The 87,070-nt window shown below is 62.7% G+C and carries 73 protein-coding genes and 3 tRNA genes (1 of these 76 cut by a window edge); 56 read left to right on the top strand and 20 right to left on the bottom strand.

Annotated elements, in window-relative coordinates:
• The first annotated feature begins 110 nt into the window (after positions 1–110).
• Together rnr and rlmB are read left to right on the top strand one after the other, a co-directional pair.
• Positions 111–2,582 (top strand): ribonuclease R, encoded by a 2,472-nt coding sequence (gene rnr, locus L6Q67_RS10810; RefSeq protein WP_296569050.1) that lies wholly within the window; start codon positions 111–113, stop codon positions 2,580–2,582.
• The gene (gene rlmB / locus L6Q67_RS10805; protein WP_296569047.1) at positions 2,575–3,321 is read left to right on the top strand and encodes a 23S rRNA (guanosine(2251)-2'-O)-methyltransferase RlmB; all 747 of its coding nucleotides are present in this window, start codon (positions 2,575–2,577) and stop codon (positions 3,319–3,321) included. The genes rnr and rlmB overlap by 8 nt, the downstream gene beginning before the upstream one ends.
• A gap of 117 nt (positions 3,322–3,438) precedes the next feature.
• On the opposite strand, the gene L6Q67_RS10800 is transcribed toward rlmB, so the two are convergent.
• Entirely contained in the window at positions 3,439–4,221 is a 783-nt protein-coding gene (locus tag L6Q67_RS10800) for an outer membrane lipoprotein-sorting protein (protein ID WP_296569044.1), read from the bottom strand.
• Positions 4,222–4,263: 42 nt separating this feature from the next.
• On the opposite strand from L6Q67_RS10800, the gene L6Q67_RS10795 reads away from it, so the two are divergent.
• The 26 genes from L6Q67_RS10795 to L6Q67_RS10670 all read left to right on the top strand — a co-directional run bounded on the left by L6Q67_RS10795 (position 4,264) and on the right by L6Q67_RS10670 (position 32,268).
• A complete protein-coding gene (locus L6Q67_RS10795; RefSeq protein WP_296569042.1) occupies positions 4,264–5,010 on the top strand; it encodes an ABC transporter ATP-binding protein in 747 nt (248 codons plus the stop codon).
• Between the two features lie 25 nt (positions 5,011–5,035).
• Positions 5,036–6,328 (top strand): DUF1302 family protein, encoded by a 1,293-nt coding sequence (locus tag L6Q67_RS10790; RefSeq protein ID WP_296569040.1) that lies wholly within the window; start codon positions 5,036–5,038, stop codon positions 6,326–6,328.
• Between the two features lie 200 nt (positions 6,329–6,528).
• Entirely contained in the window at positions 6,529–7,134 is a 606-nt protein-coding gene (locus tag L6Q67_RS10785; protein ID WP_296569037.1) for an XrtA/PEP-CTERM system exopolysaccharide export protein, read from the top strand.
• Between the two features lie 59 nt (positions 7,135–7,193).
• On the top strand, positions 7,194–8,753 hold the full coding sequence (locus tag L6Q67_RS10780; protein ID WP_296569034.1) for an XrtA system polysaccharide chain length determinant: 1,560 nt from the start codon (positions 7,194–7,196) through the stop codon (positions 8,751–8,753).
• A gap of 9 nt (positions 8,754–8,762) precedes the next feature.
• Positions 8,763–9,731, top strand: a complete 969-nt coding sequence (locus L6Q67_RS10775) for an XrtA-associated tyrosine autokinase (RefSeq protein ID WP_296569032.1) — start codon at positions 8,763–8,765, stop codon at positions 9,729–9,731.
• Positions 9,728–11,272, top strand: coding sequence for a TIGR03016 family PEP-CTERM system-associated outer membrane protein (locus L6Q67_RS10770; RefSeq protein ID WP_296569029.1), 1,545 nt, complete (start codon positions 9,728–9,730; stop codon positions 11,270–11,272). Before L6Q67_RS10775 ends, L6Q67_RS10770 begins: the two co-directional genes overlap by 4 nt.
• A gap of 8 nt (positions 11,273–11,280) precedes the next feature.
• Entirely contained in the window at positions 11,281–12,363 is a 1,083-nt protein-coding gene (locus L6Q67_RS10765) for an XrtA/PEP-CTERM system-associated ATPase (RefSeq protein ID WP_296569024.1), read from the top strand.
• Positions 12,360–13,229, top strand: coding sequence for an XrtA system polysaccharide deacetylase (locus tag L6Q67_RS10760; protein ID WP_296569021.1), 870 nt, complete (start codon positions 12,360–12,362; stop codon positions 13,227–13,229). Before L6Q67_RS10765 ends, L6Q67_RS10760 begins: the two co-directional genes overlap by 4 nt.
• A gap of 10 nt (positions 13,230–13,239) precedes the next feature.
• Positions 13,240–14,277: a FemAB family XrtA/PEP-CTERM system-associated protein gene (locus L6Q67_RS10755; RefSeq protein ID WP_296569019.1), complete on the top strand. Its 1,038-nt coding sequence runs from the start codon at positions 13,240–13,242 to the stop codon at positions 14,275–14,277.
• A 99-nt stretch (positions 14,278–14,376) separates the two neighbouring features.
• Positions 14,377–15,885, top strand: a complete 1,509-nt coding sequence (xrtA, locus tag L6Q67_RS10750; protein ID WP_296569017.1) for an exosortase A — start codon at positions 14,377–14,379, stop codon at positions 15,883–15,885.
• Positions 15,882–17,045: a TIGR03088 family PEP-CTERM/XrtA system glycosyltransferase gene (locus tag L6Q67_RS10745; protein ID WP_296569012.1), complete on the top strand. Its 1,164-nt coding sequence runs from the start codon at positions 15,882–15,884 to the stop codon at positions 17,043–17,045. Before xrtA ends, L6Q67_RS10745 begins: the two co-directional genes overlap by 4 nt.
• Before the next feature lie 38 nt (positions 17,046–17,083).
• Positions 17,084–19,009 (top strand): XrtA/PEP-CTERM system amidotransferase, encoded by a 1,926-nt coding sequence (locus L6Q67_RS10740; protein ID WP_296569008.1) that lies wholly within the window; start codon positions 17,084–17,086, stop codon positions 19,007–19,009.
• Positions 19,006–20,214 (top strand): TIGR04063 family PEP-CTERM/XrtA system glycosyltransferase, encoded by a 1,209-nt coding sequence (locus tag L6Q67_RS10735; protein WP_296569004.1) that lies wholly within the window; start codon positions 19,006–19,008, stop codon positions 20,212–20,214. The genes L6Q67_RS10740 and L6Q67_RS10735 overlap by 4 nt, the downstream gene beginning before the upstream one ends.
• A gap of 85 nt (positions 20,215–20,299) precedes the next feature.
• Complete coding sequence (locus L6Q67_RS10730; protein WP_296569001.1) at positions 20,300–21,505, top strand: TIGR03087 family PEP-CTERM/XrtA system glycosyltransferase; 1,206 nt, start codon at positions 20,300–20,302, stop codon at positions 21,503–21,505.
• A gap of 77 nt (positions 21,506–21,582) precedes the next feature.
• The gene (locus L6Q67_RS10725) at positions 21,583–22,683 is read left to right on the top strand and encodes a glycosyltransferase family 4 protein (protein WP_296568999.1); all 1,101 of its coding nucleotides are present in this window, start codon (positions 21,583–21,585) and stop codon (positions 22,681–22,683) included.
• A 5-nt stretch (positions 22,684–22,688) separates the two neighbouring features.
• Positions 22,689–24,038: a phenylacetate--CoA ligase family protein gene (locus L6Q67_RS10720; protein ID WP_296568997.1), complete on the top strand. Its 1,350-nt coding sequence runs from the start codon at positions 22,689–22,691 to the stop codon at positions 24,036–24,038.
• A gap of 207 nt (positions 24,039–24,245) precedes the next feature.
• A complete protein-coding gene (locus L6Q67_RS10715; protein WP_296568994.1) occupies positions 24,246–25,208 on the top strand; it encodes a polysaccharide deacetylase family protein in 963 nt (320 codons plus the stop codon).
• 66 nt (positions 25,209–25,274) lie between these two features.
• The gene (locus L6Q67_RS10710; RefSeq protein WP_296568992.1) at positions 25,275–26,594 is read left to right on the top strand and encodes a putative O-glycosylation ligase, exosortase A system-associated; all 1,320 of its coding nucleotides are present in this window, start codon (positions 25,275–25,277) and stop codon (positions 26,592–26,594) included.
• Positions 26,595–26,691: 97 nt separating this feature from the next.
• Complete coding sequence (locus L6Q67_RS10705; protein ID WP_296568989.1) at positions 26,692–27,429, top strand: hypothetical protein; 738 nt, start codon at positions 26,692–26,694, stop codon at positions 27,427–27,429.
• 157 nt (positions 27,430–27,586) lie between these two features.
• Positions 27,587–28,762, top strand: a complete 1,176-nt coding sequence (locus L6Q67_RS10700) for an aspartate aminotransferase family protein (RefSeq protein ID WP_296568986.1) — start codon at positions 27,587–27,589, stop codon at positions 28,760–28,762.
• A gap of 15 nt (positions 28,763–28,777) precedes the next feature.
• Positions 28,778–29,710 carry an ornithine carbamoyltransferase gene (argF, locus tag L6Q67_RS10695; RefSeq protein ID WP_296568979.1) on the top strand — a complete coding sequence of 311 codons (933 nt, stop codon included), beginning with the start codon at positions 28,778–28,780 and terminating at the stop codon, positions 29,708–29,710.
• 49 nt (positions 29,711–29,759) lie between these two features.
• Entirely contained in the window at positions 29,760–30,989 is a 1,230-nt protein-coding gene (locus L6Q67_RS10690) for an argininosuccinate synthase (RefSeq protein WP_296568976.1), read from the top strand.
• A gap of 9 nt (positions 30,990–30,998) precedes the next feature.
• Positions 30,999–31,232 carry a DUF2788 domain-containing protein gene (locus L6Q67_RS10685; protein WP_296556317.1) on the top strand — a complete coding sequence of 78 codons (234 nt, stop codon included), beginning with the start codon at positions 30,999–31,001 and terminating at the stop codon, positions 31,230–31,232.
• A 14-nt stretch (positions 31,233–31,246) separates the two neighbouring features.
• Entirely contained in the window at positions 31,247–31,576 is a 330-nt protein-coding gene (locus tag L6Q67_RS10680) for a pyrimidine/purine nucleoside phosphorylase (protein ID WP_296569243.1), read from the top strand.
• Between the two features lie 13 nt (positions 31,577–31,589).
• Positions 31,590–32,075, top strand: a complete 486-nt coding sequence (locus L6Q67_RS10675) for a YajQ family cyclic di-GMP-binding protein (RefSeq protein WP_296568974.1) — start codon at positions 31,590–31,592, stop codon at positions 32,073–32,075.
• Between the two features lie 4 nt (positions 32,076–32,079).
• Complete coding sequence (locus tag L6Q67_RS10670; protein ID WP_296568970.1) at positions 32,080–32,268, top strand: YjfB family protein; 189 nt, start codon at positions 32,080–32,082, stop codon at positions 32,266–32,268.
• A gap of 59 nt (positions 32,269–32,327) precedes the next feature.
• Here L6Q67_RS10670 and L6Q67_RS10665 read toward each other — a convergent pair whose 3' ends face one another.
• The gene (locus L6Q67_RS10665; protein WP_296568966.1) at positions 32,328–33,038 is read right to left on the bottom strand and encodes a type 1 glutamine amidotransferase; all 711 of its coding nucleotides are present in this window, start codon (positions 33,036–33,038) and stop codon (positions 32,328–32,330) included.
• On the opposite strand from L6Q67_RS10665, the gene L6Q67_RS10660 reads away from it, so the two are divergent.
• The 5 genes from L6Q67_RS10660 to rpsT all read left to right on the top strand — a co-directional run bounded on the left by L6Q67_RS10660 (position 33,019) and on the right by rpsT (position 36,977).
• A complete protein-coding gene (locus L6Q67_RS10660) occupies positions 33,019–33,696 on the top strand; it encodes a TIGR02281 family clan AA aspartic protease (protein WP_296568964.1) in 678 nt (225 codons plus the stop codon). The two genes, L6Q67_RS10665 and L6Q67_RS10660, sit on opposite strands and share 20 nt — an antisense overlap.
• Positions 33,697–33,806: 110 nt before the next feature.
• Positions 33,807–34,313 (top strand): CoA pyrophosphatase, encoded by a 507-nt coding sequence (locus tag L6Q67_RS10655; RefSeq protein ID WP_296569241.1) that lies wholly within the window; start codon positions 33,807–33,809, stop codon positions 34,311–34,313.
• Between the two features lie 92 nt (positions 34,314–34,405).
• Positions 34,406–35,338: a CobD/CbiB family protein gene (locus L6Q67_RS10650; protein WP_296568961.1), complete on the top strand. Its 933-nt coding sequence runs from the start codon at positions 34,406–34,408 to the stop codon at positions 35,336–35,338.
• Between the two features lie 27 nt (positions 35,339–35,365).
• On the top strand, positions 35,366–36,550 hold the full coding sequence (locus tag L6Q67_RS10645) for an acetyl-CoA C-acyltransferase family protein (RefSeq protein ID WP_296568958.1): 1,185 nt from the start codon (positions 35,366–35,368) through the stop codon (positions 36,548–36,550).
• 151 nt (positions 36,551–36,701) lie between these two features.
• On the top strand, positions 36,702–36,977 hold the full coding sequence (rpsT, locus tag L6Q67_RS10640) for a 30S ribosomal protein S20 (RefSeq protein ID WP_296402856.1): 276 nt from the start codon (positions 36,702–36,704) through the stop codon (positions 36,975–36,977).
• Positions 36,978–37,213: 236 nt separating this feature from the next.
• Here the strand turns inward: rpsT and L6Q67_RS10635 are convergent, their stop codons facing one another.
• Together L6Q67_RS10635 and L6Q67_RS10630 are read right to left on the bottom strand one after the other, a co-directional pair.
• Positions 37,214–37,447 (bottom strand): (2Fe-2S)-binding protein, encoded by a 234-nt coding sequence (locus L6Q67_RS10635; protein WP_296568957.1) that lies wholly within the window; start codon positions 37,445–37,447, stop codon positions 37,214–37,216.
• A gap of 90 nt (positions 37,448–37,537) precedes the next feature.
• A complete protein-coding gene (locus L6Q67_RS10630; protein ID WP_296568954.1) occupies positions 37,538–37,729 on the bottom strand; it encodes a hemin uptake protein HemP in 192 nt (63 codons plus the stop codon).
• A 203-nt stretch (positions 37,730–37,932) separates the two neighbouring features.
• Here L6Q67_RS10630 and L6Q67_RS10625 point away from each other — a divergent pair, with 203 nt between their 5' ends.
• Positions 37,933–39,837 (top strand): ATP-binding cassette domain-containing protein, encoded by a 1,905-nt coding sequence (locus tag L6Q67_RS10625; protein ID WP_296568952.1) that lies wholly within the window; start codon positions 37,933–37,935, stop codon positions 39,835–39,837.
• Between the two features lie 6 nt (positions 39,838–39,843).
• Here L6Q67_RS10625 and L6Q67_RS10620 read toward each other — a convergent pair whose 3' ends face one another.
• Entirely contained in the window at positions 39,844–40,731 is an 888-nt protein-coding gene (locus tag L6Q67_RS10620) for an HDOD domain-containing protein (protein WP_296568950.1), read from the bottom strand.
• Positions 40,732–40,887: 156 nt separating this feature from the next.
• On the opposite strand from L6Q67_RS10620, the gene L6Q67_RS10615 reads away from it, so the two are divergent.
• From L6Q67_RS10615 to L6Q67_RS10605, 3 genes are read left to right on the top strand one after another with little or no spacing between them, the layout of a single operon-like run.
• Positions 40,888–41,895: an oxidoreductase gene (locus tag L6Q67_RS10615; protein WP_296568947.1), complete on the top strand. Its 1,008-nt coding sequence runs from the start codon at positions 40,888–40,890 to the stop codon at positions 41,893–41,895.
• Between the two features lie 23 nt (positions 41,896–41,918).
• A complete protein-coding gene (locus L6Q67_RS10610; RefSeq protein WP_296568944.1) occupies positions 41,919–43,100 on the top strand; it encodes a response regulator in 1,182 nt (393 codons plus the stop codon).
• Positions 43,078–45,066 (top strand): propionate--CoA ligase, encoded by a 1,989-nt coding sequence (locus L6Q67_RS10605; RefSeq protein ID WP_296568941.1) that lies wholly within the window; start codon positions 43,078–43,080, stop codon positions 45,064–45,066. Before L6Q67_RS10610 ends, L6Q67_RS10605 begins: the two co-directional genes overlap by 23 nt.
• Positions 45,067–45,161: 95 nt before the next feature.
• On the opposite strand, the gene L6Q67_RS10600 is transcribed toward L6Q67_RS10605, so the two are convergent.
• The 6 genes from L6Q67_RS10600 to L6Q67_RS10575 form a co-directional block, all read right to left on the bottom strand.
• Positions 45,162–46,613: a glycosyltransferase family 39 protein gene (locus L6Q67_RS10600; RefSeq protein ID WP_296568939.1), complete on the bottom strand. Its 1,452-nt coding sequence runs from the start codon at positions 46,611–46,613 to the stop codon at positions 45,162–45,164.
• Positions 46,610–48,172, bottom strand: coding sequence for a glycosyltransferase family 39 protein (locus tag L6Q67_RS10595; RefSeq protein WP_296568936.1), 1,563 nt, complete (start codon positions 48,170–48,172; stop codon positions 46,610–46,612). The genes L6Q67_RS10600 and L6Q67_RS10595 overlap by 4 nt, the downstream gene beginning before the upstream one ends.
• Before the next feature lie 12 nt (positions 48,173–48,184).
• The gene (locus tag L6Q67_RS10590; RefSeq protein WP_296568934.1) at positions 48,185–49,243 is read right to left on the bottom strand and encodes a glycosyltransferase family 2 protein; all 1,059 of its coding nucleotides are present in this window, start codon (positions 49,241–49,243) and stop codon (positions 48,185–48,187) included.
• Positions 49,244–49,248: 5 nt separating this feature from the next.
• Positions 49,249–50,223 (bottom strand): lysylphosphatidylglycerol synthase transmembrane domain-containing protein, encoded by a 975-nt coding sequence (locus L6Q67_RS10585; RefSeq protein ID WP_296568931.1) that lies wholly within the window; start codon positions 50,221–50,223, stop codon positions 49,249–49,251.
• Positions 50,224–50,225: 2 nt separating this feature from the next.
• Positions 50,226–51,047, bottom strand: a complete 822-nt coding sequence (locus L6Q67_RS10580) for a phosphatase PAP2 family protein (protein WP_296568929.1) — start codon at positions 51,045–51,047, stop codon at positions 50,226–50,228.
• A 64-nt stretch (positions 51,048–51,111) separates the two neighbouring features.
• Positions 51,112–52,509 (bottom strand): sensor domain-containing diguanylate cyclase, encoded by a 1,398-nt coding sequence (locus L6Q67_RS10575; protein WP_296568926.1) that lies wholly within the window; start codon positions 52,507–52,509, stop codon positions 51,112–51,114.
• Between the two features lie 275 nt (positions 52,510–52,784).
• On the opposite strand from L6Q67_RS10575, the gene purL reads away from it, so the two are divergent.
• Positions 52,785–56,714, top strand: coding sequence for a phosphoribosylformylglycinamidine synthase (purL, locus tag L6Q67_RS10570; RefSeq protein ID WP_296568923.1), 3,930 nt, complete (start codon positions 52,785–52,787; stop codon positions 56,712–56,714).
• Between the two features lie 112 nt (positions 56,715–56,826).
• Here purL and L6Q67_RS10565 read toward each other — a convergent pair whose 3' ends face one another.
• Positions 56,827–58,470: an electron transfer flavoprotein-ubiquinone oxidoreductase gene (locus L6Q67_RS10565; RefSeq protein WP_296568921.1), complete on the bottom strand. Its 1,644-nt coding sequence runs from the start codon at positions 58,468–58,470 to the stop codon at positions 56,827–56,829.
• 234 nt (positions 58,471–58,704) lie between these two features.
• Between L6Q67_RS10565 and L6Q67_RS10560 the strand changes: the two genes are divergently transcribed.
• The 7 genes from L6Q67_RS10560 (at position 58,705) to ftsB (ending at position 66,086) form a co-directional block, all read left to right on the top strand.
• Positions 58,705–59,133, top strand: a complete 429-nt coding sequence (locus L6Q67_RS10560; RefSeq protein ID WP_296568918.1) for a thioesterase family protein — start codon at positions 58,705–58,707, stop codon at positions 59,131–59,133.
• Positions 59,134–59,205: 72 nt separating this feature from the next.
• A complete protein-coding gene (locus L6Q67_RS10555) occupies positions 59,206–61,185 on the top strand; it encodes an acetoacetate--CoA ligase (RefSeq protein WP_296568915.1) in 1,980 nt (659 codons plus the stop codon).
• Between the two features lie 10 nt (positions 61,186–61,195).
• Positions 61,196–61,744, top strand: coding sequence for a hydrolase (locus tag L6Q67_RS10550; protein ID WP_296568912.1), 549 nt, complete (start codon positions 61,196–61,198; stop codon positions 61,742–61,744).
• A gap of 158 nt (positions 61,745–61,902) precedes the next feature.
• On the top strand, positions 61,903–63,537 hold the full coding sequence (locus L6Q67_RS10545; protein ID WP_296568909.1) for a CTP synthase: 1,635 nt from the start codon (positions 61,903–61,905) through the stop codon (positions 63,535–63,537).
• 11 nt (positions 63,538–63,548) lie between these two features.
• A complete protein-coding gene (gene kdsA / locus L6Q67_RS10540; RefSeq protein ID WP_296568906.1) occupies positions 63,549–64,388 on the top strand; it encodes a 3-deoxy-8-phosphooctulonate synthase in 840 nt (279 codons plus the stop codon).
• Between the two features lie 83 nt (positions 64,389–64,471).
• Entirely contained in the window at positions 64,472–65,761 is a 1,290-nt protein-coding gene (gene eno, locus L6Q67_RS10535; protein ID WP_296568904.1) for a phosphopyruvate hydratase, read from the top strand.
• A 49-nt stretch (positions 65,762–65,810) separates the two neighbouring features.
• On the top strand, positions 65,811–66,086 hold the full coding sequence (ftsB, locus tag L6Q67_RS10530) for a cell division protein FtsB (protein WP_296568902.1): 276 nt from the start codon (positions 65,811–65,813) through the stop codon (positions 66,084–66,086).
• A 144-nt stretch (positions 66,087–66,230) separates the two neighbouring features.
• Here ftsB and L6Q67_RS10525 read toward each other — a convergent pair whose 3' ends face one another.
• The 4 genes from L6Q67_RS10525 to L6Q67_RS10510 all read right to left on the bottom strand — a co-directional run bounded on the left by L6Q67_RS10525 (position 66,231) and on the right by L6Q67_RS10510 (position 70,571).
• On the bottom strand, positions 66,231–67,856 hold the full coding sequence (locus tag L6Q67_RS10525; RefSeq protein WP_296568900.1) for a hypothetical protein: 1,626 nt from the start codon (positions 67,854–67,856) through the stop codon (positions 66,231–66,233).
• Positions 67,857–67,934: 78 nt separating this feature from the next.
• Positions 67,935–68,153 carry a 50S ribosomal protein L31 gene (rpmE, locus tag L6Q67_RS10520; RefSeq protein ID WP_296568897.1) on the bottom strand — a complete coding sequence of 73 codons (219 nt, stop codon included), beginning with the start codon at positions 68,151–68,153 and terminating at the stop codon, positions 67,935–67,937.
• A 109-nt stretch (positions 68,154–68,262) separates the two neighbouring features.
• Positions 68,263–69,525, bottom strand: a complete 1,263-nt coding sequence (locus tag L6Q67_RS10515) for a U32 family peptidase (RefSeq protein WP_296568894.1) — start codon at positions 69,523–69,525, stop codon at positions 68,263–68,265.
• Positions 69,526–69,578: 53 nt separating this feature from the next.
• Complete coding sequence (locus L6Q67_RS10510; RefSeq protein WP_296568893.1) at positions 69,579–70,571, bottom strand: DnaJ C-terminal domain-containing protein; 993 nt, start codon at positions 70,569–70,571, stop codon at positions 69,579–69,581.
• A gap of 51 nt (positions 70,572–70,622) precedes the next feature.
• Between L6Q67_RS10510 and L6Q67_RS10505 the strand changes: the two genes are divergently transcribed.
• Entirely contained in the window at positions 70,623–71,696 is a 1,074-nt protein-coding gene (locus L6Q67_RS10505) for a hypothetical protein (protein ID WP_296568890.1), read from the top strand.
• Here the strand turns inward: L6Q67_RS10505 and L6Q67_RS10500 are convergent, their stop codons facing one another.
• The 3 genes from L6Q67_RS10500 to L6Q67_RS10490 form a co-directional block, all read right to left on the bottom strand.
• A complete protein-coding gene (locus tag L6Q67_RS10500) occupies positions 71,697–73,232 on the bottom strand; it encodes a SpoVR family protein (protein WP_296568885.1) in 1,536 nt (511 codons plus the stop codon).
• Positions 73,229–74,497 carry a YeaH/YhbH family protein gene (locus L6Q67_RS10495; RefSeq protein ID WP_296568882.1) on the bottom strand — a complete coding sequence of 423 codons (1,269 nt, stop codon included), beginning with the start codon at positions 74,495–74,497 and terminating at the stop codon, positions 73,229–73,231. Before L6Q67_RS10495 ends, L6Q67_RS10500 begins: the two co-directional genes overlap by 4 nt.
• A 62-nt stretch (positions 74,498–74,559) precedes the next feature.
• Positions 74,560–76,482, bottom strand: coding sequence for a PrkA family serine protein kinase (locus L6Q67_RS10490; RefSeq protein WP_296568879.1), 1,923 nt, complete (start codon positions 76,480–76,482; stop codon positions 74,560–74,562).
• Positions 76,483–76,860: 378 nt separating this feature from the next.
• Here L6Q67_RS10490 and tig point away from each other — a divergent pair, with 378 nt between their 5' ends.
• The 9 genes from tig to L6Q67_RS10445 all read left to right on the top strand — a co-directional run bounded on the left by tig (position 76,861) and on the right by L6Q67_RS10445 (position 85,757).
• On the top strand, positions 76,861–78,162 hold the full coding sequence (gene tig / locus L6Q67_RS10485) for a trigger factor (protein WP_296568876.1): 1,302 nt from the start codon (positions 76,861–76,863) through the stop codon (positions 78,160–78,162).
• Between the two features lie 21 nt (positions 78,163–78,183).
• The gene (gene clpP / locus L6Q67_RS10480; protein WP_296568873.1) at positions 78,184–78,828 is read left to right on the top strand and encodes an ATP-dependent Clp endopeptidase proteolytic subunit ClpP; all 645 of its coding nucleotides are present in this window, start codon (positions 78,184–78,186) and stop codon (positions 78,826–78,828) included.
• 38 nt (positions 78,829–78,866) lie between these two features.
• Complete coding sequence (clpX, locus tag L6Q67_RS10475) at positions 78,867–80,138, top strand: ATP-dependent Clp protease ATP-binding subunit ClpX (RefSeq protein ID WP_296568870.1); 1,272 nt, start codon at positions 78,867–78,869, stop codon at positions 80,136–80,138.
• Positions 80,139–80,224: 86 nt separating this feature from the next.
• Entirely contained in the window at positions 80,225–82,639 is a 2,415-nt protein-coding gene (gene lon / locus L6Q67_RS10470) for an endopeptidase La (RefSeq protein WP_296568867.1), read from the top strand.
• Between the two features lie 102 nt (positions 82,640–82,741).
• Positions 82,742–82,816: transfer RNA gene (locus tag L6Q67_RS10465), tRNA-Arg, on the top strand.
• 223 nt (positions 82,817–83,039) lie between these two features.
• Positions 83,040–83,312: an HU family DNA-binding protein gene (locus L6Q67_RS10460; protein WP_296568864.1), complete on the top strand. Its 273-nt coding sequence runs from the start codon at positions 83,040–83,042 to the stop codon at positions 83,310–83,312.
• A gap of 35 nt (positions 83,313–83,347) precedes the next feature.
• Positions 83,348–83,423, top strand: a tRNA-Val gene (locus L6Q67_RS10455).
• Between the two features lie 25 nt (positions 83,424–83,448).
• A tRNA-Asp gene (locus L6Q67_RS10450) sits at positions 83,449–83,525 on the top strand.
• Positions 83,526–83,849: 324 nt separating this feature from the next.
• Positions 83,850–85,757: a SurA N-terminal domain-containing protein gene (locus L6Q67_RS10445; RefSeq protein WP_296568862.1), complete on the top strand. Its 1,908-nt coding sequence runs from the start codon at positions 83,850–83,852 to the stop codon at positions 85,755–85,757.
• A 101-nt stretch (positions 85,758–85,858) separates the two neighbouring features.
• On the opposite strand, the gene fabI is transcribed toward L6Q67_RS10445, so the two are convergent.
• Positions 85,859–86,653, bottom strand: coding sequence for an enoyl-ACP reductase FabI (gene fabI, locus L6Q67_RS10440; RefSeq protein ID WP_296568860.1), 795 nt, complete (start codon positions 86,651–86,653; stop codon positions 85,859–85,861).
• Positions 86,654–86,755: 102 nt separating this feature from the next.
• Between fabI and L6Q67_RS10435 the strand changes: the two genes are divergently transcribed.
• Positions 86,756–87,070, top strand: partial view of an ABC transporter substrate-binding protein gene (locus tag L6Q67_RS10435; protein ID WP_296568858.1) — the 5' portion only. 1,839 nt of this gene lie beyond the right edge of the window; 315 of the gene's 2,154 nt are visible here — the first part of the coding sequence; the start codon lies at positions 86,756–86,758; the stop codon falls past the right edge of the window.

Genomic DNA, 87,070 nt, shown 5'->3' with positions numbered 1-87,070 from the left:
CAGAGAGGACTCGAACCTCCACGCCTCGCGGCACTAGTACCTGAAACTAGCGCGTCTACCAATTTCGCCATCTGGGCAACGAGCTCAAAATTATAGAGTAGAAATTATCCGTGTCAATATCAAAAGCCAAAAACACTAAAAAACTTAGCAAGCTGCGTCGCAGCGATCCTTTCTTTGAGCGGGAGTCCCAGAAGTACGATTTTCCGCTGCCGAGCCGGGAATTCATCATTCAGACGCTGGCCGAGCATGGCGTCCCTCTACTGTTTGCTGATCTCGCGACCGCCCTGGACATCCAGGCGGTGGAGATGGAGTTCTTTGAACGTCGCATGTTTGCAATGCAGCGTGACGGCCAGGTCATGCGCAACCGGGGTGGTGCCTATCTGTTGCCCGCCAAGGCGGATCTCATCCGCGGTACGGTGCAGGGGCACCCCGAGGGTTACGGCTTTGTGGTGACAGACGAGGAGGGGGCTGATGTTTTCCTCGGGCCCAACGAGATGCGCGAGGTGCTTCACGGTGATCGGGTGATGGTGCGTATTGCGGGCCTCGATCGACGCGGCAGGCCGGAAGGCAAGATCGTCGAGGTGCTGGAGCGTGCCAACACCCGGGTGGTCGGCCGGGTGCTGGTGGAGAACGGGGTGACCCTGGTTGTCCCCGAGAATCGCCGCATCTCCCAGGAGATCCTGCTCGCCCCGGGCGCCAAATCCAAGGCCGTGGCGGGGCAGGTGGTGGTGGTGGAACTGGTCGAACAGCCGACCCGCTATGCACAGCCGATCGGCAAGGTTGTTGAAGTGCTCGGAAACTATGCCGATCCCGGCATGGAGATCGAGATCGCCCTGCGCAAACACGAGTTGCCGTTCGAGTTCGGCAAGGCTGCGAAGGAGCAGACCCGACGCCTGCCTGACAAGGTTCGCAAGATGGACTGGAAGGGCAGGGAAGATCTCACCGCGCTTCCGCTGGTGACCATCGATGGTGAAACGGCCAGGGATTTCGACGATGCCGTGTATTGCGAGCGCCAGGGGCGGGGCTTCCGGCTCGTCGTGGCCATCGCTGATGTCTCCCATTATGTGACCGTCGGTTCGGCGCTGGATGGCGAGGCCTACGATCGGGGCAATTCGGTTTACTTCCCGCGCCGGGTCATTCCGATGCTGCCGGAGAAGCTCTCCAACGGGCTGTGTTCCCTGAATCCGCAGGTCGAGCGCCTGTGCATGGTGTGTGACATGGCGATCTCCCAGACCGGGGTGATCAAGCAGTACCGCTTCTATCCGGCGGTGATGTTCTCGAAGGCACGCCTGACCTACAACCAGGTTGCGGCAGCGCTGTATGAAAACGATCCGGCTGCCCTTGAAGTCGTGGGCGGCCTGCTCCCCCACTTGCAGAACCTGGACAAGCTCTTCCGGGTGCTGCTGAAGGCCCGGGCAAAACGGGGGGCGATCGATTTCGAGACCCAGGAAACCCGGATGGTGTTCGACGACAACGGGAAAATCGAGAAGATCATTCCGGAGAGCCGCAACGACGCCCATCGCCTGATCGAGGAATGCATGCTGGCTGCCAATGTGTGTGCCTCCGAGTTCCTGCAGAGTCAGGAGCATCCGGCGCTGTACCGGGTGCACGAAGGTCCGACCCCCGAAAAGCTCGCCAAGCTGCGGGACTTCCTCGGCGAGTTCGGCCTGCAGTTGGGCGGCGGCGAGGAGCCGAAGGCAGGTGATTACGCCCGCTTGCTGGAGAGCATCAAGGAGCGCCCTGATCTGCAACTCCTTCAGACGGTGATGCTGCGCTCCCTGCGCCAGGCAGTGTATAGCCCCGACAACGTCGGGCACTTCGGCCTTGCCTATGAGGCCTATACCCACTTCACGTCACCCATCCGGCGCTACCCCGATCTGTTGGTTCATCGTGCCATCAAGGCGGCGCTGCTGGGGCAGCAATACGTGCCGGCGCAGGAGAACGGCGACTGGGACGCGATCGGGATGCATTGTTCGATGACCGAACGTCGCGCCGACGAAGCCGACCGGGATGTGGAGAACTGGCTCAAGTGCTACTACATGCAGGACCGGATCGGTGAGGAGTTTGAGGGCAGCGTGTCGGCGGTGGTGCCCTTCGGGCTTTTCGTGGCGCTTCACGATGTCTTCGTGGAGGGGCTCGTGCATATCTCCGATCTGGGGAGCGACTATTTCCACTTCGACGATGCCCAGCACGCCTTGGTGGGGGAGCGCAGCGGCCAGCGCTACCGCTTGTCCGATCAGGTGCGGGTGCAACTGGTGCGGGTCAATATGGAGGCCAGCAAGATCGACTTTCGCCTCCTGCAGGGGCCGGAGCGTGTCACGGAGCGGGTGGGGAAGACGGCGCGCACCAAGGCGGCGCGCGTCGCATCCGAGCCGGCTCCCGTTGCAGTGGCCGCTGCCTCGACGGGGCGCCGTCGTTCTGCTTCCCCAAGCCAGCCCGAAGTGCCTCTCGAGGCGGTAGAATCGGCGCCCGCGCCAAAGGCTGTGAAAGCAAAGACCAAGGCCGCAGCCAAGGCCAAAACCGCGAAGCCGCGCAAGAGCGCAGCGGACAGCACAAAGAAGAAAGCCAAGTCTCGTGTCTGACAACACCAGTTCCCGTCTCATCTACGGTTTTCATGCCGTTCTCGCCAAGCTTCGTCAGGATCCTGAGGGCATTTTCGAGATCTTCACCGACGCCCAGCGCAATGATGCCCGCGCCAGGGATCTGCTTCGTCATGCAGAGCAGATCGGAGCCCGCGTCATTCCATCCGAAGGTGAACGCCTTGACCGCATGGTCGGGACCCGCCGCCATCAGGGGGTTGTTGCCCGGGTGGACGGCCGTCGCAAGGAGCTGAAGCTGCCCGATGTGCTGGACGGCCTGACTGAGCCAGCCTTGTTGCTGGTGCTGGATGGCATCCAGGATCCGCATAACCTGGGGGCCTGTCTGCGGGTGGCCGATGCGGCAGGTGCCCATGCGGTCATTGCGCCGAAGGACAAGGCCGTTGGCCTGAACGCCACGGCCATCAAGGTGGCGAGTGGCGCGGCGGATACGGTTCCCTACATCACGGTAACCAATCTCGCCCGGGCCTTGCGTGAAATGCAGGAGGCTGGCGTGTGGATCCTGGGGGCGGCCGGGGAGGCGGAAAAATCCATCTATACGGTGGACCAGAAGGGGCCGATTGCCTGGGTGCTGGGTGCCGAGGGGGATGGCCTGCGTCGTCTGACCCGCGAGACTTGTGATGAGCTGATCAGCATTCCCATGTACGGCACCGTCGAAAGCCTCAACGTGTCGGTCGCCAGCGGTCTTTGCCTTTTCGAGGCGCGTCGCCAGCGGGGCGGCTGAGATTCATTACCTATGAAGTCCGCCTGACCTGATACGGATTGTGTGTCGTGGGGTGCCCGGCAGCCATTTACTGGCCATGCCGGGCTTTTTGTGCGTGAACTGGCTGCCTCGTGTGCTTCAATCGACCCGGTTGAGCTTGTCCATGTACTGCTTCGTGAACACCCGGTCCGGAAGATCCTTGGCGGCCATCTGCGAGTAGCGCAGCACTGACACTTCGCCCTTCTTGAGGGCATCTTCCATCACCAGCTGGGTGGGGCGGATACGCCCCCCCAGATTCTGGAACTTCTCGTAACGGGTCACCTTGAGCAGACGGTCGGAGAGGGAGTAGAACTCGGCCCGATGGGGCCAGTTGTTCGATTGCCTGACCCAGTAGATAACCTTGGCATAGGTCACGCCGCGGTCCACCGCGGTGAGCTCCAGCACATACATCTTCTCTCCGTCGATCGTCTCGGTACGGAGGATCTTGGGTTCGTAGTCGCCGGAGAAGTTGGCGCGCGCCAGGTCACCGTTGGCCACTTGGCCGGTCAGGCGCTGGGCCAGCGACAGGCGCACCGGCTGGGAAATGTTCGGCATGAAGACCCACAGGTCGCGGCCCCGCATGAGCATGGCCTGTCCACGGTCGGTGGCCGGTTCGAGGGTTTGCACGATGGTGTTCTCGTTGCCCTTGGAGAGAATCCGGTACTTTCTTTCTTCCATGGGCTCACCGGGGATGGTCGACTCGATATTGATCTGTACCTGGAAGCCGTCACGGGGAAAGCGCACTTCATCGGAGCGGGCAACCACGTTGCGGGCCGTCTCCACGTCATCGGCAAGGGCGAAGGCCGACAGTCCGATGGCGGCCACTGTCATGAGCGTCCTGCAGCTGTCGCGCAAGCCGGGCAAGTAAAAGTTGAAGCTCATGGTGTTATCCTTAGGAAGCAAACAACATAGTTCAGTGCACAAATGCCGATCATCCGTGTTGACGATTTAAGCAAGACTTATCTTCTTGGCGACCAGGAGGTTACCGCGCTGGAAGGGGTGTCACTGACCGTTGAAGAGGGTGTTTTCATGGCCATCGCCGGGCCGTCCGGAAGTGGAAAGTCAACGCTGCTCAATATCATGGGGTGCATTGATACGCCAAGCAAGGGGCGTGTTGAAATCGAAGGAAAGGATCTGTCGGGCCAGACGCCGGATGATCTCGCTGATGTGCGGGCGAGAACCATCGGCTTCATTTTTCAGACCTTTAATCTGCTGCCCGTCCTGTCTGCCTTCGAGAATGTCGAATACCCGCTTCTGCAGATGCCGGAGCTGTCCGCCCAGGAGCGCAAGGAGCGGGTGAGTCATTACCTCTCCAAGGTCGGGCTGACCAAGTATGCGCATCACCGTCCGAATCAACTGTCGGGTGGGCAGCGCCAGCGCGTGGCCATCGCCCGTGCGCTGGTGACCCACTCCCGCGTGGTGCTGGCCGACGAGCCGACTGCCAACCTGGATCGCCGTACGGGGGAGAGCATCCTCAACCTCATGCGGGACATCAACCAGAACGACGGGACGACATTCGTGTTTTCCACCCATGACAAGCGGGTCATGAACCGGGCGGATCGCCTGGTCAGGATGGAAGACGGTCAGATCACCGCCCTCGGCCTGAAGCGCGATGGCGCCTGGAAGTTCGTTCAGGATCGACGCAAGCCGGATGACGATCCCGACATCTGATCGCAATCCAAAGTAAGAGGAATAGATGAATCTTTTCAGCTCAAAGCCCACTGTAATCGCCCTGACCCTGGCGATGCTGGCCTTAGGGGGGCCGGCCGCTGCTGCCGACGACGATCTCGACCTTGAGCTCGACGAGGGTGGAAAGACCAAGACAGGGGGCATCCTCCAGTTTGATCTGGCGAGAACCTATGCTGACAAGGCCCACTGGTCGATGGCCCGGTCCCGGGCGGAGTTGAGTGCTCAGGGCGGAGGGTCCGGTTTCAAGTGGAAGATCTCCGGGCGTGCCGATGCAGATGCGGTTTTTGCCATTGATTCGGGCTTTTACCCCGATGCCGTGCGTCGGGATCAGCAGTACCAGTTTGATCTGCGCGAGACCTATGTGGATTTCTCCGCCGGCGAAGTGGACATCCGGCTCGGCCGGCAACATATCGTGTGGGGCGAGATGGTCGGCCTGTTCTTTGCTGACGTGGTCTCCGCCAGGGATCTGCGCTCGTTCTACCTGCCGGACTTCGAGCAGTTGCGCATTCCCCAGTGGGCTGCTCGTGCCGAGTACTACTTTGGCGAGACCCACGCCGAACTGGTGTGGATTCCCTCGCCCAGTTACGACAGGATCGGCAAGCCCGGGGCCGAGTTCTATCCGCTGCCCCGGGGGGCCAACGTGCGTGGCGAGGTCAAGCCGGATGCGTCCCTGGGCAATACCAACTGGGGGGGGCGCCTGTCCCGCCTGATCGGTGGCTGGGATGTATCCGGGTTCTATTACCGCAGCCTCGATGTGGCCCAGACTTTCTACGTCGTTGGCGTGAACGAATTCCAGCCGCGCCATGATCGGATCACCCAGATCGGCGCAACGATGGCCAAGGATTTCGGGGAGTTCGTGCTCAAGGGTGAGGCCGTGCATACGCGAGGGCGACAGTTCCTGTCGGATGATCCGACGGCCCCCAATGGGCTCGTGCGTCAGGACACCATTGATTACGTCATCGGGGTCGATGTGCCGGCGTTCAATGATGGCCGCATCAACGTGCAGTATTTTGCCCGTCGCGCGGCCAACCATGATCCGTCCATCGGCGCGGATCGTACCGAGGGCGGGGCCAGCATCCTGCTGAATACCCGTATCACGCAGGCCTGGGAGACCGAGGCCCTGCTGGTTTCCATGCTCAACCGCACCGACTACATGTTCAGACCGAAGGTGAAGTGGTCTGCTGCCAAGAACCTCCGGGTTACTTTCGGTGTGGATGTCTTTGGTGGCAAGCCCACCGGTCTGTTTGGTCGCTATGACGATCGTGATCGGGTTTATACCGAGGCACGCTGGTCTTTCTAGTTGTCAGGTCGTCCCGTTCTGGGCCGCAATATGACGATTTCGGGTGTTTTTGGGGATTTTCTCCAAGCCCGAATCGTCAAGGCGTGTGCCCATTGCGGGGGGGCGTGACGTTTTTCTCCGGAGTCGCGTCCGGGCTGCCGTAATATCCGCTTGTTATCATCAGAAGGCTGCAGACGGGCCTAATTGAGGGGAAGATTTATATGAAACGATTATTGACGATAGGCGCACTAGCCTGCCTTGCCGCTGGGCTGACAGGTTGTGCGACGCCTTATCCCGCCGCTCCGGCTGCTGCCGCGAACGCTGAGTACAATTATCTGATCGGGCCGGGTGATTCCGTCAATATCGTTGTGTGGCGAAATCCCGAATTGTCAATGATGGTTCCGGTGCGCCCCGACGGCAAGATCACCACGCCGCTGGTTGAAGACCTGCCGGCTGCCGGGCGTGATGCGTCGACGCTGGCCCGCGAAATCGAGAAGGCGCTGGCCAAGTACATCCGTGATCCGGTCGTGACCGTGATCGTCAGCAACTTTGTCGGTCCTTATTCCGAGCAGGTTCGCGTGGTGGGCGAGGCCGCCAAGCCGATGACCCTGCCGTTCAAGCAGAAGATGACGATGCTTGACCTGATGATCGCCGTGGGCGGCATTACCGATTTTGCTGATGGCAACAGGGCGGTGCTGCTGCGCACCTCCGAGAACGGCAAGCAGTACTCCGTCCGTCTCCGTGATCTCATCAAGCGTGGTGACGTTTCCGCAAACGTCGAGCTCAAGCCGGGCGATGTGCTGATCATTCCTCAAAGCTGGTTCTGACCCATTCTTCTTGATCTCCTCCCCGGGTTGTTCCGGGGAGTCGCCTTCGGAATCTCCCAATGGAAGACATACTAAGACAGCTGTCGGTGATACTCCGCGGCATGTGGCTCTATCGCTGGTGGGGCTTGGCTGCTGCGTGGATCGTCGGCCCGATCGCTGCGGCGACGGTTTACCTGCTGCCTGACCGCTATGAGTCTTCGGCCCGGGTGTATGTGGATACCCAGTCGATTCTCAAGCCGCTGATGTCCGGGCTCGCCGTGCAGCCCAACGTGGATCAGCAGATCAATATTCTCAGCCGTACGCTGATCAGCCGTCCCAACGTGGAGAAGCTGATCCGCATGGCCGACCTGGACCTGACGGTCAAGACCAAGGAAGAGCGGGAAGCGCTCATTGCCAGCGTTACGAAAGCGCTGGAGATCCGTGTCGCAGGTCGGGACAACCTCTACACCCTCGCTTACACCGATACGGACGCCGAACGCGCCAAGCGCGTCGTTCAGTCGATGGTATCCATGTTTGTCGAGTCTGGTCTTGGCGACAAGCGCAAGGATTCGGACACGGCACGCAAGTTCATTGAAGAGCAGATCAAGGCCTACGAGCAAAAGCTCGAAGAGGCTGAGAACCGTCTCAAGGAATACAAGCTGCGCAATCTCTCGACGGTCGGTAGTGGTGGTCGAGATTACTTCTCCAAGATGAATGAAGCGGGTGAGCAGCTGAATCAGGCTCGCCTTGCCTTGCGCGAGGCAGAGAACTCGCGGGATGCCCTCAAGCGTCAGATCGTTGGCGAGGAGCCGGTCCTGCTCCCTGACAATGTGAGCAGCGCCGCGCTGGCTGCGGTTTCTGTCCCGGAGCTGGATGGTCGTATCGAGGCGCTGAAGAAGACGCTGGATGGACTGCTGCAGCGTTACACCGACCAGCACCCCGATGTGGTCGGCGCCCGCAAGACCATCGAGCTGCTCGAGGCCCAGAAGATCAAGGAGATCCAGTCGCGCCAGAAGACTGCGCCGACCGGCATGTCGAGTTCGGCCAGCGCCAACCCGGTGTATCAACAACTCAAGATGTCCCTGGCCGAGGCGGAGGCCAACGTGGCCTCGTTGCGTGCCCGGGTTTCCGAGTATGAGAACCGGGTCCAGTCCCTGTCCGCGGCCTCCCGCATGCTGCCCCAGATCGAGGCGGAGTACACCCAGCTCAACCGGGACTACGACGTCAACAAGCGTAACTACGATCAGCTCGTGGCCCGTCGTGAGTCGGCCACCATGGCCGTCGAGATGGGAGCGACTTCGGGTGTGGCGGACTTCCGCCTGATCGATCCGCCCACGGTGCCGAACAAGCCGGCAGCACCGAACCGGCTGCTTCTGATGCCTGCCGCAGGGCTTGCCGCCCTGCTGATGGGTGCGGCTGTCAGCTTCCTGATCAGTCAGATCCGTCCCACGTTCTCGGACACCAACGTCCTGCGTGACGTGACCGGCCTGGCTGTGCTAGGTGCGGTCAGCATGATTTCCGATCCGGATCGTGCGCGCAACCTGCGGCGTGGAAAGATCGCGTTTCTTGGCGGGGTGGGAGCCCTGGTGGGTTTGTTTGGCGCTATGACCGTCTGGCTGATGCTGGCCAGAATGGCTTGAGGGGCGAATATGAGCATTATTGAAAAAGCCGTCGAGCGGCTCGAGCAACTCCAGCGCGCCGCTGGTAATGACGATGCCGCCGCACGCCAGGAGCCCGTTGTTCCCGAGGCCGCCGCCGCAATCCAGCCTGCGCCCGTCGCCGCTGCCGTCGCGCAGCCCGAAGTGAAGGCGCCGGCTGCTGCGGCTCCGGCGGCGCCCCGGGTGCACAATCCCGACCGGTTCGTCGATATCGATCTTGATCGTCTCCACTCCATCGGTATCGTCACCCCCAATGCGCCGCGTTCGCTGATCGGCGACGAGTTCCGCATCGTCAAGCGTCCGCTGCTGCGCAATGTGCAGGGCAAGGGGGCTGCAGAAGTCAAGAACGCCAACCTCATCATGGTCACGAGCTCCCTGCCCGGCGAAGGCAAGAGCTTCAGCTCCATCAATCTGGCCATCAGCATGGCCATGGAGCTGGATCACACGGTGCTGCTGATCGACGCCGACGTCTCCCGTCCGTCCGTGCTCAACATCCTCGGCCTGCCGCCGCGGAAGGGCCTGATGGACGTGCTCACCTCGAACGACATGCAGCTGGGCGATGTGCTCCTGAAGACCAATATCGAGAAGCTCAGCCTGCTGCCGGCGGGGACGCCGCACCCGCGGGCCACCGAGCTGCTGGCCAGTGACGCCATGAACCACCTGCTGGCCGAACTTGCCGATCGTTACTCCGACCGGATCATCGTGTTTGATTCGCCGCCGCTTCTGGTGACGACCGAATCCCGCGTGCTGGCTACGCACATGGGGCAGATCGTGATGGTCGTCGAATCGAATCGCACCACCCAGGCTGCGGTCAAGCAGGCCCTCGCGACCATCGACTCCTGCCCGGTCAGGCTGATGCTCCTCAACAAGGCCCAGCAGACCAGTGGTGGCTCCTACGGCTATGGCTACGGCTACGGCTATGGTTACGGCTACGGTCAAGGACCGAGGGAGGGCGCGTGAAGCTCCGTCGTCACCTCCGGCATCATGGCTCCCTGCCGAGTCTGTGCTTCGCTGCACTGTCTGCTGCGTTCGCCACCCCGGCCTTTGCCGAGGCCCAGGCACCGATCTTCCAGACCGCGGTCAATGTGTCGGAAACCATCACCGACAACGTCCAGCTGCGCAATGGTCCGGATGCCAAAGGCGACTGGATCACCATGATCAGCCCGAACGTGACCGCGCGGTCCAACGGCGGGCGGGTCTCGGGAAACCTGCAGGCAGCGTTCAATGCATCCCTGTACGGTCGGGATTCGGACCTCAGCCGTGGCTTCCTGACCCTGCGCGGTGACGGCAAGGTGACGGCCTGGGAGAACCTGGCTTTTGTCGATCTCAGGGCTTCGGTAAGCCAGGAGGCGCTGTCCAGCCTTGGCGTCCAGTCCGGCGACAACCTGACCGGGCGCGGCAACCAGACGAGCGTCCGCAACATCGTCGTCAGTCCGTACCTGATCGGGCGTTTCGCGTCCACCGGGAAGGCCGAAGTGCGCTATTCGCTCGCTGATACGGATACATCGTCGACGGTGATGCAGAAGATGCAGACGCATACCCTGTCGGCCAACCTCACCGACCCGAACGCGTTCGGCAAGGCGGGCTGGTCTCTGGCCTTCTCCGACAGCATCATCCAGTACTCCGACCGGCGTGATCTGAACAACAGCTCGCTTCGCGGCAGTGCCCTGTTCCAGTTCAATCCACAGGTACAGATGCGCCTCATCGCAGGCTCGGAGTCCAATAACTTTCGTACCGTGGACGACAAGCGCTCGACCATCACCGGCGTCGGTCTGGACTGGGTCGCGAGCCCCCAGACCAAGTTCTCCGGTTTGTGGGAGGACCGTTTCTTCGGCCCCGGCTACCTGATGAGTGCCAGCCACCAGAGTGGCCGCTACGTGATTTCGGCGCGCTATTCGAAGGACGCGAGCAATACCAGCCAGTCCCTCAACTCGGTGGCACAGTTCGATACATACGGCCTGCTGATGTCGATGACGGCCGCACGCTTCCCGGATTTTGCCGAGCGGGACGCCTTTGTTCGTGCCTACATTGCCGACCGGGGCCTGCCGGCACGTCTGGGAACCAGCCAGGCAGTGCTGTCGAGCGGAGTCTTCCTTGATCGACGCATCAACCTGGACATGATGGTGACCAGCCCGAGAAACACGCTCCAGTTCACCGTGTATCGGTCGGAGCGTTCGGCCCTGACCACCCAGGACTTTTCGCTCGGACCGGATTTCTCCTCCAACACCCGTATCAAGGATACGAGTGGCACGGTGAGTCTTACCCATCAGATGACCCCGATCACCTCGGCCACCGTGGGCCTGACGCTGATGCGCAGTCAGCAGGAGGGCTCGACCACCGGTGTCGATCTGAGCAATCGCACCCGTCGCGTTACGGCCGGCGTCATGACCCAGTTCTCCCCCAAGACAAACGGCTCCCTGATGATTCGCAACAGTGAGGGCAAGGGGACTACGTCCTATACCGAGAACGCCGTCATCGGCTCGGTTTCCATCCGGTTCTGAGAGCACTCATGTACGAAGCTTATTTCGGTCTGCGAGGCAAACCCTTTCAGTTGAATCCGGACCCCTCCTTTTTCTATGGCAGTCGTGGTCATCGCCGGGCGATGGCCTATCTCGAGTATGGACTGCACCAGAACGAAGGTTTCATCGTTGTGACCGGCGAGGTGGGGGCGGGCAAGACACTGCTGGTACGCAGCCTCCTCGAAAAGCTTGACCCCGGCAAGATCGTCGCGGCCAATCTGGTCAGTACCCAGATTGATGCGGACGACATCCTGCGGCTGGTTGCCGCCGCTTTCGGCATCCCCAGCAAGCATCTCGCCAAGAGTGACCTGCTGCTGGCGATCGAGGCCTTCCTCGTGTCCACCACGGCGGCCGGCAAGCGCGCCCTGTTGATCGTCGACGAAGCCCAGAACCTGACGCAGCGCGCGGTCGAGGAACTGCGCATGCTTTCCAACTTCCAGCTTGAAGACCACGCCCTGCTGCAGAGCTTCCTGGTCGGACAGCCCGAGTTTCGTACCATCATGCAGAGCCCGGAGATGGTGCAACTGCGCCAGCGGGTCATCGCGTCCTATCACCTCGGTCCCCTGGATGTCACCGAAACCCAGGCTTACGTGGAACACCGGCTCGGATGTGTTGGCTGGAAAGGCAACCCGGCTTTCGATGTCGAGGCCATGAAGGCCATCTTCAATCACAGCCAGGGCATCCCCCGCCGCATCAATGCCCTGTGTGACCGCATCATGCTGGCCGCCTTTCTGGGGGATCAGCGCCGGATCGGTGCCGAGCTGGTCGAGCAGGTTGCCGCGGAGATGAGTGAGGAGCAGGTGGTGCCGGCTGCACTCCAGAGCGCTTCGCCCTCTCAGAGTGCAGCGCCCCAGGCTCAGTCGGCAGCCATCGACATTCAGCGTCTCCTGGCCAACCCGGAGGCCGCCCGGACCCTCGCCGGCGTGGGGCCTGGCTATGACACAGCGCGCTTCGAGGAGCGCCTGGCCCTGCTCGAACGGACCTTGTCGACCACCCTGAATGCCCTCAGCCAGCTCATCGGCTCCGCGCAGCAGCCCGCAGCAGGAGAAGGTAAAGAGGCGGTGACCAAATGACCGTATCGCATTCCGACCGGGGAGGGGTGACAAACGCCCTGACCATTGACGTGGAAGACTATTTCCAGGTCTCGGCCCTGGCGTCCCACTTCCCGAAGGATGTCTGGAACAGCACGCCCTGCCGGGTTGAGCGCAACGTCGAACGTATCCTCGAGATGCTCGCCCAGAGCGGCGCCCGTGGAACCTTCTTCACGCTGGGATGGATCGCTGAACGCTATCCCGAGCTGGTCCGGCAGATTGTGGCCGGTGGGCACGAGCTCGCCAGTCATGGCTATGCGCACGAGCGGGCCAGCGATCAGTCGCCGGAGGCCTTTCTGGCCGATATCCGGCTTGCCAAGGTCGTGCTGGAGGACATCGGCGGCTGCGAGGTGCGGGGCTATCGGGCGCCGAGTTTCTCGGTCGGTCTGTCCAACCCCTGGGCCCACGGCTGCATCGAAGAGGCCGGTTACGCCTACAGTTCCAGCGTATATCCGGTAAAGCACGACCACTACGGTGTTCCCGATGCCCCGCGCTTCCCGTACGCAGTGGGCTCGGGTCTCGTTGAAATTCCCATCACCACGGTGCGGCGTTTTGGTCGCAACTGGCCGGTGGGCGGCGGTGGCTACTTCCGCCTCCTGCCTTACCCGGTGTCGGCGTGGGGTATTCGCAAGGTCAATCAGGAAGATCGCAAGCCTGCAATCTTCTACTTCCATCCTTGGGAGATTGATCCCGGGCAACCCGTGGTGCATGAGGCATCAGCCAAGGCGCGCTTCAGGCATTACGTCAATCTCGCTCAAACCGAGGCCCGTCTTCAGCGTCTTCTTCAGGATTTCTCCTGGGGTCGGATGGACGAAGTGTTCCTGTCCGCAGGAAGTCAGTCAGTTTAAGGTTCCCAGCATGGTTTCCGTTGTCAAAGTGCGTCCCTTCGCAGAGGCTGACTCTGCGCGCTGGAACGAGTTCGTGTTTGCCTGCCCTGGCGCTACCTTCTTTCACCGGATCGAGTGGCGGGGGATCATGCGGGACGTCTTCCGTCATCGCACCCACTACCTGCTCGCCGAGCGGGACGGCAGCATCGTTGCCGTCCTGCCCCTGGCAGAAGTGAAGAGCCGGCTGTTCGGCCACGCCCTGACGTCCTTGCCCTTTGCGGTTTACGGGGGCGTTGCGGGAGACGACGCAGAAGCCGTGGCAGCCCTTGAGGCAGCCGCTGACGATCTGGCGCGCAAGGCTGGCGTCCAGCATCTCGAGTACCGCAATCTCTTGGCCCGTCACACGGACTGGCCGCGGCAGGATGTGTACTTCACCTTCCGCAAGGAGATCTTTCCGGACGAAGAGGCCAACATGGCCGCGATTCCGCGCAAGCAGCGTGCGATGGTCCGGAAGGGCATCAAGAATGGCCTGGTGGCCAGCTTTGACAGCACACCGGATCGCTTTTTCGCCCTGTACTCCGACAACGTGCTGCGACACGGAACGCCGGCCCTGTCAAAGAAATTCTTTCAGGCGCTGTTGTCGGTCTTCGGCAAGGATTGCGACATCCTCACCGTGACCACCGCCGATGGCAAGCTCCTCTCCAGCGTGCTGAGTTTCTATTTCCGCGAAGAGATCCTGCCCTACTACGCAGGGGACGATCTGGCCGCGCGAGACCTGGCCGCCAACGACTTCAAGTACTGGGAGTTGATGCGCCATGCCTGCGCCCGGGGTTGCCGCATCTTCGATTACGGCCGCAGCAAGGCGGGCACCGGCCCTTTCAGCTTCAAGAAGAACTGGGGTTTCGAGCCGACTCCGCTGTCGTATGAGTACCGTCTTTTCAAGCGGGACGCCATTCCTCAGAACAACCCCCTGAACCCCAAGTACCGCGCCTTCATCGCCTTGTGGCGGCGTTTGCCCCTCGGGGTTGCCAATCGTCTCGGACCGACCCTGGTCCGCAACCTTGGCTAAGGGGCCGGACCGTACCATGCCTGTTGCATCCGCCTGCACGCTGCGTCCACACAGACGGCAGGATGCGCAGACCCACCATCGACAACACAGGAAAACTTCATGAGTCCGCTTGTGCAGGTGTTCTCCGCCATTGCGGCCGTCCTGGTCTGGGTGGTCGCCTGGTATTTCGGCACGGCCCAGGAGGTCTCGTCCATCTGGTGGCGTTCCGACACCTTTGCCCACGGCCTGCTGGTACTGCCCATTTCCGGATGGCTGGCGTGGCGCAACCGGGATCGTCTCGCCGGCCTGTCGGTGCAGCCCGCGCTGATCATGGCGCTGCCCATTCTGGCTGCCGGCTTCGGCTGGTTGCTGGGGGAGTTGGCCAGCGTTGCCTCGGTAACCCACGCCGCGCTGGCCTTCGTGCTGGTCTTCAGCCTGATCGGTGTGCTTGGCTTCCGGCTGGCGCGTCCCCTGGCCTTTCCCATCCTGTTCCTGCTCTTCGGCGTGCCGATAGGGGAATTCCTGCTGCCCGTCATGATGGACTACACGGCCGAGTTCACCGTGGCCGCGGTGCGCCTCTCCGGCGTACCGGTGTACCAGGAGGGGCTTCATTTCGTCATCCCCAACGGGCGCTGGTCGGTGGTCGAGGCCTGCAGCGGGGTGCGCTATCTGATCGCCTCCCTGATGGTCGGCACGCTGTATGCCTATCTGAGTTATCGCTCCCTGAGCCGTCGTCTGCTCTTCGTGGCCGCCGCGATTATCGTGCCGATCATCGCCAACTGGCTCCGGGCGTACATGATCGTCATGCTCGGCTATCTGAGCGACAACCGTATTGCGACCGGCGTGGATCATCTGCTCTACGGGTGGCTGTTCTTCGGCATCGTCATCATCCTGATGTTCTGGATCGGCGGGCGCTGGCGTGAGGATCTTGATCCCGTCGAAGCGTCGCGGCCGCTGTCCATGGCGGGGTCCGAGCCTCGCGCGGGCTTTGTACGGGTTCTGCCGCTGGCCCTGGCGATCGTGCTTGCACCCCTGGCGTTGCGCTACGTCGAGCACTTCGAGCTGTTGCACCCGGAAACCGCGTCCCCGATTCCCCCGCTGGTGGTGGCTGCGCCGTGGACGGAGACGAGTGCCCCGAGTGCAAGCTTCAAGCCCTCGTTCATGGGCTATCGGGAGGACAGCCTTCGCCACTACACGGATGGTACGCATGTCGTCTCGGTTTACATCGCCAGCTACGCCAATCAGCAGCCCGGGCATGAGCTTGTGCAGAGCCAGAACGCCCTGTTGCTGCCCAATGATTCGCACTGGAACCGCCTGAATGAAGCCCAGGGGCCGGATTCTGGCGCGGGTCGCTGGCTTGCAACGCGTATGTCCGGGGAGTCGGTCAAGGCCTTGGTGTGGTCGGGCTACTGGATCAATGGCCGCCTGGTGACCAGTGACTACCTGGCCAAGGGTTTGTTGGTGCTTGGGCGCCTGCAAGGGCATCCTGACACGTCGGTATATGGTGCCGTCTGGGCCTCGGCCGAGGATGACGTGAAGGCTGGCGCTGCGTTGCAGGCCTTCCACCAGGCCAATGGACGGGCGCTCCTCGACCAGATCACCGCCGTCGCCAGGCCCCTTCAGCAATGAGCCCGACAGCAAAGGACGAGCGGCTGCTCGTGATGCATGTGGTGTTCAGCTTCGCTGTTGGCGGGCTTGAGAACGGCGTGGTGAATCTGATCAATCGCCTGGATGCCCGACGTTTCCGGCATGTGGTGGTTGCTCTGACAAAATGTGACCCGGGCTTCTGCGCCCGGGTGACCCGCCCGGATGTAGAATTTGTCGCGCTGCACAAACCTCCCGGGCATAGCTTCAAGCTTTTTCCTGCGCTTTTCCGTCTGTTCCGGAAGTATCGGCCGGGCGTCGTGCATACCCGAAACCTTGCAGCGCTTGAAACAAGCTTTCCGGCTTGGCTCGCGGGTGTGCCGGTGCGCATCCATGGCGAGCATGGCTGGGATGTCACCGATCCGGACGGGACCAACCCCAAGTACCGCTTGATCCGGCGACTCCATCGTCCTTTCGTGACCCATTACATCGCGCTTTCGGGGCATCTCAAGGCCTATCTGCGAGAGGCCATCGGGGTTCCGGAAGGTAAGGTGACGCGGATCTGCAACGGGGTGGATCTGACCCGCTTCGAAGCACGCGGGCCGCAGCGGGCCCTGATCGAGGGCTCGCCGTTCAACGATCAAGGGCTTTATGTCCTCGGCACGGTGGGGCGCCTGCAGGCGGTGAAGGACCAGATGAATCTTCTGCGCGCCTTCGTGCTGCTCATCCGGCGGCGGCCTGATCTGGCGCCCCGCACACGTCTGGTGCTTGCCGGTGATGGGCCGATGCGAGGCGCTCTTGAGACCAAGATTGCGCGGGAGTGTGTTCAGGATCACGTCTGGTTGGCCGGTGAGCGGGGGGATGTGCCGAATGTCATGCGGGGCTTTGACTGTTTCGTGCTTCCCTCTCAGGCGGAAGGGATTTCCAACACCATCCTCGAGGCCATGGCAGGCGGTTTGCCGGTAGTGGCCACGGCAGTGGGGGGCAATGGCGAGCTGGTGGACGATGGGGTGACCGGCACCTTGGTGCCCCCCCAGGATCCGGCCCTGCTGGCTGATGCGCTTGAGCGTTACGTGTCCCGTCCGGAGCTCGGTGTCGAGCAGGGCAGGGCAGGGCGCAAGCGCGTCGAGGCGAACTTCAGTCTCGACGGCATGGTGGGGCAGTACGCGGGTTTGTACCAATCCCTGTCGGGACTTTCAAATTGACTTGCCCGGGCAAGGCGACGGAATAAAGGTTAGGAACTATGTGCGGCATTGCCGGACTTTTCGATACACGAGCGAAGCAGATGTTCCCGCGCGAGCTCATGCAGCGCATGAACGACATCCAGCTCCACCGGGGCCCGGATGAGAGCGGCTATCACTTTGAGCCGGGTGTTGCCCTGGCCCATCGTCGCCTTTCCATCATCGACATCTCCAGCGGGCAGCAGCCGCTGTTCAACGAGGACGAGTCGGTGGTGGTGGTGTTCAACGGGGAGATCTACAACTTCCAGGAGCTGATCCCCGAGCTCACCGCCTTGGGGCACCGCTTTCACACCCGCAGCGACACCGAGGTGATCGTGCATGCGTGGGAGTCCTGGGGCGAGGAATGTGTCCAGCGCTTCCGTGGCATGTTTGCCTTTGCCCTGTGGGACCGCAATCGCCAGACCTTCTTCATGGCGCGTGACAGGATGGGCGTCAAGCCCATGTATTACGCCATCCTGAACGACGGCACCCTGATGTTCGGCTCGGAGCTCAAGGTGCTGATGCAGCACCCGGGCCTCGACCGCAGCATGGACCCCCTGGCGGTTGAAGAGTACTTTGCCCTTGGCTACGTCGCCGAGCCGCGCACCATCTTTGCCGGTGCCCGCAAGCTCGAGCCGGGTTTCTCCCTGACCATCCGCCACGGCCAGCCGGTCCCGGAGCCCAAGCCCTATTGGGATGTGCGCTTCACCCTAGACAACAAGATGTCTCTGGCGGACGCCCAGACCGAGATGGTCGAGCGTCTGCGCGAGTCGGTGCGCCTGCGCATGGTGGCCGAAGTCCCCCTGGGGGCCTTCCTGTCGGGCGGGGTGGACTCCAGCGCGGTGGTGGCGACAATGGCCGGTCTGTCAGACGAGCCGGTCAATACCTGCTCCATCGCCTTCGATGATCCGGCCTTCAATGAATCGGCCTTCGCCCAGATGGTGGCCGATCGCTACAAGACCAACCACCGGGTCGAGATGGTCCAGTCCGATGACTTTGACCTCATCGATACCCTGGCAGCCCTTTACGACGAGCCCTACGCCGACAGCTCGGCCATCCCGACCTATCGGGTGTGTCAGCTGGCCCGCAAGCACGTTACGGTGGCTCTGTCCGGTGACGGTGGCGACGAGAACATGGGCGGTTACCGCCGCTATCGCTTCCACATGATGGAAGAGAAGATGCGCAGCGGCCTGCCGCACGCCGTGCGCAAGCCGGTGTTCGGCCTGCTCGGCCAGCTCTACCCCAAGGCCGACTGGGCGCCGCGCATGTTCCGCGCCAAGACCACCTTCCAGGCGCTGGCCCGCGATTCGGTGCAAGCCTATTTCCACTCCGTCTCCATCCTGCGGGACGACATGCGGCGTCAGCTTTTCTCGTCGTCCTTCCGCAAGCAGCTGGGGGGCTACAACGCCCTGGAGGTCTTCCGCCGTCACGCCGCCAACGCGGGTACCGACGATGCCCTGGCGCTGATCCAGTACCTGGATATCAAGACCTATCTGGTGGGCGACATCAACACCAAGGTAGACCGGGCCAGCATGGCCCATTCCCTTGAGGTGCGTGAGCCCCTGATGGATCACCCCCTCGTCGAATGGCTCGCCAGCCTGCCCACCCATCTCAAGATCAAGGGGCAGGAAGGCAAGTACATCTTCAAGAAGGCCATGGAGCCGATGCTCCCGAACGATGTCCTGTATCGCCCTAAGATGGGCTTTGCCGTGCCGCTGGCCCGCTGGTTCCGCGGGCCGCTCAAGGAACGGGTGCAGAAGGCGCTGTTTGGCGATGTCCTGCGTGAAACCGGGCTCTTCAACGAGAAGTATCTGCGCCACGTCGTCGAGGCCCACCAGTCCGGTGCCCGCGATTACAGCTCCACGATCTGGACCATCCTGATGTTTGAAGCCTTTGTCCGAAACAGCATGAAGAACGCCATGCCCGTCCTGGGCGGGAGGGCTGCATGACCCGCATCCTCCACATCCTCGATCACTCCCTGCCGCTGCATAGCGGCTACACCTTCCGCACCGCATCCATCCTCAAGCAGCAGCGCCTGCGTGGCTGGGAGACCTTTCACCTGACCACCCCCAAACAGGGGCCGGGCAATGGTGGGTCGGATCAGGCGGAGGGCTGGGTGTTCCACCGCACGCCGAACCGTGGTGACGAGGGGCTGATCAGCCAGATGCGCCTCACCGCCCGGCGGCTTGACGAACTCGTGCGCGAGCTTCGCCCGGATGTGCTCCACGCCCATTCCCCCGTGCTCAATGCCCTGCCGGCTCTCCGTGTGGGCAAGCGCCACGGGATTCCCGTGGTCTATGAGGTGCGGGCCTTCTGGGAGGACGCGGCGGTCGATCACGGCACCACCACCGAAGGCAGCGTGCGCTATCGGGTGACCCGGGCCATGGAGACCTATGCCCTGCGCCGTGCCGATCAGGTCACCACGATCTGCGAGGGCCTGCGCAAGGATATCGCCGAGCGCGGGATTTCCATGGACAAGATCACCGTGATTCCCAACGCCGTGGATGTGGATTCCTTCCAGCTGCGCGGTGATGCGGACCCGGTGCTGCGCCAGCGTCTCGGCCTTGAAGGCAAGACCGTGGTGGGTTTCGTCGGATCGTTTTACGGTTACGAAGGGCTGGATCTCCTGGTCGCCGCGTCGGCAAGCCTGCTCGCGCAGCGCCCCGATCTACGGGTTCTGCTGGTGGGTGGCGGCCCCCAGGAGGCCAATCTCAAGGCCCAGGTGGCCGCACTCGGCATCGCCGACAAGGTGGTGTTCACGGGGCGTGTGCCCCATTCCGAAGTCCAGGACTACTACGACCTGATCGATGTGCTGGCCTACCCGCGCATCCCCATCCGGTTGACCGAGCTGGTCACGCCGCTCAAGCCTCTTGAGGCCATGGCTCAGGGGCGCATGTTCGTGGCTTCGGATGTCGGTGGCCACAAGGAGCTCGTCCGCCATGGAGAAACGGGTTTCCTCTTCAGGGCAGGCGACGAGCAGGCCTTGGCCGCCTCCATCGACGAGGTGCTCAACAAGCGCGAGTTGTGGCCACGGATTCGCACCCAGGCCCGCTACTTCGTCGAGGTCGAGCGTACCTGGAAAGGCAGTGTCGAACGCTACCAGGATGTCTATGGCCGTGCCCTGGCGGCTTACGGCCGCACCTTGCCCCGCTAAGGCCTGGCCGCATATCTGCGGCCAGCATCCTCTTCTCTGCTCCCGTCGCGCTGTCACGGCTGCCCGCGGAGACGTCCTCGCTCCCATGAACATACTATTCATCTGCCACCGTTTTCCCTATCCGCCGGTCGGTGGGGCCAAGGTTCGCGCCTTTCACATGATCCGTCATCTGTCGGAGCAGGGGCACAAGGTCACCGTATGCTCCCTGGCCAGGTCGGAGGACGAAGTCGAGGAGGGCAGGGGGATTGCGCCTTTCTGCGCTGGCTTCGAGATGGCCACCGTGAAGGCGCCGGTGCAAGTGCTGCGGATGGTGGCCAGTCTGCCCACCTCGGGCTCTGCCTCCGAGGCCTACTTCTATTCCCCGGAGCTGCAGCGGCGCATCAACGGCTTGTTGAAGGACCGCCAGTGGGATCTCATCATCGTCCATTGCTCGTCGGTGGCGCGCTATGTGGAGAATGTGAGCCACATCCCCAAGCTGCTCGATTACTGCGACATGGACTCCCAGAAATGGCTTGAGTATGTGCGCTACAAGCGTTTTCCGGTATCGGCGGGATACTGGCTCGAGGGGCGCAAGATCTTGTCGGCCGAGAAGCGCATCGCCCGCAAGTTCGATCTGGGGGCGGTGGCCACGGTTGCCGAGCAGCAGACCCTGGACAGCTTCGGCACCGGCGTGCTCTCCGACTGGTTTCCGAACGGGGTGGATACGGCCTTCTTCTCCCCTTCGGCCGAGCCCTACGAGGCCAGCACCATCAGCTTCATCGGCCGGATGGATTACTACCCGAACGAAGAGTGCATGACCACCTTCTGCCAGGACACCCTGCCGCTCCTGCGGGCGGCCCGGCCTGATGTCCAGCTGATCATCGTCGGCGCCGAGCCCTCGCCCGGCGTGCGCAAGCTGGCGGAGCTCCCCGGGGTCACGGTGACGGGTTCTGTGCCGGATGTGCGCCCCTACGTGTGGCGTTCCGCGCTGACCATTGCTCCGCTGAATATCGCCCGGGGCACCCAGAACAAGATCCTCGAGGCCATGGCCATGGGGGTGCCGGTGGTCACCAGCTCCATCGCGGCCGGTGGGGTTGATGCCCAGGATGAAGCGCACTTTCTGGTTGCGGACACGCCGGCCGACTATGCCCGGGCGATCATGCGCATCCTCTCCAGTCCGGCCGAACGGCAGCGTCTGAGCCTTGCCGGGCGCGAAAGAATGCTCAGCCATCACACATGGTTGCGGGCCATGGGGCGTCTTGATGGTGTCATTGAGCGATGCATCACACGCTTTGCCGGTCGGCGGGGCTAAACTCGCGGGCGGTTGATGGCGCGGGTGCCTTGGGGTGCGCTGTCGTCGGCCGTCGTCGCACTCAATGAAAGAGCGTAATGGATGGTGATCGATATTCGGGCCTGCGCCTGACCGTAGTCGGGCCGCTTCCCCCACCCTCCGGGGGGATGGCCAACCAGTGCAAGCAATTGCTTGGGCTGCTCGAAGGGGAGGGGGCTCAAGTGGAGCTGGTGCGCACCAATGCTCCTTACAGCCCCGCCTTCGTCGGCCGGGTGCCCGTGTTGAGAGCCTTTGCCCGCCTCGTTCCCTACTTGCTGGCGCTCTGGCGGGCCAGTGGCCGCAGTGACGTGATGCATGTGCTGGCCAATTCGGGCTGGTCCTGGCATCTCTTCTCGGCGCCCGCGATCTGGATCGCGCGTCTCCGGGGCACGCCGGTGATCGTCAATTATCGGGGCGGTGAAGCCGAGCCCTTCTTTGCCGCTGCGCCGCGCTTTGTCCATCGCACCCTGGGCAGTGCGAGCGGCCTGGTCGTGCCGTCGGCCTTTCTCGAAGGCGTGTTTCGGCGCTTCGGGTTCGAGTCAAGGATCGTCCCCAACATCATCAACCTCCAGCGTTTTGCGGTGCCGCGCAGCATGAGTGGCGCGCGGCGCGCTCCCCATGTTGTGGTGACCCGCAACCTCGAGCCGATCTACGATATCCCTACGGTTTTGTCGGCCTTTGCCCTGGTGCTGAAGCGCATCCCCGAGGCCACCCTGACGGTGGCCGGCAGCGGTCCGGAACTGCAGAACCTGGAAAACATGGCCAGGACGCTGGGCATCGCAGGGGCAGTGACCTTCGCGGGGCGGATCGACAATGAAAAGATTCCCGCCCTCTATGCTTCGGCCGACCTGATGCTCAATCCGAGCACCGTCGACAACATGCCGATCTCCATTCTTGAGGCCTTTGCCAGTGGGGTGCCGGTGGTGTCCACCGATGTGGGCGGAGTGCCGTTCATTGCCGAGCACGGGCGTACCGCGCTGCTTGTTCCGGCGCGCGCCCCGGAGCGCATGGCCGAGGCGATGCTCGAACTGCTGCTCGACGAAGGTAAGGCGCAGCGCCTGTCGGCTGCTGCCAGCGAGGAAGTCAAACAGTACGCATGGCCGGTGATCCGCGAGAAATGGCTCTCGGCTTACCGTAGCGCCATGCTTGCCAAGGATTAATGGAAATGGGCCTGTATACGCGCTTGTGTTCGGGGGTGATCTTTCCGCTCCACGAGAAACTGAAATCCCATAACTCTGTTGAGCGTCTCCATGAACTGGAGAAGAGCCAGTACCTGCCGCGGGAAGAAATCCTGGCCATCCAGGCCGGGCGTCTGCGCAGCTTCCTGGTGGACATCGGCACCCATGTGCCCTATTTCCGGGACTTGTTCCGTGAGTTGAACTTCGATCCCAGCCAGTGCCGTGGCGTGGAGGATCTGCAGCGTCTGCCCTTCATGACCAAGCCGGTCATCCGCGAGCATGCGGATGCCCTGCGCGCCGACAACGCGGTGGCGCTGATGCGCTACAACACTGGCGGGTCGAGTGGCGAGCCGCTGATCTTCTACATCGGCAAGGAACGGAAGAGTCACGACATCGCCGCCAAGTGGCGGGCCACCCGCTGGTGGGACGTGGATATCGGTGATCCGGAAGTCGTGCTGTGGGGCTCGCCCATCGAACTGGGCGCCCAGGATCGGGTCAAGGCGGTGCGGGATCGCCTGCTGCGCACCTGGCTGCTGCCGGCCTTCGAGATGTCCGACGACAAGGTTCGCGAGATGCTGGCGACCATCCGTTCGCTGCGGCCGCGCATGTTGTTCGGCTATCCGTCGGCCTTCGCGCACATTGCCGAAAAGGCGCGGGCATGGGGGATCCCCATGAACGATCTGGGGATCAAGGTGGCTTTCGTCACTTCCGAGATGCTCTACGAGCACCAGAAAAAGTCGATCTCCGAGATCTTCGGCTGCCCGGTGGCTAACGGCTACGGCTCCCGCGATGCGGGCTTCATCGCTCACCAGTGCTCCCACGGCAGCCTCCACCTCTCGGCGGAGGACATCATTGTCGAGACGATCGATCCCGAAGGCCGGCCGGTGGCCCCCGGTGAGGCTGGCGAGATCGTCGTGACCCACACGGCGACCCGGGGCTTCCCCTTCGTGCGCTACCGCACCGGCGACGTCGGGGTGCTGGGCACCCAGGAGTGCAGTTGCGGCGTGAAGCTGCCGGTGTTGAGCGAGGTCCAGGGGCGTACCACCGATTTCGTGGTTGCCGCGGATGGTACGGTCATCCACGCCCTCGCCCTGATCTACACCGTCCGCGATCTGCCGGGCGTGCAGCGCTTCAAGATCATCCAGCACAGCCTTGATCGCACCGAGGTGATGGTGGTCGTCGATTCCCGCTTCGGTGATGGCGAGCGCCTACGCATCCGTCGTGATTTCGCCGCCAGGCTGGGTGAGTCGGTGCAGGTTGAAATTAACGAAGTGCCTGAAATCCCGCGTGAAAAGTCCGGCAAGAACCGGTATGTTGTGAGCCACGTCAAGCGTTGATCGCCCCGCTGTAGTCAGTTTCGGAGGCGGCAAGAGCCGATACTCGGCTGGTTCCCTCTGGTCCCCGGGTCTGACGCCGCCGCCCGCCGATTGATCGGTCTGCTCAGGGCGGCTTACTTTTCGTGTCAATCAGCCAGCGGCTAAGCCGCGTGCTCAAAGGATTGGATGGTTTTGATGAATAAGGGATTGTCACTCGCTTTGGAGGGGATGGGTTCCCTGCTGGGAGGCAACAGCAAGCGGCTGACCGTGCTTATCTTCCATCGGGTGCTTCCCGAGGTGGATCCCTTGTCCCCCGACGAAATGCACGCCGCCCGCTTCGACGCGCTGGTCGGCACGCTCGTGCAGTTCTTCAACGTGCTGCCGATGGATGAGGCCCTGTCCCGCCTGCAAGCCGGCACCCTGCCGACGCGCTCGGTAGCCATCACCTTTGATGATGGCTACGCCGACAACTACACCATCGCCTGTCCCATCCTGCTCAAGCACGGCGTCAAGGCGACCTTCTTTGTGGCAAGTGGATTCCTGGATGGCGGCATCATGTGGAACGATGTGGCACGGGAGGCGCTGCGCGGTTTCCAGGGGGACAGCCTCGATCTGGGCTGGCTCGACCTGGGGGTCTGCTCCGTGGCGACGGAAAGCGAGCGTCACAGGTTAACCGAGCGCATTCTGCCGAAGCTCAAGTACCTCACCCCGGAGGGGCGCCAGCAGGCCCTTGCCCGATTCGTGACCGAAACCCGCGCCGTGGTTCCCCGTGATCTGATGATGACGACTGCCCAGTTGCAGCGACTCCAGGCTGCGGGGATGGAGATTGGCGGGCACACCATGGATCACCCGATTCTTGCAGTCCTCTCGGAAGACGAGGCACGACAGCAGATCGCCGACAACCGGGCTCACCTGACCCGTCTGCTGGGGCGGGCGCCGCGCTATTTTGCCTATCCCAATGGACGCCCCGACCAGGACTATCAGGCGGTCCATGCACGCATCGCCAGGGAGCTTGGCTACGAGGCTGCATTTACGACCACCTATGGCTCCGCCGGGCCCGAGTCGGGCATGTTCGAATTGCCGCGTTTCACCCCCTGGGACAGGGATGCCCTGCGCTTCTCCCTGCGTCTCGGGCACAATTTCTTCAGGGGCCATTCCCGGCGCCTGCTCGCAGATGAGGCCCTGGTTTGAGCTTCGCTTTCCTCTCCGTGTTTCCGGGGTCTTTCCCGTCAAGAGCGATCACTGTCGGGGGCGCCAATGCGTGACCTGCTGATCGTCCTGTTTGTGCTCTGGGTGCTGCCGAAGGCAGTCCGCCATACGTATGTGGCGGTCAATCTGTGGACCTGGATCAGCATCATGAACCCCCACCGGCTGACCTATGGGTTTGCGCTGGATTTCCCCTTTGCGGCCATCGCCGCGGTGGCTGCGCTCGTTTCCCTGCTGGTGACGAAGGATGAACTCAAGCTGCCGGGTGAGAAGCCTGTGATCTTCCTGATCCTCTTCCTGATCTGGATGTGCATCACCACAGCGGCGGCCTACTATCCTGCGGATTCGTTCATTCAGTTGAAGAAGGTACTGAAGATCCAGTTGATGACCCTGATTGCGCTTGCAGCGATCAAGGAGAAGAAGCACATCGACTGGTTCATCTGGGTAAGCGTCATCTCGATCGGCTTTTATGGTCTCAAGGGTGGATTCTTCACCATCTCCACCGGTGGCAATGCCCGCGTCTGGGGGCCGCCAGGGGGCTTTATCGAGGGCAACAACGAAATTGCGGTGGCGCTCATCATGACGATTCCGCTGATGAATTATCTGCGGATCATGGCCGAGAACGTCTGGGTCAGGCGGGGGCTTGTCATCATGATGCTGTTGTCTGCCGCTGCGGCGCTGGGGACTCAGTCCCGAGGGGCGTTGCTGGCGCTGGCAGCGATGGGCGCGGTGATGTGGATGCGGTCCGAGCGGAAGCTCGCCATGGGGATCATCGTCGGCTTTGTCGCCGTTGGGCTGGTCGCTTTCATGCCCTCCGCGTGGGAAGAGCGGATGAGCACCATCGCCGAGTACGAGCAGGATGGCTCTGCCATGGGGCGTATCAATGCCTGGTGGCTGGCCTTCAATATCGCCAACAGCCGTATTACTGGGGCGGGCTATGAAGCCTATAGTGGAGAGCTGTTTGCGGCCTTTGCGCCCAACCCGCTGGATATTCACGTTGCGCACAGTATCTATTTCTCGGTGCTCGGCGAGCATGGCTATATCGGGCTCGTCCTGTTCCTGTTGCTCTGGTTGAGCACGCTGGGGGTCGCCCGGCGTCTGCGTTCCGAGACACGCAATATCGAAGAGCTTAAGTGGCTGTTCAATCTGGCGGGAATGTGTCAGGTTTCGCTTGTCGGCTATGCAGTCGGGGGCGCATTCCTCAGCCTTGCCTACTTCGATCTGCCTTTCAACATCATGGTCATGCTGGTAGCGGGTTATGGATGTCTGGTGACATACCGGCAGCGTGTGGGAAAGGAGGCTGGTCCTGCGACGGCCAAGGCTGGTCTTCCTTCCTCGCTGCAGCGAGCAGATATCTCGTCGTCCGGATAGAGGCCCTCCGCGAGTGCCGAGCCATTCCGTTGTCGATCATTCGTACAAGCCTTGACGGGCTGTGCCTGCCCGCTGCTGGAACCTGGAATAATTCAAAATGAAGATGCGTACATTGTGGTTTTCCGCCCTGGTTGGCTGTGTGCTGGCCGGGCCAGTCTCGGCTCAGCTTGGTCTGCCTCCCGAATGCGGGACGCTCAAGAATGCCTATGGCCCCTATGATTACCGCACGTCACTGGGAACCGAGCAGCTTCACGTTGTCGAGGCCTTTCACTTTGACTCCAACGTGGAGAACCTCCGGAAGGGCATGTCCGGGACCCTGGGGGGAGATATCGGCTATACGCTCAGAGCCTTTCCCAATCACCACAGGGCGTTGATGTCGATGCTCAGGTTGGGATACATGCTCAAGGCTCCCAAGGCACCGGGCGCTCCGTTTTCGGTTGTCTGTGCGCTGATGCGTGCGGAGGCTTTCCAGCCTGAGGACGTGATGGTCAAGGTGATCTATGGGCATCACCTCCTCAAGCAGGGGCAGCGGGCTGCGGCGCTCGATAAGCTCAATGCAGCCCACGCCAGCAATGCCAAGGATGCCAATGTGGCTTACAACCTCGGCCTCGCCTACTTTGATGCGGGCGATTTCGGCAAGTCCCTGGAGAACGCCCATGAGGCTTACCGGCTGGGCTTCCCCTTGCCCGGTTTGCGTGACAAGCTGAAGCGCGCAGGCAAATGGAAGGATGCGCCCGCTGCTGTCGAGCCCGTCAGCCAGGGCGCCGAGGCATCCCTGCCGGCTGGGGAGGCGGCCGGCACCCCAGCGCCTGAAGCGGCTGGCAAGGCCAACTGAGGCGCGGAGGGGCTGCCTGTACAATCTGATGGTTTTGGATTAGCATGGCAGGCAGTATTTATGTACCAAACGGCGGCGAAAGTCGCCGTTTCGCCTTTCTGGCGCTTGGGCCGCGCAGGCGCCAAGGCCAGGGAGGATCAACGAAACAAGGTTCTCCATGTCTCATTTGATGAACACCTACGGGCGGCTTCCTGTGGCCTTCAGCCACGGAGAAGGCTCTTGGCTGTTTGATCTCGCGGGCAAGCGTTATCTGGACGCGCTCTCCGGCATTGCCGTGACCACGCTTGGGCACAACCATCCCCGACTCGTGAAGGCGGTGGCCGAGCAGGCCGCCCGCGTCATCCATACCTCGAATCTCTACGGTATTCCCCTGCAGGAATCCCTCTCGGACAAACTGGCCGAACTGGCGGGAATGGACGAAGTCTTTTTCTGCAACTCCGGCGCCGAGGCCAATGAGGCTGCGATCAAGCTGGCCCGTCTGCATGGGCATGGTCGAGGCATTGCCGAGCCGGCCATCGTGGTCATGGAACAGTCCTTTCATGGGCGTACCCTGGCGACTCTGTCAGCAACGGGGAACAAGAAGGTCCAGGTGGGGTTCGAGCCCCTTGTTGGCGGGTTCGTGCGCGTCCCCTTCGATGACCTGTCTGCCCTTGAAGCGGCGGTCGCCGGCCGTGATGACATCGTCGCGATCCTGGTCGAGCCGGTACAGGGGGAGGGCGGTATACGGGTTGCCCATCAGGCTTACCTGCAGGCTCTGCGCGCCCTGTGCGACGAGCGCCAGTGGCTCCTGATGTTCGATGAAGTGCAGTGTGGCATCGGGCGTACCGGAAAATGGTTCGGGCATCAGAACGCGGGTGTAAAGCCTGATGTGATGACCCTGGCCAAGGGGCTGGGTTCCGGTGTGCCCATCGGTGCATGTCTGGCTGCAGGGCGTGCCACGGGCACCTTCAAGCCGGGTAATCACGGCTCCACCTTTGGTGGCAATCCTCTGGCCTGTGCCGCAGCACTGACCACGCTTGCGGTCGTCGAGGACGACGGTTTGTTGTCCAACGCACTTGTTGTGGGTGGTCTGATTCGCAGTACGCTTGCCAGGGCACTGGAAGGGGTCGGTGGCGTGGTGGATATCCGCGGCGCCGGCCTGATGATAGGTATCGAGCTCGACCGCCCCTGCGGTGCCCTCGTGACCCAGGCCCTGGAAGCCGGCTTCCTGATCAATGTGACCGCGGACAGGGTTGTCCGCCTTCTGCCGCCGCTGAATTTCAGCACCGCAGATGCTGCGACGCTGGTGGAGGGACTGGCGGCGCTGATCAGGAAATTTCTCGCAGCACAATAACCAAGAACGAGTGCCATGAACGCACCGAGACACTACTTACAGTTCAAAGACTTCTCTCGCGCCGAGTACGACTATCTTTTTTCCCGCACGCGCTGGATAAAAGACAGGTTCAAGCGCTATGAACCCCATCATCCCCTGTTCGATCGAACGTTGGTGATGATCTTCGAGAAGGCGAGCACGCGCACGCGACTGTCTTTCGAGGCGGGCATGCAGCAGCTTGGCGGTTCGGCCATCTATCTCAATACCCGTGATTCCCAGCTGGGGCGCGGCGAGCCTGTAGAGGATGCGGCCCAGGTGATCTCGCGGATGAGCGACATCGTGATGATCCGTACCTTCGAGCAGTCGATCATCGAGCGCTTTGCCGAGTATTCCCGTGTGCCTGTGATCAATGGCCTGACCAACGAGTACCACCCCTGCCAGATCCTCGCCGACATCTTCACCTTCATCGAGCATCGCGGGCCCATCCAGGGCAAGACGGTGGCGTGGGTTGGGGATTCCAACAACGTGTGCAACACCTGGCTGCAGGCTGCCGAAGTACTCGATTTTCAGGTGCGTGTTTCGACGCCGCCGGGTTACGAGGTTGAGCCGGAACGGGCCGGCTTGTATGGCACCGGAAATTTCGTGCAGCTCGATGATCCGATGGAGGCGTGTCGTGGTGCCGATCTGGTCACCACTGACGTATGGACCAGCATGGGTTTCGAGGCCGAGAACGAAGAGCGGATGCGTGACTTTGCCGACTGGCAGGTGGACGCGGACATGATGAAGGTGGCCAATCCGGGCGCCGTTTTCATGCACTGCCTGCCAGCCCATCGGGGTGAAGAGGTTTCGGCCGAAGTCATCGACGGCCCCCAGTCGGTCGTCTGGGACGAGGCGGAGAACCGCCTGCATGTACAGAAGGCGCTGATGGAGTTTCTTCTCCTCGGCAAGATCGACGGTGACTGCGCCTGACGCAGTCTATTGATTTCAGAAACATTTACTCATTTTCGGAAAGCGGGACATGAGCGACGTAAAGAAGGCGGTGCTCGCCTATTCGGGCGGGCTGGACACCTCGGTGATCCTCAAGTGGTTGCAGGACACCTATCAGTGTGAAGTGGTCACTTTCACGGCCGACCTGGGGCAAGGCGAGGAGCTCGAGCCGGCCCGTGCCAAGGCACTGCAGTTTGGCATCAAGCCCGAGAACATCTTCATCGACGATCTTCGTGAAGAGTTTGTCCGTGACTTCGTGTTCCCGATGTTCCGCTGCAACACGGTTTATGAGGGTGAGTACCTGCTCGGTACGTCGATCGCCCGCCCGTTGATCGCCAAGCGCCAGATCGAGATTGCCCGTCAGACCGGGGCGGATGCCGTCTCCCACGGCGCAACCGGCAAAGGCAACGACCAGGTCCGTTTCGAACTCGGTTATTACGCCCTTATGCCGGGTGTGAAGGTCATTGCCCCGTGGCGTGAGTGGGATCTGCTGTCCCGCGAGAAGCTGCTGGCCTATGCCGAAAAGAATGGCATTCCCATCGAGATGAAGCACAAGCAGGGTGGCTCCCCGTATTCCATGGATGCCAATCTGCTCCACATCTCCTTCGAAGGCCGTCACCTGGAAGATCCGGCTGCCGAGGCCGAGGAGTCCATGTGGCGCTGGACGGTCTCTCCGGAGGCTGCGCCCGATGCTGCCGAGTACGTCGATCTGGAGTTCGAGAAGGGTGACCTGGTCTCGATCAACGGAACCCGCATGAAGCCGCACGAGCTGCTGGCCAAGCTCAACGAGCTGGGTGGCAAGCACGGCATCGGTCGTCTTGATTTGGTGGAGAACCGCTACGTGGGCATGAAGTCCCGCGGCTGTTACGAAACCCCGGGCGGTTCCATCCTGCTGCGCGCCCACCGTGCCATCGAATCCATCACCCTGGACCGCGAAGTCGCCCACCTCAAGGACGACCTGATGCCGCGTTACGCCAGCATGATCTACACCGGCTACTGGTGGTCTCCCGAGCGGCTCGCCCTGCAGGCGCTGATCGACCAGACCCAGCTCACGGTCAATGGCTGGGTGCGTATCAAGCTGTACAAGGGCAACGTGATCGTCGTGGCCCGGGATTCGAAGACCGACTCCCTGTTCGACCCGACCATTGCCACTTTCGAGGATGATCAAGGGGCGTACAACCAGAAGGACGCCCACGGTTTCATCCGCCTCAACGCCCTGCGCATGCGGATTGCTGCAAATGCCAGGAACAAGCGGGGCTGATTGAGCGGCATGGATCCCACCGCACCCCTGTTTTTCGGGCTGACCGTCGCAGAGTTCGAGGAGATTTCTCTCCAGGTCTGCGTCGGAGGCCTGATTGCCTACATGATTTTCATCATCGGCCAGCTTGCCTGGGAGTCCAAGGCGGGCAAGTATGGTGCGATCTGGATGTTCGTGGGGCTTGGTGTCGGTTTTATCGGCTTCATGGCCAAGGGCATCATCCAGCGTCTGCTGGGTATCGAATAAATTTAGGAAGTGATCTGAACATGACTCAGGAAATTCAGTTCGACGGCGTGTCCGTCGTCAAGAAAGCCAACGTTTATTTTGACGGCAAGTGCGTGAGCCACACGGTCATTCTGGCCGACGGCGTACGCAAGTCGGTGGGCGTCATCCTCCCGTCCACCCTCACCTTCAACACCGGTGTGCCCGAGATCATGGAAGGTGTGGCCGGCAGCTGCCGCGTTCGTCTGAAGGGTGAGTCCGAATGGAAGACCTACGCCGCAGGCGAGTCCTTCAACGTGCCGGGCAATTCCAGTTTCGATATCGAAGTGACGGGCGAGGCCTATCACTACGTCTGCCACTTCGCCTGATCGGGAGCCTGCCATGCCGTCATTCGACATTACCTCCGAAGTCGATATGGTTGCATTGCGCAACGCCGTTGAAGGGGCCAACCGCAAGATCACCGGGCGTTACGACTTCAAGGGGACTGATGCCCGGGTCGAGCAGGCGGAGAAGTTGCTGACGTTGCATGCCGACAGTGATTTTCAGTTGGAGCAGATGCTGGCGATCCTGTTGCCTGAAATGACTGCCAAGAAAATCGATGTGCGCTGCCTCAAGCACGGGGACGTGCAAAAGGTGAGCGGCAACAAAGTGAAGCAGGAACTCACCGTCAGAGTGGGGATCGAACAGGAGCAGTCCAAGAAGATCGTCAAGCTCATCAAGGACAGCAAGCTCAAGGTTCAGGCATCCATTCAGGGTGAGGCTGTCCGTGTTTCCGGTGCCAAGCGGGATCTCCTTCAGGAGTGCATCGCTCTGGTGCGCAAGGACATCACGGACTTCCCGCTGCAGTACGGCAATTTCAGGGACTGAAAAGATGAATATCTCGTCGGCGGCGTCGACTTCCCAGGTGCAGACCCAGGACGCAGTGTCCGTTGCGATGCTGCGCAAGACGCTGGATCAGCAGCAGGCCATGGCCGCTCAGATGATTGCGTCGCTGCCGCAGCCGGCCTCGGTGCCCGATCCCACGGCAACGGTCGGGCGGTCGGTCGATACTTACGCCTGAACGGCATTGTTTTTCAGATGCATACGAAGGGCCAGCCTTGAGTGCTGGCCCTTTTCGTATCAGGCCGCTGGAAGGCCCTGAAGCCACCTCGTGTACAGCACTTCCGCATGCTTGCTCAGGGTGGCGAGTCGTCGGTCGATGTCGATGGCCATCTCGGCAGGAGTCTGGACGGTATCGGCGGGGCTGGCGTCCCTGATTTCTTCGGCGCCGCTCTCGCACCAAGCCTCCACCATTTCCCGTTTCATCTCCACGTGGCACTGCATGCCGAGATGTTTGCCGAGTACGAAAGCCTGATTGGCGCAGACTGCGCTCTCCAGAATTCGTGTAGCGCCCTCGGGAATCGAGAAGGTTTCGCCGTGCCAGTGGAAGCTCTCGAAGCCTTGAATGTCGCCAAGCCATTGGCGGGCCACGGGTGAATCGACGACCTTGACCTTGCCCCAGCCGATTTCCTTGACGGGATTCCTGCTCACTGTTCCGCCGAGGGCGCGGCTCATCAGTTGCCCGCCCAGGCAATGGCCGATGACCGGCTTGTCTGCTGCCATCATCTGGCGGATCAACTGGAGCAGGGGAGGGATCCAGTCCAGCTGATCATTGACGCTCATCGGCCCGCCCATCAGGCACAGCCCGGCGAAATCGTCGGCGGAGCTCGGGACAGGTTCTCCCGCATCAATCCGGATCAAGGTCCAGGGGCGGGAGTGCCGTTCCAGGAATGTGGCAAAATGGCCCGGACCTTCCGTCGGGCTATGGCGAATGACTGCTATCGGTTTCATGTGGGATTTCCGTTTTTTTCGCTCCTTTCAGTTTATCGGTCTGATCCTGGCTTGTGCAGCCAATCCTGCGCTGGCAACCGAGGTTGCTCTTGCCGGGGTCTTCCCGGGCAAGGCCTTGCTCGTCATCAACAACGGTGCGCCCCGCAGTGCGGGGGTGGGAAGTACGACGGAGGGGGTGCGGGTGCTTGCTGTCGATGGGCAAGGTGCGACCCTCGAATTTGACGGTCGGCGTCACAGGCTGGTGGTCGGCGAACATGCGGTCAGCGTCGCAACGCCTGCCGGCGCGGGGGCGCCATCCCTTGTCATTCATGGGGATAGTCGCGGCCACTTTAATGTGGCGGGCGCGGTCAATGGGGTTGAAGTACGGTTTCTGGTCGATACCGGGGCGACCTCTGTCGCCCTGGGGCGCTCGGATGCCTTGCGGGCAGGAATCGAGTTTGTCAAAGGTGAGCCGTTAACCATGCAGACGGCCAACGGACTTGTCCGTGGCTGGGTGGTGTCCCTGGACAAGGTGCGGGCTGGAACGCTTACGCTGCGCAACGTGCCCGGGGTTGTGATCGATGGTGAAATGCCCTATGTGCTTCTTGGCATGAGCTTTCTCAACCGCATGGACATGCGGCGGGAGGGCGCGGCCCTTCACTTGCGACAACGTTATTGACAGCCGATTAAATGGACAGCAAACCGCATTCTTCGGTCGCACACTCGGCAGACTGGTGGCGCCAGCAATTCTCCTCTGCAGGGGGGTATGAATCGCCGGCAGAGGACGGCATTGCCCCCGGGCCCTTGCGCCCCGCGGCGGTCCTTGTTCCCATCGTCCTGCGCCAGCCGGAACCTACCTTGCTGCTGACGCGCCGTACGGATCACCTGCATCACCATCCCGGGCAGGTGAGTTTCCCCGGCGGGCGCGTCGAGGAGCAGGACAGTTCTCCGATCGAGACAGCCCTCAGAGAGACCGAGGAGGAGATTCGCCTGCTCCGTCAGCACATCGAATTGCTGGGCTGTCTGCCCCAGTATCGCACCGGGACCGGCTTTGACGTGACGCCGGTGGTCGGGCTGGTCACACCCCCCTTCGAGTTGGTGCCTGACGAGTTCGAGGTTGCCGAGGTTTTCGAGGTGCCCTTGTCCTTTCTGCTGGATGTGAACAACCATCAGCTGCATCGGGCCGAGGTGCGTGGCCGGCTGCGGGAGTACTACGCGATGCCCTACGGCGACTACTTCATCTGGGGCGCCACCGCCGGGATGATCGTGAGTCTGCAACGATTCCTGGATCGATGAGCGAACGCCATTTGTAATGGGTTGGTTTGATGGTATCTTGCGTCATCCCCAATAGGAATGAACAATGAGGGTCGCTCAAGACCCCCCGTCGCATGACCCTGTTTTCGCTGATCGTCGCACTCCTTCTGGAGCAACTTCGCCCGCTGCCTGTCGCACGTTTTGTTCAGGCTCCCCTGAAGGTTTTTGCCCGTTTCCTGGAAGATCGTTTCAATGACGGGGAGTCACGCCATGGTGCCGTTGCCTGGTGGGTAGCCATCCTGGCCACGTGCTTCGGTTCGGCACTGGTGTATTTCGTGCTGTGGCACGTCAGCCCCGTTCTCGGGGTGCTCTTCAATATCCTCATTCTCTATCTGACCATGGGCTTTCGTCAGGTCAGCCACTTTTTCACGGATATCCAGCTCGCGTTGCGCATGGGGGAAATTCCGCGCGCACGGCAACTGCTCGGCGAGTGGCGCGGACGTCGTCATGACGACTCGAGCTCCAGCGAAGTGGCGCGTCTCGCCATCGAGGAGGCTCTTGTGGCCTCCCATCGCAATGTATTCGGCGTGGCCTTCTGGTTCATCATACTGCCGGGGCCCAGTGGTGCCATCCTCTACCGGTTGGCCCGTTTCCTCGACGAAGAGTGGGGCCGTCAGCGGCGACTTGATCCGGATTTTGGTGCGTTTGGTGACTTCCCGTCCCGCGCCTTTGCCATGCTTGACTGGCTCCCCGTGCGTCTGACTGCGGCAGCGTTTTCCGTGGTCGGTGACTTCGAGGATGGCGTGTACTGCTGGCGGGCCCAAGCCAACCAATGGAAGGACAAGGCTTCCGGTATACTGCTTGCCAGTGGCGGCGGCGCCTTGGGTGTTCGGCTTGGCATGCCGATCCATGAGTCGGGAGAAGTCGTAGAGCGACCGGAAATGGGGGTCGGTGATGATGCCGATGCCGATTTCATGCAGAGCACTATCGGCCTGATCTGGAGAACCCTGGTGCTGGTGATGTTGCTGCTGGCGCTCTTGGGTATCGCGGGTTGGGTTGGTAATTAATCGTAATAATTCTGAGGAGGAATACAGATGGCTAGTCGCGAAGTAGTCGTATTGAGTGCAGTTCGTTCCGCTATCGGTGCTTTTGGTGGTGCCCTGGCTGATTTCGACGCCAGTGAGCTGGCCGGCATCGTCATGAAGGAGTCGGTTTCCCGCTCCGGAGTGGATCCGCAGCTGATCAACTACATCACCGTCGGCAACTGTATGCCCACCGATTCCCGCTACGCTTATGTTTCCCGCGTCGCGTCGATCCAGGCTGGCCTCCCCATGGAGTCCGTGGCCATGCAGGTGAGCCGTCTGTGCTCCTCCGGTCTGCAGGGCATCGTTACCACCGCTCAGAACATTCTGCTGGGTGATGCCGATTACGGCATCGGTGGTGGTGTCGAAGTCATGTCCAAGGCCAGCTACCTTCTGCCCGCACTGCGTTCCGGTGCCCGCATGGGTGACACCAAGGCCATCGACAGCATGGTTGCCGTGCTGACCGATCCGTTTGGTGTTGGTCACATGGGCATCACGGCCGAGAACCTCGCCGCCAAGCACGGCATCAGTCGTGAAGAGCAGGATGCCTTTGCCGTTGAGTCCCAGCGTCGTGCTGCGGCCGCCATCGATGCCGGTCACTTCCAGTCCCAGATCGTTCCGATCGTCAAGCAGACCCGCAAGGGCGACGTGGTGTTCGATACCGACGAGCATCTGAAGCGTGGTACCTCCATGGAGTCCCTCGCCAAGATGAAGCCGGCCTTCAAGAAGGACGGTACCGTCACCGCGGGCAACGCTTCCGGCATCAACGACGGCGCTGCCTTCTTCGTGCTGGCCGACGGCTCCACCGCTGTCAATGCCGGTTACAAGCCGATGGCACGTCTGGTGTCCTACGCTATCGCCGGTGTGCCGAACGACATCATGGGTGAAGGTCCGATCCCCGCGTCCCGTCTGGCCCTCAAGAAGGCTGGCCTGACGCTGGATCAGATGGACGTGATCGAGTCGAACGAAGCGTTTGCTGCCCAGGCTCTGACCGTCATGCGTGTCCTTGGCCTGGATCCCGCCAAGACCAACCCGAATGGCGGCGCCATTGCCCTCGGCCACCCGGTCGGTTGTTCCGGTGCGTTCATCGCAACCAAGGCTATCTATGAGCTTCAGCGCACCGGCGGTCGCTATGCGCTGGTGACCATGTGCATCGGCGGTGGCCAGGGTATCGCTACTGTCTTCGAGCGCATCTGATCCTTATTTGCGCCTGATTCAGGGCCCCACCAGAAATGGTGGGGCCCTGTTTATTTGGGCTATCGGGATCCAGAATAAATGTCTTGCCAAGAGGGTTTGTTTTCCCATAAAATCCATGGCTTTACTGCATTTCTTTCAGGATTACTAAAAGATGGCCAACTCGGCACAAGCCCGTAAGCGCGCCCGGCAAGCTGTTAAGGCTCGCGCCCTCAACATGAGTCTGCGTTCCCGTCTGCGCACTGCTATCAAGGCTGTCCGCAAGGCGGTTGACGGTGGCGACAAGCAGGTCGCTCAGCAAGTTTTCGTGTCGTCCCAGCGTACGATCGACAGCATTGCTGACAAGAAGATCATTCACAAGAACAAGGCTGCTCGCCACAAGAGCCGCCTCTCTGCCGCCATCAAGGGCATGGGGGCCGTGGCCGCCTAATACGCGAGCCTGGGGTGGTTGTGGTTTCGCCACCCATAGCGATGAGAGCCTGAAAGGCCGTCGCGATAATGCCGTTCAGCTAGCGCTGAGCGGCATTTTTATTTTGTGGGGCAGGTAAGAGTGCCTACCTGTGGGCAAACAAAAACGGAGGCCGAGGCCTCCGTTGGTTCGATGACTGTGCTGCGTTCGGTTGGTCAGGCTCGAGGTTCAGGCGGCCGGATTGAACCGTTTCGTCGTCAGGCGGCTTCCTGGATCAGTGGGAAGGAAACCGGGCCGCAGGTAGGGTGGATGGAGGAGGCGCAGGCTTGGCCGACCGCTTCATCCAGGCACTGTTTGGCGCATTTGGCACAGCGCCCGCACTCTTCGGTTACACCCAGTTGAGTCCGCAGGTCGCGGAGGCGCCGTGCGCCGGCATTGACCGCTGATTCGATGTGCTTTTCCGTTACCGCTCGACAGACGCAAACATACATTGTTGTGTTTCCTTCAAACAGCCTTGGGTGCACATACGCCGGAATGCTGCGCTGATAGGCCTGTGCCGGTTCTTGAGTGGACCATCTATTTCATTTGGTCAGAATCAGCTTGCCTGCACGCGTGGCTCTCAATGCATAAATCATGCCTTCGTGCTCGATGTAAACGCAGGGGCGATTGTTGAACAGATCCCTGCTGCGGATCGGAGCCTCGATCTCGCCCAAGACTTCAGAAGACGGGGTGTCTGGTCTTTGGGTGGGCAGCGAAGGAGCAGGTCTGTTCACGTTAATACTAAATAGAATGAGAATAATTCGTATTAGACAGACAAGACCGGGCCAAGTCAACAAGGATGCAGCGCGTACTCCGCACTGTTGAACGCTAACCCGCGTTCGTTAGCCTGATACATCGAACTTCTGTGCTGCCGTTTCGGCCCGATGGGTGGGCGGAGTAGAATCGCGACCTTTCTGCCCGACCGTCTGCTTACCCCATGCCACTGATTACTCTTGACGACGCCTGCCTCGCATTCGGCCATGTTGCCTTGCTCGACAAGGCGGCCTTTCAGCTCGATGCTGGCGAACGTGTGGCCCTGATCGGGCGCAACGGCAGCGGTAAATCCAGCCTCCTGAAGGCTCTGGCTGGTCAGGCTTCCCTGGATGATGGGCGTCTGTGGCGCCAGCCAGGCGCGCGGATTGCATATGTTCCCCAGGAGGCGGATTTTCCCCTTGAACGGAGCGTCTTTGAGACGGTGGCCGATGGCCTGGGGGACGTGGCGCGGCTTCTGGTGGAGTACCACGCAGCCATGCTGGCCGTGGCCGAGGATGGTAGTGGCGCTGCCCTTGCGCATCTGGAGGAGATCCAGCACCGGGTCGAGGATGCCCAGGCCTGGCGGATGGAGCAGAAGGTGGAACAGGTGCTGGCGCAGCTTCGCCTGTCCGGGGAGGCGCGGGTAGGAAGCCTTTCGGGGGGGGGCATCAAGCGGGTTGCATTGGCGCGTGCCCTGGTCGGCGAACCGGAAATGCTGCTGCTTGACGAGCCGACCAACCACCTGGATATCGACGGCATCCTGTGGCTGGAGGAATTGATTCGGGATTTTCCCGGTGCGGTGGTGGTGATCACCCACGACCGGGTCTTTCTCGACAACGTGGCCACGCGCATTGTGGAACTGGATCGCGGTTTGCTGAGCAGCTTTCCCGGGCGCTTTAGTGAGTACCTCACCCGCAAGGCTGAGCATCTTGATGCGGAGGAGAAGGCGAATGCCCGCTTCGACAAGTTGCTGGCCCAGGAGGAAGTGTGGATTCGCAAGGGGGTGGAGGCCCGTCGGACGCGCAATGAAGGGCGTGTGCGGCGGCTTGAGGCCCTGCGCCGGGAGCGCAGCGCGCGTCGTGAGCGTTTCGGCAACGTCAAGCTGGCCCTGGACAGGGGGGAAGGCAGCGGCCAGATGGTGGCCGAGCTCGAGCACGTGGGCAAGACCTTTGGCGAGCGGCAGATCGTGCGGGACTTCTCCACACGCATCCTGCGTGGCGACCGTATCGGCCTGATCGGGCCCAATGGTGCCGGCAAGACCACCCTGCTGAAGCTGATCCTGGGAGAGCTCGAAGCGGATGAAGGGCGGATTCGCCGGGGAACGCGGCAGACCGTGGCTTACTTTGACCAGCTGCGCGCCCAGCTTGATCCGGACGCGCCGTTGACGGAAGTCATCAGCCCGGGGTCGGATTACGTGGAGATTGCCGGCCACCGCACGCACATCATCGGCTACCTGGGGGATTTCCTGTTTTCTCCCCAGCGTGCCCGGTCGCCGGTCAAATCCCTGTCCGGGGGAGAGCGCAACCGGCTCCTGCTGGCTCGTCTGTTCGCCCGCCCGGCGAATGTGCTGGTGCTGGATGAGCCGACCAACGATCTCGATATCGAAACCCTTGATCTGCTGGAAGATCTGCTCGCCCAGTACGATGGTACGGTCTTCCTGGTCAGCCACGACCGGGCCTTTCTCGACAATGTGGTCACCCAGGTGATCGCTGCGGAAGGGGAGGGGCGCTGGAAGGAATATGCGGGCGGCTACGATGACTGGCTGCGTGTGCGCAAGTCTGCGGTGACGGCAACTGCGCCTGTGGCGCCGAAAGCCCCTGCCGTCAGGAAGGATGCGCCCGCGCCGGCTGCTGCTGCGCCTGTCAAGCTGAGCTGGAAGGAGCAGCGCGAACTCGAGGCCCTGCCGGATCGCATTGCCGGGCTGGAGGCGGAGCAGGTTCAGCTTCAGGCCAGGCTGAACGACCCCGCGACGTATCGGGACAGTGCCCAAGAGGTTCCGGGTTTGAACGCGCGCCTGCAAGCGCTGGAGTCTGAGGTTGAAGCCGCGATGTTGCGCTGGGAAGAGCTGGAGTCTCGGGGTAGCAAGTAGGTTTGGTCAGGTGGCCGGGGGCAGGGCGCCCTCAGGTCGGCCTCCGGCCTGAAGCAGCGCCTCCATCGCCTCATGAGGCACTGACAGGCGGTGGAGCAGGCTCTCCCGGCCAATGTGGAGCAGGGCTTCGATTGCCGCCAGATCATCGGGAATGGCGGCGTTGTCCCAGCCCTGGGCGGTATGTCGTGCAAGACTCGTTGCCAGTTGCACCGTGCGTACACGCGGATTCTGGATCTGCCGTTCGTCCATCATCGAAATCAGCAGTTCGGGCAGGTGCCACTGGCGTACCAGCGCCAGCTGCAGTTCCCGCGCGGAGAAGTTGAACACGGCCCGCTGTGCAGCCCCGGAGCGCAGGTTGCGGTCAAGCCGCTGGGTTTCGTAAACCTGGAGCGTCAGGTCCGGGGCAAAGCTCCAGCACAGGATGTCGGTCACTTCCGACAGCAGCGCAGCCACGGTGATCTCGTCTACATCCAGATCGTGCCTCAGGATCGCCCAGTCACGGGCATAGCGTGCCGCCCGGCGTGCCCGGCCGATCACCTTCAGGACACCGACCAGCGCCCTGGGATGGCCCGCGATATGGTTCTCCACCGTGGGGAGATCTGCGAACTCCCGCAGGAAGGGCGAGATGCCCATCATCATGATGGCGCGTTCGATGGTCGTGATGTCGTGATTCTGGCGAGCCCGGCGGTGGGCTTCGATGTGGATCAGGACCCGCAGGGTCATCATCGGATCACTCAGGACAAGGGCTGCAACGGTGCGTCCGTTGATGCTCTCCTCCTGTTCCCGCATGGCCTGGAGCTCCTTGACCGTATGCTTCAGGACGGGAATGGGCTCATTGCCGAAAAACGCCAGATAGGCATCAAGGGTGTCGAAGGCTTGGTTGATCAGGGCCATAGTCTCATTCCGGCGGGCGATGATTCCATTTACGGCACGGAGGCTGCGGGATTGAGGCGCCGGGCCGGTGTCCGGATGCAGGGTCGGTGCCGGGGCTATAATCGGCAGACTAACAACAGGAGCGCCTTCCGGGTGCCCATTCAAGAGGAGAAAAGCATGTCCACCGTCGCATCCCCCTTCAAGGCTTTCGTGATCCGTCAGGATGAGAGCCGCAAGGTGTCTTCGGCCATGGAGACACTTTCCGTGGACGCCCTCGATGCAGGTGAGGTCCTTATCAAAGTGGCTTACTCGAGCGTGAATTACAAGGATGCCCTGGCTGCCACGGGTGCCGGAAAGATCATCCGCCGCTTTCCCTGCGTGGGCGGGATCGATCTGTCGGGGACGGTGGTGGAGAGCGCCGATCCCCGCTTCAAGACGGGCGATGCTGTGATCGCCACCAGTTTCGATATCGGTGTGGCGCACCATGGTGGCTATGCTGAATACGCGCGGATTCCCGCGGGCTGGGTTGTGCCGCTGCCGGTGGGCCTGTCGCTTTTCGATTCCATGGCGCTGGGGACTGCTGGATTTACGGCGGCGCTGGGGGTGGTGCGCATGGAAGACAATGGCCTGCGCCCCGAGAACGGTCCGGTGGTTGTAACTGGCGCCAGTGGCGGCGTCGGCGGTCTGGCCATCGACATGCTCGCAGGGCTGGGCTACCACGTCGTCGCCCTGACCGGCAAGGCGCAGGAGGAGGCCTACCTGAAGGAGCTTGGTGCGGCGGAGATCCGCCTGCGGGACACCATTGACCCTGCCAAGACCCGTCCGCTCGATGCCGGCCTGTGGGCGGGTGCGGTCGATAACGTGGGCGGAGACATTCTGGCCTGGGTGCTGTCCACCATGAAACAGGCCGGTACGGTGGCGAGCATCGGCAACGCCCAGAGCATCAACCTGCCGACCACGGTGTTCCCCTTCATCCTGAGGGGCGTGAGTCTGCTCGGGATCGATTCCGGCTACATGGGCTTTCCGACCCGGGCGAGGGTGTGGGAGCGCCTGGCCACCGATCTCAAGCCGCGCCACCTGGCTTCGATGACCCGGACGGTGCCGTTTGCCGATCTGCCGGGGGTTTTTGATGACTTCATCGCCGGGCGGGTCAAGGGGCGTACCGTGATTGCCGTAAATCCATAAAGCCCATTTTGAGCGAGTCCAGCATGACAGAAGACAACGATCAGGCCCTGCCCAGGGTCTTGATCATCGACGATTCCCGGATGGTGCGTGCGTCCATCATCCGGCACGTGCGGGACCGCTTTGAAGTGCGGGAGGAGGCCGACGGCGAAGCCGGCTGGCAGACCTTGATGGTGGATCCCACCATTCAGGCGGTGATCACCGACATCGGCATGCCTCGGCTGGATGGCTATGGCCTGCTCGAGCGTATCCGCCGCAGCCGCATCTCCCGCATCAACACCTTGCCGGTGGTGGTGATCTCCGGGGACGATGAACCGGATGTGAGGGTCAAGGCCAAGAGCGCCGGAGCCACCGATTTCATTTCCAAGAGCATCGGCAACGTCGAGTTGCTGGCGCGTCTGGAGGCCCTGACCCAGCTGGCCCGCACCCAGCGGGATCTGGAGGAAAGCCGGGCCGCCCTGGCCACGGCCAGCCCCACCGACCCCACCTCCGGGCTGGCCACACCGTCCTATCTGCACTACCACGCAGCCCAGGAGCTGTCCCTGGCCCAGCGGCGGCATGGGGATCTGTCGGTGATGGTCATCGAGATCGACCAGTTCGACACCCTGATCGCCCGCTATGGTGCGCATGTGGCGCAGCTGGTCAATCGCAAGCTGTCCAAGATCCTCGCCACCAAGCTGCGTCAGGAAGACACGGTCGCCGAACTGGCCCCGGCGCGTTTCGTGATCGTCTCGCCGAGTACCAACATGGACGGCGCCTGTGCCTTTGCCATGCGTCTGCGGGCGGCCATCGATCACATCGTGATGACCTATCGCGAGGAGCGCATCCGCATCCAGATCACCATTGGTCTGGCTGCCGCCGAGCCGGGCAAGACCCAGACCGTCAGCCACCTGATCGGTGTGGCGGTGCAGCGTATTGCAGCAGGCAGGGCCGAGGGCGGCAACCGGGTGATGGGCGAGAAGGGCGAGGTCACGCCCGACATGATCAGCGTACCGACCCGTGCGTCGGTCAGCATCGACCAGTACCTCCTCCAGCTACGCACCGCGGGTCTCGACCCCCGTTTGCGCAAGCAGCTTCCCGATGCCATACGGACACTCTTGCCGCTGCTGGAATTGATAGAATCCGAATTCCCTTCCGGTCTGCCGCTCGCCACCCTCGCGCGCGTTGCAGAAGCCGGTCTGGTGAGTGCAGCACCCAAAGACGAATAACAAGGCGGGCGCCACGACGCATCGCCATCCTACGCAGTGGTTTGACTATTCGAAAAAGGGAGAGGAACCCATGGCTTCATACCAGGAATTTCACAAACGCTCCGTCGAAGACCGCAACGGCTTCTGGGGCGAGCAGGCACAGCTGGTCCACTGGAACAAGCAACCCGAACAGGTCTACGATTTTTCCAAGCCGCCCTTCGTCAAGTGGTTTGTCGGCGGAGAAACCAACCTTTGCTACAACGCGGTCGATCGCCACGCCGAAACCAACCCGAACGGCAAGGCACTGGTCTACATCTCCACCGAGACCGACGAAGAAAAGATCTACTCCTTCTCTGAACTGCGCACCGAAGTCATGCGCATGGCAGCGATCTACCAGGAGCTGGGCGTAAAGAAGGGCGACCGCGTCCTGATCTACATGCCGATGATCGCCGAAGCCTGCTTCGCGATGCTGGCCTGCACCCGCATCGGCGCCATCCACTCGGTGGTGTTCGGCGGCTTCGCCTCCCACTCCTTGGCAACCCGCATTGACGATGCCAAGCCCACCGTGATCGTCTCCTCCGACGCCGGCATGCGTGGCGGCCGTCCGGTTCCCTACAAGCACCTGCTGGACGAAGCCATCGGCCTGGCCGAGCACAAGCCGGCTGCCGTGCTGATGGTCAATCGTGGCCTCGACAAGGCAATGAACGTCGTTGCCGGCCGTGACGTGGATTACGCTACCCTGCGCGCCAAGCATATGGATGCCCAGGTTCCCGTCACCTGGCTCGAATCCTCCGAGCCCAGCTACATCCTGTACACCTCCGGCACCACCGGCAAGCCGAAGGGCGTGCAGCGTGACACCGGCGGCTACGCCGTGGCGCTGGCCGCGTCCATGAAGCACATCTACTGTGGCAACCCGGGCGAGACCTTCTTCTCCACCTCCGATATCGGTTGGGTGGTGGGTCACAGCTACATCATCTACGGCCCGCTGATCAACGGCATGGCCACGATCATGTACGAAGGCACCCCGCTGCGTCCTGACGCCGGCATCTGGTGGAAGATCTGCCAGGAGCAGGAAGTCACCGTGATGTTCAGCGCCCCGACCGCCATCCGCGTGCTCAAGAAGCAAGATCCCGCCTTCCTCAAGAAGTACGACCTGTCGAAGCTTCGCGCCCTGTACTGCGCCGGCGAGCCGATGGATGAGACCTCCCACAAGTGGATGATGGATGAACTGGGCATCCAGGTCATCGACCACTACTGGCAGACCGAGACCGGCTGGGCCATGCTGTCCCTGATGCCCGGTGTCGAGAAGCAGGAAGTGCAGCTTGGCTCCCCCGGCTTCCCGGTGTATGGCTACGACGTTCGCCTGTTCCGCGACGACGGTTCCGAGTGCGGCCCCAACGAAAAGGGCATCGTCGGCGTGGTGCCGCCGCTGCCCCCCGGTTGCCTGTCCACCGTGTGGGGTGACGACAAGCGCTTCGTGTCCACCTACTTCACGCTGTTCCAGGAGCCGCTGGTCTACTCCAGCTTCGACTGGGGCATCAAGGACGATGCCGGCTACTACAAGATCCTCGGCCGTACTGACGACGTGATCAACGTGGCCGGTCACCGCCTCGGTACCCGTGAAATCGAGGAAGCCGTCCAGGCTCACCCGGCGATTGCCGAAGTGGCCGTGGTGGGCGTGGCCGATCAGCTCAAGGGCCAGATGCCCATGGCCTTCGCCGTGGTCAAGGATCCGGCGTCGGTGGATACCCCTGAAAAGGTGGTCGAGCTCGAAAAGGCCGTCATGAAGCTGGTGGATGGCAGCCTCGGCGCCATCGCCCGTCCGGCCCGGGTGCACTTCATCTCCGGTCTGCCCAAGACCCGTTCCGGCAAGATGCTGCGTCGCTCCATCCAGGCGCTGGCCGAAGGCCGTGATCCGGGCGATCTGACCACCATCGAAGATCCTTCGACCCTCGAGCAGATCAAGACCGCGCTGGCTGCCAAGTAAGCCGCCCGCTGTTCTGCCGTAAAAAAACCGACCGGTCCGCAAGGCCGGTCGGTTTTTTTGTACCGGCCCAAGCCGGGGGTGTAGGGCCTTGCGTCTCAGTAGCCCTGAAAATCCTTCAGCAGGAACACATGGACCTCGCGCCGGAAGTCCTTGTGGATGGGCACCACGATCTTGCCGAGCTTTTCGCTGGAGCTGAAGTGTGCGGCGATGTCGGGGATGTCGGCCTTGCGGCCGATGTAGACAATGTCTCGCCCGCGCTTGTCGTCCAGTCGGGTCATCAGCTCGTAGTGGTCGATGGGCGTTCCACCGGGATGCCAGGCGGCATACTCGGTGGGGTGAAGGCGGTACACCAGATGGGCGATAAGCTCACGGTCCTCGGCGACCATCACGCTGCCCGGATGCGCAGCCAGATAGGGGCGTACGGCCTCTGCAAGATTGATCCAGCCACGGGCGCGCTTGAAGGGGTCGTTCTTTGCGGTGAGTTCGATACCGGCGGCGCGGGCCAGGTCCGGCCAGTGATAGGCCGCGGTGGAGGCCAGCAGATTGAAGGCAATACCGGCGACGACCCAGCGCTTCCGCTCCTTCAGGAACACGGCTGGAACCAGCAGGCAGGCGGCGACAAAGATGGGGGCAGCCCAATTGCCGTTGGCCCGGCCGGTGAGCGCCTGTAGGCTCACCAGCAGCAGCAGCGGCAGGATGAAGATCAGCAGGGTGCGGTGGGCGGGGGTGCCGGCGAGGCGGCGGCTGCGGAGCAGTGCCCAGGCCAGCAGGATTCCCAGTATCGGGCCGAAGGACAGCCATTGGGCGCCCAGAAACTCCCCGAGCTGCCCTGGGTGCAGGCCCCGCTCGCCGTGGCCGACCCGGGTGATTTCGGCGGTATGGCGGAAGGTGGGGAAGTCGTGGGCCCAGTTCCAGTAGAGATTCGGTGACAGCACCGCGAAGGCGAGGAGCAGGGCCACCCAGGGTTGGGGGCGTGCCAGCCAGCGCCGATGGCGAGGGTCGATGATGAGCAGCAGCAGCGCCGATGGCAGGAAGGCGGCCATGGTGTATTTGGACATCAGGCCGATGCCGATCACCGCACCGCAGGCCAGCCAGTTGCGCCATCCGTCCCGCTCCAGTGCCCGCAGCAGGAACAGCAGCGCCAGCGACCAGCACAGCAGCAGCGGCGCATCTGTGGAGACGAACAGCCCCAGGGCTGCCACCAGGGGCATGGACAGGAAACCCAGCCCGGCCCAGAAGCCGACCCGGGGCGAGTACAGCCGGCAGCCCAGGGCGTACAGGGCGAAGGCGGTGGCAGGGTAGAGCAGCAGGGAAGGCAGCTTGATGGCCACCAGGCCGTTGCCGAGGAGGGCGGTGCTGGCCGCGATCAATGCCGCAATCAGCGGGGGCTTGGAGTAATAGCCCCAGTCCAGGTTCTGGGACCAGCCCCAGTAGTAGGCCTCGTCCACATACAGATCGATGCCCAGGTGGTTGATCACCCAGATTCGGTAGGTCGTGAGCAGGGCGGCGATGAGGGCCAGCGGCCCGATGAGGCTGCGATCGTTCATGGCTTGATCCGCACCAGGGCGACGCCGCCTTCGCGGAACAGGATGTCCACCGGAGCATCTTCCGGCAGGCGGTCGATGCGGGTCAGGCCCAGTTGGCCGGCCTCGGGGTTGCCCTTGAGGGTGACGGCCTGACGATAGACACTGAAACTGGGCGCGGTGGTGAAGCGCCAGAACACGACCTCCTCACCCAGCTCGCGGGCTTTCAGGCCGGCTGCCTTGACCGGGCCTTGGGCCAGCTCGCCCGCATAGGGGACGACCACGCCAGCCAGGAGGGCAACCTGCAGGGCTGCGGTGATGACAAGTTTGGGAATGAGCCGGATCCGGGGGAAGAACATGATGCCGAGCCAGACCATCAGGCCGCCGACCGTGGTGGCGATGTAGCTGCCGTCGGCCACTTCCAGGGCGCGTGCCAGCTGTGCGCGATAAAAGCCGTCGCCCAGATTGCTGTGGGCCAGGGCATCAAACAGGTTCGGCAGCAGCGGGAAGAGCAGCAACAGCAGGCCCGGCGCGATCAGATGGGGCCACGCCCGACGGGCTTCGCCCGCATGCAGCCCGATCAGCATGAACAGCGGCGTGCAGCCGTAGAGCACGTAGTGGGGCAGCTTGGTGCCCGACAGGGAGAAGAAGGCCAGCACGAAGCCGAACCAGATCCACAGGAAACGCCGGAGCGGATAGGCCAAGTCGCTGCGAAGCTTGCCCAGGGCGTTGATGAACAGGCCGCTCCAGGGCAGCAGGAGCAGGGGCACGGCGATCAGGTAATAGAAGGCGCTGCCGCCGTGGCCCTCCAGCGATCCGGAGAAGCGCTGGACGTTGTGGCGCATGATGAAGCCGTCGATGAAGTCCTGGCCGTGTAACGCGTAGGCGTAGGCATACCAGGGCGCCGCGATGGCGGTCAGGATCAGCAGGCCGAGGGGATTGAAGACGGTGCGCAGCCAGATCTTCCACTCGCCGCGGCTGGCGCAGTAGAGCAGGCTGACCGTGCCCGGGACGATCAGGGCAACCGGCCCCTTGGTCAGGGCACCCAGCCCGATCCACACAAACGCCCGCAGCAGGGGCGTACGGCGGCCGGTTTCGAGATGGCGCCAGACGTCGAAAAGGGTCAGGGCCAGCAGGCAGTTGAGCAGGCCGTCGGCGGTGGCGGCGCGGCCAATGGCGAAGGGGCCGAGGGCCGTGCAGGCCACGGCCAGGGCGATCAAGGCGGCATCCTCGCCGATTCGGCGGCGGGCGAAGAAGTAGGTGGCGTAGCTCCACACGATGGCCGCCACGGCTGAAGGTAGCCGGAAGGCCCATTCGCTGGCACCGAAGATCAGGTAGCCGATGGACTGCAGCCAGTAGATCAGGATCGGTTTGTCGAAGCGCGGCACACCGTTGAGGTAGGTGAACAGGAAGTCTCCCCGCTCGAACATCTCGCGGGTGGCTTCCGAGAAGGCGCCCTCGTCCACGTCAAAGAGCGGCGCGCCACCTAGACGCAGCAGGAAAGCCAGCAGCGGAAGTACGAGGATCAGGCGACCGAGGAGGCTGCCGGCGAGGGGGCCGCCGGCGGGATGGAATCCGGGCATCGGTGGAACCGCTTACTTGCCGTCGCCGTTGCGCCAGCCCTGACCATCTTCCAGGGCTTCACTGTCCCGGGCCACATAGGCCTGGCTCTGGCCGGATTCGAAGTACACCCGGGTGAGCAACTCGGCGAGAACGCCGGTGGTGACCATCTGGATGCCGGCAATCACGAAGAAGAAGCCGCCGAAGAACATCGGGCGGGTACCGATCGAGGCACCGGTGAACAGCTTGAGCAGGCCGAGGTAGCTGAGAATCAGCATGCCCAGCGCGCCCAGCCCCAGCCCGATGCCACCGAAGAAGTGGCCCGGGCGGGTGCGGAAACGCATGAAGAAATACACGAAGATCAGGTCGAGGATGACCCGGAAGGTACGCGAGATGCCGTACTTGGATTCACCGAACATGCGTGCATGGTGGGTGACGACTTCCTGGGCGATCTTGCGCGGGGTGGTGACGGTGGCCAGCCAGGCCGGGATGAAGCGGTGCATCTCGCCATAGAGGCGTACGTTCTTGATCGCCGTGGCGCGGAAGGCCTTGAGCGAGCAGCCGTAATCCTGCAGGTGCACCCCGGTGATGCGGGCGATCAGGCGGTTGGCGATCTTGGAGGGGATCTTGCGCAGGATCATCCCGTCCTTGCGATTCTTGCGCCAGCCGGCGACCAGGTCGAGGTCTTCGCGGAGCAGGCGGCCGACCATGCGCGGGATGTCGATGGGGTCGTTCTGCAGGTCGCCATCCATGGTGACGATGACGTCGCCCCGGGCCGCGTCGAGACCGGCCTGCATGGCGGCGGTCTGCTTGAAGTTGCGCATCAGGGCGACGATGCGTACGTGGGGCCCGTAGCGCAGGGCGGCCTTTTCGAGATTGGGCACCGTGTTGTCGGAGGAGCCGTCATCGACGATCACCACTTCCCACGGGTAGGGGTAGGGGCCGAGGGCCAGGTGGACGCGTTCGAGGAGCGGATCCACGTTGTCTTCCTCGTTGTACAGGGGTACGACCACTGACAGGCGATGGGGGGGCAGATCAGCCGGGATGTCCGGTGAGGCCGGCGGAAGCGGGGAGAGCTGGGTGGTGTCGGTCATGATGGCTATTCGGCTGAGATTTTGGTTTGCGCCCCGTCGGCGTCGGACGAGGCGGATTGTAAGTCGGACGCGGCGGCTGCGCTCGCTTGATGGGTGGCCGGGGCGGGGAAAAGCCAGGCGATGGCGCCGGCGGTGACGGAGCAGGCGATCACGAAGAGGTGTAGGGCCAGGGCGGCCTGCAGCCCCACGGCCAGCGCAATGCCGCTGGGGAGCAGGGCGGCGGCGGCTCCGGCCTCGTAGGTGCCGAAGCCGGCCACGCCCTGGATCGGCAGGATGGCGGCGAGTTCGGCGCCGAGCGCGCCCGCCGCGCCAACGGCAAGGCCCGCAGGGATCAGCGCCGCCAGCAGGCCGGCCTGGGCGGCGAGTTTGACGGTCCAGTTGGCCAGCGTCCATGCCCAGCCGAAGCGGGCGTGGCGGGTGCTTTCGGCGAAGGCGTCGCGAATCTTCCCGAGCTTGGCCGTCAGGGCCTTGCCTTCGGCCCAGTCGTGCGGAGCGCGGGCCCAGCGGGGGAGCCACCAGGCCAGGGCCAGTACCCCGGCGACAGCCAGTGCCTTGAGTGCCGGGTGCAGCCCCGGCCAGACGAGGGCTGCCAGCGCCAGAACGACGAAGGCGTCCTGCAGGCGGAACCAGAACAGGGAAGCGATGGCCCGGGGCAGGGCAATGCCGAAGCTCTGCCGCAGCAGCAGCGGAAAGGCCGCTTCACCGCCACGGAAAGGCACCACGTTGACCATCGCGTTGTGGATCAGCACGATGCGCAGGCAGGCGCCGAAGCGCCCCTTCGCCTGGGCACGGAACTCGTCGAAGACCCGCAGCGTACGCAGCAGGTAGGACAGCAGGAAACCGGTGGTGGCGAGGCCCAGGGTCAGTCCGTCGACTCGGCTGACCACCTCGCCGAGCCCACGCCAGCGGCCGTCGGACATCAGCCAGGCGAGCAGCCCCAGGGAGACAGCAACGGCAAGCGCGCGCTTGATGATTTTCATGTTCAGGACTCCCGCTCCGCCATCAGCGCTGCAGCGGCGCCACCGATCCCCCAGGCGGCAAGGCCGATCTGGTAGAGCCGGACCTGAGGATAGCCCAGGTCCACGAAGATCATGGCCAGGCTGGTGGCCACGGCAATGGTGGCCATGGCGCGGATGCCCCCAGGGCGTTCCCAGAAGCGCATCCTGCCCGACAGCCATACACCCAGGCCGCCGGCGATCCAGCCCCCGGCTGCACCGACCAGCACATCCAGCGGCCAGTGGGCGCCCACTGCGATGCGCGACAGGCCGATGAGCGCAGCGAGGGGCAGAAAGACGAGGGCCGCCCGGCCACGGCTATGATCCCGGGGCCAGGCGAGGATCAGCACGGCAGCGACCAGGAAAGCCGTCGTGCTGTGGCCCGAAGGGAAAGCGTGCACATAGAGCTTCTGGCCAATCTGCTGGAAGCTGCCGGCTTCCAGCACACCGGCTGGACGCATCACATCGAAGTAGCGTTTGCCACCCTGGCTGAAGAGCACGCCCAGCGGCGCTGCCAGGAAGGCGGCGGCGAGCCAGCGTGGCTGGGTCTTCAGGGTCGGGGCGAGCAGGGCAATCATGCCCAGCACCGATCCTGACAGGCTGATGGCCGACCACAGGGCGGGGGGAAGCCAACTGGCGCTGGCCGCGTTGATGCGCAGAAAGGCGGCTTGATTGTCGCCACCCAGTGCCAGGCCTGCAGCCAGAACCAACAGGACCGCGGCCGGAATCGCCAGCCAGGGACGCGGAATGGCGTCGGCTGAAGCCGCTGGCGTTTCGAACTCGGGTTCGGGCAGGGAGTGTGGGGGCAAGGCTTGGGTGGTGACAGCAAAACCTGGCAGTTTACCCGATCAGGCTGCCGGATTGACGTCGTCGTCAGGCTGCGCGCCCGCTGTTCCCGACGCTGGCGAGCAGGGCCGGGCGTTTGCCAGCCTGCTTGGCCCGGTACATGGCGGCATCTGCGGCGCGCAGGAGGCTGTCCTGGTCGGTGCCGTCGTCCGGGGCCAGGGCGAGACCGATGCTGCCGGCCATGGGGATAAGGTGTTCCTGGATCTGGAAGGGATGGGCAAAGACGCCGAGCAGCCGGTCGCCGAGGAAACGCAGGCTCTCCCGGTTGTTGATGTCGGGGAACACCCCCACGAATTCGTCGCCGCCAACACGGGCGATCACGTCGCCGTTGCGCAGGGCGGAGCTCAGGCGCTGGGCGATCTGCACCAGCAGGGCATCGCCGACTGCATGTCCGTAGGTGTCGTTGATGGGCTTGAAACCATCCAGGTCGAGAACCGCGACACCCAGCGCCAGCCCTTGCCCGGTGCTGCGTGCCAGTTCTTTCTTGAAATGTCCTTCCAGGAAGCTGCGGTTCGGCAGGCTGGTGAGGGCATCGTGGTTGGCGAGGTGCTGCAGGCATTCTGCGGTCAGGTGGCGTGCGGTCACATCCAGCAGGGTGACGATGCGCAGGGGGCCCTTGTAGCCTTCGATGGTGCCGGGAATCCGCTCGATCGCGAGGGGCATGCCATCGGGCCGCTCACCGGTCCATACACCTTCCTGCTCGGTCAGAATGTCCTCCAGGCGCTTGCCCCGGAGGGCCTTGCGGGGGCGGCCCAGCATGCGGCAGGCGGCCCGGTTGGCATCGGCGATCTTGTCAGTGCTGCCGAGGATGCAGACCCCGGCGCCGATCTGATTCATCATCGAGCGCATCAGCCGGCCGGAGCGCTCGGAGCGCTGCGTCTGTCGCAGCAGTATGGCGCACATGACCACGAAGGCGACCAGACCGGTGATCACTGCCAGCGCAGTGAGCCTATCTGCCTGCAGGACGGCTTCCTCGTGCTGGGTGGCGAGCAGCCGGGCCAGTTCGCTCAGGGCAGGGGCGATGGTGGCGAGCTCACTGGAGGCAACGGCGGAGCCCGGGTCGAGGACTTCGAGCCGCGCAAAGTTGTTCCAGCGGGCCAGCAGTTCGGTCAGGGTGCGACGTGCGGCAGGGTTGTCGAGGGGCGTCAGAACGAGTTCGACGTTCTCGAGGGTGTGGACCGCTCCCCCTCCGGCAAGCCCTTGCAGCGCTGACTCCAGCCAGCGGTGACGCGGGTCGCGGACGGCTGGGTTGACGATGATGTCGGCGTGGACCGTGGGGGCCTGGCCGGCCGCAATGTGCCACGCCATGGCCGTGCTCTGGCGGACCAGTGACAGCTGTTCGGATACGCGCCGATGCGCCGCCGTCTGCTGGTATGCCTGAATCAGGATGGTCGTCTCGATGGCGCAGAAAAGGACGGCGAGCACCCAGAATGTCCGGGAGGACAGGGAGGCTCGGGGTGACGCGCGGCGAGATGACATGAACGATCGATCCACAAACGGGATGGCGGCGGATTATTGCATAGGTCGGATGCATTTCCGACCGCCCTGGCCGTGCATCCGGCATGCACGGCCGAGTTCTGGCGCGAAACCCTGATCGGAGCTGGCGATGGGCTCGGGTATAATCCCGGGCTTTTCTCGGGTCCGTCCGTGAGTCTCGTGACTTTCGACGGGCCGGTACAAACCTCGCGCCCATCCTTGCCATGTCCGAAATCCTCAAGCTGCGCGGTGCGCCCGCCGTCTCCCGCTCCCGTCTTGACCGCCTGACCGAGTCGGTCAAATCCGTGCTGCCCCGCCTCAAGGGGCTGGCCGCGGAGCACTGGTACCTCGCCGAGATCAGCGCGCCCCTGTCGGCCGACGAGCTCGCCCGGCTGGTGGATCTGCTCGGTGCGCACCCTGAAGGTGATGTGCCCGCGGGCAGCCTGCTGTTGGTCACGCCGCGCCTGGGCACCATCTCGCCCTGGTCGTCCAAGGCTACCGACATTGCCCGGCAATGCGGTTTCGACAAGATCATCCGCATCGAGCGGGGCACGGCCCTCAGCTTCGAGCTGCGTGGCGGCCTCGATGCCCGCGACCGCGAGGCGGTGCTGCCGACCATCCACGACCGCATGACCGAGTCGGTGCTGGACAACGTGGACGCGGCTCACGCCCTGTTCCACCACTACGCGCCCCAGCCTCTCACCACCGTGGCCATCATCGAGCAGGGCCGCGACGCCCTGGTGGTGGCCAACAGCGAGCTGGGCCTGGCACTGTCCGAGGACGAGATCGATTACCTGGTAGACAACTTCACCCGCATGGGGCGCAACCCCACCGACGTGGAGCTGATGATGTTCGCCCAGGCCAACTCCGAACACTGCCGCCACAAGATCTTCAACGCCGACTGGGTGATCGACGGCCGGCCCATGGACAAGACCTTGTTCGGCATGATCCGCGAGACCCACAAGGCCCACCCGGAGGGCACCGTGGTGGCCTACTCCGACAACGCCTCAGTGATCGAAGGGGCGACCGTTGCCAAGCTCTACCCGGATGCCGAGGGCGCCTGGAAGTACCGCGACGAGCTGACCCATATCCTGGCCAAGGTCGAGACCCACAACCACCCCACCGCGATCTCTCCCTTCCCGGGCGCTTCCACCGGCTCTGGCGGCGAGATCCGCGACGAAGGCGCCACCGGCCGCGGCTCCAAGCCCAAGGCGGGCCTTACCGGTTTTTCCGTGTCCAACCTGGAGATTCCCGGCTTCGAGCAGCCCTGGGAGCAGGCCTATGGCAAGCCCGAACGCATCGCCTCGGCCCTCGACATCATGATCGAAGGCCCCCTGGGTGGTGCCGCCTTCAACAATGAATTCGGCCGCCCCAACCTGACCGGCTACTTCCGGACCTTCCAGCAGAGCGTGCAGGACGAGGTGCGGGGCTACCACAAGCCCATCATGATCGCCGGCGGCCTGGGCTGCATCCAGGACCAGCAGTCCTTCAAGATCAAGTTCGGCCCCGGCACCCTGCTGATCCAGCTGGGCGGCCCCGGCATGCTCATCGGCCTCGGTGGCGGCGCCGCCTCGTCGATGGCCACCGGCACCAACACCGCCGACCTGGACTTCGCGTCCGTGCAGCGCGGCAACCCGGAAATCCAGCGGCGCTGCCAGGAGGTCATCGACGCCTGCTGGCAGAAGGGTGAAGCGAACCCCATCCTGTCGATCCACGACGTGGGCGCCGGCGGCCTGTCCAACGCCTTCCCCGAGCTGGCCGATTCCGCCGAGCTGGGCGCCCGCTTCGAGCTCCGCGAGGTGCACATCGAAGAGCCGGGCATGAGCCCGCGGGAGATCTGGTCGAACGAGTCCCAGGAGCGCTACGTGCTGGCCATCGCGCCAGAGAGCCTGGATGTCTTCAAGGCCATCTGCGAGCGCGAGCGCTGCCCCTTCGCAGTGGTCGGCACGGCTTCGGATGATGGTCAGCTGGTGGTGTCCGACCGCCACTTCGACAACAACGCGGTGGACATGGAGATGCAGGTGCTGCTGGGCAAACCGCCCAAGATGACCCGCAACGTGTCCACCCGCCAGGTCTTCGTGCCGCCCTTCGACGTGACCGACATCGATCTGGCCGACGCCTGCCGCCGCGTGCTGCGCATGCCGGCCGTGGCCAGCAAGAGCTTCCTGATCACCATCGGCGACCGCTCGGTGGGTGGCATGACCGCCCGCGACCAGATGGTCGGCCCGTGGCAGATCCCCGTGGCCGACGTGGCCGTGACCACCATGAGCTACCAGGGCTACCTGGGGGAGGCCTTCGCCATGGGCGAGCGCACCCCGGTGGCGACCCTCGACGCGCCGGCTTCCGGCCGCATGGCCATCGGTGAGGCCATCACCAACATCGCCGCCGCCGACATCCGCAGCCTGGGTGACGTGAAGCTCTCCGCCAACTGGATGGCCGCTGCCGGCCACCGGGGCGAGGACGTCAAGCTCTACAAGACCGTCGAGGCCGTGTCCCAGTTCTGCCAGCAGGCCGGCATCGCCATCCCGGTGGGCAAGGACTCCCTGTCCATGCGCACCGCCTGGAACGAGGAGGGTGAGGACAAGCAGGTGGTGTCGCCCCTGTCCCTGATCGTGACCGGCTTTGCCCCGGTGCAGGACGTGCGCCGCACCCTCACGCCCCAGCTGCAGTTCCCCGAAGGTGTCGAGACCGAGCTGCTGCTCATCGATCTGGGCAACAACGCCAACCGCCTCGGCGGCTCGGTGCTGGCCCAGGCCTACAACTCGGTGGCCGAGCACGCTCCCGACGTGGACGCCGGCCAGCTCAAGGCCTTCTTTGATCTGATCCAGCAGTGGCGCAGGGAAGACCTGATCCTGGCCTACCACGACCGCGCCGACGGCGGCCTCTTCGCGACCCTGTGCGAGATGGCTTTCGCCTCGAAGTGCGGCCTGTCGGTGATGCTGGATACGGTGGCCTACGACCAGTACATGAATGACGTGGATGGTCTCGACAAGCGGCCGGACTCCCTCAAGGGCCGCTTCAACGACATGCTCTTCAAGGCGCTGTTCGCCGAAGAGCTGGGCGCCGTGATCCAGATCCGCCGGGATGACCGCAGCCGCTTCACCGAAGCCCTGCGTGCCGCCAGGCTGTCCTACCACTTTGTGGGCGAACCCAACGACCGGGACGAGCTGCGCTTCTGGCGCAACGCCAAGCTCGTGTTCAGCGCCCCTCGCGCCGAACTGCTGCAGACCTGGTCCGAGACCAGCTACCAGATCGCCCGCCTGCGGGACGACGCCGACTGTGCGAAGGAAGAGTTCGATGCGTTGGCCGATGTCGCCAACCCTGGCCTGTCCGTGTCGCTGTCCTATGATCCGGCCGAAGATATTGCAGCGCCCTTCATCGCCACCGGTGCCCGCCCCAGGATCGCCATCCTGCGGGAGCAGGGTGTGAACTCCCAGGCCGAGATGGCCGCCGCTTTCGAGCGCGCCGGCTTCGCCCCCTTCGACGTGCACATGTCCGACCTGCAGGCCGGGCGCGTCCATCTGTCCGACTTCAAGGGTCTGGCGGCCTGTGGCGGCTTTTCCTACGGTGATGTGCTGGGGGCAGGGCAGGGCTGGGCCAAGTCCATCCTGTTCAACCCGGCGCTGCGCGAGCAGTTCGAGACTTTCTTCAAGCGCGAAGACACCTTCGCCCTGGGCGTGTGCAACGGCTGCCAGATGATGTCCAACCTGGCCGAGATCGTCCCGGGGGCCGAAACCTGGCCGCGTTTCCAGCGCAACCGCAGCGAGCAGTTCGAGGCCCGCTTCGTGATGGTGGAGGTTCAGGAAAGCCCGTCCATCCTGCTGGCCGGCATGGCCGGTAGCCGCATGCCCATCGTCGTGTCCCACGGCGAAGGTCGTGCCGTGTTCGCGGGCATTGACGCCCAGGACAACGCGAAGGTGGCCCTGCGCTACGTGGATAACAGCGGCGCCATCGCCGAGCGTTACCCGTTCAACCCCAACGGCTCGCCTGCCGGCATCACCGGCCTGACAACGCCGGATGGCCGCTTCACCATCATGATGCCGCACCCTGAGCGCACCGCCCGCACCGTGCAGATGAGCTGGCATCCGACCAGTCTGGGTGAAGATTCGCCGTGGCTGCGGATGTTCCGCAACGCCCGCAAGTGGGTGGGGTGATCGCAGGCTGAAGTCTCGCGGGGGCGGTTGCGTCCCGGCCCCGCGGTCACCGATGTAAAAAGGCCGGTGTGCTTTCGCGCACCGGCCTTTTTACATGTGATGCAGGGCGGGCTTACATGCCCTGGTAGATCGGCCCTTCGCCGCCCTGGGGCACAACCCAGTTGATGTTCTGGGTCGGGTCCTTGATGTCGCAGGTCTTGCAGTGCACGCAGTTCTGGGCGTTGATCTGCAGGCGCGGGTTGTCGCCTTCCTCGGTGCGCACGATCTCATACACGCCGGCCGGGCAGTAGCGCTGTTCGGGCGCGTCGTATTTGGCCAGGTTGATCGCAATGGGCACCGAACTGTCGCGCAGTTGCAGGTGGCAGGGCTGCTCTTCCTCGTGGTTGGTGTTGGAGAGGAAGACCGAGGACAGACGATCAAAGGTGAGCTTGCCGTCGGGCTTGGGATAGGGAATGGGGTGGCATTCGGCTGCCGGCTTGAGGGCCGTGTGGTCGGCCGAGTTGTGCAGGGTCCAGGGCACGTTGCCGCCAAACAGCTTCTGGTCGATGCCGAAGAGCAGGGACCCCAGCCACAGGCCCTTCTTCATGTAGGGCTTGAAGTTGCGGGTTTTGTGCAGCTCGGCGTGGAGCCAGCTGGCCTTGAAGGCCTCGGGGAAAGCGCTCAGCTCGTCCTGGGCGCGCCCGGCTGCCAGGGCCTCGAAGGCGGCTTCGGCGGCCAGCATGCCGGACTTCATGGCGGCGTGGGAGCCCTTGATGCGGGCGGCGTTTAAGAAGCCCGCATCGTCACCGATCAGGGCGCCACCCGGGAAGACCAGCTTGGGCTGGCTCTGCAGGCCACCGGCGGCGATGGCGCGGGCGCCGTAGGCCAGGCGCTTGCCACCTTCGAGGAATTTGCGAATCTCGGGGTGGGTCTTGTAGCGCTGGAACTCCTCGAAGGGCGACAGATAAGGGTTGGTGTAGTTGAGGCCGACGACGTAGCCCACCGAGACCAGCCGGTCTTCCAGGTGGTAGCAGAAGCCGCCGCCGTAGGTGGCCGTGTCCATGGGCCAGCCGGCGGTGTGCACCACCAGGCCGGGGATATGCTGGTCGGCAGGGATTTCCCACAGTTCCTTGATGCCGATGCCGTAGGTTTGTGGGTCGGCACCGTCACGCAGGGCGTAGCGGGCCTCAAGCTGCTTGCCCAGGTGGCCGCGGCAGCCTTCGGCAAACAGGGTGTACTTGGCGCGCAGCTCCATGCCGGGCTGGAAGTTGGGTCCCTGACTGCCGTCCCGCAGCACGCCCATGTCACCGGTGATGACGCCGGCTACGGCGCCTGCGTCGTCGAACAGTACCTGGGAGCCGGCGAAGCCGGGGTAGACCTCGACGCCGAGGGCTTCTGCCTGCTCGCCCAACCACTTGGCCAGGTTGCCCAGGCGGACGATGTAGTTGCCTTCGTTGTGGAAGGCGTCGGGCAAGAGGCCGTTGGGGATCTGCTTGCCGCCGGCTTCCGACAGGAAAATCACCCGGTCTTCGCTGACCGGGGTGTTGAGGGGGGCGCCCCGGGCCTTCCAGTCGGGGATGAGTTCATTGAGGGCGCGGGGATCGATCACCGCACCGGAGAGGATGTGGGCGCCGATTTCGGCGGCCTTTTCGATCAGGCAGACGGAAAAGTCCTGCTCTTTTTTTGCTGCGAGCTGCTTGAGCCTGATCGCGGCAGCCAGACCGGCGGGCCCGCCACCCACAATCAGGACGTCGAATTCCATCGAGTCACGTTCCATTGCTTTCTCCTCCTGAATCCTTATTTGATTTGTTGTTTCGGGCCTTTGGCCGTCAAGCTTAGCGCTGTGGCCCTGACGCGGCAAATGCCCTTGAGGCGGCTGTCCCTAGGGTGCAAAACATACGCATGCGTATGTTACATTGACCCACCGTTCCGGTGCGCTTCGTCATGTCATGTCGCAGTATCGCGTGCTGGCGCGGGATCATACCTACAAGAAACCCCGAAAGGAGAAACAGTGAGTGAGATTTCCGCAGCCGGTCCGTCGTCGCGCCGGCTCCTGCATACATCCCGACATGTCGTCCGCTGGGGCGACATGGATTTCTACGGTCACGTCAATAACACCGTTTACTTCCGCTACTTCGAGCAAGCCCGGGTGGAGTGGATCGAGGAGGCCGGTTTTGTGGTCAGCCCCCAGGCCGAGAACGGCGCGGTCATCATCAACGCCAGCTGCACCTTCCTGATTCCCGTGAATTATCCGGCCACCGTGGTGGTCAAGCTTTACGCCGGTGAGCCGGGGCGCAGCAGCCTGATGACCTGGTACGAGCTGTTCGTGGAGGGGGACGACAGGCTGTATGCCGAGGGGGCCGCCAAGATCGTGTGGATGGACCCGCGTACCGGCAAGTCGGTGCCGATGCCCGAGGCTCTGCGCAACACGGTAAGCTAGACAGGCTGCATGTGAATCGAGGCCGGACGGGAGATCCGGCACAACAAGAAGAGCGATCGAGGAGACCGTTTCATGAGTTATGCAGTTGCAGACCACCCCTTGTGGGTGCCCGACGCCGGACGCGTCGCCGCCGCCAACATCACTGGCTTTGCCCGCCGCGCGGAGCAGCGCTGGGGGCGCACGCTGCCCGATTACCCGGCACTTCACGCGTGGTCGGTGGAGGAGCCGGTGGAGTTCTGGACGTCGATCTGGGAGTACGGCGAGGTGCGTGGCACGATGGGTGGCAGCGTGCTTGAACAGCCCGGGCGCATGCCGGGTGCCCGCTGGTTTCCCGAAGCAAAGCTGAATTTTGCCGAAAACCTCCTGCGCAGTCGCGATGACAGTGATGCGCTGGTGTTCTGGGGTGAGGATAGGGTCAAGAACCGTCTCTCCCATGGCGACCTGTATCGGCAGGTGGCCCACGTCACAGCAGCCCTCCAGGAGATGGGCGTGGTGGCGGGGGATCGGGTGGCCGCGTGGATGCCCAACCTGCCCGAGACCATCGTGGTGATGCTCGCCGCCTCAAGCATCGGGGCCATCTTCTCATCGGCCTCGCCCGATTTTGGCGTGCAGGGTGTACTCGACCGTTTCGGTCAGATCGAGCCCAAGGTGCTGGTGGCGGCCGATGGCTACTACTACAACGGCAAGGTGGTGGACTGCATGGATCGCCTGGCTGCCATCACCGAAGGCCTGCCGTCCCTGCGCCGGGTGGTGGTGGTGCCGTATGTGCATGCCCATCATGACATCTCCCATGTGCCCCACGCGCGCATGCTGGCGGATTTCGTGAAGCCTTTTCTGGCCGAAACGGAAATTCCCTTCCAGCATCTGCCCTTCGATCACCCGCTGTTCATCATGTTTTCATCGGGCACCACCGGGGTGCCCAAGTGCATTGTTCACTGCGCGGGTGGCGCATTGCTGCAGCACCTTAAGGAACATCGTCTCCATGGTGACGTGAAGCCGGGTGACAGGCTGTTCTACTTCACCACCTGCGGCTGGATGATGTGGAACTGGCTGGTGTCCGGGCTGGCCTCCGGGGCTGCGCTGCTGCTTTACGACGGCGCGCCGATGCTGGGCGGCGGAGCGATCCTTTTCGATTACGCCGACGCCGAGGGCATGACCCACTTCGGCACCTCGGCCAAGTTCATCGACGGCATCGCCAAGGCCGGGCTGCGGCCCCGGGAGACGCACCGTCTTGCCGACCTGCGGGCGATGTTCTCGACGGGCAGTCCGCTGGTGCCCGAAGGCTTTGAATACGTGTACCGGGAGGTCAAGGCCGACCTGTGCCTGTCGTCCATTTCGGGTGGAACCGACATCATCTCCTGCTTCGTGCTGGGCAACCCGACCCTGCCCGTGTGGCCCGGCGAGATCCAGTGCCGTGGCCTCGGGATGGCGGTGGACGTGTTCGACGAGATCGGCGTGCCGGTGCGTGGCGAAAAGGGCGAGCTGGTGTGTACGCGGCCCTTTCCGGTGATGCCTGTCGGGTTCTGGAACGATCTGGACGGGGCACGCTACCGGGCGGCCTATTTCGAGCGCTTCGAGAACGTCTGGTGCCACGGCGACTACTCGGAGATCACGCCCCACGACGGCCTGATCATCTACGGGCGCTCCGACGCGACCCTCAATCCGGGTGGCGTGCGCATCGGTACGGCCGAGATCTATCGCCAGGTGGAGAAGCTGCAGGAGGTGGTCGAATCCCTGGTGATCGGTCAGCAATGGCCGCCGGGCGACGCCAGCGACGTGCGGGTGGTGCTGTTCGTCAAGCTGCGCGAAGGACTGGCACTGGATGAGGGCTTGGTCAATCGCATCCGCGGCACCATCCGCGAGAACACCACGCCCCGGCACGTGCCGGCCCGGGTGGTGCAGGTGATGGACATTCCACGCACCAAGAGCGGAAAGATCGTGGAGCTGGCGGTGCGGGCGGTGGTGCATGGCGAGCCGGTCAAGAACGTCGAGGCGCTGGCCAACCCGGCTGCGCTCGACGAGTTCCGGGCACGTCCCGAGCTTCAGTCCTGAGGAGCGTGCCATGTTGATGGATGCAAGCAAGTCCAGTCTGCTGATCGTCGATGTGCAGGAGCGCCTGTTGCCGGCCATCGCCGATGGCGAGGCGGTGCTGCAGAACTGCATCTGGCTGGCCGGTGTGGCCCGCCGCCTGCAGGTTCCGGTGGTGGTTTCCGAACAGTATCCGGCCGGGCTGGGGCCTACGGCGACAGCCCTGCGTGAGGCGCTGGAGGGTGCGCGCTTTGTCGAGAAGACCCACTTCTCGTGCGTGGCTGACGGCTGCCTGGCTGGCACCCAGGTGGATGCGCGGCGGCAGGTGGTGGTGGTGGGGACCGAAGCCCATGTCTGTGTCATGCAGACGGTGCTGGAGCTGCGCTGGCAGGGTAAGGAGGTCTTCCTTGTCGAGGATGCCGTCGGGTCGCGCAAGGCGGTCGACAAGCAGGCCGCCTTGGCCCGCATGCGCGCCCACGGGGTTGAGGTGGTGACCCGTGAAATGGTGGCTTTCGAGTGGCTCAAGCGCAGTGCCACGGAGCTGTTCCGGGAGGTCAATCGGGACTTCATCCGCGACAATTGAGTCGTCTCCGGCCGTGGCCCTTCAAGGGGCGCGCGGCCGGACCGGACGCATCGAAGGGACGGGTGGCGGGGGGCGAATGTGGTTCCTACGGTAGTCGGCCCGTTGAAGTGAGGGGGCTGGATCGGGTATCATTCCCCTTTCCAGAAGTCCCCCGTGTCATGACCAAATACGTCTTTGTTACCGGTGGTGTCGTGTCCTCTCTGGGCAAGGGCATCGCCGCCGCCTCCCTCGGGGCGATTCTCGAATCCCGCGGCATCAAGGTTACCCACCTCAAGCTCGACCCCTACATCAACGTCGACCCCGGCACGATGAGCCCCTTCCAGCACGGAGAGGTCTTCGTCACCGAGGATGGCGCCGAGACCGACCTCGACCTCGGCCACTACGAGCGCTTCACCAGCGCCAAGATGGGCAAGCGCAACAATTTCACCACCGGCCAGATCTACGAGGCGGTGATCAAGAAAGAGCGCCGCGGCGAGTACCTGGGCAAGACCGTCCAGGTCATCCCCCACATCACCGACGAAATCAAGACCTACGTGAAGCGTGGCGCCGAAGGTGCCGACGTGGCCATCGTCGAGGTGGGCGGTACCGTGGGTGACATCGAGTCCCTGCCGTTCCTTGAGGCCATCCGCCAGATGGGCATTGAGGAAGGCCGCCAGGGCACCTGTTTCATCCACCTCACGCTGCTGCCCTACATCCCGACCGCCGGCGAGCTGAAGACCAAGCCGACCCAGCACTCGGTCAAGGAACTGCGCGAGATCGGCATCCAGCCCGACATCCTGCTGTGCCGCGCCGATCGCTCGGTGCCTGCCGACGAGCGCCGCAAGATCGCCCTGTTCTGCAATGTGATGCCGGAAGCCGTGATCGAGTGTCTCGATGCCGACTCCATCTATCGCATTCCGGGCATGCTCCACGACCAGATGCTGGACGAGATCGTCTGCCACAAGCTGGGCATCCTGGCCCGCGCCGCCGACCTGTCCATCTGGGAGCGCCTGCTCGACGCGCTGAACAATCCTCAGAACAACCTGAACATCGCCTTCGTGGGCAAGTACGTGGATCTCACCGAGTCGTACAAGTCCCTGATCGAGGCCCTCAACCACGCGGGCATGCACACCCGCAGCAAGGTCAACATCCACTACCTGGATTCCGAGGACATCGAAAAGACCGGCTGTGGCGTGCTCGAGTCCATGGACGCGATCCTGGTGCCCGGCGGCTTCGGCCGTCGGGGTACCGAAGGCAAGATCGCCGCGATCCGCTACGCCCGCGAAAACAAGGTGCCCTACCTGGGCATCTGCCTGGGCATGCAGCTGGCGGTGGTGGAGTTCGCCCGTGACGTGGCCGGCATGCCGGGCGCGCACAGTACCGAGTTCGACAAGCACACCGCGCATCCGGTGATCGGCCTGATCACCGAATGGCACGACGCCTCGGGCAAGGTCGAGAAGCGTGGCGAGGATTCCGACCTGGGTGGCACCATGCGCCTGGGCGGCCAGCTCTGCAACCTGGCCGAGGGCTCCCTGGCCCGCGATGTTTACGGCAAGGCCGAGATCACCGAGCGCCATCGTCACCGCTACGAGGTCAACAACACCCTGCTGAGCCAGCTCGAAGCCCAGGGGCTGCGGGTGGCCGGCCGGGCGCCGGGCACCGACCTGTGCGAGATGATCGAGCTGCCCACCGATGTACATCCGTGGTTCGTAGGCTGTCAGTTCCACCCGGAGTTCACCTCCAATCCCCGCAACGGCCATCCGCTGTTCACCGCCTTCGTCAAGGCGGCGCTGGCCCATCAGCAGGCCGGCTGAAAGGAAAACCCATGAAACTCTGCGGCTTCGACGTCGGCATCGACAAGCCTTTCTTCCTGATCGCCGGGCCCTGTGTGATCGAGTCCCGCGAGATGGCCTTCGAGACCGCCAAGGCGCTCAAGGACATCTGTGGTGAGCTGGGCATCCCCTTCATCTACAAGTCCAGTTACGACAAGGCCAACCGCAGCTCCGGCAAGTCCTATCGTGGCATGGGCATGGAGAAGGGGCTGGAGATCCTCGGCGAAGTGCGCGAGCAGCTGGGCGTGCCGGTGCTCACCGACGTGCACTCCGAGGCCGAGGTGCCCCATGTGGCTGCTGTGGTCGATGTGTTGCAGACGCCGGCCTTCCTGTGCCGCCAGACCGATTTCATCCACGCCGTGGCAGCGTCCGGCAAGCCGGTGAATATCAAGAAGGGCCAGTTCCTGGCGCCTGGCGACATGAAGAACGTAGTCGACAAGGCCCGCGAGGCCAATGGCGGCGCCGACACCATCATGGTGTGCGAGCGGGGTGCGTCTTTCGGCTACAACAACCTCGTCTCCGACATGCGCTCCCTGGCGATCATGCGCGAGACGGGCTGTCCGGTGGTGTTCGATGCCACCCACTCGGTGCAGCTGCCGGGCGGGCAGGGTACCGTTTCCGGCGGGCAGCGCGAGTTTGTCCCCGTGCTGGCCCGGGCTGCGGTGGCGGTGGGGGTTGCCGGCCTGTTCATGGAGACTCATCCCGATCCCGCCAAGGCTTTCTCCGACGGCCCCAACGCGTGGCCGCTGCCCCGGCTCAAGTCCCTGCTCGCGACCCTCAAGGCGATTGATGCGCTGGTCAAGGCCGAGGGGCTCGAAGAGCTGAAGGGCTGAGTCTGCGGGCGGTTTTCCGGTTTCGAAGTTAGAGGCGGCCGGAAGGTCGCCGCTGTAAATATCAGTGATAAGAAAGGAAGTTCATGAGCGCCATTGTTGATGTCATTGCCCGCGAAGTTCTCGATTCCCGCGGCAACCCTACCGTTGAGGCCGATGTCCTGCTGGAATCCGGCATCATGGGTCGTGCCGCTGTGCCGTCGGGTGCCTCCACCGGCTCCCGCGAGGCCATCGAGCTGCGTGACGGCGATGCTGGCCGTTATCTGGGCAAGGGCGTGCTGCAGGCGGTTGAGAACGTCAACACCGAGATCTCCGAGGCCCTGATCGGCCTGGACGCCGAAGAGCAGGCCTTCATCGACAAGACCCTGATCGACCTGGACGGCACCGACAACAAGTCCCGCCTCGGCGCCAATGCCATGCTCGCTGTGTCCATGGCCGTGGCCAAGGCCGCCGCTGAAGAGGCCGGCCTGCCCTTGTATCGCTACTTCGGTGGCTCCGGCGGCATGGCCCTGCCGGTGCCGATGATGAACGTCATCAACGGCGGCGCCCACGCCAACAACAGCCTGGACATCCAGGAATGCATGATCATGCCGATCGGCGCCAAGAGCTTCCGTGAAGCCCTGCGCTGTGGCGCCGAGATCTTCCATCACCTGAAGAAGCTCACCGACAAGAAGGGCTACCCCACCACGGTGGGCGACGAAGGCGGCTTTGCCCCCAACGTCTCCGGCACCGAGGAAGCCCTCAACCTGATCCTGGAAGCCACCGTTGCTGCCGGCTACGAGCCGGGCCGTGACGTGGTGCTGGCCCTGGACTGCGCCGCCTCCGAGTTCTACAAGGACGGCAAGTACGAACTGGTGGGTGAGGGCCTGTCCCTGACCTCCGAAGGTTTCACTGACTACCTGGCCACCCTGGTCGAGAAGTTCCCCATCGTGTCCATCGAGGACGGCATGGCCGAAGGTGACTGGGCCGGCTGGAAGACTCTCACCGATCGTCTCGGCAAGACCGTGCAGATCGTGGGTGACGACCTGTTCGTGACCAACACCCGCATCCTCAAGGAAGGCATCGAGAAGGGCATCGCCAACTCGATCCTCATCAAGATCAATCAGATCGGCACCCTGACCGAGACCTTTGCCGCTGTCGAGATGGCCAAGCGCGCCGGCTACACCGCAGTGATCTCCCATCGCTCCGGTGAGACCGAAGACTCCACCATTGCCGACATCGCGGTGGGTCTGAACGCCATGCAGATCAAGACCGGCTCCCTGTCCCGCTCTGACCGTATCTCCAAGTACAACCAACTGCTGCGCATCGAGGAAGATCTGGGCGATACCGCCTTCTACCCGGGCGTGTCCGCCTTCTACAATCTGCGTAATCGCTGATAGAGGGACCTTGCGGCCATCCCTTCGCGGGGGTGGTCGCGACTTCACCATGCGCTGGCCTGTTCTCGTTCTTGTCCTTCTGGCTCTCGCCTTGCAGTATCCCCTGTGGATCGGCAAGGGCGGGTGGCTGCGCGTCTGGGAAGTGGAAAAGCAGCTGACGGCCCAGAAAGAGGGCAATCGAAAGCTTGAGCAACGCAATACCGGACTGGAAGCCGAGGTCCGTGATCTTAAAACCGGCTATGAGGCCATCGAAGAGCGGGCACGCTTCGAACTCGGCCTGACCAAATCGGACGAAATCTTCGTCCAGACTCCCCAGCAAAAGTAAGCAATACCCGGGCGTCGCCAATTGCCGCCCTCCGTTTGCCTCGTGTGGGCCATCCCTGGCCCTTGGCGTACTACCCCGTCGGGCTGCTGTCTTGAGTGTGACTGACCGATGATTGGTCCCGAGCGGGATAGATCGAGGGCTTCCTCAGTCACGCCGGTAGAGCTTGAAGGTTTCCGATTTCCGCCCGCCTCCAAGGCGACGTTCCCAGACGACATTCCACTCCCGGGGCACGCTCTGGGACGCCCCGCTGGCGCTGTAGGTAAGCAGCAGCCTGCATTCCTCTGCAGCGTCAAAGCTCAAGGTCCGGATACCGGCAAAGTAGTCCAGCGCCGCACGCTGGGTGTCCCCCAGGTTGCGGCGCTTGATGCAACCGGGTTGCGGGCCAAGGGTCTGGCGCAATTCGGTGGCAAGGGGTTGGTAATTCTTGGTGTGGGCGAACCAGGGCTGCCACAGCATGACCGCGAGACACCACAGAAGGGTCATGCCCAGGGCCCAGTTGGTGGCACCGCGCTGTACGTTGCGCTGGGTTCCCAGGGGCAGGAAGAGCAGCAGCAGGCTCAGGGCCGCACCGACGACGGAACCCACGAGCCATGAGCCATGCTGGAAGTCGGGCGCCATGCGGGCGACCTGGCGGGCCAGCCCGGGGGGCCAGCCGAAATTAAGGGCGCTCCAGCCCAGCCAGACCAGAATGCCGAAGAAAATGAAGACCATCACCCCGAACCAGTCGAAGGCGTTGGCCGCGCCGCGCCGCAGGCTGGTGATCCCGAGGGCGGCCAGGAGGCACAGGGGGGGGAGAACGGGCAGCAGGCCTGCCGTCCGCAGGCCGCCGGTGGTGGCCACCAGGGTGATGGCCAGGATGCTGGCGACCAGAGGAAGCGCCAGTTGCGGGCTGGTGATGTTCTGGCGGTTACGCCACACCGCCCAGCCGGCGATTGGCCACAGGGGCCATGCAAACCAGCCGAACAACTGCAGCAGCTTGCCCAGCTCGGCAACGTGGCTGGTATGGGGCAGGGTGGAGGCCAGCTCTTCCTGCCACCAGCGAGGAATCTCGCCGGGATGCTGGCTGGCCACTGCACCCAGCCACAGGGCGCCAATCGCTACGGCGATACCTAGACCCAGCGCCACGCTGCCCAGCACCGTCCGGTTACGGCAACGGGGGCACAGCAAGGGAGTCAGGATGATGACCGGCAGGGTCAGGGCGAGGCCTGACAGACCGCCGGCGAGGAAGGCCACGGCGGCCCCCAGCCCGGCCTGGATGGCGCCACGTCCGGGTTTCTCGGCGAGCTCTCCAAGGCCGGCGAAGCACAGCGCCATCCCGGCGAGTTGGGCCAGCAGCGGCTGTGTCTCGTGGGCATGCACGACCAGCCCCAGGGAGCCCATGCCGAGCAGTATGGCTGGCGCAAAGGAGGCCTCGCCATAAAGCCGACGCGCCGCCAGGCCGGTCCAGTAGAGGGTGGCGGCACAGAACAGGCTGGTGGCGAGGCGGGCGGCATCGTGAACCGGGAGCAGCCAGCCAAGGAGCCGGGCCAGCAAGGCTCCGACCCAGTAGTAAAGGGGGGCCGCGCCGCGATAAGTCTCGCCTGCGATCTCGGGAACGAGCCAGCTGCCGCCCTGGAGGATGGCGTGAATCGGGCCCAGGTGGGTCAGGTCGTCGCCACGCCAGGGGAGGTGCCCAGTGGTGCCCACCAGCAGGTAAATGGCCAGGAGGAGGGCGAGCGGCCAGCCTGTCAGGGGGGCGGGCAGCGAGAAGCGGGAGGGGGCGAGAGGCATGGCGACGGGGTTCCTGCAGGCAACAAAAAAGGCAGCCGCGGCTGCCTTTTTCGGTCGATCCCGGCTACTGAGCGGAAATCAGCCCAGACGCTGAACGGTACCGTACTTTTGACGGAAGCGCTCGACACGGCCGGCGGTGTCGACGATCTTCTGCTTGCCGGTGTAGAACGGGTGGCACAGGGAGCACACTTCCACGTGGTATTGGGGCTTGCCCATGGTGGAGCGGGTGGTGAAGGTGGCGCCACAGGAGCAGGTCACCTGCACTTCGGTGTAATTCGGATGGGTATCGGCTTTCATCGCTTTATCCTTTGGGGTACGTGGGTGGTGAATTTGGCCACCCGAAAGCGGAGCATTTTGAAGCATTTCAGCCCCTTATGCAAGGTTTCTTCCGCGCCTTCTGCGTGTTTCAGAGAAACCGGGCGACGAAGGCGCCGACGCTCTCTGCCGGCAGGGGCAGCCAGGCCCGATGGTCGCTGCCTGGAATGCGCTCGACGGCTTCGCCCTGAGCATTCTGGATGTGCTCGATCCTGACTTCGCTGTTGCCGGAGGGGTGGACCAGTTCCAGGCGATCGCCTACTGCAAAGGCGTTTTTCGATGCGATCTCGACCATGCCGCGCTCGGCGTCGTAGGCCACCACATCCCCCACGTAGAGGCTGCGTCCCGACTCGGAGTGGCCGCGCAGGTAGTTCTGGGTTTCGTGAGGGGTGTGGCGCTGCAGAAATCCATCGGTGTAGCCCCGGTTGGCGAGGCCCTCGAGCTGCCCCAGCAGGGCAGGGTCGAGGCCGCGTCCGGCGACGGCATCGTCGATGGCCTGACGATAAGCCTGGCAGGTACGGGCCACGTAGTAGGGGCTCTTGGTACGTCCTTCGATCTTCAGGGAGTCAATGCCGATTTCCACCAGCCGCTGGACGTGTTCGATTGCGCGCAGATCCTTGGAGTTGAGGATGTAGGTGCCGTGCTCGTCTTCTTCGATGGGCATGTACTCGCCGGCACGTTTGTGGGGTTCCTCGATCAGGTGCACGTCACCGGCACCGCAGGTCTTCGCTTCATGGGTCTTGAAGTCCCAGCGGCAGGAGTTGGTACAGCTGCCCTGGTTCGGGTCCCGGTGGTTGAAGTAGCCGGACAGCAGGCAACGGCCCGAGTAGGCGATGCACAGGGCGCCGTGGATGAAGACCTCGAGCTCCGTATCGGGGCAATCCTGGCGGATGCTGGCGATCTCGTCGAGGGATAGCTCCCGGGACAGGATGACGCGGGAGACGCCGGCCGATTTCCAGAAGCGGACGGCTGCGGCATTCACGGTGTTGGCCTGTACCGACAGGTGGATGGGCATCTCCGGAAAGTTCTCGCGGACCATCAGCATGAGGCCCGGGTCGGACATGATCAGGGCATCGGGCTTGAGGGCGATGACCGGAGCGATGTCCTTGATGAAGGTCTTGATCTTGGCGCCGTGGGGGTAGATGTTGGCGACCACGTAGAAATGCTTGCCCAGCGCCCGGGCCCGGTTGATGCCGTCGGCCAGCACGGGGAGATCCCCGAAATCGTTGTTGCGGACGCGCAGGGAATAGCGTGGCTGACCCGCATAGATGGCCGTGGCACCAAAGGCAAAGGCGGTGTCGAGCATGGCCAGCGAGCCGGCGGGAGCGAGGAGTTCGGGGGTTTTCAGAAGCATGGTTGGGGCACTGATGGGGGAGTGGACTGGCGCGGATGTCGGCTGATCTTGGGTCAGCGATTCTGTTTGAGGGTGTCGCGCCAGCGGGCCAGGGTGGGGCTTTGATCGTCGAGTTGCTGCTGGAGAACCTGGTCGGCCATTTCGAGCAGTGCTCTCTGCTCATTGCTCAGATAGCGGGGATATTGCACCTGCAGGTGGGCGACGAGATCGCCGGCATGGCGGCGACCACGGGCAGGGAAGCCGGCGCCGGGGAGCCGGATCTCGGTTGTGGTGGAAGACTCTGGCAGCAGCGCTTCGTGAACGCCGTTCAGGCTGGGTATGTCGATGACGCCGCCTGCGAGTACCCGGAAGATGCTGACCGGGAGATCAAGATGGATGTCGCGACCTTCGAGGCGGAAAAGGGGATGTGGCCGGGCGCGCAGGGTGAGGTAGAGATCGCCGGATTCACCGTTCTCGGGAGCGGGGCCACCCTGGCCCGCGACACGGAGCTCTTCGCCGGGCAGCATGGCAGGCGGAATGCCGACGGCAAGTTGCCGGTCTGCGGGGTTCCAGCCGCGGCCTTCACAATCGGGGCAGTTGTTGTCGGTGAAGTAGCCTTTGCCACTACAGGACGGACAGGACTTGAGGCCCGCTGTGCTGCGGACTCGACCGCTGCCATGGCAGGCGCTGCACATGGTCGTGCGGCCATAGCTGCGTCGTCCGCTGCCCTCGCAGCTCGTGCAGCTGACGCGCCCTTCCAGGGTGACGGTGATGGTGCCGCCATAGGCCGCTTCCGCGAGGTCCACATCGATGTGGAGTCGTCGGTCTTCACCCTTTGGGCGGCGCGGGGGTGGGCTTGCCTCCGCTGCGCCAGGGGCTTCGCTTTCGCGGACGCCGGTGAGATGCTCGAAGGCCTCCCGGGCCAGGCGGAATTGTTCGTGCGCCTGGGGGTCGGCGTTGCGGTCGGGGTGCCAGCGCATGGCCATCCGCTTGAACGCGCGCTTGATTTCGGCCGCGCTGGCGGAGGGGGTGACCCCCAGAATCTGGTGGAAATCGGGTTGGGACATTTCGGTATTCTAATCGGCGCGGGCTGATTGATGGCTGAAACGGGGATCTGGATGGGGAATCGTTGGGGGTTTGGGGTGTGCCTGGGGCTGTTCTGGGCTGCGTTGATGTCGGGCAGTGCGGCCGCCGAGACCTGGCGGGTCGGGCCCGATGAAGGCTTGCGTACGGTGGCAGAGGCCGCCGCCGTGGCGCGGGATGGGGATACCGTGGAGGTGCGGGCGGCGACCTACGCGGGAGATGTGGTGGTGTGGCCCCAGAGGCGGCTGACCATCCGCGGGGTGGGTGGCCGGCCGCGCATGCTGGCCTCAGGGCAGGCCGCGGAGGGAAAGGGGATCTGGGTGATACGGGGCGATGAGGTGGTGGTGGACAACATCGCCTTCGAGGGTGCCCGCGGGCCCAACCGAAATGGCTCGGGGATTCGCCACGAAGAGGGCGCCCTGACGGTGCGCAACTGCCTGTTTCGCGACAACGAGATGGGGATCCTCACCGCCAACAAGGCTTCCCTGAACCTGGTGGTGGAAGACTCGGAGTTTTCCCAGGCCGTGTTGGTGACGCCGCGGATCAGCCATCTGCTCTACGCCGGGAGGATTGGCCGGCTGGAGGTGCGAGGCAGCTACTTTCACCATGGCCGGGTCGGGCATCTGCTGAAGAGCCGGGCGCGGGTGAACCTGATCGAGCACAACCGTCTCACGGATGAGGTCGACGGGCAGGCTAGCTATGAACTGGATTTTCCGGACGGCGGGCAGGTCTTCCTGATCGACAACCTGATCAGGCAGTCGGTGGGCACGGAGAACCGGCGCATGATCGCTTTCGGGGCGGAGGGCCTGCAGCATGACGATAATGTGCTGGTTCTGGCTGGCAACACGCTGGTGGATGATGTGCCTGAAGGCGGCGAGTTCGTGGCTGTGTGGTCGCCCGAGCGGGTGCAGGTTGTGGCGGTGAACAATCTGCTGGTGGGGGGCTGTATTGGCAGCCTGTGCCCGGATGCGGTGTTCCGGCGCAGCTTGCCCGACGCAGGAGCCCAGACGGCGGCCGTCGAGGGGGAGGGGAATCTCCAGATCGTGGGAGCGCAGGCGCGTGCCGCACTTGAGGTCCGTGGTTTCCGTCCTGCGGCGGACACGCCCTAGTCAGTTCTTGTCTGTCTTGCGCCTGTCCTGGTGGCATTCGTGCAGGACTTCGACACGTCCGTCCTCGTGGGCGACTTCCATCTTCACGGCAAAGCCCCACAGTCGTGCCACGTGCTTGATGACCTCGTCGGCGTCGCCATTGAGGGGGCGGCGCAGGTAGGCCTGGTGGCGCAGGGTGAGGGAGCGGTCGCCGCGCAGATCCACGTTCCAGACCTGCAGGTTGGGTTCCCGGCTGCCGAGGTTGTAGTTGTCGGACATGATCTCCCGTACGCGCCGGTACCCGGCTTCGTCGTGGATGGCTGATACCTTCAGCTTGGTCTCCTTGTCGTCGTCAAGGATGGCAAAGAGCCGGAAGTCACGCATGATCTTGGGGGACAGGAACTGGGCGATGAAGCTCTCGTCCTTGAAGTTCCTCATGGCGAAATCAAAGGTGTCGCGCCAGTCGCTGCCTGCAATGTCGGGGAACCAGTAGCGGTCTTCGTCGGTGGGGTGTTCGCAGATGCGCCGGATGTCCTGCCACATGGCAAAGCCCAGGGCGTAGGGGTTGAGCCCCCGATACCAGGGCTCGTTGTAGCCAGGTTGATAGACGACGTTGGTGTGGGAGTGCAGAAACTCCATCATGAAGCTGTCGGTGAGCAGACCTTCGTCGTACAGGGTGTTGATGAGCGTGTAGTGCCAGTAGGTGGCCCAGCCTTCATTCATCACCTGGGTCTGCCGCTGGGGAAAGAAATACTGCCCGACCTTGCGCACGATTCGCACCACTTCCCGCTGCCAGGGTTCGAGGAGCGGTGCGTTCTTCTCGATGAAATAAAGCAGGTTTTCCTGGGGCTCGGGCGGAAAGCGCCGGGCCTCGACGGTCTGGGTCTTGATCTGCTGGGCGGGAAGGGTGCGCCACAGGTCATTGACCTGGCTCTGCAGGTATTCGGCCCGCTCCCGCTGCCGGGTCAATTCCTTGGTGAGGGAGAGCTTGGCCGGGCGCTTGTAGCGATCGACCCCCACGTTCATCAGGGCGTGGCAGGAGTCGAGCAGGAGCTCCACCTCTTCTTCCCCGTAGCGTTCCTCACATTCGCTGAGGTAATTGCGGGCGAAGAGCAGGTAATCAACGATGGCGTCGGCGTTGGTCCACTGCCGGAAGAGGTAGTTGCCCTTGAAGAAGCTGTTGTGCCCATAGGCAGCGTGGGCGATCACCAGGGCCTGCATCGTCATGGTGTTTTCTTCCATGAGGTAGGCGATGCAGGGGTTGGAGTTGATGACGATCTCGTAGGCCAGGCCCATCTGCCCGCGCCGGTAGCCCTTTTCGGTCTGCAGGAAACTCTTGCCGAAGGACCAGTGGTGGTAGTTCACCGGCATGCCGACGGACGAGTAGGCGTCCATCATCTGTTCGGAGGTGATCAGCTCGATCTGGTTGGGATAGGTGTCCAGCCCGTATTCGCGCGCCACCCGGTCGATCTCGGCGTGGTAGGCCTCGATCAGCTCGAAGGTCCATTCGCCGGGGGCCGGAAGGGGCTGTTTGCGCTTCTGTCTTTTGGCGCTCATGCGAGTTTCTTTTTGAAGAGTTCGCGGAATACCGGGTAGATGTCCGGCAGGCCTTCAATGTGCTGCATGGCGAAGTTGGCGTGGGCGCCCACCAGCTTTTCGTATTCGCGCCAGAGGTTCTGGGGTTCGCCGGGGGTGATCTCGATGTAGGCGAAGTACTGGACAAAGGGCAGGATGGCGTCGGAGAGCAGCTCGCGACAGTGGGGCGAGTCGTTCTCCCAGTTGTCGCCGTCGGAGGCCTGGGCGCCATAGACGTTCCAGGCGCCGTTGAGATAACGCTGATGCAGGATGTCCTTCATCAGCTCGATGGCGCTGGAAACCACCGTGCCGCCGGACTCCCGGGAATGGAAGAAGTCTTCCTCGTTCACTTCCTTGGCAACCGTGTGGTGCCGGATGAAGACCACCTCGATGTGCTCATAGGTGCGGGTGAGGAAGAGATAGAGCAGCATGAAGAAGCGCTTGGCGGTGGCTTTCTTCTCCTCGTCCATGGAGCCGGACACGTCCATGATGCAGAACATCACGGCCTGGGTGGTCGGCTTGGGGATCTTGATCCGGTTGTTGTAGCGCAGGTCGAAGCTGTCGATGAAGGGAATGGCTTCGATCTTTGCCCGCAGGATGCCGATCTCGTCCTTGAGGCGGATGATCTCCGGGTCATCCTCGGGGCGGGTTTCGAGCAGCTCTTCGATCTGTTTCTGGAGCTCCCGCAGGCGCCCCTGGTAAGGAGAGGCCAGAGCCAGGCGGCGTCCCAGGGCGCCGCGCAGGGAGCGCACGACGTTGATGTTGGCGGGGGTGCCGTCGTTGGTGAAGCCGGCGCGCTGGCTCTTGTATTCCTGGATGCGGGCGAGCTGGGTCTTGACCAGATTGGGGAGGGCAAGGTCGTCGAAGAAGACGTCGAGGAATTCCTCACGGGACAGGTTGAAGACAAAATCGTCCTCGCCTTCTCCGTCCTTGCTGGCCTTGCCCTTGCCGGATCCGCCCCCTCCGCCGCCCTGCGGGCGGTTGATCTGGTCGCCGGACGAGAACTGGTCGTTGCCGGTGAAGACAGTCTCCCAGATGCCGCCCCGGCCGTGATGGAACTGGGGCTCGGACAGATCCTTGGAGGGAATGGAGACACTCTCACCGTTGTCCAGATCCTTGATGGAGCGTCCGGCAATGGCGTCGGCCACCGCCTCGCGGATCTGGCCCTTGAAGCGGCGCATGAATCGCTGCCGGTTCACAGCGCTCTTGTTCCTGCTGTCGAACCGGCGGTCGATGATACGTACCATTCGAGCCTCCCGAAGTGTCTGCGGATGCAGCCCGCCGGAGTGGCGGGCTGGTCAGCGGTGCGTCACGAAGACTTGCGGACGCGCAGGTACCATTCGCACAGCAGGCGGACCTGCTTCTCGGTGTAGCCCTTTTCAATCATGCGATTGACGAAGTTCTGGTGCTTCTTCTGATCGTCGCCGCTGGCCTTGGCGTTGAAGCTGATCACCGGCAGCAGGTCTTCGGTGTTGGAGAACATCTTCTTCTCGATCACCGCACGCAGTTTCTCGTAACTCGTCCAGCTCGGGTTCTTGCCCGTGTTCTTGGCCCGGGCTCGCAGCACGAAGTTGACCACCTCGTTGCGGAAATCCTTGGGGTTGCTGATGCCGGCCGGCTTCTCGATCTTCTCGAGTTCGTCGTTCAGGGCGTTGCGGTCGAGGATCTCGCCGGTGTTCTGGTCCCGGTATTCCTGGTCCTGGATCCAGAAGTCCGCATAAGTGACGTAGCGGTCGAAGATGTTCTGGCCGTACTCGCTGTAACTCTCCAGATAGGCGGTCTGGATCTCCTTGCCGATGAACTCGGCGTAGCGGGGGGCCAGGAACTCCTTGATGAAGGCCAGATACTTGGCTTCGTGCTCGGGCGGGTACTGCTCCTGGGCGATCTGCTGTTCGAGCACGTACATCAGGTGCACCGGGTTGGCCGCCACTTCCCGATGGTCGAAGTTGAAGACCTTGGATAGGACCTTGAAGGCAAAGCGAGTGGACAGACCGGTCATGCCTTCGTCGACGCCGGCGTAGTCGCGATACTCCTGGTAGCTCTTGGCCTTGGGGTCGGTGTCCTTCAGGTTCTCGCCGTCATAGACGCGCATCTTGGAGAAGATGCTCGAGTTCTCCGGCTCCTTGACCCGAGACAGCACGGCAAACTGCGCCATCATACGCAGGGTGTCGGGTGCGCACGGTGCCTGGGACAAGGAGCTGTGGACGAGGAGCTTGTCGTAGATGCGGATCTCGTCGGACACCCGCAGGCAGTAGGGCACCTTGACGGTGTAGATCCGGTCCAGAAAGGCCTCGTTGTTGCGGTTGTTGCGGAAGGCCACCCATTCGGATTCATTGGAGTGGGCCATCACGATGCCGTCGAAGGGGATCGCGCCGAAACCTTCGGTGCCCTTGTAATTGCCTTCCTGGGTGGCCGTGAGCAAGGGGTGCAGGACTTTGATGGGCGCCTTGAACATCTCGACGAATTCGAGCAGCCCCCGGTTGGCCAGGCACAGGCCGCCAGAGTAGGAGTAGGCGTCCGGGTCGTCCTGGGAAAACTGCTCGAGCATCCGGATGTCGATCTTGCCGACCAGAGAGGAGATGTCCTGGTTGTTCTCGTCCCCCGGCTCGGTCTTGGCGACGGCCACCTGGCGTAATACCGAAGGGCGCAGCTTTACGACGCGGAAGCGGGTGACGTCCCCGTTGAACTCATGCAGGCGCTTGACTGCCCAGGGGCTCATGATGGTGTTGAGGTAGCGCCGGGGGATGCCGTAATCGTCCTCCAGAATGGCGCCGTCTTCTTCCGGGCTGAACAGCCCAAGTGGCGATTCATGGACCGGGGAGCCCTTGATCGCATAGAAGGGAATCTTCTCGACCAGCGACTTGAGCTTTTCTGCAAGGGAGCTCTTGCCCCCCCCGACCGGGCCCAGCAGGTAGAGGATTTGTTTCTTTTCCTCCAGTCCCTGTGCGGCATGTCGGAAATACGACACGATGTTCTCGATCGACTCCTCCATTCCGTAGAAATCACGGAAGGCGGGATAAATCTTGATCATCTTGTTGGAAAAGATGCGCGACAGGCGTGGATCCAGCCGGGTGTCGACGAGTTCCGGTTCGCCGATGGCCTGCAGCATGCGTTCGGCGGACGTTGCATAAGCCATGGGGTCCGCCTTGCAGAGTTCCAGGTATTCCTGGACCGACATTTCCTCTTCCCGGGCAGACTCGAAACGGGCCTGGAAGCTGGTGAAGATACTCATCTCATGTCTCCTGGGGCACATGCCCGGGCCAGGCGCCGGGCTCGCCATCGCTGGTCTGCATGCAAACGGCTCTTAACACAGATGCTTTAGGCCCGTGCGGCGCGACAGGATCGAGACCATGCCGTGGGCAAGCCTATTTCACTCCATCTGATATCCAAAAGGCGAGGGGAGTTCCACCGCTGCACAAGCAGTTTTTCACACCTTGGGGCCTGAAGCCAAGCACTGGCGCGGGGGCTGCGAGCGGATCGGAGGGCTGTGTTAGACTAAAGGTTTTTCCGACGACCTCACGAACGGAATCAGCCAGGAGGCACACGTTTTGCTATGTGTCTCGTGTCCTGTTCGTAAGGCGTTTTTGTTAAGACCGATCAGGGAATTTTCATGAGCAATCAGGTTACCGTGAGCGCGCTGGAGCGCCGTATCGACATGTCCGTGCCGCTGGCCGAAATCGACAAGGATGTGGAAGCCCGTCTGAAGAAGATGGCCCGCACCGTCAAGATGCCGGGTTTCCGTCCGGGCAAGGTCCCGTTCCGCATGGTCGCCCAGTCCTACGGCCCGCAAGCCCGTTCCGAAGCCATTGGCGCTGCGGTCGAGAAGGCCCTGGGCGAGCAGATCCGTGCGCAAAGCCTGCGCGTGGCTGGCTACCCCAATATCGAGCCGAAGGAAGCCGCCGGCACCGACGCGCTGGAATTCACCGCCGTGTTCGAGGTCTACCCTGAAATCGTGATCGCCGACGTGAGCGCTCAGGAAGTGGAACGCCCCCAGCTGGCCGTGACCGACGCCGAAGTCGACAAGACCCTCGACGTTCTGCGCAAGCAGCGCACCACTTTTGTGCCCGTCGAGCGTGCCGCCCAGGACGGTGACCGTGTGGCGGTGGACTTCACCGGCCGCAAGGACGGCGAAGAGTTTGAAGGTGGCAAGGCTACCGATTTCGCCTTCGTCATCGGCGGCGGCCAGATGCTCAAGGATTTCGAGACCGCTGTTCTGGGCCTTGGCGTTGGTGAGAGCAAGACCTTCGACATGACCTTCCCGGCGGATTACCACGCTGCCAATTTGGCCGGTCAGACCGTCCAGTTTGAAGTGGCCCTCAAGAAGGTCGAAGAGCCCAAGCTGCCCGAGGTTGATGCCGAGTTCGCCAAGTCCCTGGGTATCGTCGACGGTGATGTCGCCAAGATGCGTGAGGAGGTCAAGGCCAACCTGGAGCGCGAAGTGAAGCGCCGCATTCAGGCCAAGGTCAAGGAGCGCGTCATGAACGTGCTGATCGAGACCCACCCGATCGAAGTGCCGAAGGCACTGGTCGAGCAGGAGTCTGCCCAGCTCGCCGAAAACGCCAAGAAGGATTTCGAAGCCCGTGGCATGAAGACCAAGGACCTGCCGATCGAGCCCGCCTGGTTTGCCGAGCAGGCCGTGCGTCGCGTCAAGCTGGGTCTGATCATGTCCGAACTGGTGAAGAGCAAGGAGCTGCACGCCAAGCCCGAGCAGATCCGCGCGATCATCGAAGACTTTGCAGCCAGCTACGAAGATCCGAGCGAGGTCGTGGGCTGGTACTACTCCCAGCCCCAGCGTCTGGCCCAGGCCGAGGCGCTGGTGATCGAGGACAATGTGGTGGAGTGGGTTGTCGGCAATACCAAGACGACCGATGTCACCGCTTCTTTTGATGACTTGATGGGCAATGCGGCTTAATTCCGCAGAAAGCGACGGCAAATGAATCCCCTGACACCCCCGAATTCTCGTAGTGACTGGGATCCGGTCGGCCTTGGCCTGATCCCGATGGTTGTCGAACAGAGCGGTCGCGGTGAGCGCTCCTACGACATCTATTCGCGCCTGCTCAAGGAGCGGGTGGTGTTCCTGGTGGGGCCGGTCAATGACGTGACCGCCAACCTGATCGTCGCCCAGTTGCTGTTCCTTGAGTCGGAAAATCCGGACAAGGACATCTACTTCTACATCAACTCTCCGGGTGGGTCTGTCACGGCCGGCATGGCGATCTACGACACCATGCAGTTCATCAAGCCGAACGTGAGCACCCTGTGCATCGGGCAGGCGGCTAGTATGGGCGCCTTCCTGCTGGCTGCAGGCGAAAAGGGCAAGCGCTTCTCCCTGCCCAACTCCCGGATCATGATTCACCAGCCGCTGGGCGGGTTCCAGGGCCAGGCTTCGGATATCGAGATCCACGCCCGCGAGATCCTGTCCCTGCGTGCCAAGCTCAACGACATGCTGGCAAAGCACACGGGGCAGTCGATCGAGGCCATCGAAAAGGACACCGATCGGGACAATTTCATGTCCGCAGAAGAAGCGGTGCGCTATGGTCTGGTCGACAAGGTCCTGACCAGCCGCAACGATGTGGCTTGATCATCCCCTAGCTTCAGTTTCAGAGAGAAAGGGCAGTAATGGCGGACAAGAAAACGAGCGGAGAGAAGCTGTTGTATTGCTCGTTCTGCGGCAAGAGCCAACACGAGGTCCGCAAGCTGATCGCGGGTCCGTCCGTGTTCATCTGCGATGAGTGCATCGAGCTGTGCAACGACATCATTCGTGATGAGATCAGTGCAGACACCGGTGGCGCCAAGGGCGTCAAGGGTGAGCTTCCGTCGCCCAAGGAAATCAGCGCGATTCTCGACCAGTACGTGATTGGTCAGGCGTCGGCCAAGCGGATTCTTTCGGTGGCGGTGTACAACCATTACAAGCGGCTGCGTCATCTCTCCAAGACGCACGATGAAGTCGAACTGTCCAAGAGCAACATCCTGTTGGTCGGTCCTACCGGCTCGGGCAAGACGCTGCTTGCCCAGACGCTTGCCAGACTTCTGAACGTGCCCTTCGTGATGGCCGATGCAACGACCCTCACCGAAGCCGGCTATGTGGGTGAAGACGTCGAGAACATCATCCAGAAGCTGCTTCAGAAGTGCGACTACGAGGTCGACAAGGCGCAGCAGGGCATCGTGTACATCGACGAGATCGACAAGATCTCCCGCAAGTCCGACAACCCGTCCATCACCCGTGATGTGTCGGGCGAGGGGGTGCAGCAGGCCCTGCTCAAGCTCATCGAAGGCACCATCGCCTCCGTGCCGCCGCAGGGTGGCCGCAAGCACCCGAACCAGGATTTCGTGCAGGTGGATACCACCAACATCCTGTTCGTGTGTGGCGGCGCGTTTGATGGTCTCGACAAGGTCATCCGCAACCGTACCGAGAAGTTCGGCATCGGTTTTGGTGCCGAGGTGAAGAGCCGCGAAAACAAGAACGTTTCCGAGGCGCTGCTCGAAGTCGAGCCGGGCGATCTGATCAAGTTCGGTCTGATCCCCGAGCTGATCGGTCGTCTGCCGGTGGTCGCGACCTTGCAGGAGCTCGATGAGGAAGCCCTCATCCAGATCCTCATTGAACCCAAGAACGCGCTCATCAAGCAATACCAGAAACTGTTTTCAATGGAAGGCGTCGAACTCGAAGTGCGTCCGGCGGCCCTGCAGGCGATTGCCCGCAAGGCCCTCAAGCGCAAGACGGGTGCCCGTGGCCTGCGTTCGATTCTCGAAGGCACGCTGCTGGATACGATGTACGAACTGCCCTCCATGGAAAACGTTTCCAAAGTGGTGATCGACGAAGGCATGATCGATGGCGGCACCAAGCCGCTCCTGATCTACGCCGATCAGCCCAAGGTCTCCGGCTCCAACTGACATCAAGCAGAAGTTTTTCGCAGGACTGCTTGAATTGATGTCACTAGGGCCCCATATGGGGCCTTAGTGCCTTTAAAGGAAAAATCATGTCGAGCACGCTTGACCTCCCCGAAGAACAGATCGAACTGCCGCTGCTGCCGCTGCGCGACGTGGTGGTGTTCCCGCACATGGTGATCCCGCTGTTCGTGGGTCGCCCCAAGTCCATCAAGGCGCTCGAGAATGCGATGGAAGCCGGCAAGAGCATCCTGCTGGTGGCCCAGAAGTCCGCAGCCAAGGACGAGCCTTCCGCCGAGGATCTCTACGATCTCGGTTGCATCGCCAACATCCTCCAGATGCTCAAGCTGCCCGATGGCACCGTGAAGGTGCTGGTCGAGGGTGTCCAGCGTGCCCGTGTGGTGTCTGTTGAAGACCTGCGTACCCTGTTTGTCGCCAAGGCCAGCCCCATGCCGGCCGCCGAGGCGCCGAACAACGAGGTCGAGGCCATGCGCCGGGCCATCATCAGCCAGTTCGACCAGTACGTTAAGCTCAACAAGAAGATTCCTCCCGAGATCCTCAGCTCCCTGTCGGGCATTGAGGAGCCGGGCCGGCTGGCAGATACCATTGCAGCCCACCTCCCGCTGAAGCTCGAGCAGAAGCAGGAAATCCTCGAAATGCTGGACGCCGGCGAGCGCCTTGAGCGCCTGCTGAATCAGCTCGAGACCGAACTGGATATCCTCCAGGTCGAGAAGCGCATCCGCGGCCGCGTCAAGCGCCAGATGGAGAAGAGCCAGCGCGAGTACTACCTGAACGAACAGGTCAAGGCCATCCAGAAAGAGCTCGGCGAAGGCGAAGACGGCGCCGATCTCGAGGAGATGGACAAGAAGATCAAGTCCGCCGGGATGACCAAGGAAGCCATGGCCAAGGCCCAGGCCGAGCTCAAGAAGCTGCGCCTGATGTCGCCCATGTCGGCCGAAGCCACCGTGGTGCGCAATTACATTGAGACGCTGGTCGGACTGCCCTGGAAGAAGAAGTCCCGGATCAGCAAGGATCTGGCCGAGGCCGAGAAGGTGCTGGATACCGAGCACTACGGCCTCGAGAAGGTCAAGGAACGCATCCTTGAATACCTTGCCGTGCAGCAGCGCGTGGACAAGCTCAAGGCGCCGATCCTGTGCCTGGTCGGGCCTCCGGGCGTCGGCAAGACCTCTCTTGGCCAGTCGGTGGCTCGCGCCACCAACCGCAAGTTCGTGCGCATGAGCCTGGGTGGCGTGCGTGATGAAGCCGAGATCCGTGGTCACCGTCGCACCTATATCGGTTCGATGCCCGGCAAGATCCTGCAGAACATGTCCAAGGTTGCGGTTCGTAACCCGCTGTTCCTGCTGGATGAAGTGGACAAGATGGGCCAGGATTTCCGTGGCGATCCGTCTTCGGCTCTGCTGGAGGTGCTGGATCCCGAACAGAACTCCACCTTCGTGGATCACTACATCGAGGTGGAATACGACCTGTCCGACGTGATGTTCGTAGCGACGGCCAACACCCTCAACATTCCGGCGCCGTTGCTGGACCGCATGGAGTTGATCCGCCTGTCCGGCTACACGGAAGACGAAAAGGTCAACATCGCCCAGCGCTACCTTGTTCCGAAGCAGATGAAGAACAACGGGATCAAGCGTGAGGAGCTTTCGGTGACCGAAGACGCCATCCGCGACATCGTGCGCTTCTACACCCGCGAAGCGGGCGTGCGTGGCCTGGAGCGCGAGGTCTCCAAGGTGTGCCGCAAGGTTGTTAAAGCGCTGGTGCTCGGCAAACGCAAGGCCAAGGTCGTGGTCAATTCCAAGAACATCGACAAGTACCTGGGCGTACACAAGTACAGCTTTGGTGTGGCCGAGAAGGAAAACCAGGTTGGTCAGGTGACGGGGCTGGCATGGACGGAAGTCGGCGGCGAACTGCTGACCGTCGAGGCCGTGGCTCTGCCAGGCAAGGGCAAGATCATGACCACCGGCAAGCTGGGTGAAGTCATGCAGGAGTCCATCCAGGCTGCGCTCTCCGTGGTGCGCCGTCGTTCCCGCTCCCTGGGTATTCAGGAGGATTTCTACCAGAAGTCGGATATCCACATCCACCTGCCGGAAGGTGCCATCCCCAAAGATGGCCCGTCTGCCGGTATCGCCATCTGCACGGGGCTGGTTTCCGTACTGACGGGTATTCCGGTGCGCTGTGATGTGGCCATGACGGGTGAAATCACCCTGCGTGGAGAAGTCCTGCCGATCGGTGGCCTGAAGGAAAAGCTGCTTGCTGCCGTCCGCGGTGGCATTCGCACTGCACTGATTCCCCAGGAAAACGTCAAGGACCTCACCGAAATCCCTGACAACGTCAAGAATGGACTGGAGATCATTCCCGTCAAATGGATTGATCAGGTGCTTGAGCATGCACTTGAAAGAATGCCGGAGGCCCTGCCGGATGTACCCGCCGGTGAAGCAAATGTTGCTCCTGCCGAGCCCCTGGCCAACGGTGAGGTTGTAAAGCACTGATGGCGCGTTGAGGTGGGAGGTCGGCGTAAATGCCGGTCTTCCTTGCCTCTCGCCTTTGGGCATGGCGTTCCTGGTTCGAGCCGGCTAGAATGCCGGGCCTCGCTCTCCGTAGTTCAATGGATAGAACAAGCGCCTCCTAAGCGCTAGATACAGGTTCGATTCCTGTCGGGGGGACCAGTTGGTTTCCTGCTGTATTGCAGCATTCAAAAAGCCCGCTTTTGCGGGCTTTTTGCTGTGTCAGATTTCCCTGTCCTGCTTGATTCGTTCCCTTGACATCGTGATTTTTAGCGCGTTATATAAAGGTCAGAACAAGGTATCGATCCGTCTTGAGAAGTGTTCGGTTTTTGGCAGTTGATGTCGGAGTTTCCTGTTTGTTAATTTATATAACGAGGGGGCGAGTATGAATAAATCCGAGTTGATTGATCACATTGCTGCAGATGCCGAGATCTCCAAGGCTGCGGCGGGTCGAGCGCTTGATGCTGCCGTGGCAGCCGTCAAACAGACTTTGAAGAAGGGCGGCAGTGTCACCTTGGTGGGGTTCGGCACCTTCCATGTCGGCAAGCGGGCGGCCCGAACGGGCCGTAATCCCCGGACCGGAGCGACGATAAAGATCAAGTCGGCAAAAATTCCTAAATTCAGGCCTGGCAAAGCGTTGAAAGATGCGCTAAACTGATTGGCTATTGATTTCGCTGCATCAGCGAAGCAATCGGGTGCTTAGCTCAGTTGGTAGAGCGTCGCCCTTACAAGGCGAATGTCGGCGGTTCGACCCCGTCAGCACCCACCACCTTGATCCAGGTGGATGATGAGTTGGAGTGGTAGTTCAGTTGGTTAGAATACCGGCCTGTCACGCCGGGGGTCGCGGGTTCGAGTCCCGTCCACTCCGCCAGGTTTCAGCGGTCTGACAACCGTGAGTAAAAAAGGCCACGTGAGTGGCCTTTTTTGCGTCAACTCCTTTTCGTGCATCTCTGCGAGTGAGGCTCGCGTGGGTTTGGCGGGGCTTGTTCCCCAAACCCGCAGCAGGTAGACTTTGAAAGCTTTGGTCGTTTGGCGAGAAGTCAGGCTCGCATCATGATTCAGGACGCGTGAATTGGCCTGATTGAAGCATGTCGTTCAGGCTGCCACTGCATTCCACCAGGCGAACGCAAGTTCGCCTTCTTTGTATTTGCCACTCATCAGATCATCCGCCGTTAGCAGCAATCGAGGATTCAGCATGTTTGACGCCGTACGCAACAACAAGAAGATTGTTCAGCTTTTTCTGTTACTGATCACTCTTCCTTTCGCTTTTTTTGGTGTCGATTCCTACGTCAAGAATTCGGGCAGTGGTGGCGACCTGGCTTCCATCGGCGGCTCGCCGATCTCCCAGGTGGAGTTTCAGCAGGCCATGCGGGAACAGCAGGAGCGCCTGCGCAACGCCATGGGTGAGAACTTCAATCCCGCGATGCTGGAGACTGCCGAGGCACGCAAGGCTGTTCTGGACAATCTGATCAATCAGCGCCTGCTTGCCCTGGACGCCAGCAAGATGGGCTTGACTGTTTCCGACCAGCAGATGCGCGAGACGATTGCCGCCATTCCTGCCTTTCAGGACAACGGACAGTTCTCTTTGCCCCGCTATGAGGCACTGCTCAAGGCACAGGGAATGAATCAGCCGATGTTTGAATCCCGCCTGCGCAGCGATCTGGCACTGAAGCAGGTGGTTGGTGCAGTGGCCGAAGGCGCTCTTGTTTCCAGTGTGTCTGCCGAGCGTGTCTTTGCTGTGCAGTTCGAGGAGCGGCAGGTCAGCGATGCGCGCATCGGTACCCAGCCGTTCGTCGGAGGCGTCAAGCTGGCTGATGGCGCCGCGCAGAAATTCTACGATGCGAATCGCAGCCGCTTCGAGATTCCGGCCCAGGTTCGGGCCGAGTACGTGATGCTCAGCCAGGAAGCCCTGGCAGCCCAGTTGAGTCTGAGCGATGCGGATCTGCGCAAGGAGTACGACGCGCATCCGGAACGTTTCCGTCAGGGTGAGGAGCGTCGTGCCAGCCACATCCTGATCCAGGCGCGCAAGGATGCGGGTGAGGCTGCCGTGAAGGCCGCCCGCGAGAAGATCGAAGGTATCGCTGCCCAGATCAAGGCCAACCCCGCCGATTTCGCCAAGCTTGCCAAGGAGCATTCCCAGGATCCGGGTTCGGCTGAGAAAGGGGGCGATCTCGGCTTCTTCGGTCGTGGTGCCATGGTGAAGGCCTTTGAGGATGCGGCTTTTGGTCTCGCCAAGGAAGGGGACGTGTCGGGTGTGGTGCAGTCTGATTTTGGCTTCCACGTCATCAAGCTGACGGGGGTGAAGGCCGAGCAGGCTCGCCCGTTTGAAGAGGTCCGGAACGAGATTGCAGCCGAGTTAAAGAAGCTTGAAGCGGGCCGGAAGTTTGCCGAGTTGGCAGAGGGTTTCTCCAACCTGGTTTATGAGCAGGCCGACAGCCTCAAGCCCGCTGCCGAGAAGTACAAGCTGACGGTTCAGACCACGGACTGGATTGCCCGAAATGGCAAGGCACCCGCACCGTTCAACAACGAGAAGCTTGTGACGGCAGTGTTCTCCGATGATGCGGTGAAGAACAAGCGCAATACCGATGCCGTGGATGTGGGCAAGGGCGTGCTGGTCGCTGCCCGGGTTGTCGAATCCAAGCCTGCTGCCCTGCGCCCCTTTGATGAGGTGAAGGCAGAGATCGAGAAGGTCCTGGTCCAGGAGGAGGCTGTCGTTCAGGCTGAGAAGGATGGTGAGAAGAAGCTCGTCCAGCTGAACAAGGGTGAGGCCGTAAGCATTGACTGGAGTCCTTCACGTCCGCTCAAGCGGATGGAACAGGGGATTCCGCCGGAGGTTCTGAGGGCGATCTTCCGTGCGCCGTCCGACAAGCTGCCGAGCTATGCGGGGGTGAAGCTTCCGGGGGCTGGCTATGTGCTCTTCCGCGTCGAGAAGGTGACGCGGCCGACGTCGACGGGCAAGGACGATCCGCGGATGCAGGCCATCAAGCAGCAGTATTCCCGTCTGCTGGCAGAGCAGGATTTTGCGGCCTATGTGGCGTCGCTGCGCAAGCGCTACGACGTCAAGGTGAATGCTGCGATGCTGGAAGGCAGCAAGGACAAGTAATCGCCGCAGGTGTGGAGCCCCGCTTCCTTTGAGGGAGCGGGAATGCAAAAAAAAGCCCCTGATGATCAGGGGCTTTTTTGCTTGTGCTGATCGGGAGGAGCTCAGCTGCCCTGGTCGGGGTTGCCGAGGGCTGTGGTGTTGAAGCCGGCATCCACGTACATGATTTCGCCGGTGATGCCGCTGGCGAGGTCGGAGCACAGGAAGGCTGCGGCATTGCCGACTTCATCGATGGTCACGTTGCGCCGCAGGGGGGCATTGCGTTCGTTGAATGCCAGCAGCTTGCCGAAGCTGCCGATGCCGGAGGCGGCCAGGGTTTTGATCGGACCTGCGGAAATGGCATTGACCCGGGTGCCTTCCGGCCCGAGGCTGACGGCCATGTAGCGGACGGCAGCTTCGAGGCTGGCTTTGGCCAGACCCATGATGTTGTAGTTGGGCATGGTGCGCACGGCGCCCAGATAGGACATGGTCAGCATGGCCCCGTTGCGCCCCTTCATCATCGGGCGGGCAGCCTTGGCAAGAGCGGGAAAACTGTAGGCGCTGATGTCCTGGGCGATGCGGAAGGCTTCCCGGGAAGCGCTGTCGAGGAAATCGCCTTCCAGGGCTTCGGTGGGTGCAAAGGCGATGGAGTGCACCAGGCCATCAAGGCCGTCCCATTGCTGACCGAGTTGTTCGAACAGGCTGGCGATTTCGGTGTCGCTCTGCACATCACAGGGGTACACCAGCGTGCTGTCGAATTCGGCAGCCATTTTGATGACGCGATCGTGGAAACGCTCGTTCTGATAGGTGAAGGCCAGTTGGGCGCCTTCCCGGTGCATGGCTTTTGCGATCCCGTAGGAGATCGAGCGGTTGGACAGCAATCCGGTGATGAGAATGCGTTTGCCGGCGAGAAAGCCCATCAAGGTGTCTCCATTGAATAACCACTCGATTATAACGGATGCTTTCCGGCTGCGTCCTGTCGCGGATTCCGGGACATCCGGTAGACTGGGGGCATGCGTGCGATGATCCGATATCTTGCAACTCTCCTCCTGGTTGCCGTGGCTGCGGGCTGCGGGCAGGTCTGGAATGATCCCTATCCTGCTGCCGAGCGGGGCCAGAACATTCTGTATTCGGCCTTCACCCAGCGCCCCAAACATCTCGATCCGGTCCAGTCCTACAGTGAGGACGAGGCGACTTTCCTGTACCAGATCTACGAGCCACCGCTCCAGTATCACTATCTCAAGCGTCCGTTCCAGCTTGCGCCGGCGACAGCACGGGCCATGCCTGCCCTGCGGCAGTACGACGAAGCAGGGCAACTGTTACCTGCCGGCGTTGAT

The organism is Zoogloea sp. (genome assembly GCF_023150065.1).
Classification (GTDB): domain Bacteria; phylum Pseudomonadota; class Gammaproteobacteria; order Burkholderiales; family Rhodocyclaceae; genus Zoogloea.
This window is presented reverse-complemented; position numbering and strand designations above follow the sequence as displayed.

Excerpts from the sequence above, each read along its gene's own strand:
- L6Q67_RS10800 (WP_296569044.1), bottom strand. The coding sequence starts at position 4,221 with ATGAGCTTCAACTTTTACTTGCCCGGCTTGCGCGACAGCTGCAGGACG.
- L6Q67_RS10795 (WP_296569042.1), top strand. The coding sequence starts at position 4,264 with ATGCCGATCATCCGTGTTGACGATTTAAGCAAGACTTATCTTCTTGGC.
- L6Q67_RS10790 (WP_296569040.1), top strand. The coding sequence starts at position 5,036 with ATGAATCTTTTCAGCTCAAAGCCCACTGTAATCGCCCTGACCCTGGCG.
- L6Q67_RS10785 (WP_296569037.1), top strand. The coding sequence starts at position 6,529 with ATGAAACGATTATTGACGATAGGCGCACTAGCCTGCCTTGCCGCTGGG.
- L6Q67_RS10780 (WP_296569034.1), top strand. The coding sequence starts at position 7,194 with ATGGAAGACATACTAAGACAGCTGTCGGTGATACTCCGCGGCATGTGG.
- L6Q67_RS10775 (WP_296569032.1), top strand. The coding sequence starts at position 8,763 with ATGAGCATTATTGAAAAAGCCGTCGAGCGGCTCGAGCAACTCCAGCGC.
- L6Q67_RS10765 (WP_296569024.1), top strand. The coding sequence starts at position 11,281 with ATGTACGAAGCTTATTTCGGTCTGCGAGGCAAACCCTTTCAGTTGAAT.
- L6Q67_RS10760 (WP_296569021.1), top strand. The coding sequence starts at position 12,360 with ATGACCGTATCGCATTCCGACCGGGGAGGGGTGACAAACGCCCTGACC.
- L6Q67_RS10755 (WP_296569019.1), top strand. The coding sequence starts at position 13,240 with ATGGTTTCCGTTGTCAAAGTGCGTCCCTTCGCAGAGGCTGACTCTGCG.
- xrtA (WP_296569017.1), top strand. The coding sequence starts at position 14,377 with ATGAGTCCGCTTGTGCAGGTGTTCTCCGCCATTGCGGCCGTCCTGGTC.
- L6Q67_RS10745 (WP_296569012.1), top strand. The coding sequence starts at position 15,882 with ATGAGCCCGACAGCAAAGGACGAGCGGCTGCTCGTGATGCATGTGGTG.
- L6Q67_RS10740 (WP_296569008.1), top strand. The coding sequence starts at position 17,084 with ATGTGCGGCATTGCCGGACTTTTCGATACACGAGCGAAGCAGATGTTC.
- L6Q67_RS10735 (WP_296569004.1), top strand. The coding sequence starts at position 19,006 with ATGACCCGCATCCTCCACATCCTCGATCACTCCCTGCCGCTGCATAGC.
- L6Q67_RS10730 (WP_296569001.1), top strand. The coding sequence starts at position 20,300 with ATGAACATACTATTCATCTGCCACCGTTTTCCCTATCCGCCGGTCGGT.
- L6Q67_RS10725 (WP_296568999.1), top strand. The coding sequence starts at position 21,583 with ATGGATGGTGATCGATATTCGGGCCTGCGCCTGACCGTAGTCGGGCCG.
- L6Q67_RS10720 (WP_296568997.1), top strand. The coding sequence starts at position 22,689 with ATGGGCCTGTATACGCGCTTGTGTTCGGGGGTGATCTTTCCGCTCCAC.
- L6Q67_RS10715 (WP_296568994.1), top strand. The coding sequence starts at position 24,246 with ATGGGTTCCCTGCTGGGAGGCAACAGCAAGCGGCTGACCGTGCTTATC.
- L6Q67_RS10710 (WP_296568992.1), top strand. The coding sequence starts at position 25,275 with ATGCGTGACCTGCTGATCGTCCTGTTTGTGCTCTGGGTGCTGCCGAAG.
- L6Q67_RS10705 (WP_296568989.1), top strand. The coding sequence starts at position 26,692 with ATGAAGATGCGTACATTGTGGTTTTCCGCCCTGGTTGGCTGTGTGCTG.
- L6Q67_RS10700 (WP_296568986.1), top strand. The coding sequence starts at position 27,587 with ATGTCTCATTTGATGAACACCTACGGGCGGCTTCCTGTGGCCTTCAGC.
- argF (WP_296568979.1), top strand. The coding sequence starts at position 28,778 with ATGAACGCACCGAGACACTACTTACAGTTCAAAGACTTCTCTCGCGCC.
- L6Q67_RS10690 (WP_296568976.1), top strand. The coding sequence starts at position 29,760 with ATGAGCGACGTAAAGAAGGCGGTGCTCGCCTATTCGGGCGGGCTGGAC.
- L6Q67_RS10685 (WP_296556317.1), top strand. The coding sequence starts at position 30,999 with ATGGATCCCACCGCACCCCTGTTTTTCGGGCTGACCGTCGCAGAGTTC.
- L6Q67_RS10675 (WP_296568974.1), top strand. The coding sequence starts at position 31,590 with ATGCCGTCATTCGACATTACCTCCGAAGTCGATATGGTTGCATTGCGC.
- L6Q67_RS10670 (WP_296568970.1), top strand. The coding sequence starts at position 32,080 with ATGAATATCTCGTCGGCGGCGTCGACTTCCCAGGTGCAGACCCAGGAC.
- L6Q67_RS10660 (WP_296568964.1), top strand. The coding sequence starts at position 33,019 with ATGACTGCTATCGGTTTCATGTGGGATTTCCGTTTTTTTCGCTCCTTT.
- L6Q67_RS10665 (WP_296568966.1), bottom strand. The coding sequence starts at position 33,038 with ATGAAACCGATAGCAGTCATTCGCCATAGCCCGACGGAAGGTCCGGGC.
- L6Q67_RS10650 (WP_296568961.1), top strand. The coding sequence starts at position 34,406 with ATGACCCTGTTTTCGCTGATCGTCGCACTCCTTCTGGAGCAACTTCGC.
- L6Q67_RS10645 (WP_296568958.1), top strand. The coding sequence starts at position 35,366 with ATGGCTAGTCGCGAAGTAGTCGTATTGAGTGCAGTTCGTTCCGCTATC.
- rpsT (WP_296402856.1), top strand. The coding sequence starts at position 36,702 with ATGGCCAACTCGGCACAAGCCCGTAAGCGCGCCCGGCAAGCTGTTAAG.
- L6Q67_RS10635 (WP_296568957.1), bottom strand. The coding sequence starts at position 37,447 with ATGTATGTTTGCGTCTGTCGAGCGGTAACGGAAAAGCACATCGAATCA.
- L6Q67_RS10625 (WP_296568952.1), top strand. The coding sequence starts at position 37,933 with ATGCCACTGATTACTCTTGACGACGCCTGCCTCGCATTCGGCCATGTT.
- L6Q67_RS10620 (WP_296568950.1), bottom strand. The coding sequence starts at position 40,731 with ATGGCCCTGATCAACCAAGCCTTCGACACCCTTGATGCCTATCTGGCG.
- L6Q67_RS10615 (WP_296568947.1), top strand. The coding sequence starts at position 40,888 with ATGTCCACCGTCGCATCCCCCTTCAAGGCTTTCGTGATCCGTCAGGAT.
- L6Q67_RS10610 (WP_296568944.1), top strand. The coding sequence starts at position 41,919 with ATGACAGAAGACAACGATCAGGCCCTGCCCAGGGTCTTGATCATCGAC.
- L6Q67_RS10600 (WP_296568939.1), bottom strand. The coding sequence starts at position 46,613 with ATGAACGATCGCAGCCTCATCGGGCCGCTGGCCCTCATCGCCGCCCTG.
- L6Q67_RS10595 (WP_296568936.1), bottom strand. The coding sequence starts at position 48,172 with ATGCCCGGATTCCATCCCGCCGGCGGCCCCCTCGCCGGCAGCCTCCTC.
- L6Q67_RS10590 (WP_296568934.1), bottom strand. The coding sequence starts at position 49,243 with ATGACCGACACCACCCAGCTCTCCCCGCTTCCGCCGGCCTCACCGGAC.
- L6Q67_RS10585 (WP_296568931.1), bottom strand. The coding sequence starts at position 50,223 with ATGAAAATCATCAAGCGCGCGCTTGCCGTTGCTGTCTCCCTGGGGCTG.
- purL (WP_296568923.1), top strand. The coding sequence starts at position 52,785 with ATGTCCGAAATCCTCAAGCTGCGCGGTGCGCCCGCCGTCTCCCGCTCC.
- L6Q67_RS10565 (WP_296568921.1), bottom strand. The coding sequence starts at position 58,470 with ATGGAACGTGACTCGATGGAATTCGACGTCCTGATTGTGGGTGGCGGG.
- L6Q67_RS10555 (WP_296568915.1), top strand. The coding sequence starts at position 59,206 with ATGAGTTATGCAGTTGCAGACCACCCCTTGTGGGTGCCCGACGCCGGA.
- L6Q67_RS10550 (WP_296568912.1), top strand. The coding sequence starts at position 61,196 with ATGTTGATGGATGCAAGCAAGTCCAGTCTGCTGATCGTCGATGTGCAG.
- L6Q67_RS10545 (WP_296568909.1), top strand. The coding sequence starts at position 61,903 with ATGACCAAATACGTCTTTGTTACCGGTGGTGTCGTGTCCTCTCTGGGC.
- kdsA (WP_296568906.1), top strand. The coding sequence starts at position 63,549 with ATGAAACTCTGCGGCTTCGACGTCGGCATCGACAAGCCTTTCTTCCTG.
- eno (WP_296568904.1), top strand. The coding sequence starts at position 64,472 with ATGAGCGCCATTGTTGATGTCATTGCCCGCGAAGTTCTCGATTCCCGC.
- ftsB (WP_296568902.1), top strand. The coding sequence starts at position 65,811 with ATGCGCTGGCCTGTTCTCGTTCTTGTCCTTCTGGCTCTCGCCTTGCAG.
- L6Q67_RS10525 (WP_296568900.1), bottom strand. The coding sequence starts at position 67,856 with ATGCCTCTCGCCCCCTCCCGCTTCTCGCTGCCCGCCCCCCTGACAGGC.
- rpmE (WP_296568897.1), bottom strand. The coding sequence starts at position 68,153 with ATGAAAGCCGATACCCATCCGAATTACACCGAAGTGCAGGTGACCTGC.
- L6Q67_RS10515 (WP_296568894.1), bottom strand. The coding sequence starts at position 69,525 with ATGCTTCTGAAAACCCCCGAACTCCTCGCTCCCGCCGGCTCGCTGGCC.
- L6Q67_RS10510 (WP_296568893.1), bottom strand. The coding sequence starts at position 70,571 with ATGTCCCAACCCGATTTCCACCAGATTCTGGGGGTCACCCCCTCCGCC.
- L6Q67_RS10505 (WP_296568890.1), top strand. The coding sequence starts at position 70,623 with ATGGGGAATCGTTGGGGGTTTGGGGTGTGCCTGGGGCTGTTCTGGGCT.
- L6Q67_RS10500 (WP_296568885.1), bottom strand. The coding sequence starts at position 73,232 with ATGAGCGCCAAAAGACAGAAGCGCAAACAGCCCCTTCCGGCCCCCGGC.
- L6Q67_RS10495 (WP_296568882.1), bottom strand. The coding sequence starts at position 74,497 with ATGGTACGTATCATCGACCGCCGGTTCGACAGCAGGAACAAGAGCGCT.
- L6Q67_RS10490 (WP_296568879.1), bottom strand. The coding sequence starts at position 76,482 with ATGAGTATCTTCACCAGCTTCCAGGCCCGTTTCGAGTCTGCCCGGGAA.
- tig (WP_296568876.1), top strand. The coding sequence starts at position 76,861 with ATGAGCAATCAGGTTACCGTGAGCGCGCTGGAGCGCCGTATCGACATG.
- clpP (WP_296568873.1), top strand. The coding sequence starts at position 78,184 with ATGAATCCCCTGACACCCCCGAATTCTCGTAGTGACTGGGATCCGGTC.
- clpX (WP_296568870.1), top strand. The coding sequence starts at position 78,867 with ATGGCGGACAAGAAAACGAGCGGAGAGAAGCTGTTGTATTGCTCGTTC.
- lon (WP_296568867.1), top strand. The coding sequence starts at position 80,225 with ATGTCGAGCACGCTTGACCTCCCCGAAGAACAGATCGAACTGCCGCTG.
- L6Q67_RS10460 (WP_296568864.1), top strand. The coding sequence starts at position 83,040 with ATGAATAAATCCGAGTTGATTGATCACATTGCTGCAGATGCCGAGATC.
- L6Q67_RS10445 (WP_296568862.1), top strand. The coding sequence starts at position 83,850 with ATGTTTGACGCCGTACGCAACAACAAGAAGATTGTTCAGCTTTTTCTG.
- fabI (WP_296568860.1), bottom strand. The coding sequence starts at position 86,653 with ATGGGCTTTCTCGCCGGCAAACGCATTCTCATCACCGGATTGCTGTCC.